Source organism: Streptomyces sp. 2131.1, from assembly GCF_900105515.1.
Classification (GTDB): domain Bacteria; phylum Actinomycetota; class Actinomycetes; order Streptomycetales; family Streptomycetaceae; genus Streptomyces; species Streptomyces drozdowiczii.
Map to the genome: position 1 here is coordinate 2,341,234 of NZ_FNSY01000001.1, position 113,476 is coordinate 2,454,709.

The 113,476-nt window shown below is 72.0% G+C and carries 104 protein-coding genes and 1 pseudogene (2 of these 105 running past the window's edge); 43 read left to right on the forward strand and 62 right to left on the reverse strand.

The window, feature by feature from the left end:
- From BLW14_RS10290 to BLW14_RS10300, 3 genes are all read left to right on the forward strand, one after another.
- On the forward strand, positions 1-1,480 hold the 3' portion of the coding sequence (locus tag BLW14_RS10290; protein WP_093706452.1) for a lysylphosphatidylglycerol synthase domain-containing protein. It extends 1,238 nt beyond the left edge of the window; only the last 1,480 of its 2,718 coding nucleotides appear in the window; the start codon falls outside the window, past its left edge; it ends in the stop codon at positions 1,478-1,480.
- Between the two features lie 104 nt (positions 1,481-1,584).
- Positions 1,585-3,186 (forward strand): alpha/beta hydrolase, encoded by a 1,602-nt coding sequence (locus tag BLW14_RS10295; protein ID WP_093706454.1) that lies wholly within the window; start codon positions 1,585-1,587, stop codon positions 3,184-3,186.
- A gap of 70 nt (positions 3,187-3,256) precedes the next feature.
- Positions 3,257-4,822, forward strand: coding sequence for an alpha/beta hydrolase (locus BLW14_RS10300; RefSeq protein ID WP_093706456.1), 1,566 nt, complete (start codon positions 3,257-3,259; stop codon positions 4,820-4,822).
- A 61-nt stretch (positions 4,823-4,883) separates the two neighbouring features.
- Here the strand turns inward: BLW14_RS10300 and moeZ are convergent, their stop codons facing one another.
- The 7 genes from moeZ to BLW14_RS10335 all read right to left on the reverse strand — a co-directional run bounded on the left by moeZ (position 4,884) and on the right by BLW14_RS10335 (position 13,803).
- Positions 4,884-6,062: an adenylyltransferase/sulfurtransferase MoeZ gene (gene moeZ / locus BLW14_RS10305; RefSeq protein ID WP_093706458.1), complete on the reverse strand. Its 1,179-nt coding sequence runs from the start codon at positions 6,060-6,062 to the stop codon at positions 4,884-4,886.
- An 85-nt stretch (positions 6,063-6,147) separates the two neighbouring features.
- A complete protein-coding gene (locus BLW14_RS10310) occupies positions 6,148-6,975 on the reverse strand; it encodes a spherulation-specific family 4 protein (RefSeq protein WP_093706460.1) in 828 nt (275 codons plus the stop codon).
- A complete protein-coding gene (locus BLW14_RS10315; RefSeq protein WP_026242540.1) occupies positions 6,963-7,928 on the reverse strand; it encodes an NAD-dependent epimerase/dehydratase family protein in 966 nt (321 codons plus the stop codon). The genes BLW14_RS10310 and BLW14_RS10315 overlap by 13 nt, the downstream gene beginning before the upstream one ends.
- Positions 7,929-8,069: 141 nt before the next feature.
- Positions 8,070-9,395: a hypothetical protein gene (locus BLW14_RS10320; protein WP_093706461.1), complete on the reverse strand. Its 1,326-nt coding sequence runs from the start codon at positions 9,393-9,395 to the stop codon at positions 8,070-8,072.
- 46 nt (positions 9,396-9,441) lie between these two features.
- The gene (locus BLW14_RS10325; protein WP_093710692.1) at positions 9,442-11,292 is read right to left on the reverse strand and encodes a DUF3492 domain-containing protein; all 1,851 of its coding nucleotides are present in this window, start codon (positions 11,290-11,292) and stop codon (positions 9,442-9,444) included.
- Between the two features lie 220 nt (positions 11,293-11,512).
- Positions 11,513-12,853, reverse strand: a complete 1,341-nt coding sequence (locus BLW14_RS10330; protein WP_093706463.1) for a DUF3152 domain-containing protein — start codon at positions 12,851-12,853, stop codon at positions 11,513-11,515.
- Positions 12,838-13,803: an alpha/beta fold hydrolase gene (locus tag BLW14_RS10335; RefSeq protein WP_093706465.1), complete on the reverse strand. Its 966-nt coding sequence runs from the start codon at positions 13,801-13,803 to the stop codon at positions 12,838-12,840. Before BLW14_RS10335 ends, BLW14_RS10330 begins: the two co-directional genes overlap by 16 nt.
- A gap of 110 nt (positions 13,804-13,913) precedes the next feature.
- Between BLW14_RS10335 and BLW14_RS10340 the strand changes: the two genes are divergently transcribed.
- From BLW14_RS10340 to BLW14_RS10355, 4 genes are all read left to right on the forward strand, one after another.
- Complete coding sequence (locus BLW14_RS10340; protein ID WP_093706466.1) at positions 13,914-14,129, forward strand: hypothetical protein; 216 nt, start codon at positions 13,914-13,916, stop codon at positions 14,127-14,129.
- Positions 14,130-14,297: 168 nt separating this feature from the next.
- Entirely contained in the window at positions 14,298-14,939 is a 642-nt protein-coding gene (locus tag BLW14_RS10345) for a TetR/AcrR family transcriptional regulator (protein ID WP_018105511.1), read from the forward strand.
- Positions 14,940-15,070: 131 nt separating this feature from the next.
- Positions 15,071-15,298: a DUF3107 domain-containing protein gene (locus BLW14_RS10350; RefSeq protein WP_018520867.1), complete on the forward strand. Its 228-nt coding sequence runs from the start codon at positions 15,071-15,073 to the stop codon at positions 15,296-15,298.
- A 204-nt stretch (positions 15,299-15,502) separates the two neighbouring features.
- Positions 15,503-15,769, forward strand: coding sequence for a hypothetical protein (locus BLW14_RS10355; RefSeq protein WP_371128061.1), 267 nt, complete (start codon positions 15,503-15,505; stop codon positions 15,767-15,769).
- Positions 15,770-15,790: 21 nt separating this feature from the next.
- On the opposite strand, the gene BLW14_RS10360 is transcribed toward BLW14_RS10355, so the two are convergent.
- Positions 15,791-16,525, reverse strand: a complete 735-nt coding sequence (locus tag BLW14_RS10360) for a ferritin-like fold-containing protein (RefSeq protein ID WP_093706469.1) — start codon at positions 16,523-16,525, stop codon at positions 15,791-15,793.
- 483 nt (positions 16,526-17,008) lie between these two features.
- Between BLW14_RS10360 and BLW14_RS10365 the strand changes: the two genes are divergently transcribed.
- On the forward strand, positions 17,009-18,898 hold the full coding sequence (locus BLW14_RS10365; protein ID WP_256332732.1) for a DEAD/DEAH box helicase: 1,890 nt from the start codon (positions 17,009-17,011) through the stop codon (positions 18,896-18,898).
- A 126-nt stretch (positions 18,899-19,024) separates the two neighbouring features.
- Positions 19,025-19,864 (forward strand): alpha/beta fold hydrolase, encoded by an 840-nt coding sequence (locus BLW14_RS10370; protein WP_093706473.1) that lies wholly within the window; start codon positions 19,025-19,027, stop codon positions 19,862-19,864.
- Between the two features lie 27 nt (positions 19,865-19,891).
- On the opposite strand, the gene BLW14_RS10375 is transcribed toward BLW14_RS10370, so the two are convergent.
- Complete coding sequence (locus BLW14_RS10375) at positions 19,892-20,779, reverse strand: NYN domain-containing protein (RefSeq protein ID WP_018520872.1); 888 nt, start codon at positions 20,777-20,779, stop codon at positions 19,892-19,894.
- Between the two features lie 221 nt (positions 20,780-21,000).
- Between BLW14_RS10375 and BLW14_RS34450 the strand changes: the two genes are divergently transcribed.
- Positions 21,001-21,153 (forward strand): hypothetical protein, encoded by a 153-nt coding sequence (locus BLW14_RS34450; RefSeq protein WP_018520873.1) that lies wholly within the window; start codon positions 21,001-21,003, stop codon positions 21,151-21,153.
- Positions 21,154-21,242: 89 nt separating this feature from the next.
- Here BLW14_RS34450 and BLW14_RS10385 read toward each other — a convergent pair whose 3' ends face one another.
- From BLW14_RS10385 to BLW14_RS10395, 3 genes are all read right to left on the reverse strand, one after another.
- Complete coding sequence (locus tag BLW14_RS10385; protein ID WP_026242543.1) at positions 21,243-21,848, reverse strand: MarC family protein; 606 nt, start codon at positions 21,846-21,848, stop codon at positions 21,243-21,245.
- A 132-nt stretch (positions 21,849-21,980) separates the two neighbouring features.
- Positions 21,981-22,847, reverse strand: coding sequence for a PHP domain-containing protein (locus BLW14_RS10390; protein WP_093706475.1), 867 nt, complete (start codon positions 22,845-22,847; stop codon positions 21,981-21,983).
- Positions 22,848-22,934: 87 nt separating this feature from the next.
- Positions 22,935-23,579, reverse strand: coding sequence for a DUF6758 family protein (locus tag BLW14_RS10395; RefSeq protein ID WP_026242544.1), 645 nt, complete (start codon positions 23,577-23,579; stop codon positions 22,935-22,937).
- Positions 23,580-23,775: 196 nt separating this feature from the next.
- On the opposite strand from BLW14_RS10395, the gene BLW14_RS10400 reads away from it, so the two are divergent.
- Entirely contained in the window at positions 23,776-25,023 is a 1,248-nt protein-coding gene (locus BLW14_RS10400) for an MFS transporter (protein ID WP_093706477.1), read from the forward strand.
- 5 nt (positions 25,024-25,028) lie between these two features.
- Here the strand turns inward: BLW14_RS10400 and BLW14_RS10405 are convergent, their stop codons facing one another.
- Positions 25,029-25,613: a suppressor of fused domain protein gene (locus BLW14_RS10405; protein WP_093706479.1), complete on the reverse strand. Its 585-nt coding sequence runs from the start codon at positions 25,611-25,613 to the stop codon at positions 25,029-25,031.
- A 402-nt stretch (positions 25,614-26,015) separates the two neighbouring features.
- On the opposite strand from BLW14_RS10405, the gene BLW14_RS10410 reads away from it, so the two are divergent.
- Positions 26,016-27,137, forward strand: a complete 1,122-nt coding sequence (locus BLW14_RS10410; RefSeq protein ID WP_093706481.1) for a magnesium and cobalt transport protein CorA — start codon at positions 26,016-26,018, stop codon at positions 27,135-27,137.
- Between the two features lie 10 nt (positions 27,138-27,147).
- Positions 27,148-27,663: a hypothetical protein gene (locus BLW14_RS10415; protein ID WP_093706483.1), complete on the forward strand. Its 516-nt coding sequence runs from the start codon at positions 27,148-27,150 to the stop codon at positions 27,661-27,663.
- Positions 27,664-27,670: 7 nt separating this feature from the next.
- On the opposite strand, the gene BLW14_RS10420 is transcribed toward BLW14_RS10415, so the two are convergent.
- Positions 27,671-28,435 carry a hypothetical protein gene (locus BLW14_RS10420; RefSeq protein WP_093706485.1) on the reverse strand — a complete coding sequence of 255 codons (765 nt, stop codon included), beginning with the start codon at positions 28,433-28,435 and terminating at the stop codon, positions 27,671-27,673.
- Positions 28,436-28,641: 206 nt separating this feature from the next.
- Here BLW14_RS10420 and BLW14_RS10425 point away from each other — a divergent pair, with 206 nt between their 5' ends.
- Genes BLW14_RS10425 through BLW14_RS10435 form a run of 3 tightly spaced genes read left to right on the forward strand, consistent with a single transcriptional unit; the run spans position 28,642 to position 31,638 of the window.
- Positions 28,642-29,916 (forward strand): magnesium transporter MgtE N-terminal domain-containing protein, encoded by a 1,275-nt coding sequence (locus BLW14_RS10425; protein ID WP_093706487.1) that lies wholly within the window; start codon positions 28,642-28,644, stop codon positions 29,914-29,916.
- A complete protein-coding gene (locus tag BLW14_RS10430; protein ID WP_093706489.1) occupies positions 29,906-30,460 on the forward strand; it encodes a DUF1003 domain-containing protein in 555 nt (184 codons plus the stop codon). Before BLW14_RS10425 ends, BLW14_RS10430 begins: the two co-directional genes overlap by 11 nt.
- 44 nt (positions 30,461-30,504) lie before the next feature.
- Entirely contained in the window at positions 30,505-31,638 is a 1,134-nt protein-coding gene (locus BLW14_RS10435; RefSeq protein ID WP_177153942.1) for an Mrp/NBP35 family ATP-binding protein, read from the forward strand.
- A gap of 64 nt (positions 31,639-31,702) precedes the next feature.
- Here BLW14_RS10435 and BLW14_RS10440 read toward each other — a convergent pair whose 3' ends face one another.
- The 5 genes from BLW14_RS10440 to sigE all read right to left on the reverse strand — a co-directional run bounded on the left by BLW14_RS10440 (position 31,703) and on the right by sigE (position 36,586).
- Positions 31,703-32,359, reverse strand: coding sequence for a hypothetical protein (locus tag BLW14_RS10440; protein WP_177153943.1), 657 nt, complete (start codon positions 32,357-32,359; stop codon positions 31,703-31,705).
- 116 nt (positions 32,360-32,475) lie between these two features.
- On the reverse strand, positions 32,476-32,952 hold the full coding sequence (locus tag BLW14_RS10445; RefSeq protein WP_093706493.1) for a sec-independent translocase: 477 nt from the start codon (positions 32,950-32,952) through the stop codon (positions 32,476-32,478).
- Positions 32,953-33,051: 99 nt separating this feature from the next.
- The gene (locus BLW14_RS10450) at positions 33,052-34,824 is read right to left on the reverse strand and encodes a S1C family serine protease (protein WP_177153944.1); all 1,773 of its coding nucleotides are present in this window, start codon (positions 34,822-34,824) and stop codon (positions 33,052-33,054) included.
- Positions 34,825-34,946: 122 nt separating this feature from the next.
- Positions 34,947-35,942 (reverse strand): anti-sigma factor family protein, encoded by a 996-nt coding sequence (locus BLW14_RS10455; RefSeq protein ID WP_093706497.1) that lies wholly within the window; start codon positions 35,940-35,942, stop codon positions 34,947-34,949.
- Positions 35,939-36,586: an RNA polymerase sigma factor SigE gene (gene sigE, locus BLW14_RS10460; RefSeq protein WP_018549837.1), complete on the reverse strand. Its 648-nt coding sequence runs from the start codon at positions 36,584-36,586 to the stop codon at positions 35,939-35,941. Before sigE ends, BLW14_RS10455 begins: the two co-directional genes overlap by 4 nt.
- Before the next feature lie 290 nt (positions 36,587-36,876).
- Between sigE and BLW14_RS10465 the strand changes: the two genes are divergently transcribed.
- Positions 36,877-37,542: an O-methyltransferase gene (locus BLW14_RS10465; protein ID WP_093706499.1), complete on the forward strand. Its 666-nt coding sequence runs from the start codon at positions 36,877-36,879 to the stop codon at positions 37,540-37,542.
- Positions 37,543-37,677: 135 nt separating this feature from the next.
- Here BLW14_RS10465 and BLW14_RS10470 read toward each other — a convergent pair whose 3' ends face one another.
- The gene (locus tag BLW14_RS10470) at positions 37,678-37,845 is read right to left on the reverse strand and encodes a DUF3117 domain-containing protein (protein ID WP_018105485.1); all 168 of its coding nucleotides are present in this window, start codon (positions 37,843-37,845) and stop codon (positions 37,678-37,680) included.
- A gap of 314 nt (positions 37,846-38,159) precedes the next feature.
- Here BLW14_RS10470 and BLW14_RS10475 point away from each other — a divergent pair, with 314 nt between their 5' ends.
- Entirely contained in the window at positions 38,160-38,972 is an 813-nt protein-coding gene (locus BLW14_RS10475; RefSeq protein ID WP_093706501.1) for a 2-cyclohexenylcarbonyl CoA isomerase, read from the forward strand.
- 3 nt (positions 38,973-38,975) lie between these two features.
- On the opposite strand, the gene BLW14_RS10480 is transcribed toward BLW14_RS10475, so the two are convergent.
- Entirely contained in the window at positions 38,976-39,563 is a 588-nt protein-coding gene (locus tag BLW14_RS10480; protein ID WP_093706503.1) for a DNA-3-methyladenine glycosylase I, read from the reverse strand.
- Entirely contained in the window at positions 39,560-39,988 is a 429-nt protein-coding gene (locus BLW14_RS10485) for a hypothetical protein (RefSeq protein WP_093706505.1), read from the reverse strand. Before BLW14_RS10485 ends, BLW14_RS10480 begins: the two co-directional genes overlap by 4 nt.
- Before the next feature lie 132 nt (positions 39,989-40,120).
- Here BLW14_RS10485 and folP point away from each other — a divergent pair, with 132 nt between their 5' ends.
- Positions 40,121-40,981, forward strand: coding sequence for a dihydropteroate synthase (gene folP, locus BLW14_RS10490; RefSeq protein ID WP_165946132.1), 861 nt, complete (start codon positions 40,121-40,123; stop codon positions 40,979-40,981).
- 110 nt (positions 40,982-41,091) lie between these two features.
- Here folP and BLW14_RS10495 read toward each other — a convergent pair whose 3' ends face one another.
- A complete protein-coding gene (locus BLW14_RS10495; protein ID WP_093706509.1) occupies positions 41,092-41,877 on the reverse strand; it encodes an LOG family protein in 786 nt (261 codons plus the stop codon).
- Positions 41,878-41,985: 108 nt separating this feature from the next.
- Positions 41,986-43,065, reverse strand: a complete 1,080-nt coding sequence (dapE, locus tag BLW14_RS10500) for a succinyl-diaminopimelate desuccinylase (protein ID WP_093706511.1) — start codon at positions 43,063-43,065, stop codon at positions 41,986-41,988.
- 36 nt (positions 43,066-43,101) lie between these two features.
- Between dapE and BLW14_RS10505 the strand changes: the two genes are divergently transcribed.
- On the forward strand, positions 43,102-44,028 hold the full coding sequence (locus tag BLW14_RS10505) for a hypothetical protein (protein ID WP_371128062.1): 927 nt from the start codon (positions 43,102-43,104) through the stop codon (positions 44,026-44,028).
- Positions 44,029-44,341: 313 nt separating this feature from the next.
- Positions 44,342-44,767: an ATP-binding protein gene (locus tag BLW14_RS10510; RefSeq protein WP_093706515.1), complete on the forward strand. Its 426-nt coding sequence runs from the start codon at positions 44,342-44,344 to the stop codon at positions 44,765-44,767.
- Between the two features lie 61 nt (positions 44,768-44,828).
- Here BLW14_RS10510 and BLW14_RS10515 read toward each other — a convergent pair whose 3' ends face one another.
- Together BLW14_RS10515 and fdxA are read right to left on the reverse strand one after the other, a co-directional pair.
- Complete coding sequence (locus BLW14_RS10515; protein ID WP_093706517.1) at positions 44,829-45,923, reverse strand: bifunctional succinyldiaminopimelate transaminase/glutamate-prephenate aminotransferase; 1,095 nt, start codon at positions 45,921-45,923, stop codon at positions 44,829-44,831.
- Positions 45,924-46,041: 118 nt separating this feature from the next.
- Positions 46,042-46,362 (reverse strand): ferredoxin, encoded by a 321-nt coding sequence (fdxA, locus tag BLW14_RS10520; RefSeq protein ID WP_018105475.1) that lies wholly within the window; start codon positions 46,360-46,362, stop codon positions 46,042-46,044.
- A 117-nt stretch (positions 46,363-46,479) separates the two neighbouring features.
- On the opposite strand from fdxA, the gene BLW14_RS10525 reads away from it, so the two are divergent.
- The 5 genes from BLW14_RS10525 (at position 46,480) to thrS (ending at position 51,458) form a co-directional block, all read left to right on the forward strand.
- Entirely contained in the window at positions 46,480-47,478 is a 999-nt protein-coding gene (locus tag BLW14_RS10525; RefSeq protein ID WP_177153945.1) for a GNAT family N-acetyltransferase, read from the forward strand.
- A gap of 3 nt (positions 47,479-47,481) precedes the next feature.
- Positions 47,482-48,321, forward strand: a complete 840-nt coding sequence (locus BLW14_RS10530) for a transglutaminase-like and tetratricopeptide repeat-containing protein (protein ID WP_093706521.1) — start codon at positions 47,482-47,484, stop codon at positions 48,319-48,321.
- A gap of 230 nt (positions 48,322-48,551) precedes the next feature.
- Positions 48,552-49,184: a hypothetical protein gene (locus BLW14_RS10535; RefSeq protein ID WP_093706523.1), complete on the forward strand. Its 633-nt coding sequence runs from the start codon at positions 48,552-48,554 to the stop codon at positions 49,182-49,184.
- Positions 49,185-49,304: 120 nt separating this feature from the next.
- Complete coding sequence (locus BLW14_RS10540) at positions 49,305-50,012, forward strand: class F sortase (protein WP_093706525.1); 708 nt, start codon at positions 49,305-49,307, stop codon at positions 50,010-50,012.
- A gap of 213 nt (positions 50,013-50,225) precedes the next feature.
- Positions 50,226-51,458, forward strand: a complete 1,233-nt coding sequence (thrS, locus tag BLW14_RS10545) for a threonine--tRNA ligase (RefSeq protein ID WP_093706527.1) — start codon at positions 50,226-50,228, stop codon at positions 51,456-51,458.
- Here the strand turns inward: thrS and BLW14_RS10550 are convergent.
- A complete protein-coding gene (locus BLW14_RS10550; protein WP_093706529.1) occupies positions 51,455-52,672 on the reverse strand; it encodes an MFS transporter in 1,218 nt (405 codons plus the stop codon). The two genes, thrS and BLW14_RS10550, sit on opposite strands and share 4 nt — an antisense overlap.
- 104 nt (positions 52,673-52,776) lie before the next feature.
- On the opposite strand from BLW14_RS10550, the gene BLW14_RS10555 reads away from it, so the two are divergent.
- From BLW14_RS10555 to BLW14_RS10565, 3 genes are all read left to right on the forward strand, one after another.
- Positions 52,777-53,355 carry a sugar O-acetyltransferase gene (locus BLW14_RS10555; protein WP_093706531.1) on the forward strand — a complete coding sequence of 193 codons (579 nt, stop codon included), beginning with the start codon at positions 52,777-52,779 and terminating at the stop codon, positions 53,353-53,355.
- Between the two features lie 19 nt (positions 53,356-53,374).
- Positions 53,375-53,917, forward strand: coding sequence for a TetR/AcrR family transcriptional regulator (locus tag BLW14_RS10560; protein WP_093706533.1), 543 nt, complete (start codon positions 53,375-53,377; stop codon positions 53,915-53,917).
- Positions 53,918-54,247: 330 nt separating this feature from the next.
- On the forward strand, positions 54,248-56,062 hold the full coding sequence (locus BLW14_RS10565; RefSeq protein WP_093706535.1) for a coagulation factor 5/8 type domain-containing protein: 1,815 nt from the start codon (positions 54,248-54,250) through the stop codon (positions 56,060-56,062).
- A gap of 87 nt (positions 56,063-56,149) precedes the next feature.
- On the opposite strand, the gene BLW14_RS10570 is transcribed toward BLW14_RS10565, so the two are convergent.
- Entirely contained in the window at positions 56,150-56,674 is a 525-nt protein-coding gene (locus BLW14_RS10570; protein ID WP_093706537.1) for a TetR/AcrR family transcriptional regulator, read from the reverse strand.
- Between the two features lie 173 nt (positions 56,675-56,847).
- Here BLW14_RS10570 and BLW14_RS10575 point away from each other — a divergent pair, with 173 nt between their 5' ends.
- Positions 56,848-57,777: an SDR family oxidoreductase gene (locus BLW14_RS10575; RefSeq protein WP_093706538.1), complete on the forward strand. Its 930-nt coding sequence runs from the start codon at positions 56,848-56,850 to the stop codon at positions 57,775-57,777.
- Between the two features lie 13 nt (positions 57,778-57,790).
- Here the strand turns inward: BLW14_RS10575 and BLW14_RS10580 are convergent, their stop codons facing one another.
- Both BLW14_RS10580 and BLW14_RS10585 read right to left on the reverse strand, forming a co-directional pair.
- Positions 57,791-58,639, reverse strand: coding sequence for an ABC transporter permease (locus tag BLW14_RS10580; RefSeq protein WP_093706540.1), 849 nt, complete (start codon positions 58,637-58,639; stop codon positions 57,791-57,793).
- On the reverse strand, positions 58,636-59,544 hold the full coding sequence (locus tag BLW14_RS10585) for an ABC transporter ATP-binding protein (protein ID WP_093706542.1): 909 nt from the start codon (positions 59,542-59,544) through the stop codon (positions 58,636-58,638). The genes BLW14_RS10580 and BLW14_RS10585 overlap by 4 nt, the downstream gene beginning before the upstream one ends.
- A 133-nt stretch (positions 59,545-59,677) precedes the next feature.
- Between BLW14_RS10585 and BLW14_RS10590 the strand changes: the two genes are divergently transcribed.
- Both BLW14_RS10590 and BLW14_RS10595 read left to right on the forward strand, forming a co-directional pair.
- Positions 59,678-60,958 (forward strand): sensor histidine kinase, encoded by a 1,281-nt coding sequence (locus BLW14_RS10590; RefSeq protein ID WP_093706544.1) that lies wholly within the window; start codon positions 59,678-59,680, stop codon positions 60,956-60,958.
- A complete protein-coding gene (locus BLW14_RS10595) occupies positions 60,955-61,635 on the forward strand; it encodes a response regulator (RefSeq protein WP_093706546.1) in 681 nt (226 codons plus the stop codon). The genes BLW14_RS10590 and BLW14_RS10595 overlap by 4 nt, the downstream gene beginning before the upstream one ends.
- 76 nt (positions 61,636-61,711) lie before the next feature.
- On the opposite strand, the gene BLW14_RS10600 is transcribed toward BLW14_RS10595, so the two are convergent.
- The 8 genes from BLW14_RS10600 to BLW14_RS10640 form a co-directional block, all read right to left on the reverse strand.
- Positions 61,712-62,323 carry a response regulator transcription factor gene (locus tag BLW14_RS10600; RefSeq protein ID WP_018518957.1) on the reverse strand — a complete coding sequence of 204 codons (612 nt, stop codon included), beginning with the start codon at positions 62,321-62,323 and terminating at the stop codon, positions 61,712-61,714.
- Entirely contained in the window at positions 62,320-63,498 is a 1,179-nt protein-coding gene (locus BLW14_RS10605) for a sensor histidine kinase (protein WP_093706548.1), read from the reverse strand. The genes BLW14_RS10600 and BLW14_RS10605 overlap by 4 nt, the downstream gene beginning before the upstream one ends.
- Entirely contained in the window at positions 63,495-64,235 is a 741-nt protein-coding gene (locus BLW14_RS10610; protein ID WP_093706550.1) for an ABC transporter permease, read from the reverse strand. The genes BLW14_RS10605 and BLW14_RS10610 overlap by 4 nt, the downstream gene beginning before the upstream one ends.
- Positions 64,232-65,167 (reverse strand): ABC transporter ATP-binding protein, encoded by a 936-nt coding sequence (locus BLW14_RS10615; RefSeq protein WP_093706552.1) that lies wholly within the window; start codon positions 65,165-65,167, stop codon positions 64,232-64,234. The genes BLW14_RS10610 and BLW14_RS10615 overlap by 4 nt, the downstream gene beginning before the upstream one ends.
- A 193-nt stretch (positions 65,168-65,360) precedes the next feature.
- Positions 65,361-67,490, reverse strand: a complete 2,130-nt coding sequence (locus tag BLW14_RS10620) for a peptidoglycan binding domain-containing protein (protein WP_177153946.1) — start codon at positions 67,488-67,490, stop codon at positions 65,361-65,363.
- Positions 67,491-67,655: 165 nt separating this feature from the next.
- Positions 67,656-68,111, reverse strand: a complete 456-nt coding sequence (locus BLW14_RS10630; RefSeq protein WP_093706556.1) for a DUF6113 family protein — start codon at positions 68,109-68,111, stop codon at positions 67,656-67,658.
- Positions 68,108-69,007, reverse strand: coding sequence for an N-acetyl-1-D-myo-inositol-2-amino-2-deoxy-alpha-D-glucopyranoside deacetylase (gene mshB / locus BLW14_RS10635; RefSeq protein WP_093706558.1), 900 nt, complete (start codon positions 69,005-69,007; stop codon positions 68,108-68,110). The genes BLW14_RS10630 and mshB overlap by 4 nt, the downstream gene beginning before the upstream one ends.
- A gap of 81 nt (positions 69,008-69,088) precedes the next feature.
- Positions 69,089-69,283 (reverse strand): hypothetical protein, encoded by a 195-nt coding sequence (locus BLW14_RS10640; protein ID WP_093706560.1) that lies wholly within the window; start codon positions 69,281-69,283, stop codon positions 69,089-69,091.
- Between the two features lie 209 nt (positions 69,284-69,492).
- Here BLW14_RS10640 and BLW14_RS10645 point away from each other — a divergent pair, with 209 nt between their 5' ends.
- Positions 69,493-71,574, forward strand: coding sequence for a S9 family peptidase (locus BLW14_RS10645; RefSeq protein WP_371128119.1), 2,082 nt, complete (start codon positions 69,493-69,495; stop codon positions 71,572-71,574).
- A gap of 1 nt (position 71,575) precedes the next feature.
- Here BLW14_RS10645 and BLW14_RS10650 read toward each other — a convergent pair whose 3' ends face one another.
- The 6 genes from BLW14_RS10650 to BLW14_RS10675 form a co-directional block, all read right to left on the reverse strand.
- Positions 71,576-72,625: a hypothetical protein gene (locus BLW14_RS10650; protein ID WP_093706564.1), complete on the reverse strand. Its 1,050-nt coding sequence runs from the start codon at positions 72,623-72,625 to the stop codon at positions 71,576-71,578.
- A gap of 180 nt (positions 72,626-72,805) precedes the next feature.
- Entirely contained in the window at positions 72,806-74,152 is a 1,347-nt protein-coding gene (locus BLW14_RS10655; protein ID WP_093706566.1) for an ABC transporter ATP-binding protein, read from the reverse strand.
- On the reverse strand, positions 74,142-75,119 hold the full coding sequence (locus tag BLW14_RS10660) for an ABC transporter ATP-binding protein (protein WP_093706568.1): 978 nt from the start codon (positions 75,117-75,119) through the stop codon (positions 74,142-74,144). The genes BLW14_RS10655 and BLW14_RS10660 overlap by 11 nt, the downstream gene beginning before the upstream one ends.
- Positions 75,120-75,132: 13 nt before the next feature.
- The gene (locus tag BLW14_RS10665) at positions 75,133-76,107 is read right to left on the reverse strand and encodes an ABC transporter permease (protein ID WP_093706570.1); all 975 of its coding nucleotides are present in this window, start codon (positions 76,105-76,107) and stop codon (positions 75,133-75,135) included.
- Positions 76,100-77,023, reverse strand: a complete 924-nt coding sequence (locus BLW14_RS10670; RefSeq protein WP_093706572.1) for an ABC transporter permease — start codon at positions 77,021-77,023, stop codon at positions 76,100-76,102. The genes BLW14_RS10665 and BLW14_RS10670 overlap by 8 nt, the downstream gene beginning before the upstream one ends.
- A 100-nt stretch (positions 77,024-77,123) precedes the next feature.
- On the reverse strand, positions 77,124-78,755 hold the full coding sequence (locus tag BLW14_RS10675; RefSeq protein WP_093706574.1) for a peptide ABC transporter substrate-binding protein: 1,632 nt from the start codon (positions 78,753-78,755) through the stop codon (positions 77,124-77,126).
- A 271-nt stretch (positions 78,756-79,026) separates the two neighbouring features.
- On the opposite strand from BLW14_RS10675, the gene BLW14_RS10680 reads away from it, so the two are divergent.
- Positions 79,027-79,563, forward strand: a complete 537-nt coding sequence (locus BLW14_RS10680; RefSeq protein ID WP_093706576.1) for a hypothetical protein — start codon at positions 79,027-79,029, stop codon at positions 79,561-79,563.
- A 127-nt stretch (positions 79,564-79,690) separates the two neighbouring features.
- Here the strand turns inward: BLW14_RS10680 and BLW14_RS10685 are convergent, their stop codons facing one another.
- The 10 genes from BLW14_RS10685 to BLW14_RS10730 form a co-directional block, all read right to left on the reverse strand.
- Positions 79,691-80,836, reverse strand: a complete 1,146-nt coding sequence (locus tag BLW14_RS10685; RefSeq protein WP_093706577.1) for an ABC transporter ATP-binding protein — start codon at positions 80,834-80,836, stop codon at positions 79,691-79,693.
- Positions 80,829-81,872, reverse strand: coding sequence for an ABC transporter ATP-binding protein (locus tag BLW14_RS10690; RefSeq protein ID WP_256332734.1), 1,044 nt, complete (start codon positions 81,870-81,872; stop codon positions 80,829-80,831). Before BLW14_RS10690 ends, BLW14_RS10685 begins: the two co-directional genes overlap by 8 nt.
- A gap of 51 nt (positions 81,873-81,923) precedes the next feature.
- Positions 81,924-82,847 (reverse strand): ABC transporter permease, encoded by a 924-nt coding sequence (locus BLW14_RS10695; protein ID WP_093706581.1) that lies wholly within the window; start codon positions 82,845-82,847, stop codon positions 81,924-81,926.
- Between the two features lie 33 nt (positions 82,848-82,880).
- Positions 82,881-83,795: an ABC transporter permease gene (locus BLW14_RS10700; RefSeq protein WP_256332735.1), complete on the reverse strand. Its 915-nt coding sequence runs from the start codon at positions 83,793-83,795 to the stop codon at positions 82,881-82,883.
- A 188-nt stretch (positions 83,796-83,983) separates the two neighbouring features.
- The gene (locus tag BLW14_RS10705) at positions 83,984-85,642 is read right to left on the reverse strand and encodes a peptide ABC transporter substrate-binding protein (RefSeq protein ID WP_093706585.1); all 1,659 of its coding nucleotides are present in this window, start codon (positions 85,640-85,642) and stop codon (positions 83,984-83,986) included.
- A gap of 435 nt (positions 85,643-86,077) precedes the next feature.
- Positions 86,078-86,662: a hypothetical protein gene (locus tag BLW14_RS10710; protein WP_093706587.1), complete on the reverse strand. Its 585-nt coding sequence runs from the start codon at positions 86,660-86,662 to the stop codon at positions 86,078-86,080.
- 292 nt (positions 86,663-86,954) lie between these two features.
- A complete protein-coding gene (gene typA, locus BLW14_RS10715) occupies positions 86,955-88,862 on the reverse strand; it encodes a translational GTPase TypA (protein ID WP_093706589.1) in 1,908 nt (635 codons plus the stop codon).
- A 224-nt stretch (positions 88,863-89,086) separates the two neighbouring features.
- On the reverse strand, positions 89,087-91,438 hold the full coding sequence (locus BLW14_RS10720) for an ABC transporter family substrate-binding protein (protein ID WP_093706591.1): 2,352 nt from the start codon (positions 91,436-91,438) through the stop codon (positions 89,087-89,089).
- Between the two features lie 225 nt (positions 91,439-91,663).
- Positions 91,664-92,215 carry an isochorismatase family protein gene (locus BLW14_RS10725; RefSeq protein WP_093706593.1) on the reverse strand — a complete coding sequence of 184 codons (552 nt, stop codon included), beginning with the start codon at positions 92,213-92,215 and terminating at the stop codon, positions 91,664-91,666.
- Positions 92,216-92,292: 77 nt separating this feature from the next.
- Entirely contained in the window at positions 92,293-92,745 is a 453-nt protein-coding gene (locus BLW14_RS10730) for a MarR family winged helix-turn-helix transcriptional regulator (protein WP_093706595.1), read from the reverse strand.
- Between the two features lie 149 nt (positions 92,746-92,894).
- Here BLW14_RS10730 and BLW14_RS10735 point away from each other — a divergent pair, with 149 nt between their 5' ends.
- Both BLW14_RS10735 and BLW14_RS10740 read left to right on the forward strand, forming a co-directional pair.
- Positions 92,895-95,006 (forward strand): TPM domain-containing protein, encoded by a 2,112-nt coding sequence (locus BLW14_RS10735; protein WP_093706597.1) that lies wholly within the window; start codon positions 92,895-92,897, stop codon positions 95,004-95,006.
- A 101-nt stretch (positions 95,007-95,107) separates the two neighbouring features.
- Positions 95,108-95,821: a PspA/IM30 family protein gene (locus BLW14_RS10740; protein ID WP_093706599.1), complete on the forward strand. Its 714-nt coding sequence runs from the start codon at positions 95,108-95,110 to the stop codon at positions 95,819-95,821.
- 49 nt (positions 95,822-95,870) lie between these two features.
- Here BLW14_RS10740 and BLW14_RS10745 read toward each other — a convergent pair whose 3' ends face one another.
- From BLW14_RS10745 to BLW14_RS35725, 4 genes and pseudogenes are all read right to left on the reverse strand, one after another.
- Complete coding sequence (locus BLW14_RS10745; protein WP_093706601.1) at positions 95,871-98,435, reverse strand: SpoIIE family protein phosphatase; 2,565 nt, start codon at positions 98,433-98,435, stop codon at positions 95,871-95,873.
- Positions 98,436-98,629: 194 nt separating this feature from the next.
- Positions 98,630-99,058 (reverse strand): ATP-binding protein, encoded by a 429-nt coding sequence (locus BLW14_RS10750; RefSeq protein ID WP_093706603.1) that lies wholly within the window; start codon positions 99,056-99,058, stop codon positions 98,630-98,632.
- Between the two features lie 224 nt (positions 99,059-99,282).
- The gene (locus BLW14_RS35090; RefSeq protein WP_256332996.1) at positions 99,283-99,678 is read right to left on the reverse strand and encodes an NUDIX hydrolase; all 396 of its coding nucleotides are present in this window, start codon (positions 99,676-99,678) and stop codon (positions 99,283-99,285) included.
- 12 nt (positions 99,679-99,690) lie between these two features.
- Positions 99,691-100,212: pseudogene (locus BLW14_RS35725) on the reverse strand (PadR family transcriptional regulator); the annotation flags it as partial.
- A gap of 109 nt (positions 100,213-100,321) precedes the next feature.
- On the opposite strand from BLW14_RS35725, the gene BLW14_RS10760 reads away from it, so the two are divergent.
- Entirely contained in the window at positions 100,322-101,692 is a 1,371-nt protein-coding gene (locus BLW14_RS10760; protein ID WP_093710693.1) for an MATE family efflux transporter, read from the forward strand.
- Between the two features lie 18 nt (positions 101,693-101,710).
- Here BLW14_RS10760 and BLW14_RS10765 read toward each other — a convergent pair whose 3' ends face one another.
- Positions 101,711-101,896, reverse strand: a complete 186-nt coding sequence (locus BLW14_RS10765) for an SPOR domain-containing protein (RefSeq protein WP_093706607.1) — start codon at positions 101,894-101,896, stop codon at positions 101,711-101,713.
- Positions 101,897-102,152: 256 nt separating this feature from the next.
- Entirely contained in the window at positions 102,153-102,905 is a 753-nt protein-coding gene (locus tag BLW14_RS10770) for a GntR family transcriptional regulator (RefSeq protein WP_093706609.1), read from the reverse strand.
- A 202-nt stretch (positions 102,906-103,107) separates the two neighbouring features.
- On the opposite strand from BLW14_RS10770, the gene BLW14_RS10775 reads away from it, so the two are divergent.
- Entirely contained in the window at positions 103,108-104,484 is a 1,377-nt protein-coding gene (locus BLW14_RS10775) for a glycoside hydrolase family 18 protein (protein ID WP_093706611.1), read from the forward strand.
- A 55-nt stretch (positions 104,485-104,539) separates the two neighbouring features.
- Here the strand turns inward: BLW14_RS10775 and BLW14_RS10780 are convergent, their stop codons facing one another.
- Complete coding sequence (locus BLW14_RS10780) at positions 104,540-104,866, reverse strand: hypothetical protein (protein WP_093706613.1); 327 nt, start codon at positions 104,864-104,866, stop codon at positions 104,540-104,542.
- Between the two features lie 254 nt (positions 104,867-105,120).
- Between BLW14_RS10780 and BLW14_RS10785 the strand changes: the two genes are divergently transcribed.
- The 3 genes from BLW14_RS10785 (at position 105,121) to BLW14_RS10795 (ending at position 111,342) form a co-directional block, all read left to right on the forward strand.
- Positions 105,121-107,313 (forward strand): M4 family metallopeptidase, encoded by a 2,193-nt coding sequence (locus tag BLW14_RS10785; protein WP_093706615.1) that lies wholly within the window; start codon positions 105,121-105,123, stop codon positions 107,311-107,313.
- 178 nt (positions 107,314-107,491) lie between these two features.
- A complete protein-coding gene (locus tag BLW14_RS10790; protein ID WP_093706617.1) occupies positions 107,492-110,332 on the forward strand; it encodes an AAA family ATPase in 2,841 nt (946 codons plus the stop codon).
- Between the two features lie 296 nt (positions 110,333-110,628).
- Complete coding sequence (locus tag BLW14_RS10795) at positions 110,629-111,342, forward strand: lytic polysaccharide monooxygenase (protein ID WP_093706619.1); 714 nt, start codon at positions 110,629-110,631, stop codon at positions 111,340-111,342.
- A gap of 55 nt (positions 111,343-111,397) precedes the next feature.
- Here BLW14_RS10795 and BLW14_RS10800 read toward each other — a convergent pair whose 3' ends face one another.
- The gene (locus BLW14_RS10800; RefSeq protein ID WP_093706621.1) at positions 111,398-112,213 is read right to left on the reverse strand and encodes an SDR family NAD(P)-dependent oxidoreductase; all 816 of its coding nucleotides are present in this window, start codon (positions 112,211-112,213) and stop codon (positions 111,398-111,400) included.
- Positions 112,214-112,323: 110 nt separating this feature from the next.
- Here BLW14_RS10800 and BLW14_RS10805 point away from each other — a divergent pair, with 110 nt between their 5' ends.
- Positions 112,324-112,947: a TetR/AcrR family transcriptional regulator gene (locus BLW14_RS10805; protein WP_371128063.1), complete on the forward strand. Its 624-nt coding sequence runs from the start codon at positions 112,324-112,326 to the stop codon at positions 112,945-112,947.
- 160 nt (positions 112,948-113,107) lie between these two features.
- A protein-coding gene (locus tag BLW14_RS10810) for an acyltransferase (protein WP_093706625.1) crosses the window boundary here: on the forward strand, positions 113,108-113,476 show its beginning. 438 nt of this gene lie beyond the right edge of the window; the window shows 369 of its 807 coding nt (coding positions 1-369); it begins with the start codon at positions 113,108-113,110; its stop codon lies off the right edge, out of view.

A 113,476-nucleotide genomic window follows, 5' to 3' on the forward strand; every position in this document is an offset into this window, starting at 1 on the left:
GCGCCGGATCGCGCACCGCAGGCTCACGGGCGACGCCATCCTGGTGGATCGTTTCGGCAAGGTGTTCATCACCGATCTGCGCGGCGGTGAGATCGCGGCCGGTGACCTGGTGCTGCGGATGGACGTCGCGCAGCTGCTCACCACGACCGGTCTACGGGTGGGACCCGAGCGGGCCGTGGCCGCCGCGCTCGCCGTGCTCGGCCCGGACGCGGTCGCCGACTGCCTGCCGCTGCTCCAGCCGATCGCGCTCAGCCGCTCCACCCGGGCGCACCTGCGCCGGCTCGCCCGGGAACGGTCGCAGCGCGAGCGCGAGGCCGTCCTGGAGGCGTCCGACGCGGCCAAGCGCGCCAGGGCCGAGGACGCCGAGCTGTCCAAGGAGGACCGCAAGAGCGCCCGCAAGTCGCTGCGCACCGAGAAGCAGGCCGAGAAGCGGGCCATGGACGACGCGCTCGAAGAGGCGCGCGAGGAGGACCTGCTCTCCCAGATCCGCCGGGAGGTCCTGCTGATCCGTCCGCAGGCCCCGGTCGAACCGGTCCGCCTGGAACGCATCAAGCCGCGCACCCTGTTCAGCTTCATCGCCGGTGCCATCGCCGCGTACTTCCTGATCTCGCAGGTCACCGAGGCCGACTTCGGGGCGGTCGTGGAGCAGGCGGAGTGGGGCTGGGTGGCCGCCGCGCTCGGCTTCTCGGCCCTCAGTTACGTGGCCGCCGCGATGAGCCTGCTGGGCTTCGTGCCCGAGCGGGTGTCGTTCGGCAAGACGGTCCTCGCCCAGGTCGCCGGGTCGTTCGTGAAGATCGTGGCGCCCGCGGCGGTCGGCGGGGTCGCGCTGAACACCCGGTTCCTCCAGCGTTCCGGGGTCCGGCCCGGGCTCGCGGTGGCCAGTGTGGGCGCCTCGCAGCTGTTCGGTCTGGGCTGCCACATCCTGCTGCTGGGCGCCTTCGGCTATCTGACCGGCACCGAGAAGACCCCGTCCTCGCTCACCCCGTCCAGGACCGTGATCGCCGGGCTGCTGACGGTGGCCGTGCTGGTGCTCGTGGTCACCGCGATCCCGTTCCTGCGGAAGTTCGTGGTGACCCGGGTGCGGTCGCTGTTCGCCGGGGTCGTGCCCCGCATGCTCGATGTGGTGCAGCGGCCGCAGAAACTGCTCACCGGCATCGGCGGGATGCTGCTCCTGACGGGCCTGTTCGTGATGTGCCTGGACGCGTCGGTGCGGGCGTTCAGCGGACCGGACACCCCGCACCTCAGCTACGCGAGCATCGCGGTCGTCTTCCTCGCCGGCAACGCGCTCGGCTCGGCCGCGCCGACCCCGGGCGGAATGGGCGCGGTCGAGGGTGCGCTGACGCTGGGTCTGATCGCGGTCGGGCTGCCGAAGGAGGTCGCCGCCCCGGCGGTGCTGCTGTTCCGGCTGATGACCCTGTGGCTGCCGGTCCTTCCCGGCTGGCTGTGCTTCAACCACCTCACGCGCAAGGGCGAGCTCTGAGCCACTGAGCCCCACGGTCGCCCGCGAGGGGCTTTGGCTGCACCGGCCACCCACTTGGACCGGCACCCCGTGCACCCGCCCCCGCGCCACCGCAGCATGGAGCGATGAGGACCTCCCCTGCCCTGCGCGCCGCGGCCCTCGCCGCCACCGTGACCGTGCTGTTCCCGCTCGCCGGCTGCGCGGACGGCGGTGACAAGGACGCGGCCGACCGCCCGACGAACGCGCCGCGCGCGGCGAACGCCGCCACCGGCACCCCGTCCGGCCTCGCCTCCCAGAAGCTGACGTGGAAGAAGTGCCCCGCCCCTTCCCAGGCGCAGGGGGGCGGCAAACCGCCGTCGCCGCTGCCGGGCGGGGCGGACTGGGAGTGCGCCTCCATGAAGGCCCCCCTCGACTACGCGAAGCCCGACGGCGACACCATCGAGCTGGCGCTGATCCGTGCCAGGGCCATCAACGCGAAGAAGCGGATCGGATCGCTGATCTTCAACTTCGGCGGCCCCGGCGGCTCGGGCGTCGCCACCCTGCCCGCCTTCGGCAGCGAGTACGACAAGCTGCGCACCCGCTACGACCTGGTGAGCTTCGACCCGCGCGGAGTGGGGAACAGCGACGGCGTCGAGTGCGAGACCGACAAGCAGCTGGACGCGCGCTACCAGGAGGACGGCACCCCGGACGACGCGGCGGAGCAGAAGGCGTTCGTCCAGGACACCAAGAGGTTCGCCGCCGCCTGCGAGAAGCGGTCCGGCAAGCAGCTTCCCTTCGTCGGTACCACCAACGCCGCCCGCGACATGGACCTGATGCGCCAGGTACTCGGCGACGAGAAGCTGTACTACTTCGGCATCTCGTACGGCACCGAGCTGGGCGGCGTCTACGCGCATCTGTTCCCCAAGACCGTGGGCCGGTCGGTCCTGGACGCGGTCGTCGACCCGACCCAGAACGCCGAGGAGTCCTCGCTCGGCCAAGCCAAGGGCTTCCAGCTCGCCCTGGACAACTTCGCCAAGGCCTGCGCGGACCGGGGCGACGCCTGCAAGCTGCCCGGGTCCGACGCGAAGGAGATCGAGCAGGGCATCTCCGGGCTGCTGGACCGGCTGGAGAAGAAACCCGTCCAGGGCATCGGCGCCCGGAAGCTGACGGAGACCCAGGCCACCACCGGCATCGCGGCGGCCCTCTACTCCAAGGAGACCTGGCCGCTGCTGGAACAGGGTGTGGACGAGGCCGACGGCGGGAACGGCGCCCTGCTCCTGGCACTCGCCGACTCCCTCAACGGCCGCTCCGACGACGGCCGCTACGACAACTCGGCCGCCGCCTACACGGCGATCAGCTGCGCCGACTCGCGCGAGCGGTTCACCGTGGACCAGACCAAGGCGAAACTCCCCGCATTCCGTGACGCCTCGCCCGTCTTCGGGAACTACCTCGGCTGGGGCCTGATGGGCTGCACCGACTGGCCGGTCAAGGGCACCTGGAAGACCCCCGACGTCAGCGCCCCCGGCTCCGCCCCCATCCTCGTCATCGGCAACACCGGCGATCCGGCGACCCCGTACGAGGGCGCCGAGGCGATGGCCGAGGAACTGGGCGAGGGCGTCGGCGTGCAGATGACGTACAAGGGCCAGGGACACGGCGCGTACAACAGCGGCGACGCCTGCGTACAGAAGGCGGTCGGCGGCTACCTGCTCGACGGCAAGGTCCCGGATTCCGGCACGGTCTGCGGCTGAACGTCCGCGGGGCTCCCCCTACGATGGGCGAACTGCCGTACGGGCAGGGCTCGACGGGGAGGGAACGCACGTGGTCGCACACGCACGGGCCGGGGCGCTGGCCGCCGCCGCACTGTTGCTGACGGGGGTGCTCGCGGGGTGCGAGGACGGTACGGACGACAAGCCGGGCAAGCGGGCGGACGGCGGCACGGCCTCGTCGCCCGCCGCCCCCTCCTCGTCACCTGAGGCGAGCGGGCTGCCCGCCTCGCTCACCTCGCAGCACCCGGACTGGACCCGCTGCAAGGCGCCCGAGGGCGGTGAGGCGCCGGGCTCCGAGTGGCGGTGCGCCGCGGTGAAGGTGCCGCTGGACTACGCGAAGCCCGAGGGCGACACGATCGGCATCGCCCTGATCCGCAAGCAGGCGACGGACAAGGGCAGGCGCCTGGGTTCGATGCTGTTCAACTTCGGCGGACCCGGCGGCTCCGGCGTCTCGATACTGCCGCGCGCCGGAAGCGCGTACGCGAGCCTCAACGCCCGTTACGACCTGGTGGGCTTCGACCCGCGCGGGGTGGCACGGAGCTCCGGCGTGCGGTGCCGGGGCGACAAGGCGCAGGAGAAGGCGTACCAGGACGTCGACATGACCCCGGACACGGCGGCCGAGGAGGCGGCGTTCATGAAGGACGGCGCCGACTTCGGGGCCGGCTGCGCGCGTCTCTCCGGCAAGGTTCTCCCGTACGTCGGTACAACGAACGCCGCCCGCGACATGGACCTGATCCGCGAGGTGCTCGGGGACAGGAAGCTGACGTACTTCGGGATGTCGTACGGCACCGAACTGGGCGGCACGTACGCCCATCTCTTCCCGAAGAACGTGGGGCGTACGGTCTTCGACGCGGTCGTCGACCCGACCGCGGACTCCACCGGGCACGCGCGCAACCAGGCGACCGGCTTCCAGCGGGCCCTGGACAACTACTTCAAGGACCGCGGCCAGGACCCGAAGGCGGGCACCCGGCGCATCACCGCCCTGCTGAAGCGGATCGACGCGAAGCCGCTGCCGACCGGCACGGACCGCACCCTCAACGAGTCCCTCGCGATCACCGGCATCGTGCTCCCCCTCTACTCCGAGGACAGCTGGCCGGCCCTCACCCGGGCCCTGGAGGAGGCGGAGAACGGCAGTGGCGCCACGCTGCTCCAGCTCGCCGACTCGTACAACGGCCGGGACGCGGGCGGCCACTACGACACCCAGAACCACTCGCAGCGGGCCATCTCCTGCGCGGACGGCAGGGCGAGGCCCACGGCCGCCGAGGCCAGGGCGCTGCTGCCCGAGTTCGAGAAGCTGTCCCCGGTCTTCGGCCCGTTCCTGGCCTGGGACACGGCGGGCTGGTGCTCCGGCTGGCCGGTGGAGGGCGAGCACGACAACCCGGAGGCGAGCGCTCCGGGTGCCGGTCCGATCCTGGTGGTCGGGACGACGGGCGACCCGGCGACGCCGTACGAGGGTGCCCGTCGGATGGCGGACGAGCTGGGCAAGGGTGTCGGTGTGCTGGTGTCCAACAAGGGCGAGGGGCACGGCGCGTACGGCGTGAGCAGCTGTGTGACGTCGACCGTGGACGCGTACTTCCTGGACGGCAAGGTGCCGGCGGACGGCAAGAGCTGCTCCTGACGACACCGCACATGCCGAAGGGGCCGGCCCGCGCGACGCGGACCGGCCCCTTCGAGGTCTTCTAGTAGACCGGCTTCTCGGGCTCGATCTGGTTGACCCAGCCGATCACGCCGCCGCCCAGGTGGACCGCGTCGGCGAAGCCCGCCGACTTGAGGACCGCGAGGACTTCCGCACTGCGGACACCCGTCTTGCAGTTCAGGACGATGCGACGGTCCTGGGGGAGGTCCTGGAGGGCGTTGCCCATCAGGAACTCGTTCTTCGGGACCAGCCGGGAGCCCGGGATCGACACGATCTCGTACTCGTTCGGCTCGCGGACGTCGATGATCTCGATCTTCTCGTCGGCGTCGATCCACTCCTTGAGCTGCTTCGGAGTGATCGTCGAACCGGCCGCCGCCTCCTGGGCCTCCTCGGACACGACGCCGCAGAAGGCCTCGTAGTCGATGAGCTCGGTGACGGTGGGGTTCTCACCGCAGACCGCGCAGTCGGGGTCCTTGCGGACCTTGACCTGCCGGTACTGCATCTCCAGGGCGTCGTAGATCATCAGCCGGCCGACCAGCGGGTCGCCGATGCCGGCGAGCAGCTTGATGGCCTCGTTGACCTGGATGGAGCCGATGGAGGCGCAGAGCACGCCGAGGACGCCGCCCTCGGCGCAGGACGGAACCATGCCCGGCGGGGGCGGCTCCGGGTAGAGGCAGCGGTAGCAGGGGCCGTGCTCGGACCAGAACACGGACGCCTGGCCGTCGAAGCGGTAGATCGAGCCCCAGACGTAGGGCTTGTTCAGCAGGACCGCGGCGTCGTTGACGAGATAGCGGGTGGCGAAGTTGTCCGTGCCGTCCACGATCAGGTCGTACTGGGAGAAGATGTCCATCACGTTGTCGGCTTCGAGCCGCTCCTCGTGAAGGACCACGTTGACCAGGGGGTTGATGCCCTGGACGGTCTCCTTGGCCGACAGGGCCTTGGACTTGCCGATGTCGCCCTGGCTGTGGATGACCTGGCGCTGCAGGTTCGACTCGTCGACCTCGTCGAACTCCACGATGCCGAGCGTGCCGACACCGGCGGCGGCCATGTACATCAGGGCCGGCGAACCGAGGCCGCCGGCGCCGACACAGAGCACCTTCGCGTTCTTCAGCCGCTTCTGCCCGTCCATCCCGACATCCGGGATGATCAGGTGGCGGGAGTACCTGCGGACCTCGTCGACGGTGAGCTCAGCAGCTGGCTCGACCAGGGGTGGCAGCGACACAGGAACCTCAACAATGCAGGTGGTCGGTTTCTACGTACTTCGACTACGTACGGTTGTTCTTGCCGTAACACTGCCACGCCCCCTCTCATTCCGAGATACCAGGTCCGATCCGCGAGACGATTTCGTCCCAGTACCTGGGCAGTGCCGCGAATGGGTCGCTTTGTCCGCGACCGTTCCCCGGACCCGCGCGACCGCCTCGGTCGGTGAAGAAGATCGTCCCCGCGCCCTGCCAGCGGGCGATGCGCATCGCCTCCTCCAGATGCGTGCGCGGGACGCCGTGCACGAAGTGCGCGAACCGGCCGGGCGGATAGTCGGCCGTCCACTCCGCCACCTGCGACCAGCGGTAGTCGCTCCACGCGCCCCGGAACGTCACCAGCTGGTCCCCCGTCTCGGCGTAGCCCGGGTACGGGTGCGTGTCGTGCCCCAGCACGACATGCCCGCCGCCCCTCCCCAGGAACGCCCGCAGGGTGCCGGTGAGCCGCCGCACGCCGGGCAGACCGGCGCGGTCGGCCGGACAGCGGTCGAGGTAGAAGCCGTCCACCCGGTACCAGTCGAGGAACGACCGGGCGTCGGCGAGCAGTTCCCCGAAGGGCCGGGCCCCGTGGGCGAGGTCGAGCTGCCCGAGGAGCCCGCCGCCCGCCGCCCGCACGGTGTCGACGGGCTCCCCGTCGCGCAGCGCGCGGGCCCGGGCGTTGCGCAGCCGGCCCGCCGCCTCCAGACAGTGCGGGTCGGGCCTGCTGCCGGGGCCGTTGTCGATGTTGAGGACCGCCCAGTGCAGCGGGGTGCCCGGGCGGGTCAGCTCCGCCCATTCGGCGGGCGCGAGCAGCGGGTGGGCGTAGCCGGGTACGCCGAAGCCGAGCCGGTCGGCGCCGCTGGCGCGGCGGGCGGTGCCGGTACTGGTCAGATACGGCACGCCGCCTCCATCCAGATGTCGGCCAGGGACTCCTCCAGGTTGATCCGGGGGCGCCAGCCGAGCCGGTCCCGGGCGGTGCGGACGTCGGCCTGCTGCCAGGCGCCGCAGCCGTCCGGGTACGGGGACGGGGTGGCCGAGAGGTGCTCGATGACCGACTCGGACGAGGTGCGGGGGGCGTGGATGGGGAGGCGCGCGGGGGGCGTGTCCAGCTCGTGGAGCGCGCCGGCGTATCCGGCGACCTTGGCGAGGACGGCCGCCGCGTCGCGCAGCCGGACGGCGCGGCCGGTGCCGATGTTGACGACGCCCTGCGCGGCGGAGAGGGAGGCGGCATGCACGGCCCGCGCCACATCGCGTACGTCGACGAAGTCCCGCTGCACCCCGAGGCCGCTGAGCTTCAGCTCGCCGTCGCCGGACTGCATGGTGCGGCGCATGGCCTCGGCGAGCCGGCCGAGCGGGGAGCCGGCCGGGGTCCCGGGACCGACCGGCGAGAAGACCCGCAGCACGACCGCGTCGAGGCCGGAGCCGAGGACGAGCTCGGTGGCGGCGAGCTTGCTGACGCCGTACGGGCCGCCGGGGCGCGGGATGGCGTCCTCGGCGGTGGAGGACCCTGGCTGGGAGGGCCCGTACTCCGAGGCGCAGCCGACCTGGACGAGGCGGGCGGTGCAGCGGCTGCGCCGCATGGCCTCGCAGACGGTGGCGACGGCGACGGTGTTGTGCCGGGTGAGGTCGCGGGCGCCGCCCCGGGTCGCGCCGGCGCAGTTGACGACGACGCCGGGATGCACGGCGTCGAGGAAGCGGGTGAGCGCTCCGGGGCTGCCGTTCGCGAGGTCGAACCGTACGTCGGCGTCGTCGCCGCGGCCGAGTGCGGTGAGGTGGACGGCGGGGTCGGCGAGCAGCCGGTCGGCCACGAACCGGCCGATGAATCCGTTGGCTCCGAGCAGCAGCACCCTCATCGCGCACCGCCTTGGGGCCGACGGCGGGCTGCCGGTGCGGGGGATTGCGGGGTCATGTCGGTGTCTCCTTGGGGAAGTTTCGTACGGTTCGGGTGGTGACGGCCCGCGGCGTCGGCTCCGCGGACCGGCTCGGGGGCCGCCTCAGGGGGCGGCGTGTGCGGACGCCCTGGAGAGGGCGAGGGTGGCGGTGATCAGCAGGCCGAGGGCGGCCGCGCCGCAGGCGAGCGCGGGGACGGCCCCGGCGCCCGCCGCTTCGACGAGGGCGTCGACCGGGCGGGCGACGGCGTGGAGCCCGGGCAGCCGGCCGGCCAGGATCAGGGCGGGGGCGGCGGCCTCGACCGCGCAGGCGGCGGCGAGTCCGGTGGCGGCGGGTTCGGGGAAACCGTGGACGGCCAACAGCCGGGCCAGCAGGAGCAGCAGCCCGAGGGCGGCGGCCCCGACCGGTGCGCCGCCGCTGCCGAGTCCCAGGCGGGCCAGGTACAGCAGCACGGCGAGCGTGCAGAGGAAGAGCGCGACGACGCCGAAGAGCAGGGGGCGCGCGCCGGCCGCGAACTCCTCCAGAGCGTGGCTGCCGTGCAGTCTGCGGTGGGCGGACAGGGCGAAGATGTGGGCGCACCAGGCGGCGGGCGCCACCGCCACGGCGAGCGCCGGCAGGGGTGCCGGGGTCAGCGTCCAGGGGCCTTCCGGGCCCCCGCTGAGGACTTGGTGCAACAGCGCGTCGCCGTACAGCACGTAGCCGAGCAGCCAGCAGACGCACAGGGCCGCGGTGCCGGAGAAGCGGGGCTCGGCGCGCAGCGGGCCGGTGCGCACGGCGAGGACGAGCACGACGAGCGTGAGCAGGGCCCCACCGCAGCCGATGGCGAGCCGTGCGTCGCCGCCGAGCAGCCCGTCGGTGAGCCGGAGAGCGCCGAACGTCGACAGGCAGGCGGCGCCCGGCAGCAGCGCCCGCAGGGTCCAGGCAGCGCGCGTGGTGACGTCGCGCGCCGGAGCGGGGCCCGTCGCGACGGACTCCCCCGCGACCGCGGGGACCCGGGCGAAGAGCTCCTCGGCGAGCGAGAACACGTCCCGGTGCCGGTAGCGGGCGGCGGTCCGGTCGGTGACCCCGTGCGCCTCAAGACCCGCGGCGATCTCCAGCGGATCGACGGCCCGCTCACACAGCTCCCGGTGCCGGTGCATGAGAGCCCGCACCGGATCGGCGGTCCCCCGCCGCCCGGCGACGGCCTTGCGCACGGCGGCGTTACGGGCGGCGTGCGGGTGAGCGGCGTGCGCGACCTCCGGGGGGCGTACGGGGGCGTGCGCGGGCGCTTCCGGCGAAGAACCGTTCACTGCGGAACCGGCGCGCGCGGGCGCGTCGGGCGAGGAGCCTTCCGCCATGGCACCGGCGTGCGCGGGCGCGCCTCCGGTGGTGTGCGCCGACTCCCCCGGCGCGCTCCCCTCAAGGGCGTCCTCGTGGCCCTCGCGGCTCATCGTCGTTCCTCCGTGCTGCTGTTCGGCCGGGCCCGTCGGCCCGTGGTCACGCATCGCTGCCCCCGGCGCCCGCCCAGCTCGGGGTGCGGCCGGCGCGTTCGTCCCCGTCCGGGACCGGCCAGTGGTCCCGGACGTGGGCTTCCGGCGGGGTGGCGAAGGGGCGCGGGGTGTCGTCGGCGGGCAGGAACCTCTCGCGCACCGGGGCCCGTGCGATCAGGTCCAGGTAGATCCCGCGGAAGGCGGCCAGGTTCTGCTCGACCGTGAAGAGCTCGAGCGCCCGGGCGCGCGCCGCCGCACCCAGGCGTGCACGGCGCGCAGGGTCGCGCAGGAGCGCGACGCACGCGTCCGCGAGCGCCCGGGGGTTGCGCGGCGGGACCACGAGGCCCGTGCCGCCGATGACCTCGACGACCGCGCCGACGTCCGTGGAGACCGTGGCCCGGCCGCAGAACATCGCCTCGACCAGGCTGATCGGGAAGCCCTCGACGACGCTGGAGAGCACCACGACGCCGCCGGCCCCGTACGCCTGGGCCAGGTCGGGCACCTCGGGTCCGCCGATCTCCTCGAAGGTGACCGGCCCCTCCCCGTCGCCCGCTGTCCGGTCGAAGTCGCCTGCGGGCTCGTCGGAGTCGCGCACGGTCCCGTCGGAGGCGCGCACGGGCCCGTCGAGGTCGCCCGCCGCCCCGTCGGAGGGGAAGAGCTGGGCGGCCAAGGTGCGGCAGCGCTCCAAGTAGGCGGCGCCCGCCGGGTCCTGGGCCGGGGCCCCGATGATCCGCAGCCGGGCCTCCGGCTCGGCGAGGCGCACCTCGGCGAAGGCGTGCAGCAGGGCGATCAGGTCCTTGGCGGGCTCGATGCGGCCGACCCAGACGAGCGTGTCGGGCCCGCCGTCGTCCTCGCTCTCGCCGAGCGCCGCGAACCGGGCGGACTCCATGCCGGGGTAGACGGTCCGCACCTTCGCGGGGTCGGCGCCGCACCGCTCCTGCCAGCGGCGGGCGTGGGTGTTGCCGGGGGTGACGAGCGCGGCCTGCCGGTAGACCTCGGTGGCGAGCAGCCCGTGGAAGTTGGCGAGGAGCGCCCGCACCGGTGCGCCGGCCGGGGCGCCGCCGGACGCGAGGTAGTGCGCCCGGACCCGCACGGCGTGCTCGGTGACCAGCAGCGGGACGCCGAAGAAGCGTTTGGCCAGCAGACCCGGGAGGGCGGCGACGCCGCCTGCCGTGGCATGGCAGAGGTCGACGGCTCCGAGGCCGTCCTCGTCGTACCAGTCGAGGGAGAGGGGGCGCAGCGCCCGGTCCAGTTCGGCGGTGAAGGCGAGGAGGTCGGCGACGGAGGCGGTCTGGACTGTGCGTCCGGTGCCGGGCGCCCGGCAAGCGGCCTCCAGGATGCGCACGGCCGTCTCGGAGCGCAGGGCGGCGGGCAGTCCGCCGTACTCGAAGGCGAGTTCGGCGAGTCCGTAGAGGCCGCGCGTGAACCGCTCGTCCGCGAGCCGGGACGCGGCGCCTTCCGTACGGGCGCCGGTCCCGGCGTCCGCCGTCTCGCCCCTGTCGCCGTCCGCCGCACCGCAGACCGCGGCCGCCAGGTCCGCGAAGCGGGTGGTGAAGAGGCGGCGTTCGCGCCGGGCGTAGGTCCGCGCGCCCCCTCCGGTGAGCAGCCGGGCGAGCGGCCCCCGGGGGGCGTGCAGGCCGAGGGTCTCCTCGTCAGCGGTCCACAGGGGCGCCGTCCGCACGCCGACGACCTGGGCCGGCAGCCGGACCCAGCCCTGCGCCTCCTGTTCGGCGGAGCGGCTGAGCGCGAAGAGGTCGAACTCGTGCTGCGCGAGCCCGCGTACCAGACGGTCGCACCAGAGTCTGGACTCACCGGTCGCGTACGGATAGCCACCGTCGGTGAGCAGTCCGATCCGCACGAGCACACCCCCGATCTCCCTTGTGAGCGGCCACCGTTGGATCGGCGACTCGCGGCGGGACGACCGTAAGCGGATACGCCGGTGGCGCGACGGACGGTTGTCCGTCGCGCCACCGAAAGGGGTGAACCGGCGTAACTTTCCCGCCCTGATAGCGTTCTGTCGCGCTATAGAGGCGGAGTGTCACCGAAAGAGTGGCTCACAAAGGCTGCTTGATACCCACTCAGCCCTCGGGATACACCCAGGGGTTGGGGCGGCATTTGATGCCGTTGAGGTCCAGCGTCTTGGTCTGCTGCTGCATGACCGGCGCGAGCGCGCCCTTCGTCCGGCAGCTCACATGGTTGTGGCCGAGCCGGTGGCCGACCTCGTGGTTGATCAGCATCTGCCGGTACGGGAACAGCTTGTCCGGGCCGAAGGTGGCGGAACCCTGGGCCCAGCGATAGGCGTTGATCATCACGCGCTCGGTGGCGGCCGAGTCGCAGGAGACGTTGTCCTCCATGGTGTCCAGGCCCGACTTCTCGCACCACTTCCCGGTCGTGCCGGGGCTCGCCAGGGTGATGACGAAGTCCGGCTTGCCCTCGGAGATCCGCTCGAAGGTCATGTCGCCGTCGTGCGCCCAGCTCCGGTCGTCGTTGAGGGTCTCCTGGACGGCCCTGGCGAACAGCTGCGCGTCCAGCCCGAGCCCCTTCTCGACGTCGATCCGGTAGCTGTGCTTCGTCCCCTTGCCGGGCGCCTTCGCGGTACCGGGCACGGTCTCGAACTTGCCCGAACCCGTCAGCGCCGGGGACAGCGGATAGGGCTTGGCCATCTTCTGTTCGTACGTCAGGGGCTTGACGGCCGCCTCGGGCGAAGGGGTCGTGCGGCCGTCCGAACGGGAGGCGTCGCCCTGCTCGTCCCGGTCGACACCCGCGGCCTGGGCGGCACCGCTCCCGGAGGTGCGGTCGTGGGCGACCTGGCCGGCCACGACGACCGCGAGCACGGTGGTCACCGCCGCAGCGGCGATGCCGGTGAACGTACGCCCCCGGCCGCCCTTGGAGTCCTTGGCCCGGACCGGGCCCGGCTCCGGTTCGGGTTCCTCGCCGCGCGGCGATTCCGGCTCGCGCGCGTCCCAGTCGGTGACGGAGCGGTACGGGTCCTCGGGCGCCCCGCTCCGCCGGCGCGAGGCGGGCGGCGCGCCGTCGAACGCCTCGACGAACTCGCGCCGCGGGCCCGGTATGAACGGCCGGGCGCCGGTGGCCTGCTGCTGGTTCGCGGGGTGCGGGACGCCGGGCCGGGCGCCGGGTGCGGGGGCGCGCGGGCCGGGTCCGCCGGGCGCGCGCATCGGGCCCGCGCCCCAGCCGCCGCCGGGTTCACGCTGTTCGGGGTGTCCGCCGCGCACCTCGGGGGCCCCGGGGAGGGGCCCGGCCGCGGGTCCGGCCTGCCGTCTGCGCCGTCCGGTGCCGACGGCGGGCCGGGCGGCCTCGCGCCCCGCCTCGTCCGCCTCGGTCTGCCCGGTCCCGGGCGCGCTGGGCGCAGGGCCCTTCCGGCTGTGTCGTCCCACGCCCTGGATCAGCTCCTGCCGCATTCGTCGAGCAATTCCCGGAACGCCTGGGCGACCGCCTCCGGGTACTCCATCATCGCCACGTGCCCGGCGTCGGGCAGTGTCAGCAGGCGCGCGTCGCGGAAGGCCGCGGACGCCCTGCGGGCCATCCGGAACGAGACGAGCTGGTCCCGTCCGCCGTACACCAGCTGGGTCGGCGCGAGCACCCGCTCGGCCTGACGCCACAGCCCGTGCTGTCCGCCCAACGTGTACGCGTCGACGATGCCACGGGCGGAACGCGCCATGGCGTCCCAGAAGTACGGCAGTTCCAGCCTGCGCTCCATTTCGGCCACCGCGTCGCGGAAGCCCGTGTCGGAGACCCGTGCCGGATCGCCGTAACAGAGTGCCATGACTCCGCGGGTGCGCTCCTCCGCGGTCCAGTCCCGGGTCAGCCGGGCGAACAGGGAGGCGACGCCCGGGAGTGCGAGCAGGGCGGTCGGGGCGGCCGAGCGCTGGACCCGGATCTCGGGGAGCGCGGGCGAGACGAGGGTGAGCGTGCGGACCAGGTCGGGGCGGACCGCGGCGACCCGGGTGGCCACCGCGCCGCCCAGCGAGTTGCCGAACAGGTGGACGGGGCCGCGTTCCTGGGCGTCCAGCAGGCGGATGACCGCGCGGGCGTGCCCGGTGACCGAGTAGTTGCCGTCGTCCGGGGGCGGCGAGTCACCGAAACCGGGCAGGTCGACGGCCTCGCAGTCGACCAGTTCCTCCAGGAGCGGCATCAGGGCCGTCCAATTCTGCGAGGAGCCGCCGAGACCGTGCACGAAGAGGGCGGGCGGCAGTCCGGGCCCCCGGGACGGCCGCGAACGGAGGGTGAGCGTCAGGCCGGGCAGTTCGACGGAGCGCAGCCGCTCCCCCTCCGCAACCCTGACGGTGCTCACCGTGGGGGCCACCGCTGCGGCGACGGCGCGGACTCCCGGCAGCTCGGTCGAAGACATGCGGCAATGTTACGAGATGATCACACCGGGGTTCATGTGTTCGCCGTCACACGATCGCATAGCGGCTTTACGGGGTACCTCATAGGCTCGAACCGAGGAAGGGAGTCACCATGACGGTCGACCCGAGGGACCCGGAGACCTTCGAGGACGTCCAGCCGGACGAACCCGACCAGGAGACGCCCGAGGCGGACGCCGCCGAGCAGCACGCGGACCTGCGTCCGGAGAGCGACGAACCGCTCACGGATCTCGACCGCGGCGGCGTCAGCGAGGCGGACGCGGCGGACCAGGCCCGCGTCGTTCCCCAGGATGAGGACGATTACCGCTGATACGTCCCGCTCTGCGCCCCGGGCCGGACAATCTGCGGCTACCGCACTCGTCCGGTCCGTGAAATTCTGCGTCCGCGCCGCGCATACCGGGGTTACCCAAAAGTACGATGTCGGTATGGCGCGGCACGTACGGAACCGCTGTGTCGGACCACGAATTTGGGAGGCGGCGTGACAGCCATCGAGCAGACCGAGGCGGCGCGCCCGCGGGGCACTCGCCTGCCCCGCCGCGCCCGACGCAACCAGCTGCTGGGAGCCGCGCAGGAGGTCTTCGTCGCGCAGGGCTACCACTCCGCGGCGATGGACGACATCGCGGAGCGCGCCGGAGTCAGCAAGCCGGTGCTCTACCAGCACTTCCCGGGCAAGCTGGAGCTCTACCTGGCCCTCCTCGACCAGCACTGCGAGTCGCTGCTCCAGGCGGTGCGCACGGCGCTTGCGTCGACCACCGACAACAAGCTGCGCGTGGCCGCGACGATGGACGCGTACTTCGCGTACGTGGAGGACGAGGGCGGCGCCTTCCGACTCGTCTTCGAGTCCGACCTGACCAACGAGCCCGCCGTGCGCGAGCGCGTGGACCGGGTCTCGCTCCAGTGCGCCGAGGCGATCTCCGACGTGATCGCGGGCGACACGGGCCTGTCCAAGGACGAGTCCATGCTCCTCGCGGTGGGCCTCGGCGGGGTGTCCCAGGTGGTCGCCCGGTACTGGCTGTCCAGCCGGTCGGCCATTCCGCGCGACACGGCGGTCCAGCTGCTCACCTCGCTGGCCTGGCGGGGTATCGCCGGCTTCCCGCTGCACGGCATCGATCAGCACTGACCGCCCGGCGGCCGCCCGTGTTCGCTGCGGGCGTGCCCCGGGGAGCCCTGACGAGTCCCCTCAGCGGGCTAATGTGTGCTGCGTACGGCGCGGCTCACCGCGCAGGGACTGACCGTCGGAGGGACATAGCCGTGGAGGTCAAGATCGGGGTGCAGCACACGCCCCGGGAGATCGTTCTGGAGAGCGGGCTTTCCGCCGAAGAGGTCGAGAGCGCGGTGTCCGAGGCGCTCGCCGGCAAGGCGGCGCTGCTCAGCCTCACGGACGAGAAGGGCCGCAAGGTCCTCGTGCCGGCCGACCGGATCGCCTACGTGGAGATCGGCGAGCCCAGCACGCGACGGGTCGGGTTCGGCGCGCTCTAGGGCGTACGGACGCGGAGACCGCGGAGCGGCCCGGTGGGGATTCCCCGCCGGGCCGCTTCTCTTCGTTCTGCCGCCGGTGCTGTGGCCCGGCTGTGCGTCGGCTGGGCGAAGCCTGTGCGCCGAAGGGTTGTGACCGGTCACTCACGGGTAGTACGAGCAGGACAGAAGCGCCCGTTCCGTATACCTGCGAGGTGATCGTCCGTGATGGTGGAAGTGTTGAGCGCCGTCGTGCTCGGAGCAGTCCTCTCCTGGGCGGCACTGCGCTCACTGCCGGGCCGCCTCCCCGCCCGCCTGACCGTGTTCGGTACGGGGGCGCTCGGGGCCGTCTTCGGCGCGTCCCTGATGCACTCGGTGCTGGGGCCGGACCACGAGGCGGCCACCGTGGTCGGCGCCGTGCTCATCGCCGCCGTCACGGTGTCCCTGCTGATCCGGCCGCGCAGCCGCCGGCTGAACCGGTCGGCCGCCGCCTGACACCGGCTGCCGGGAAAAGCCCTACGCGGCGAGCCCCAGGGCGGCCATGCGCTTGGTGTGCGCCTCGGTGATCCGGGAGAACATCCGGCCGACCTCCGCCAGGTCGAAGCCGTCGGCGACCCCGCCGACCAGCATCGTCGACAGCGCGTCCCGGTCCGCGACCACACGCTGCGCCTGCGAGAGCGCCTCGCCCATCAGCCGCCGCGCCCACAGCGCCAGCCGGCCGCCGACCCGCGGGTCGGCCTCGATCGCGGCGCGCACCTTCTCGACGGCGAAGTTGCCGTGGCCCGTGTCGTCGAGCACGGCGAGGACCAGGGAGCGGGTGTCGGAGTCGAGCCGGGCCGCGACCTCCCGGTAGAAGTCACTGGCGATCGAGTCGCCGACGTACGCCTTGACCAGGCCCTCCAGCCAGTCGGAGGGAGCGGTCTGGCGGTGGAAGTCGTCGAGCGCCCGGGCGAACGGCTCCATGGCGGCGGTCGGCTCCACCTCGATGGCCGTGAGCCGCTCGGTGAGCTGCTCGAAGTGGTGGAACTCGGCGGACGCCATCTTCGCCAGCTCCGCCTTGTCGCCCAGGGTCGGCGCGAGCTTGGCGTCCTCCGCGAGCCGCTCGAAGGCCGCGAGCTCCCCGTAGGCGAGCGCGCCCAGCAGATCGACGACAGCGGCCCGGTACTGCGGCTGCGCGGACGCGGTGGCCCAGTCCTGGTCGGCGATCCGGGTCGTCGCGGGGGTTTCAGTGGCGTTGTCAGGCGTCTCCATGCAGCGCAGAATAGCCCGCCCCGACGGGAGCCGAAGGGTCCGGCCGTCGACCCACGTCACACCGATCCGACGAATTCACCCAACACAGATGCGCGGATCCGGGGTACAGTGGTAATGCGCTTACTGAGCACTTTGCATCTGCTCGTGGCGCGAAATTGAATGAGGATGCCCGGTCGGTGGCCCGATCGGCTCCGACCCGACAGCCCTCCACGCGGTGCGTGCACACGTACGACCGCAGATGAGGGGCCCCCTCAGCGGCACGAGCGCTCGAGCGACGGCAGTGGTCCCGCGCCACCCGGCACATCCGCCGGATGACCAACCCCGGCACGGTACGACCCCCTTCGTTCGCCTCGGACCGCGTCTCACAGAAGAGGCAGCACCCTGACTACGTTCCGAGACCTCGGGATTCTTTCCGAGACGGCCGAGGCCCTTGAGGCCGTCGGCATCACGTCCCCCTTCCCCATCCAGGAGCTCACGCTCCCCGTGGCCCTCTCCGGCTCCGACGTCATCGGCCAGGCCAAGACCGGCACCGGCAAGACGCTCGGCTTCGGGCTGCCGCTCCTTGAGCGCGTCACCGTCCTCGCCGACGTCGAGGCGGGCCGCGCGAAGCCGGAGGAGCTCACCGACTCCCCGCAGGCCCTGATCGTCGTTCCCACCCGCGAGCTGTGCCAGCAGGTCACCAACGACCTGCTCACCGCCGGCAAGGTGCGCAACGTCCGGGTCCTCGCGATCTACGGCGGCCGTGCCTACGAGCCCCAGGTCGAGGCCCTCAAGAAGGGCGTCGACGTGATCGTCGGCACCCCCGGCCGGCTGCTCGACCTCGCGGGCCAGCGCAAGCTGGACCTCTCCGAGGTCCGCGCGCTCGTCCTCGACGAGGCCGACGAGATGCTGGACCTGGGCTTCCTGCCCGACGTCGAGCGCATCATCACGATGCTGCCGGCCAAGCGGCAGACCATGCTGTTCTCGGCCACCATGCCGGGCGCGGTCATCTCGCTCGCGCGCCGCTACATGTCGCAGCCGACGCACATCAACGCCACCTCGCCCGACGACGAGGGCACGACCGTCAAGAACACGGCGCAGTACGTCTACCGCGCCCACTCGATGGACAAGCCCGAGATGGTCTCGCGCATCCTCCAGGCCGAGGGCCGCGGACTCGCGATGATCTTCTGCCGCACCAAGCGCACCGCGGCCGACATCGCGGAGCAGCTGGAGCGGCGCGGCTTCGCCTCCGGCGCCGTCCACGGCGACCTCGGCCAGGGCGCCCGCGAGCAGGCGCTGCGCGCCTTCCGCAACGGCAAGGTCGACGTGCTGGTCTGCACCGACGTCGCCGCCCGCGGTATCGACGTCGAGGGCGTGACCCACGTCATCAACTACCAGTCGCCCGAGGACGAGAAGACCTACCTGCACCGCATCGGCCGAACCGGCCGCGCGGGCGCCAAGGGCATCGCGATCACGCTGGTCGACTGGGACGACATCCCGCGCTGGCAGCTGATCAACAAGGCCCTGGACCTGAAGTTCCCGGACCCGGTCGAGACGTACTCGACCTCCCCGCACCTGTACGAGGACCTCGACATCCCGGCCGGCACCAAGGGTGTCCTGCCGCGTGCCGAGCGCACCCGCGCCGGTCTCGGGGCCGAGGAGATCGAGGACCTCGGCGAGACGGGCGGCCGCGGCCGCAAGTCCGCCGCCCCGGCCCCCGCCGCCCGTGAGGAGCGCGCCCCGCGCACGCCGCGGCAGCGCCGTCGCACCCGTGGAGGCTCGTCGGTCGAGGAGGGCGCGGCCACCGTGCCCGCGCCGGCCGCCGAGGCAGACGCCGACCCGGCCGACGCCCCGCGAACCCCGCGCCGCCGTCGGCGCACCCGGGTCGGTGCGGCGGAGGTCGCCGCCGAAGCCGCGGTCGCCGTGGCCGAGGCCCCCGTGGCCGTGCAGCCCGAGCCGGAGGCCGAGGCCGCGCCGGAGAAGCGCACCCGGAGCCGGGCCGCCAAGCCCAGGACGGAGGCCGTGGCCGCCGAGGTCGTCGTCGATACCGCGACCGCCGAGGCCGCGACCACCGAGGCCGAGGCCAAGCCGCGTCGCCGCCGCGCCCGCGCCGCCAAGCCGGTGGCCGAGGAGGCCGCGTTCCAGGCCGCGCCGGTCGCCGAGCCGGAGGCGCCCGCCGTGACCCGGCCGCGCCGTCGCCGGGTGATCAAGCCGGTCGAGGACGAGGTCGACTTCCAGATCGCGCCGATCTCCGAGCCCGAGCCGGTGCGCCGCCGTACGCGTACGGCGGCCAAGCCGAAGACGGAGGCCGTGGCGGAGACCGCGACCGCCGAGGGCGAGGCCAAGCCGCGCCGGCGCCGCGCACCGCGCGCGACCGCGAAGGCCGAGGGCTGAGCGGACCAGGCACCACCTGACGGGCGGCCCCGGGGATTTTTCCCCGGGGCCGCCCGTCGTCCGTCGTCCGTCGTCCTCCAGAGATCCCCGAGCGCCGTCCTCCGCGCCACGAATTAACCTCGTCCCATGAGCAGGCCACCCACCTTCATCCCGCCCTCCTGCGCCCGGGCCCGCGCACTGCCCACGGCGCGCGGCGAGTTCGCCGTGCTGGACGCGGCCCCCACCGGCACGCCACGCGGCACCGCGCTCCTCGTGCCCGGCTACACCGGCAGCAAGGAGGACTTCATCGCCCTGCTGGAACCGCTCGCGGAGGCCGGATACCGCGCCGTCGCCGTGGACGGGCGCGGGCAGTTCGAGAGCGCAGGGTCGGACGACCCCGGGGTGTACGCGCAGGACGAGCTGGCCCGTGACGTGCTCGCGCAGGCCGCCGCGCTCGATGCGGGCGCGGTGCACCTGCTGGGGCACTCGCTGGGCGGGCAGATCGGCCGCGCGGCCGTCCTGCTCGACGCCACGCCGTTCCGTTCGCTGACCCTGATGTCCTCCGGGCCCGCCGAGGTCGTGGAGGCACAGCAGGTCAAGCTGAAGCTCCTCGGTGACGCGCTGGCGACCATGACCATGGACGACGTCTGGGCCGCGATGCGCGCGTTCGATCCGCCGGCCGAGGCGGAGACGGACGGCGAGGATCTGCGGCGGCGCTGGCTGGGCCACCACCCGGCCCAGCTGATCGCGACGGGCCGTCAGCTCGCCACGGAACCGGACCGGGTGGCCGAGGTCGCCGCGGCGGGGCTGCCGGTGCACGTCGTCTCCGGTGAGGCCGACGACGTCTGGCCGGTGCCGGTGATCGACGAGATGGCCGTACGCCTGGGGGCGCGCCGGACCCGGATCGAGGGGGCCGAGCACTCCCCCAACACGGACCGGCCGCAGGAGACCGCCGCTGCGCTCGTCGCCTTCTGGGACGGCCTTTAGCGGTTCCGCGTAACCCCCGCGCCGCCTTCAGTACTGCGCCTGGAGGTGCTGCCAGAAGCCGTCGCGCAGGGCCCGCCGCAGTGGTGGGTGGCCGCGCAGGGAGCGCTGGAGGAGGCGTTCGGCCTCGTGCAGCAGGTCCTGGTCGACCGAGCCCGGCAGGAAGGGGTGGCCGGGCAGCAGGTCGGCCAGCGATTCCCGGCCGCGCGCGGCGAGCCAGGCCGCCGCGATCTGCGCGCCGACGAACTGGACGTCCTCGCGGGAGGGTGCGGGGGCGTCCTCCTCGTACGTGGTGACGGCGCGCCGGGTCACGTACGGGCGGCAGAAGTCCAGGTCGAAGGTGCGCTGGCTGTCCACCTCCCAGAGCAGCGGCTCCGCCTGGTTGCGGCCCTCGCCCGCCTCGATGCCCCACAAGTGGACCCGGGCGCCGTAGCCCTGCGCGGCCTCGACGGCGGACACCAGGTCCTCGTCGCCGCCGACGAGCGCGGCGTCGCTGATGGCGCGGTGGCGGGCGAGCGACTCCAGGTCGGTGCGGATGAGGGAGTCGACGCCCTTCTGCTGGTTGTTGGCGTTGAGGTTGCCGAGCCTGACCTTGACGTCGGGGAGTTCGGCGATGGTCTGCTGCTCGGTGGTGTGGATACGGCGCCGGGCCCCGTCGTACCAGTACACGCGCAGCAGTCTGCTGTCCGCGAAGATGGTGCGGGCCTTGTCGATGAACGCCTCGATCAGCCCTTCGGCGTCGAGGTCGAAGGAGCGCCGGTCCTCGGTGCCGGTGACGAGCAGCCCGGCGGCGGCGTACACATAACCGGCGTCCACGAAGATCGCGTGGGTGGAAGGGGTCTTCGAGACCTCGGCGAGGACGCGTTCGAGCAGGGCGTTGGTGCGGTCGAGACGCTCGCCGATCTCCGCGACGTTCATGCGGGTCCCGTCGCGCTGCCGGTCGTGCGGAGAAGCCTGATTACCAGTGGGTAGTTAGACATCCAAAAAATTTCCTTAGCGTAGGGAATGTTTGCAGGGGGCAAGTCGTTGTCACCATCGTGGGGCGCTCGACACGTATGCCTGGCGCTCCTCATCCTCGCGGACGGGACACCGTCCGCCCAGTAGTTCTCCAGCAGGAGGATCAGACGAAGGGAAGCCCTATGCGCTTCGAGATCATGCGACTCGACGACGTCGACGGTACCGCCGTGGACAGCACCGTCGTGGACGCCGCCTCCGTCAACCGGATCGTGCAGCAGGCCGCCGCCACGGGCCAGCGCATCTATATCCGACCGGCCGAAAGCCCGGCTTCATAACACCTTGCCGATGTGAGTTGCCGTCGTAACGAAGACGAAGCGCCCCCGTACGGAACGTCCGTGCGGGGGCGCTGCTGCGTCCGGAGGCGTCAGGTGCCCTGGATCACCTGGGTGACGCCGTTGATGATCTGCTGCACGGCGATGGCGGACAGCATCATGCCCGCCAGCCTGGTGACGAGGACGACGCCGCCGTCCTTGATGACGCGGATGATCAGCAGCGAGTAGCGCATGGTCAGCCAGAGCACGATGTGCATGGCGAGGATCGCCGTCCAGACGGAGACCTGGCTCGCCGCGCTGTCGGCGTGCTGCACGGCGAGGATCACCGAGACGATCGCGCCGGGCCCGGCCAGCAGCGGCATGCCGAGGGGCACGAGGGCGACGTTGACGTCCTTGGTCTGCGTCGGCTCGTCGGTCTTGCCGGTCAGCAGGTCGAGCGCGATGAGCAGCAGGAGCAGACCGCCGGCGATCATCAGCGCGGGGACGGAGACGTGCAGGTAGTCCAGGATCTGCTGGCCGAGCACGCCGAAGACGGCGATGACGCCGAAGGCGACGGCGACGGCCTGGAGCGCCATCCGGCGCTGCACCTTGGCGGGGCGGCCCGCGGTGAGGGCGAGGAAGATCGGAGTGATTCCGGGCGGATCCATAATCACAAAAAGCGTGAGAAAAAGGGATCCGAAGACAGCGACGTCGAACACGGGTGAGCCTTGCGGGAGAGAGCGGGCATGCGGTGGGTGGCCGCGGGGAAGGGGCGCACCGCCGCGCCGCCCGGAGGTGCCGGACGGCGGCGGGGTGTACTGGTGAACGAGCGGGTGAGGACCCGGTGGCCGTTACGGGGCGGCGGGTCCGCCGGCGCCCGGCACCGGGAAGGCTCCCGTGGCGCGCCGGGTGATCTCGCCGTAGATCTCGGGGTCGGTGGTGTACGCGCCGAGCTCCACGGTCTTGCGGGTGCCGTGGTAGTCGCTGGAGCCGGTCGTCAGCAGCCCGAGCTCGCGGGCGAGCGCGCGCAGCCTGGTCCGGGCCGGCTCGTCGTGGTCCATGTGGTCGACCTCGATGCCGTCGAGCCCGGCGGCGGCCAGCTCGGCGATCCGTGCCTCCGTGACCGTACGCCCGCGTTTGACGGCGGCCGGGTGGGCGAAGACGGTGACACCGCCCGCGGCCTTGACGAGCCGGATCGCGTCGAAGGGGTCCAGCTCGTGCTTCTCCGCGTACGCGCGTCCGCCGTCGCCGAGCCACTCGGGCGTGAAGGCGTCGGACACGGTCGGGACGAGGCCGAGCTCCACGAGGGCGGTGGCGACGTGCGGCCGGCCGACCGAGCCGTCGCCGGCGATGCGGGCGACCTGCTCCCAGGTGACGGGGACGCCCAGCTCCTGGAGCTTGCGGACCATGGTGCGGGCGCGCGGCACCCGGTCGTCGCGCACCAGCTCGCGCTCGCGGGCGAACTCGGGCTCGTCCGGGTCGAAGAGGTACGCCAGCATGTGCAGGCCCACGCCGTCGACGCGGCAGGACAGCTCGGCGCCCGTGACGAGGGTGAGCCCTTCGGGCAGGGCTGCGAGGGCTTCGGCGTGCCCGCGCACGGTGTCGTGGTCGGTGAGGGCGACGACGTCGAGGCCCGCGGCGGCGGCGCCCAGCACCAGCTCGGCGGGGGTGTCCGTGCCGTCCGACGCGGTGGAGTGGGTGTGCAGGTCGATGCGCACGACTCGGACTCCAGTGCTCGCGGCGGGCGGGGGGGCACCCCAGGATAACCGGCGCGCGGGCTTGATCCGGACGGCGCGAAGGTCCCGTCAGGGCCCCGTCAGCAGGCGAGGGGTCAGCGCGCCGCAGGGCACCAGGTCGACCTCTCCCCCGGCGTCGCGCAGGTCCGTCAGCACCAGCTCGTCGTACATGAGCAGCCCGGACTGCTCGGGCCACACGATGGCCCAGAGCCACAGGCCGCACGCCTCGCCGGCGAAGACGGCCCGGTCCGCGGGGGCGTCCTTGACGTGCCAGAGCGGGGTGGGGCGGCCGGCGGCGAGCACCTTGGAGTCAGGGGGCCCGTCCACTCGCAGCGAGGGCCCGGGGTCGGGGCCGTCGATGCCCGCGTACCGCGCGCCGAGCCCGACGCCCAGCTCCTCCGCGACGAGCAGCAGCTCGCCCATCCCGCCGAGCGGGCCGGGTCCGGAACAGGCGACGGCGGTGGCGCGGCCTCCGGTGCGGTCGTCACCGGCGCAGGCCACGCCCGTGAACAGCCAGCCCACCGGGAGCGGCCAGGGCATCCACACGGGTACCTGGGCCCGGTGCACCACCACGCCGAGCGCCTCGACGCTCGGCGGGACGACCGGCTGGAGCGGGTGCACCCCGCCGTGGACATCGCACTGCCAGGAGTCGGCGAAGAGCCCGGGCGCCCTGACCCGGCCTCCGCACTTCGGGCAACTTGGTTCGCCCCTCATACCGACCAACGGTCCTCTCCGGCCGTCGCCGCGTCAAGGACGATCACCCTCGCGCGGCGCGCACCCAGGACCCTCTACCCCGGCACCGTCCGGCCACCGGGTCCCTGTCGGCCAATTTAGATGTAACTTGCATTCATTAGGTTCTCTAACTTATTCTGTGCATAACGCATCGATCCAGTGGAGAGGGAGAGGTCCCATGCCGTCAGAGGCAGTACCGGGAGAGGATCCGTTCAACCAGGAGCCGGTCAGCATCCTGCGCCAGCCGAAGGCCGTCTGGGCCACGGCGGGCGCTTCCGTCGTCGCGTTCATGGGCATCGGCCTGGTGGACCCGATCCTGCCGTCCATCGCCAAGGGCCTGGACGCGACGCCGAGCCAGGTGTCGCTGCTCTTCACCTCGTACTTCCTGATCACCGCCGTCGCGATGCTGGTGACCGGCTTCGTCTCCAGCCGCATCGGCGGCCGTAAGACCTTGCTGGCCGGACTCGCGCTCGTGGTGGTCTTCGCGGCGCTCTCCGGCACCTCCTCGTCCGTCGCCGAACTGGTCGGCTTCCGGGCCGGCTGGGGACTGGGCAACGCGCTGTTCGTCTCGACCGCGCTCGCGGTGATCGTCGGCGCGGCGGCCGGCGGCAGCTCTGCGGCGATCCTGCTGTACGAGTCGGCGCTCGGGCTCGGCATGGCGTGCGGGCCGCTGCTCGGCGCCCTGCTCGGTGACGCCAGCTGGCGCTACCCGTTCTTCGGGACGGCCGCGCTGATGGCGATCGGCTTCGTCTGCATCACGGCGTTCCTGAAGGAGCAGCCGAGGCCCGCCCGCAAGACCTCGCTGCTCGACCCCGTCAAGGCCCTCGGCCACGGCGGGCTCGCCTCCGTCGCCGCCTCCGCGTTCTTCTACAACTACGCGTTCTTCACGATCCTGGCGTTCACCCCGTTCGTGCTGGACATGACGCCGTACAAGTCCGGTGCCGTCTTCTTCGCCTGGGGCCTGCTGCTCGCGGTGTTCTCGGTGCTCGTCGCGCCCCGGCTGCAGCAGCGGTTCGGATCGCTGAAGGTGCTCGGCGCCTCGCTCGTGCTGCTCGCCGCCGACCTGGTCGTCCTGGGCTACGGCAGCCACACCACGGCCATCGTCTGCACGATCGTGTCCGGCGCACTGATCGGCATGAACAACACCGTCTACACGGAGCTGGCCCTCGGCGTCTCGGACGCGCCGCGCCCGGTGGCGAGCGCGGGCTACAACTTCGTCCGCTGGTTCGCCGCCGCCGCGGCGCCCTACCTGGCCCCGAAGATCGAGGAGTGGAGCAACATCCACATCCCGTTCGTGGTCGCCGCCGCCGCCTCGGTCCTGGGCGCCGTCGTGGTCTGGGTACGGCGCTCCGCGCTCACCCACGAGGCGGAGGAGCTGGAGCCGAAGCACGCCACGGAGGACGGCGTCACGGTCTTCGCCAACTGACGCCGTCAGTCCAGATTCACGGATTGCCGCAGGGGGTCGCGCAGGTCGGTCCCCTGCGACAGCCATTTCTCCTGCAGTTCCTGCGCCCCCCGGACCCGCTTCCAGGCAGCCTCGTTGTGCGTCATCGGCAGCAGCGGCAGGAAGCGCACGGGCTCCAGCGTCCCGTCCAGCTCCAGGTCCTCGACCAGCCCCCCGCTCTCCGCGACCAGCACCGAGGTGAAGGGCGCGCCCGGCCACAGCGGCTCGCCGACGTCCAGCGACGCCCCCGGCGCCACGATCAGCCCCTCCACCTGCGGCGAGGCCGCGAGCACCGCGAGCTTGCGCAGCACCTGGTCGGTGTCGGCGAGCCCGCCCCGTACCGAGAGCACCAGTTCGGCACGGGGGCCCTTCAGCGGGTCGGCCACGACGGCGGTCGGGTCGGACATCGGCCGGTCGGACATGCCGAGCGTGGCGTACCGCACGATGTCCCCGTCGATGAACCGGAGCACCTCGATCCGGTCCGTCCCGAGAAACGTCACTGCCGCGCGCGCGTCCGGTTCGCCCAGGGCCGTCCGCAGACGCGCCTCGACCAGAGCAAGAATTTCTGCCATGCGGTGAGCATAGGTCGCGTATGGAACGGGCAAAGTAAGGGATTGGCCCTGTAACGGCTGCTAGCCTGGGGCGTCGGCCGGGACAGCACGCAGAAGCGTCGCTCTCAAGTCCCGGACTACGTCGTCCCTCACGGGGGACCGGCTGGAGGAGGTGGGGCTGCGGTGGATCCGAGTCGATCGTGCAGTACCAACCGCTCTTCCGCCGAACGCCTCTCCGCGTGATCTGACACCCGGTCGGGCCCACGGCATGTCGCATGACGGAAGAGCACGTCTTTTTGCCTGTCTGTAGCGAACGCCGTCATCGTGCCGCCGCGGTGCCGCCCGCTTTGCGGATGTGAGTCCACGTCCCCATTCCGGGCTGTTCCAGGCTCCCGACGACGGCCCTCCGTGAAGGAGCCAGCCATGTCGATGATCCGTGACCTGCGCGCCGTCGTGCGCCCCTCCCTGCGCAAGCCCGCCCCCCTGCACAACAGCTACGACACGACCCGCGACCCGTCCGCCTCCAGCGCGGTCGTCGACTGCGCGGTCTACCGCGACGGCCGCCGCCTCCCCGAGACGGAGGGCACCTGCCGCACCCCGCGCGAGGCGATGCTCCAGGTCCGTGAAGACGGCGGCTTCGCCTGGATCGGCCTGCACGAGCCGACCGAGGAGGAGTTCGCCGGCATCGCCCGGGAGTTCGGGCTGCACCCGCTGGCAGTGGAGGACGCGGTCCACGCCCACCAGCGCCCGAAGCTGGAGCGGTACGACGACACCCTGTTCACCGTCTTCAAGACCATCCACTACGTCGAGCACGCCGAACTGACCGCGACCAGCGAGGTCGTGGAGACCGGCGAGGTCATGTGCTTCACCGGCCGGGACTTCGTCATCACCGTCCGCCACGGCGGCCACGGCTCGCTGCGCGCCCTGCGCCAACGCCTGGAGGACGACCCCGGGCTGCTCGCCAAGGGCCCGTCAGCGGTGCTGCACTCCCTCGCGGACCACGTCGTCGACGGGTACATCGCGGTGGCGGGAGCCGTGCAGGACGACATCGACGAGGTGGAGATCGAGGTCTTCTCCACGCCGGACAAGGGCAGTTCGCGCGGGTCGGACGCCGGACGGATCTACCAGCTCAAGCGTGAGGTACTGGAGTTCAAGCGGGCCGTCTCCCCGCTGCTGCGCCCGATGCAGCTGCTGAGCGAGCGCCCTATGCGGCTGATCGACCCGGACATCCAGAAGTACTTCCGGGACGTCGCCGACCACCTGGTGCGCGTCCAGGAAGAGGTCATCGGCTTCGACGAGCTGCTGAACTCCATCCTCCAGGCCAACCTGGCGCAGGCGACCGTCGCACAGAACGAGGACATGCGCAAGATCACGTCCTGGGCGGCCATCGTGGCCGTACCGACGATGATCTGCGGGGTCTACGGCATGAACTTCAAGCACATGCCGGAGGTGGGCTGGACGTACGGCTATCCGACGGTGATGGGCTTCATCGGCGTGGTCTGCTTCTCCATCCACCGCATGCTCAAGCGCAACGGCTGGCTCTAAGCTCTGCCTCATGACTGCTGCTGACACTCTGCTCGGGACGGCCCTCGTCGAGGAGGCCACAAAGAAGTCGGGCCTCATCTGGGTGCGCGGCACCGGTCCGGCGCGGGCGCTGTGGCACGTGTGGCACGAGGGCGCCGCCCACCTCGTCGGCGACGGCCCCGGCGAGCAGCCGCTGCCCGCCGGGCTCACCGAGGGCGCCACCGCCGAGGTGACCGTCCGCAGCAAGGACAAGGGCGGCCGCCTCGTCGCCTGGTCGGCCGCGGTCGCCGTGCTCGCCCCGCGCTCCGAGGAGTGGGAGGCCGCCGTCGCCGAGCTGAAGGGCAAGCGGCTGAACGCGCCGGACGCGGAGCGGATGACGGACCGCTGGGCGCGCGAGTGCCGGGTCGTCCGGCTCACGCCCCTCGACGCGCGCACCGAACTGCCCGACACCTCCGGGGCGGCCGCGCCGCTGCCGACGACGGCGACGACCCGGCTGCCGGTCCCGGCGGGCCTGCCGCGCCTGCTCAAGCGCTCGCTGCGTAAGTAGAGGCGACCTAGGACGACGTCTTGGGAAGCTGCTTGCCGTAGTCGACGGTCTCGTCCTCGGCCGGGGCCTTCAGCGTGAAGTCCTTGCCCCAGTCGGCGAGCGTGATCACGCCTCCGCCGCCGGCCCGGGCGAAGCGCAGCGGATACGGCGTGCCCTCGAGCGACACGTCGAGCGCTCCGCCCGAGCCCTCGCCGCCCATGATGCGTACCGTGCGCACCCCGCCGGCCTCACCGCGGTCGCCCTTGGTGAGCTCGCCGTGCAGCGTGAGCATCCCGTCGAGCAGCACCTTCTTGTCGGTGAAGCCGCTGAGCTGCTTGTACGTGGGGTCGTCCTGGGGGACCTTGACGTACTTGTCCTCCAGCTTGTCCGCCGCGGCCGCCCCGCCCTTGCCGTCCCCGCCGTTCTCGTCGTGGCTCCAGAAGCCGGCGTCGGCCTTGAGGTACAGCTCGTCACCGATCCGCAGCAGCGTGAAGGCACTGTTCTTCGAGGTGACGGAGCCCGCGCCGCCCTTGTTCTTGAGCCGCATGTCGATCTTGTACGTGCCGCCCTTGCTGACCAGCGTCCCGGCGAGGCGCACAGCGTCCGCGGAGTCCACCGCGGCCTGCGCCTTCTTCTCGATCTCCGGCGCGGACAGCTTGCCCAGGCCGTTGGTCCCCTTGTCCGGGTCCTCGCCCCCGCACGCGGTGAGGGCCGCGGTCAGCCCCGCGCAGAGCACGAGGGCGAGGCACGCGGTCCGGCGGCGGGTACGGACGGCCGGGGCGGAAGAGGTCACAGGGCGCACTGCCTCTCGTCTCCATGGTGGGGGGTGGCAGACGGCAGCGTACCCGGGTGGCCTACGCCAATGGGCCCAGAGCCGTACGGACGGTCCGCCGGGGCGGTCCGCGAGGGTACGGGCTAGCCTGATCACGTCATAACAGTGCAATAACTGTCGGAAGCGGGCGGCCGGGCGCGGTCCGGAACCAACGAGGAGGCGCAGGGATGACACCCGTCACGCCCCGGGTCTTCGTCTCGCACCTGTCGGGTGTGCCCGTCTTCGACCCCAACGGCGACCAGGTGGGACGCGTGCGCGACCTGGTCGCGATGCTGCGCGTCGGAGGCCGTCCGCCCCGGCTGCTCGGCATGGTCGTCGAGGTGGTGAGCCGGCGGCGGATCTTCCTGCCGATGACCCGGGTGACGGGCGTGGAGTCGGGGCAGGTGATCACCACCGGTGTGGTCAACATGCGGCGCTTCGAACAGCGGCCCACCGAACGCCTGGTGCTCGGCGAGTTCCTCGACCGCCGGGTGCGCCTGGTGGAGACGGACGAGGAGGTCACCATCCTGGACGTGGCGATCCAGCAGCTGCCCGCCCGCCGGGACTGGGAGATCGACAAGTACTTCGTCCGCAAGGGCCGGGGCGGGGCGCTGCGCCGCAAGGGCGAGACGCTGACCGTCGAGTGGTCGGCGGTGAAGGGCTTCTCGCTGGAGGAGCACGGACAGGGCGCCGAGTCCCTGGTGGCGACCTTCGAGAAGCTGCGCCCCGCCGACGTAGCCAATGCCCTGCACCACCTGACCCCCAAGCGCCGGGCGGAGGTCGCGGCCGCGCTGGACGACGACCGGCTCGCCGACGTCCTGGAGGAGCTGCCCGAGGACGACCAGGTCGAGATCATCGGCAAGCTCCAGGAGGAGCGGGCGGCGGACGTCCTGGAGGCGATGGACCCGGACGACGCGGCCGACCTGCTCTCGGAGCTCCCCGAGGAGGACAAGGAGCGGCTGCTGACGCTGATGCGCCCCGGCGACGCGGCGGACGTGCGGCGGCTGATGTCGTACGAGGAGCGCACCGCGGGCGGCCTGATGACGACGGAGCCGGTCATTCTGCGCCCGGACGCCACGGTCGCCGACGCGCTCGCCCGGGTCCGCCAGTCGGACCTGTCCCCGGCGCTCGCCGCGCAGGTGTACGTGTGCCGCTCGCCGGACGAGACGCCGACGGGCAAGTACCTGGGCACGGTGCACTTCCAGCGGCTGCTGCGCGATCCGCCGTTCACTCTGGTCAGTTCGCTCCTGGACAGCGACCTGGTGCCGCTGCCGCCTGACACCCCGCTGTCGGTGGTGACCAGCTACCTTGCGGCGTACAACCTGGTCTCGGTGCCGGTGGTGGACGAGAGCGGCTCGCTGCTCGGCGCGGTGACCGTCGACGACGTGCTGGACCACCTGCTGCCGGAGGACTGGCGGGAGACCGACTTCCACGGCCGTGAGGGGGTGCTCCGTGACCGGTGACGACCGCGCCCGCGCGTCGAACGGCTCGACCGCGCTGACCCGCACGCCGCGCAACCGGCTCGACCAGCCGAAGGCGCCGCGCCGCAGGCTGCTGCCCGAGTACGACCCCGAGGCGTTCGGCCGGTTCTCGGAGCGCATCGCGCGCTTCCTGGGCACCGGCCGGTTCATCGTCTGGATGACGCTGATCATCATCGTGTGGGTGGCGTGGAACATCTTCGCCCCGCCGAACGTGCGGTTCGACGAGTACCCGTTCATCTTCCTGACCCTGATGCTCTCGCTCCAGGCCTCGTACGCGGCCCCGCTGATCCTGCTCGCGCAGAACCGGCAGGACGACCGGGACCGGGTCACGCACGAGCAGGACCGCAAGCAGAACGAGCGCTCCATCGCCGACACCGAGTACCTGACCAGGGAGATCGCGGCGCTCAGGATGGGGCTCGGCGAGGTCGCCACCCGGGACTGGATCCGCTCCGAACTGGAGGACCTGGTGAAGGACCTGGACGACCGCCGGGCGCTGTGGTCCGCCGAGAGTGACGAAGACCGCTGACGGGGCTACCCGCGCGTACGGCAAGGCGCCGTACCATCGTCCGTATGGCTACGGAAGACGCGGTGCTTGAGGCACTGGCGACAGTGAACGACCCCGAGATCCACCGTCCGATCACCGAGCTGGGCATGGTGAAATCGGTCGACATCGATCCTGACGGTGTGGTCGCTGTCACGGTGTACCTCACCGTCTCCGGCTGTCCGATGCGCGAGACGATCACCCGGAACGTGACCGACGCGGTGGCCCGCGTCGAGGGCGTGTCCCGGGTCGACGTCACCCTCGACGTCATGAGCGACGAGCAGCGCAAGGACCTCGCGGCGTCCCTGCGCGGCGGCACGGCGGAGCGCGAGGTGCCCTTCGCGAAGCCCGGCTCACTGACTCGGGTGTACGCGGTCGCCTCCGGCAAGGGCGGCGTCGGCAAGTCCTCGGTGACGGTGAACCTGGCCGCGGCGATGGCGGCGGACGGGCTCAAGGTCGGCGTCGTGGACGCGGACATCTACGGCCACAGCGTGCCCCGGATGCTCGGTGTGGACGGCCGGCCGACCCAGGTCGAGAACATGATCATGCCGCCGTCCTCGCACGGCGTGAAGGTCATCTCGATCGGGATGTTCACCCCGGGCAACGCCCCGGTGGTGTGGCGCGGCCCGATGCTGCACCGCGCGCTCCAGCAGTTCCTGGCCGACGTGTTCTGGGGGGACCTGGACGTCCTGCTGCTGGACCTGCCGCCGGGCACCGGTGACATCGCGATCTCGGTGGCGCAGCTGGTGCCGAACGCGGAGATCCTGGTCGTCACGACCCCGCAGCAGGCCGCCGCCGAGGTGGCCGAGCGGGCCGGCTCGATCGCCGTCCAGACCCACCAGAAGATCGTCGGCGTCGTCGAGAACATGTCGGGCATGCCGTGCCCGCACTGCGACGAGATGGTCGACGTCTTCGGCTCGGGCGGCGGCGCGAAGGTCGCCGAGGGGCTGACGAAGACGGTCGGCGCCGAGGTGCCGGTGCTGGGCGCGATCCCGATCGACGTACGGCTGCGCGAGGGCGGCGACGAGGGCAAGCCCGTCGTGCTGTCCGACCCCGACTCCCCCGCCGGCAAGGCGCTGCGCACGATCGCGGGCAAGCTGAGCGGCCGTCAGCGCGGCCTGTCGGGCATGTCGCTGGGCATCACCCCGCGCAACAAGTTCTGACCTCCGCACGGACACGGGGAAGGCCGGGACCCGAGGGTCCCGGCCTTCCCCGTCGCCGTATGCGTTACGCGTACGCCTCGATGTCCTTGACCACCGAGAAGCCCAGCCCGTACGCGCTCATCCCGCGCCCGTAGGCGCCGATGTGCACCCCGCCGGGGGCGGAGCCGGCCAGCACCCAGCCGAACTCGGACTCGCGGTAGTGGAAGGGCACCGGCACGCCGTCGACCGGCAGGGACAGCGCCGACCAGGCGGGGCCCTCCAGATCGTCGGCGAGCTCGAACGCCGTCTCGGTCTGCTGGTCCAGCCAGTCGTCGCGCAGGGTGTGGTCGAGCTGCGGCGGCCAGGTGCAGGACAGCAGCCCGGAACCGGCCAGCCAGGCCGCGGAGGAGACCGTCGTCGCCTCCAGCACCCCGGTGCCGTCACCGCTGCGCCGCACGGGGCTGCTGGCGACGGTGACCACGACCGCGAACCGCTGCTTGTCGGCCGCGGAGTCGCCCCGTACCACCGGTTCGTCGCCGTGGCCGATGGAACCGTGCTGCACCTCGCCGTCGGCGGCGGTGCCCAGCGGCATCAGCCGGCGCGGGCCGGTGAACGCCTCGTCCAGCGCGTACCAGGGGAACGGGGCCTTCAGGTAGCCGTCGACCACCATGAGCCGGGCCGCCGGGACCGCCTCCACCGTGTCCGGCGCGTCCTGTGCGCCCACCCGACTCGTCGTCTCCATCAGCCCGGCCGCCTCCTCGATCCGTAGGTCCGGAGCGGCCCGCCCCCCGCGGGCGTCTCACAACCGGACAGATGGAGAATAGCCATACCGCCCGGGCGACCCGGGATTGGCAGCCCTCAGGTGGCGTCCGCGTCGAACGGCGGCGGGGTGTCCTTCGGCGGCTGCTCGCCCTTCTTGAGCAGGTCGGGAGCACCCTTCGAGCCGTTCGCGGCGGTGACGGAGGCCCCGCCCGACACGCCGGTCTTCGCCTCCACGGACGCGGTGTCGCGCCCGTTCACCACGTCGGTGATCTCGGTGACTTCCTTGCGCAGGTCGAAGCTCTCGCGGATCTCCTTCAGCCCCAGGTCGTCGTTGCCGTCCATCAGCTGCTTGCGGACGAACGTCTTGGGGTTGAGGTCCTCGAACTCGAAGTCCTTGAACTCCGGGCCCAGCTCCGTGCGGATGTCCTCCTTGGCGCTCTCCGAGAACTCGCGGATCTTGCGAATGAACCGGGAGACGTCCTGGATGACCTTGGGCAGCTTGTCCGGGCCGAAGACGAGCACGCCGAGAACCGCGAGCGTCAGCAGTTCCAGTGCACCTATGTCGTTGAACACCTAGCGGCTCCTCGTATTCTCCGCGACCAGCTCGGATGAGGTCCGGACATCGAACACGGTACCCGGCGAATCCGTCCGGACGGTAGCTTCCCGTGGCCGTCAGGTGCCGGTTGCCGATCCCAGCGTCAAAGTAATGGACAGGTCTTTACCACCGCGGGTCACGGTCAGCTTCAGATCGTCCCCGGGCCGGTGCGAGCGGATCTTGACGATCAGCTCCTCGCCGCTGTGCACCCGCTTCCCGTCCACCTCGGTGATGACGTCGCCCGCCTCAATGCCGGCCTTGTCGGCGGGGCCGCCCGCCGTGACGGGCGAGGAGCCCACGGTGCTCCCGCCGACCTTGGCGCCGTCGCCGTTGTACTTCATGTCGAGCGTGACGCCGATCACGGGGTGGGTCGCCTTGCCGGTGTTGATCAGCTCCTCGGCGACGAGCTTGCCCTGGTTGATCGGGATGGCGAAGCCGAGGCCGATGGACCCGGCCTGCCCGCCCTCGCCGGCCGAGCCGCTGTCGGCGGCGCGGATGGCGCTGTTGATGCCGATGACGTGGGCGTCGGTGTCGACCAGCGGACCGCCGGAGTTGCCCGGGTTGATCGGGGCGTCGGTCTGGAGCGCGTTGACGTAGCTGACGTCGCTGCCGTCGCCCTTCTCGCCGCCCGCGGTGATCGGCCGGTCCTTGGCGCTGATGATGCCGGAGGTGACGGTGTTGGACAGGTCGAAGGGCGCGCCGATGGCCACGACCGGGTCGCCGACCTGCACGTTGTCGGAGTTGCCCAGCGGCAGCGGCTTCAGCCCGGAGACACCGCTGACCTTCACCACGGCCAGGTCGTAGCCGCTGTCCTTGCCGACGACCTCGGCGGTCGCGGTCTCGCCCCCGCTGAAGGTGATGGTGATGTCGCCGGAGGAACCGGCCGGGGCGACCACGTGGTTGTTGGTGAGGATGTGGCCCCGGTCGTCGAGGACGAAGCCCGTGCCGGTACCCGACTCGGTGTCGCCGCTGACGTGCAGGGTGACCACGCTGGGCAGGGCGCTCGCCGCGATACCGGCCACGCTGTCGGGGGCACGGCCGCCGCCGTCCCGCTCGTCCTGGGGCAGTTCGACGCTGGTGAGGCCGCCGTTGCGCTCTATGTACGCGCCTATCCCGCCACCGATGCCGCCCGCGACCAGGGCCAGCAGCAGGGCGCCGATGAGCATCGTGCCGCGCCGGTTCCTGCGCCGGCCGTCCGGGAGCGGGGGGCCGGGCTGCGTGACGAGCGGCTGGCGGGGCGCGCCCCACGGGTCGTAGCTCTGCCACTGCGGCGACGGCGGGTGCGCGTCCTGCGGCTGCGGCTGCGGAGCCCCCGGGGGCGGGAAGGCCTGGGTCGTGTGATCGTGCGGCACGGGCATCCCCGCGCCGTCCGTCCCCGCGTACGGCGGGGGTACGGGGGTGCCGTGCGCGGGCGTCGGCCGCTGTACGTGAGGAGCGGGCGCCCAGGGGCCGGGCCCGCCGTAGGGCGGGGTGCCGTACGGGTCCGGCTCGTGCAGCGGCTGGGGGGCGTCGGGGGCCGCGTCGCGGGGCACGTCGAGCACCGCGGGCGCCTCGGCTGCGCCGTGGGGGGCGGGGGCGTCGGGTGTCACGGCAGACCCGTCGGCGCCGGGCGTCACCGCTGGGTCGTGGGCATCGTGCGCACCTGGTGTCACGGCACAACCGTGGGCCTCGGGGGCCCCGGGCGTTGCCGGGGGGTCGGTCGGCATGGGCGCCTCAGCCGACACGGGCGCCTGGGCCGGCACAGCCGACTCCGCGGGCGCGGGCTCCGGGGCCTCGCCGGCCGTGACCGGCCCCGCTGCGGGCCGGCTCCACCACTTCGCCTTCGGCTCGGTCGGCTTCCCGTCGTCCATGTTCTCCCCGCAACTGCCGCAACCGGCCCTCCGCACGCCCCCGCAGGGGCGTCCCTCCCGAATTCCTGCCGGAATTCAACCAGGTTTGGGCCGGACCTGCGCAGCCCGTGCGGGGTGCCGGATCAGCGACGGGGGGCGATCGGCAGCCCGTGACCGGCGGAAGCCGGTTTCGCGGCGGCCGAGGTGGACGGCGGCGAGGACTTCGCGGGTGTGGGCGGGGCCGTGTCGAGTCCGCTGCCCAGGGTGCGGGCGAGCAGGGTCTCGGCCCCGCTCGGGCGTATCAGCGAGGACGCGCCGGAGCGGAGGGACAGGCCGTACGGATTCCCGGTGAGCCGGCCGGTGCCCAGCAGCGAGGGTGCCGGGGCGAGACCCGCCGACACCGTGTTCACCGCCAGGGAGACCGGGCTGTCCCCGCGGCCCGCCATGGCGCGGGTGCCCTGTCCCGGGCCGTTCCGCCGGCCGACCGCGGCGCCGCCGCCGGTACGGGTCTCGGAGCCGACCGGGGTCACGCTGTTGCCCGAGCCGGACGCCCGGTTGGGCCCGTCGGAGCCGGCGCTCGTCGGCAGGGCACCGCCGAGCGCGATGGCGGCCAGCGAGACGGCGCTGGCGGCCGCGAAGGCGAACCTGCGGCCCCGCCAGGGCGAGCGGTCGGCCTCGCGCCCCACCTCGTGGATGCGGAAGCCCGAACGGTCCGGAGCGGCGGGCAGTGCCGTCGCCCCGCCGTGGACGGTGGGGAGGTAGCCGAAGCCGTCGAGGGGGCCGGGGCCGGTGGTGAGGTCCGCCCGGCCGCCCGGAGGGCGCGTCCCGGGGAACAGTCCGTCACCGAACCGCCCGGAGCCGCCCATGGGTCTTTCCTGCCGGTCGTCGTCACCCCCGAGGGACCCGCCCGGAAGCCCCTGGAGGCGGGCCAGGAAGCCTTCGGAGGGAGAGGGAGGGGCAGCCGTCGCGAACACGCTCTTCAGGCGGCGCTGGGCGGCGGCCTCGGCCGCACACCTGGTACAGGTCGCGAGATGGGCGAGCACCCGGTCGCGGGCGTCGTGTTTGAGCTCGCCGTCGACGAGCGCGGCGAGGCGGTCCCCCAGGTGTTGTTCCGCGGGGGTCGGATCCGTTTGGCTCACGCCGTGCCGCCCTCCCCTGCCAGGAGGGCGCCCGCCAGCGAGCGCTGCTCGGCGCGCGCCTCGGGCGAGCGGTGCCGCAGCGCCTTGCGCAGGTGGGAACGCCCGCGGTGGATGCGGCTGCGCACCGTACCGAGCTTCACGCCGAGCGTCGCGGCGATCTCCTCGTACGAGAGGCCCTCGATGTCGCAGAGCACGACGGCGGCACGGAACTCGGGCGCGAGGGTGTCCAGCGCCTGCTGGACGTCCGCGTCGAAGTGGGTGTCGTTGAAGACCTGCTGGGGCGACGGCTCACGACTGGGCAGCCGCTCGGCGGCGTCGTCCCCGAGGGAGTCGAAGCGGATGCGCTGCTTGCGGCGGACCATGTCCAGGAAGAGGTTGGTCGTGATGCGGTGCAGCCAGCCCTCGAAAGTGCCGGGCGTGTAGGTCGACAGCGAACGGAAGACGCGGACGAAGACCTCCTGCGTGAGGTCCTCCGCGTCGTGCTGGTTTCCCGTCAGCCGGTAGGCGAGGCGGTAGACGCGGCCGCTGTGCGTGCTGACGATCTCTTCCCATGTGGGCGGGGTCCACGCCTGGGATTCCGCATCTGAGGCGAAGGTCGCGGTCGGTGCGGAGTCATTGGAAGAACGGTCAGCAATGTCGGTCACGGATTTCGGCTCACCCGATGACCTGAGAAGACGCCGGAGCACTCCTCCCCGATCCACAGGCTCAGCCGCACCTCCCCTATCGGCTCTGGTGGTGTCCAGTGGAGCCCCTACCATAACCACCTCGCCCGTTAGCTCCGGATAAGCCTTTTTCCTGCTGGGGCCGGGAATCTCCCCGGAGGCCCACCCGTGCCACGGACCCGTCGGCGGGCCTCGTCACCGGGCTTGTCCCCACCTTTGGACAACGCCCGGTCCCATCTGCGGGTTCCCGGGTCCAGCGGATACAGTCACCGTTGCGCCAACTAAGGGGACAGGAGAGGGTCATCACCGCCAACCGGCAGACGAGCTGGGCGTTCGCCGACGCCTTTGTCGCCGAGGACGAAGCACTGCGCTGGGCCCGGGACCGGGCCCGCGAGGCAGGGCTCCGCTCGGTGTCTCCAGGCACCGGCGCTGCGTTGCGCCTGCTCGCTGCCACCACGGACGCCAAGGCCGTGGCGGAGATCGGCACCGGCACCGGCGTGTCCGGCATCTATCTGCTGCACGGCATGCGGCCGGACGGGGTACTGACCACGGTCGACCCGGAGCCCGAGCGCCAGCAGTTCGCCCGTGAGGCCTTCCGGGCGGCCGGATTCGCGGCCAACCGGTCCCGCTTCATCCCCGGCCGCGCGCTCGACGTCCTCCCCCGGCTCGCCGACGGCGGCTACGACCTCGTGTTCTGCGACGGCGACCGGATGGAGAGCCTGGACGTCCTCGCTGAATCGTTGCGCCTGCTGCGACCTGGCGGTCTCGTCTGCTTCGAGGGCGTCTTCGCGGACGGCCGTACGGTCGACTCGGCGGCCCAGCCGGCGGAGGTGCTGCGGCTGCGGGAGCTGCTGCGCGCGGTCCGCGAGAGCCAGGAGCTCATGGCGACGCTGCTGCCGGTGGGCGACGGGCTGCTCTGCGCGGTGCGGCGCGGCTGAGGCGCTCGGACGCCGGCCCGGTTCCCGTACCGGCCCCGTTCCCCTGCCGGCCCATATCCGTACCGGCCCCGGACGCACCGCTGCCCCGGCACGGTAACCATGCCGGGGCAGCGGTGAAGTCGTGAGCGCCTCTGCTCAGCCGACGACCTGCTTGAGGGCGTCGCCGAGTGCATCGGCCTCGTCCGGCGTCAGCTCAACGACAAGCCGACCGCCGCCTTCGAGCGGAACTCGCATGACGATGCCCCGCCCCTCCTTTGTCACCTCGAGCGGGCCGTCGCCCGTCCGCGGCTTCATGGCCGCCATGCTCGTTCCCCTTCCTGAAACCAGCTCATCGCAACCGGCGGCCCCATGACAGGCGCTGCCTCACCGGCATCGAACACAGTGCTTCCACGTCATTATCCCGCATCACAGACCCCGATGACCAACATCGCTCTGCATCGCTTGGGCAACGCGCTCGCTCAAAACCACCCAATTCGGGGACCTCACTGGGATACTCCCGCCCCTGCGGCCCCTCCCCGGCACGGAAATGTTTGACGCAGGTCACATGTCCGCCTCCGGCGAAATCGGCCATGCTTGCGTGGACAGGACTGGCGAACGACACGCAAAGGGGACCTTTCATGGCCGATCACGACGACGCGGTGCTCTACGACATCAGCGACGGGCTCGCGACGATCACGATCAACCGCCCCGACGCGATGAACGCCATGAACACCGCCGCCAAGGTCGCGCTCCGCGACGCCCTGAGGTCGGCCGCAGCGGACACCGGGGTACGGGCGGTGCTGCTCACCGCGGCCGGCGGGCGCGCTTTCTGTGTGGGCCAGGACCTCAAGGAGCACCTGGGCAAGCTCGCCGAGGCCCAGGGGCAGGAGGGGGGCAACGCGCTGAGCACGGTGCAGGAGCACTACAACCCGATCGTGCGGGCGCTCACCGAGATGCCGAAGCCGGTCGTGGCCGGGATCAACGGCGCCGCCGCCGGTGCGGGCTTCGGCTTCGCGCTCGCCTGCGACTACCGGGTGGCCGCCGACACCGCTTCCTTCAACACCTCTTTCGCCGGGGTCGCGCTCACCGCCGACTCGGGCGTCTCCTGGACGCTGCCCCGGCTCATCGGCCAGAGCCGCGCCGCCGACCTGCTGCTCTTCCCGCGCTCCATCTCCGCGCGGGACGCGCATGAGCTGGGCATCGTCAACAAGCTGGTGCCCGCCGCCGACCTCGCCGACGAGGCCGCCGCCGTGGCCCGCACCCTGGCCGACGGGCCCACCGTGGCCTACGCGGCGCTCAAGGAGTCCCTGGCCTACGGAGCCGGGCACACCCTGGCCGAGGCCCTGGAGAAGGAGGACGAGCTCCAGACGAAGGCGGGCGCGTCCGAGGACCACGGGATCGCGGTGCGGGCCTTCCTCGCCAAGGAGAAGCCGAAGTACCTCGGGCGCTAGGCCCTAGACCGGGGTGGGGCGGGAGACGCAGTCCGCCAGGTGGTCGTCGACCAGGCCGCACGCCTGCATCAGGGCGTAGGCCGTGGTCGGTCCGATGAACCGCAGCCCCCGCTTCTTCAAGTCCTTCGACAGGGCCGTGGACTCGGGAGTGACCGCAGGTACGTCCCCGAGGGTCTTCGGGGCCGGACGGCCCAGCGGGTCGGGGGCGTACGACCAGATCAGCTCGTCCAGCTCACCGGCGTCCCAGCCGGCCAGCACCCGGGCGTTGGCCATGGTCGCGTCGACCTTCGCCCGGTTGCGGATGATGCCCTCGTCCGCCAGCAGCCGCTCCCGGTCCGCCTCCGTGAACTCCGCCACCGCCGGGATGCTGAACCCCGCGAAGGCGCTGCGGAAGCCCTCGCGACGGCGCAGGATCGTCAGCCAGGACAGCCCCGACTGGAACGCCTCCAGGCACAGCCGCTCGAACAGGGCGTCGTCGCCGTGGACCGGACGGCCCCACTCCGTGTCGTGGTACCAGAGGTAGTCCTCGGTGGACAGGCCCCACGGGCAGCGCAGTCCGCCGTCCGCCGCCGCCACGGCGTCGCCGCTCATCGGCCGGTCTCCTCGTCGTGGGCCCGCCCGGTCCCGTCGGCCGGTCCGCCGGTCTCATGCGGCGGCTGCCAGGGCCTGGGCGGCTCGTCATGGCCCTCCTTCAGCAGGTCGGGGCGCCCCGTCCTGGCCGCCTGCGCACCGGCGAGCGCCGCCTCCAGCTCCGCGATCCGCGCGTCCCGCTCGGCGAGCTCGGCACCGAGGCGGCTCAGCGCCTCGTCCACCTCGGGCATCCGGTAGCCCCGGGGGCCCACGGGCAGCCGCAGCGCGTCGACGTCCGCCCGGCCGACCGGGCGCGAGGCGGGCAGCGGGTCCGCCAGCACCTCGGGCGCCACGTCCTGCAGGACGGCGCTCCTGCCTCCACCGACCACCGCGAGGGTGACCGCGGCAACCACCACCACCATCGCCAGCAGCAAGAACCAGAACACGCGTATCTCCCCTGGAGCGGAATTCGTCCGGGTCCGATCGTGCCATGCGGCACTGACAGCTAGGGTCGGCTGTTGGCCTCGGCGGTATCCGCCCGGGCGGATTCACAGGAAGGGACACGGATGGCAAGCGGGGTGCTCCGGCTGGGGCGGCGCGAATTCGGGGCGCACGAACAGGTGATCATGGCGATCGTGAACCGCACTCCGGACTCCTTCTACGACCGGGGCGCCACCTTCCAGGACGAGCCAGCGCTCGCCCGGGTCGAGCGTGCCGTGGCCGACGGCGCGGCGATCATCGACATCGGCGGCGTCAAGGCCGGTCCCGGCGAGGAGGTCACCGCCGAGGAGGAGGCCCGCCGCACGGTCGGGTTCGTCGCCGAGGTGCGCCGCCGTCACCCGGACGTGGTGATCAGCGTCGACACCTGGCGCCACGAGGTCGGCGAGGCCGTCTGCGAGGCGGGGGCCGATGTGCTGAACGACGCCTGGGGCGGGGTGGACCCGAAACTGGCGGAGGTCGCCGCGCGGTACGGGGCGGGGCTGGTCTGCACCCACGCCGGCGGCGCCGAGCCGCGGACCCGGCCGCACCGGGTGGGGTACGAGGACGTGATGGCCGACATCCTGCGGGTGACCGTCGGGCTGGCCGAACGGGCGGTGTCCCTGGGGGTCAGGCCGGACGGGATCATGATCGACCCGGGTCACGACTTCGGGAAGAACACCCGGCACTCGCTGGAGGCGACGCGCCGGCTCGGCGAGATGGCGGAGACGGGGTGGCCGGTGCTGGTCTCGCTCTCCAACAAGGACTTCGTGGGCGAGACGCTGGACCGGCCGGTGAAGGAACGGCTGCTCGGGACGCTGGCGACGACGGCGGTCTCGGCGTGGCTGGGGGCGCGGGTGTACCGGGTACACGAGGTCGCCGAGACACGGGACGTCCTGGACATGGTGGCGTCCATCGCGGGGTGGCGGGCACCGGCGGTGGCGAGGCGCGGGCTGGCGTAGGGGGCGGGTGCTCTTCGCTCCTGTCGCCGCGGATGTGCGGCGACAGGAACGAAAATCAAGCCCCTCCGGCGATTGAGGAGCGGGGGTACGGGGGCAGCGCCCCCGTAAACTCAGCGCCCGACCTCCTTCGTCACCAGCGCCACCGCCTCGTCCACGTCGTCCGTGACGTGGAACAGCAACAGGTCCCTCTCCGAAGCCTTGCCCTGGGCCACCACCGTGTCGCGGAGCCAGTCGACCAGGCCGCCCCAGTACTCCGTACCGAAGAGGACGATCGGGAAGCGGGTGACCTTGCCGGTCTGGACGAGGGTCAGCGCCTCGAAGAGTTCGTCCAGCGTGCCGAGGCCGCCGGGCAGGACGACGAAGCCCTGGGCGTACTTCACGAACATGGTCTTGCGGACGAAGAAGTAGCGGAAGTTGACGCCGATGTCGACGTGCGGGTTGAGGCCCGACTCGAAGGGCAGCTCGATACCGAGGCCGACCGAGACCCCCTTCGCCTCGCGCGCCCCACGGTTCGCGGCCTCCATCGCGCCCGGGCCGCCGCCGGTGATGACCGCGAAGCCCGCGTCGACGAGCGCCCGGCCGATCCGTACACCTGCCTCGTACTCCGGTGTCCCGGCGGCCGTGCGGGCCGAGCCGAAGACGCTGATGGCGCTCGGCAGTTCGGCCAGTGCGCCGAAGCCCTCGACGAACTCCGACTGGATGCGCATCACCCGCCAGGGGTCGGTGTGCACCCACTCCGAGTCGTCCTCGGAGTCCAGCAGCCGCTGATCGGTCGTGCCGGGCTGCACCTGGTCCCTGCGGCGCAGCACGGGTCCGAGGCGCTGCTCCTCGGGTCGTACCGCGCCTTCAGGGATCTCCGCACCTTCGGGGATGCGCGCGTCCTCGCGGTTGCCCATGACCTGCTCCCTCCGCCGACGTCGGAGGCGTCCTGCGACGCCTCCGTCTCACGCCAGCGTAGATCGCCACGGGTTACGGACAGGGGAAGACGGAAGGTCAGGCGTGGGTCAGCTGGTGAGCCAGGAACGCAGCCGCTCCTCGCAGTGGGTGATGCGCTCGACCTTGACGTGCTCGTCGCGCTTGTGGGCGAGGACCGGGTCGCCGGGGCCGTAGTTGACCGCGGGGACACCGAGCGGGCCGAAGCGGGCCACGTCCGTCCAGCCGAACTTGGGCCGGGCGACGCCGCCGACCGCGTCCATGAACGCCTTGGCCGCCGGGTGCGAGAGCCCCGGCATGGCCGCGCCGGAGTGGTCGTCGACCGTGAACTCCGCGACGCCGCAGTCCGCGAAGACCTCGCGGACGTGGGCCAGGGCCTGCTCCTGGCCGAGGTCGGGGGCATAGCGGTAGTTGACGACGACCGTGCAGGCGTCGGGGATGACGTTGTTGGCGACGCCGCCCTCGATGCGTACGGCGTTGAGGCCCTCGTGGTACTCCAGGCCGTCGATCACGGGACGGCGCGGTTCGTACGCGGCGAGGCGGGCGAGGACCGGGGCGGCGGCGTGGATGGCGTTGGACCCCATCCAGCTGCGCGCGGAGTGCGCCCGCTCGCCCGCCAGGTGGAGGAAGACGCGCAGGGTGCCCTGGCAGCCGCCCTCGACCTCGCCGTTGGAGCCCTCCAGCAGGATGGCGAAGTCGCCCTTCAGCCAGTCGGGGTGGGCCTCCGCGATACGGCCGAGGCCGTTGAGGTGGGCGGCGACCTCCTCCTGGTCGTAGAAGACGAACGTGAGGTCGCGGTTGGGCTCGGGCACGGTCGCGGCGATGCGCAGCTGCACGGCGACGCCGGACTTCATGTCGGAGGTGCCGCAGCCCCAGAGCAGGCCGTCCGCGTCGAGCCGGGAGGGCACGTTGTCGGCGATCGGCACGGTGTCGATGTGCCCGGCCAGGATGACGCGTTCGGAACGGCCGAGATCCGTCCTGGCCACGACGTTGTTCCCGTACCGCTCGACGGTCAGGTGCGGCAGCGCGCGCAGCGCCGACTCGATGGCGTCCGCGAGGTCCTTCTCGTTCCCGCTCACCGAGGGGAAGTCGACGAGCGCGGCGGTGAGGGCGGGCCCGTCAAGGGTGAGGTCAAGCGTGCTTTCGGCCATGGCTACGAGCCTAGTACCTCGCGTACGGTGACCCCCGTGACCAGGACCGACTCCGCCGCTCCCCGACGTCCCGGCCACAGTCGCCGGCTGCGGATCGTGGCGGCCTTCGGTGTGCTTGCCGCCGTGGCCGGTTATCTGACCGTTCAGTACGTTTCGGGCGGGCGCGGGTCCGACCAGTGCACGGTGCGGTCGGCGGACGGCTCGTACCGGCTGACGCCCGAGCAGGCCGCGAACGCCGCGACGATCTCCGCCGTCGGCACCACGCGCGGGATGCCGGAGCGCGCGGTGACCATCGCGCTGGCCACGGCGTTGCAGGAGTCCGCGCTGCGCAACCTCGACCACGGCGACCGGGACTCGCTGGGGCTGTTCCAGCAGCGGCCCTCGCAGGGCTGGGGCACCGAGCGTCAGATCATGGATCCGGTCTACTCGGCCGGGAAGTTCTACGAGCACCTGGCGAAGGTGCCCGGCTATTCGCGCCTGCCGCTCACCGAGGCCGCGCAGCGCGTCCAGCGCAGCGGTTTCCCGCAGGCGTACGCGAAGCACGAGCCGGACGCGGCGCTGCTGGCCGCCGCGCTGACCGGGCGCACGCCGGGTGCGCTGGACTGCGAGCCGCCCCGGACCACGGCGGGGACGGGCGACGCCACGAAGGTGCGGGCCGCGCTGGCGAGCGCCTTCGGCAAGGACGTACGGCCGGCCGCCGCAGCCCCTTCGGCGGGCGCGGCGGCCTCGGGCGCGCTCGCGGTCCCGGTGCTGGCGGACCGTCGCGCCGACCGGGACGGCGTGCCGCAGCGGGGCTGGGAGCTGGCGCACTGGGCGGTGGCCCAGTCGGAGGCGCTGGGCATCGACGAAGTCGCGTACGGGGGCCGGGTGTGGGCGGCCGGCTCGGGCTGGCACACGGAACGCGAGGCGTCGAAGCGCGAGAAGTCCGACACGGACGAGGTAAGGCTCCGCCTCGTGCGATAGAGGTCGGCAGACCCGCGCGTGCGTACGTGCGAGACATCGCCCGAACGGGCGTACCGCCGTGCGCCCCGGCGCCCCCCGGACGGCTGACCGGGGGGCCCGCGCACGCCGCCCGCAACCCTTGCCGTGCAACGGAAGTGACGGTTCGGCGGCCGACTGCGGCGCGCACTGTTTGCCCGGGTTCCTCCGCTGAGGATTATCCGACGCATTGCTCAGTCTTTACGTCACCGCACCGCAACCTCACCCGCCCCCACGACGGTTGTCATGGCGTCCGACCCACGGACAGCCCGAATTCCTCTCCCGTCGAAGGAGCATCATGTCCCTCCCCCTGACCCGTCGGATCGCCCGTACCGCGCTGCTGATCGCGGCGGGTGCGGCCCCCGTGGTCGGTGCGGCCGGTGCCGCCGGTGCCGCGGAGCTCCCGCAGACCTCGGACCTCGGCGGCCTCACCAGCGTCGAGGGTGCCGGTCTCGGCAAGACGGTCGAAGGCGCGGCCAAGCCGGCCTCGGGTGCCGCGAACGAGACGGGCGGCAAGCTCGTCGGCACCGCGCTTCCTGTCGCGGGCAAGACGCTCACCGACGTCGGCGGCAAGGCCGCCCCCGCGGCGAAGAAGGTCTCCGGCACGACCAAGAGCGCGACCAAGGGCTCGTCCAAGGGCACCGACGTCGCCAGCACCCTCACCGGTGCGGCCAAGGGCGGTCTGCCCACCGACGCCCTCACCCAGGGCCTGCCGCTCGGCTGACACGTACACGCGCGAGTGCCCCGGGAGTGCGCACTCCCGGGGCACTCGCGCGTGCCGTTGCTCAGCCCAGGCGCTTGACCGCCGCCGCCACGCGCTCGTCGGTGGCCGTGAACGCCACGCGGACGAAGCGTTCGCCGGCCGGTCCGTAGAAGTCGCCGGGCGCCACCAGGATGCCCAGCTCCGCCAGGTAGGCCACGGTGTCCCAGCACGGCTCGTCGCGGGTGGCCCAGAGGTAGAGGCTCGCCTCGCTGTGCTCGATGCGGAAGCCGTGGGCCTCCAGGGCCGTGCGCAGGGCGGCGCGCCGCTCGGCGTACCGGGTGCGCTGCTCGGCCACGTGCGTGTCGTCGCCGAGTGCGGCGACGGTCGCGGCCTGGACGGGCGCGGCCGTCATCATCCCGCCGTGCTTGCGGATCTGGAGCAGCTCGCCGAGCACGGCCGCGTCGCCCGCGATGAACGCGGCTCGGTAGCCCGCGAGGTTCGACCGCTTGGACAGCGAGTGGACGGCGACGATGCCCTCGTACGTACCGCCGCAGACGTCGGGGTGGAGCACGGAGACCGGATCGGCCTCCCAGCCCAGCTCCAGGTAGCACTCGTCGCTGAAGACCAGCACGCCGTGCTCGCGCGCCCAGGCGACGATGCGGACCAGCTCGTCCTTGGCGAGGACCCGGCCGGTCGGGTTGGACGGGGAGTTGAGCCAGAGCAGCTTGAGGCCGGCCGGGTCGAGCTCGGTCGGGTCGTCGTAGACCACCGGCTCGGCGCCGCAGAGCCGCGCGCCGACCTCGTACGTCGGGTAGGCGAGCCGCGGGTAGGCGACCTTGTCGCCGGCGCCGAGGCCGAGCTGGGTCGGCAGCCAGGCCACCAGCTCCTTGGAGCCGACGACGGGCAGCACGTTCTCGTGGGCCACCGAGACCGCGCCGAGCCGCCGCTCCACCCAGCCGGTGAGCGCGTCGCGCAGCGCGGCGGTCCCCCACACCGTCGGATAGCCGGGGCTGTCCGCCGCCGCGACGAGCGCCTGCCGGATCAGCTCGGGCACCGGGTCGACGGGCGTGCCGACGGACAGGTCCACGATCCCGTCCGGGTGAGCCCCGGCCGTCGACTTGTAGGGCGCCAGCTTGTCCCAGGGGAAGACCGGGAGGCGGGAGGAGACTGCGGACACGGCTCTCTGCTTTCTCGTACGGGTTCACGCGGGCGGCCCGGAAGGACCGCGGGAAACACCGCGGTCCCGCACGGCGGCGAGCCGTACGGGACCGGGGCGGCGCACGTGCCGGGCGCTGTTACTGGTTCTGCGGCGGCAGCGCGGCGATGAACGCGTGGTCGCGCTCGATCAGGCCCAGCTTGGAGGCACCACCCGGCGACCCGAGGTCGTCGAAGAACTCGACGTTCGCCTTGTAGTAGTCCTTCCACTCGTCCGGAGTGTCGTCCTCGTAGAAGATCGCCTCCACCGGGCAGACCGGCTCGCAGGCTCCACAGTCGACGCACTCGTCCGGGTGGATGTACAAGGACCGCTGGCCCTCGTAGATGCAGTCGACGGGGCACTCTTCGATGCAGGCCTTGTCCTTCACGTCGACACAAGGCTGCGCGATGACGTAGGTCACGCTGTCGTTCCTCCTCGGTAGGGCGTTGGCTCTCGCGCGGGAGCGCGGCGTCGTCGATGCCCGCCCCTAGTATCTCCGTTCGCGGGCACGAACCGAACAGGAGGGGCGGACAGAGCTGTGGAATTCACCATCGGCGGACGGCTTGAGGTCCGAATTGCCCCGGCTGACGTGGGCAAACGGGTATCAGTCCGGCGTTTGACCGGAGACGGTCCGGGAAGGCCGGAATTCACCGACACGGTCGGTGTTCTCACATCGTGGGACGCCGGTGTGCTCTCCATCACACCCAAGAACGGCGAGGCCGTCCGTATCGCGGAGTCCTCGCTGGTCGCGGGCAAGGTCGTGCCGTCCGCCCCGGCCCGGCGGCGTGGACCCGCCGCCTCGTACGAGGAACTCGCCCGCGTGTCCGCGCGTGCCTGGCAGCCCGTGGAGAGCGAGCCGCTGGGCGACTGGCTGCTGCGCGCCGCCGGGGGGTTCACCCGGCGCGCCAACTCGGTGCTGCCGCTCGGCGACCCGGGCATGCCGCTCGGCGTGGCGCTCGGGCGTGTCCGGGAGTGGTACGCGGAGCGGGGCCTTCCGCCGTACGTGCAGACCGCGACCGGCGCCGCGGACGCGCAGGAGGAACTGTGCGCGGCTCTGGAGGGGCACGGCTGGCGGCGCGAGGTGACGGCGGAGGTGCGCATCGCCGCGCTCGCGCCCGTCGGTGACCTGCCGGCCGAGGTTTCCCGGGTACGGCTGGGGCGGACGGCCGACGCGGCGTGGCTCGCCCGCTACCAGCGGGTCGGGACGCCGGGCCCCGAGGTGACGTCGGTGCTGCACAGCGGCCCCTCCGTGTGGTTCGCGACCGTGCCCGGCGAGACGGGCGAGGCGCCCGCCGCGACCGGGCGGTGCGTGGTGGACGGGCGGTGGGCGGGGTTCATGGCCGTCGAGGTGGCCCCCGAGCACCGCCGCCGGGGTCTCGCGACGACCGTGATGACCGCGCTGGCCCGGCAGGCGATGGACGAGGGCGCGTCCGCCGCCTGGCTCCAGGTGGAGGCGGACAACGAGGGCGCCCGGGCGCTGTACGACGGGATGGGTTTCGCGACGCACCACCTCTACCACCACTTCCGGCCGGTGTGACCGGTGGCGGCCGAGAGGAACGACCGCGAGGAACTGCGCCGCCGGTTCGCGGAGGAGGCCAGGGCCGAGCGGCCCGACCTGGCGCTGCTGTGCCTGCTGGTGGCGGCCGAGGCGGACCCGGAGCTGGACGCGCGGGGCATCGACGAGGCCCAGATCGAGCTGGACCGGCTGGCCGGAATGCTCCCGTACGGGCTGCGCGACGGCCACGCCTGGGCGTCGGCGCTGGCCGAACTGCTCGGTGAGCGGTACGGGTTCGAGGGCGCGACGGCGGACTACCGACGCCTGGAGTCGTCCCTGCTGCACGAGGTACTGCGGCGGCGGCGGGGGCTGCCGATCCTGCTGTCGGTGGTCTGGATCGAGGTCGCCCGGCGGGCGGGCGCGCCGGTGTACGGGGTGGCGCTGCCGGGTCATTTCGTCGTCGGCTTCGGCGATCCGGGCGAGCGGGTGCTCGCCGATCCGTTCGCCGGGGGACGGCCGCTGACGGACCAGGACGCGGAGCTGATGGTGACGAGCGCGACCGGGGAGCGGTGGGAGCCTTCGGCGCTGGAGCCCGCGCGGCCGCTCGAGGTGGTGCTGCGGATCCTGAACAACATCCGGGCCTGGGCGGCAGCCCGCCCGGAGGAGACGGCCGTGGCGCTGTGGGCGGTGGAGCTGTCCCTGTTGCTGCCCGCGCACCCGGCCCGGCTGCGCTACGAGCACGCCCAGCTGCTGGTGCGGGCCGGGGAGTTCCTGCGCGGCGCGGCCGAGATGGAGGAGTACGCGCGGGTCGTCGAGGACATCGAGCCGGCCGTGGCGGAAGCGGTGCGGCACAGTGCGCGGGCGGCGCGGGCGCTCCTGAACTGACGGACCGGGAGGCGGGGCCGTCGCCCAAACCTTCCGGGGTCCCGCCATGCCGTCCAACGGGTGATTATCCGTTCTTCGCCACTCGATGGGCCCATGCCGTAGCTCCAATGCGACGCTCTCCGATGGCGCGCTCCCGGGTTCGGACTGACGGTGGATCACGTAGCCGCTGCGTCACCAGGAGTCGACAGACCGTCACTCCTCGCGGGGGCGACGAAAGGAAATGTGTACAGATGCGCTCTGCCCGCACGCTGTTCGCTTCGGCCGCCGTCACGGCGGTCCTCACCATCACCGCTCCCTCGGCCTACGCGATGACCGTCGCAGCCGGCCAGGACCACGGCGGCTCGTCCGCCTCCGAGCAGGACGAGCACGGCAAGTCCGACAAGGACTGGAAGAAGGACAAGCCGCACGGCGGCATGCACACCGGCGGCGGCGCGCTGTCGATGACGGTCACCAAGGAGTGGCAGCCCGGTGACGAGGGCGGCAAGTACAAGAAGGACGACGCCGACAAGCCCCGCGGCGGCGTCCACACCGGCGGCGGCGCCCTCGCGAACACGGTCGCCAAGGAGTGGCAGCCCGGTGACGAGGGCGGCAAGTACAAGAAGGACGACGAGGACAAGCCGCACGGCGGCGTCCACACCGGCGGCGGCGCCCTCGCGCAGACCGTCACGGAGTGGGAGCCCGGTGACGAGGGCGGGAAGTACAAGGACGAGGACAAGCCGCACGGCGGCATGCACACCGGTGGCGGCGCGATGGCGATGACCGGCAGCGGTCTGGCCGCCGGTTCGCTGCTGCTGCTCGGCGGCGCCGGCGTGGCCGCGTACCGGCTGCGTCGCCGCCAGGCGTCCGGCGGTGCGATGGCCTGACCGGCCTCGCGGGCCCTTCCCGTCGTCGCGGTCGCCGTCCCTCGGGGCGGTGGCCGCGGCGCCCGCGTTTCCCGGTCCTCCACTCGTACCGCCCCCGTACGGACGAAAGGCACGTGCTCCATGGCCGCCCCGCAGACCACCGAAACCCCCTCCCCCGGGGCCGCGGCCCCCACCCGCTCGCTCGGCCGGGCGCTGCTCTGGCCCCTCGCGACGGCCGGGCTCGGCATGACCCTGATCTACCACTCCATCGGCTCGCCGGCCGACGACAAGGCGCCCGCCCCGCCCCCGGTGGCCGCGTCCGCCGCCGCGTCCCCGTCGGCAGGGGCCACGCCGAAGGCGACCCCGAGCGCGTCGCCCTCGCTGCCGCGCTCGGTGCCGACGCGGCTGAGCATCCCGACGATCGCGGTGGACGCGCCGTTCACCCCGCTGTCGATCGGTTCCTCGGGGCGGCTGGACGCGCCGCCGCCGAACGACAAGAACCTGGTCGGCTGGTTCAAGGACGGTGCGACGCCCGGTGAGCGGGGTACGTCGATCGTCGCGGGCCACGTCGACACGACGACCGGTCCGGCCGTCTTCCTCCAGCTGCGCTTCCTGAAACCCGGCGCGACCGTCGACATCACCCGCGCCGACGGCACGGTGGCCTCGTTCGCCGTGGACACGGTGGAGACGTTCAGCAAGGCGGACTTCCCCGACGACAAGGTGTACGCCGACACCCCGGACGCGCAGCTGCGGCTGATCACCTGCGGCGGCAACTACGACCGGAAGGCCAAGGACTACGAGGACAACGTCGTGGTCTTCGCCCACCTGGACTCGGTGAAGAAGGGATGAGCGGCGCCCTTCCCCCGCGTACGGGGCGGAAAACCGGGTGCGGAGGGCGACGGGGCGCTGTTAGCGTCGGAGACATGCAGCGTGCCGCCATGAACACGACGACGCCGGAGAGTGTCCCGGCGCGCTGACCGATGACCAGTCGACAAGCCCCGGGGCGAGTGCCCCGGGGCTTGTCCATGGGGTCACTCGCCCTTCCCACGCGAGGAGACCGCCATGCACGACCACCGCCGACTCGGCCGCGAGCTGGAACTGTTCGACACCGACCCGCTGATCGGCGCGGGCCTGCCCTACTGGCTGCCGGACGGGGCGGAGCTGCGGCACACCCTGGAGGAGTACATCCGCGCCGCCGAGCGCCGGGCGGGTTACCGCCACGTGTACTCGCCGGTGCTCGGAAAGCGGGAGCTGTACGAGCGCTCGGGGCACTGGGCGCACTACAGCGACGACATGTTCCCGCCGATGGAGCTGGGTGACGGACAGGTGGTACTGCGGCCCAGCCTGTGCCCGCACCACGCGGTGATCTACCGCTCCCGGTCGCACAGCTACCGCGAACTGCCGCTGCGGTTGGCGGAACTGGGCGGGATGTACCGGGCGGAGCTGTCCGGAGTGCTCGGCGGCCTGACCCGGGTGCGCTCCATCCAGCTGAACGACGCGCACATCTTCTGCACCGTGGACCAGGTGGCCGACGAGGCGCGGGGCGCGCTGGACATGATCCGGCGGGCGTACGAGGCACTGGGCATCCGCCCGGCCCGCTTCCGGCTATCGCTGCCGGGCGCGGGCGGGAAGTACGTCGCCGCCCCGGAGCTGTGGCGGCGCTCCACCGCGCTGCTGACCGAGGTGCTGGACGCGTCGGGGCTGCCGTACGAGGCGGCGGAGGGCGAGGCCGCGTTCTACGGGCCGAAGATCGATGTCCAGGTCGAGGACGCGGCGGGCCGCGAGTTCACCCTGTCCACCGTGCAGGTCGACTTCCACCAGCCCGAGCGCTTCGACCTCCACTACATCGGGGCCGACGCGGCGAAGCACCGCCCGGTCATGGTGCACCGCAGCATCATCGGCAGCGTCGAGCGGGCCGTCGCCCATCTCATCGAGCAGCACGGCGGCGCGTTCCCGGCCTGGCTCGCCCCGAAACAGCTGGCCGTCCTGCCGGTGTCCGACGCCGAACTTCCGGATGCCGAGGCGCTGGTGGTGCGGTGTGCCGAGCTGGGGCTGCGCGCGGAGATCAGCGGCCGGGAGCGCGGCAGCCTGGGCGCCCGCGTCCGCGAGGCCAGACTGGTGCCGTACCAGGCGGTGATCGGCGCGGCGGAGGCGTCGGCCGGGCTGGTCGCGCTCCGCCTGCGCGACGGACGGCGGCTCGACCCGCTGCCGGCCGGGGAGGCGCTGTCCCGGATCGCCGTGCTGACCGCCGCGCACGCTACCGCCCTGTGGGACGAGGACGCGGAGGGTCTCTAGACCGTGTCCGGCGCCGCCTCCACCCTCGGCTCGTCGCCCTCCCGGTCCGGCCCCAGCGCCCCGGCCAGCGCCGCCGCCAGGGCCACCAGGGCCAGCACCACGGTCATCGTGAGACGCAGGCCGATGTGGTCGGCGAGGAAGCCGAGCGCGGGCGGGCCGACCAGGAAGGCGCCGTAGCCCGCCGTGGAGACCGCGGCCACCCGTGCGGCGGCGTCCGTGGGGTGGTCGCCCGCTGCGGACACGGTGACCGGGAAGCCGAGCGAGGCGCCGAGCCCCCACAGCACCGTGGCGGCCCCCGCCATCACGGGGCTCGGCGCGACGATCACCACGGCCAGGCCCAGCGCGGCGGTGAGGCCGCTGATCCGGACGACCTTCGCCCGGCCGAACCGCTCCAGGAAGGGGCCGCCGGCCAGCCGGCCCAGTGTCATCGAGGCGGCGAAGACCAGGAAGGTCAGCGAGCCCGCCGTGGGGCTCACGTCGTACCCGTCGACCATGAGCAGCGGCAGCCAGTCGTTGGCGGCGCCCTCCGCGAAGGCCATCGCCAGCACGATCACGCCGATGAGGACGAGCTGCCGGTCGCGCCACACGTGCAGCTGCCCGCGCAGGCCGCCCTGTCCGGACCCGGCGGCGGGGGCGTCGTCCTGGCCCGTGCCGTGCGGGATGGCGAGGACCGCCCGTGCACCGGCCGCCGCTATCAGCCCCGCGACGAGTGTCAGGTGCCAGCCGACGGGGAACGCGGCCGCCGTCAGCGCCATGCCGAGGAGCGCCCCGACGACGGTCCCCAGGCTGAAGCAGCCGTGCAGGACCGGCAGGACGGGCCGTCCGATGGCGCTCTCGACGGCGGCTCCCTCGATGTTGAACGCCACCTCGCTCATCCCCATCCCGCCGCCGAACAGGGCCAGTCCCCCGAAGACCACGGCCGCGAGCGACAGGGCGGTGCCGGCGGCGACGACGAGCAGCCCGGCGACGATCAGGACGACGCCGCCGAGGATCGTCGTCCGGCCGCCGTGGCGCCGCACCAGCGGTCCGGACGCCATGACACCGGCCATCGAACCGGTGGACAGCCCGAACAGGACCAGGCCCATCGCGCCGGTGGACACGTCGAGCCCGTCCCGGACGGCCGGGGTGCGCGCGACCCAGGAGGCCATGCCCGTACCGGCGGCGAGCATGAAGAGGAACAGGGCGGCACGCCAGCGGCGTGTGACGGCGTCCATGCAGCGGGGCCTCGTTTGACGGTCGGAGAGGAGAAGGAGGTGGTCGAAAAGGTGGCGGGTGCCACGAGCGTACGATCGTACGCCTTGAGTGTACGCTCGTACCCATGACGGACCACTTCGCGGGCGACCCGCGCACGAACCACGAGCGGATGCTCGCCGGAGACCTGTACATCGCGGACGACCCGCAGATCGTCGAGGCCCAGAAGCGAGCCGTGCGGCTGGCCGCCCGCTATCTCGCCGCCTACACCGAGGACCCGGACGCGGCGCGGCCCGTCGTCGCCGAACTGCTCGGCGGGCTGGGGGCGGGGGCGCACATCCGGCCGCCGCTGTACGTCGACTACGGCTCGTACATCACGGTCGGCGAGGACACGTTCATCAACTACAACCTCACCGCCCTGGACGTCGCGCCGATCACCATCGGCCGCGACTGCCAGATCGGGCCGAACGTGCAGCTGCTCACGCCCACCCACCCGGTGGAGCCGGAACCGCGCCGCGACAAGCTGGAGGCGGCACGGCCCATCACGATCGGCGACAATGTCTGGCTCGGCGGCGGGGCGATCGTGCTGGCCGGGGTGACCATCGGGGACAACAGCGTCATCGGCGCGGGAGCAGTCGTCACCAAGGACATCCCCGCCGACGTGGTCGCCGTGGGCAATCCGGCCCGGGTGATCCGTTCGATCTAGACGAGGGACAGGCACACAGGTGGCGACCGGACAGAACGACCCCGAGCGGCGGGAGCGCATCATCGCCGCCGCGCTCGACCTGATCGCGGCCGAGGGGGTCGCCGGAACCTCGCACCGCAAGGTCGCCGCCCGCGCCGGGGTGCCGCTCGGCTCGATGACGTACCACTTCGCCGGCATGGACGAGCTGCTGCGGGAGGCGTTCACGCGCTTCTCCAGCAGCATCGTCGCCGTCTTCGAGGAGCGTCTCGGCGCCGCCACCACGCAGGACGAGGCCCGGGAGGCGGTCGCCGACCTGGTCCACCACCTGTCCGGCGGCAACCAGCGCGAACTGGTCCTCACACACGAGCTGTACACCCTCGCCGCCCGCAAGCCCGCCTACCGCGAGCTGACCCGGGAGTGGATGCGCCGCAGCCGGGTCGCCCTGGAATGGCACTTCGACCCGGCGACGGCCCGTCAGCTGGACGCGCTGATCGAGGGCCTCTCCATCCACCGCGCCCTCGAAACCGAACCGCACGACCGCGCTCTGACCGTCGAGGCCATCGCCCGCATCACGCGCGTCTGACGCGCGCCCCCGACTCCTGGCCGGCACCCCACCTGACCAAGGTGCCGGCCAGGTCCCTTGCCGCAGGGCCCGGCGCTCCGGCAGGCGGCACCCCGCACCGTCAGCTCCTGAACTCAAGCGCGCCCCTAACTGCCAGCAGAACGGGTCAATTGCCGCCCTGCCGACATTATTTGTTGCGCTCAGCTGGTTCGCGTGAGGCTTCTGATGCACACCTCTTGACGTGTCCAGGGTGACAACGGAACCATCGACACCCACCGGAGAGCGCTCTCTGGGCGTTTCGCCGGACAGCTCGTCGTGTCACCCGTACCACGACTCAGGAGACGTACGTCCATGCACCTTCCCCCCACGGAAGCCCCCGCAACTCCCCCCACAGCAACCCCCACCGCACCATCCCGCCGCAGGCGCCGGGGCAGGGCCTTCGGGTTCGCCGCGTTCGCCGTTTCGCTGCTCATGGCCGTCCCCACGGCGCAGACCGCCTTCGGTCAGGACGCGCAGGCCGTCGAGGGCGGCGGCGACCTCGGCCCCAACGTCATGGTGTTCGACCCGTCGACGCCCGACATCCAGGGCAAGGTCGACGAAGTTTTCAAGCAGCAGGAGTCGGCGCAGTTCGGCGACGGCCGCTACGCGCTGCTCTTCAAGCCGGGCACGTACGACAACATCAACGCGCAGATCGGCTTCTACACCTCGATCGCCGGTCTCGGGCTGAACCCGGACGACACCACATTCAACGGTGACGTCACCGTGGACGCGGGCTGGTTCAACGGCAACGCCACCCAGAACTTCTGGCGTTCGGCCGAGAACCTCGCCCTCAACCCGGTCAGCGGCACCGACCGCTGGGCCGTGTCCCAGGCGGCACCGTTCCGCCGTATGCACGTCAAGGGCGGCCTCAACCTCGCCCCGAACGGCTACGGCTGGGCCAGTGGCGGGTACATCGCCGACAGCAAGATCGACGGCCAGGTCGGCCCGTACTCGCAGCAGCAGTGGTACACCCGCGACAGCTCCATCGGCAGCTGGGGCAACGGCGTCTGGAACATGACGTTCTCCGGCGTCGAGGGCGCACCGGCGCAGAGCTTCCCCGAACCGCCGTACACCACACTCGAGAACACCCCGGTCTCCCGCGAAAAGCCGTTCCTCTACCTCGACGGCAACGACTACAAGGTGTTCGTCCCCGCCAAGCGCACCAACGCGCGCGGCACTTCCTGGGGCAGCGGCACCCCGCAGGGCGAGTCGATCCCGCTGGACCAGTTCTACGTGGTGAAGCCGGGCGCGAGCGCGGAGACGATCAACGCGGCCGTGGACCAGGGGCTGCACCTGCTGTTCACGCCCGGCATCTACCACGTGGACCAGACGATCAACATCGACCGCGCGGACACGGTCGTGCTGGGCCTCGGCCTCGCCACGATCATCCCGGACAACGGGGTCACCGCCCTCAAGGTCGGTGACGTGGACGGCGTGAAGCTCGCCGGTCTGCTGGTCGACGCGGGCACCACCAACTCCGGGTCGCTGATCGAGGTCGGCCCCGAAGGCGCGTCCGCGAGCCACGCGGACAACCCCACCTCGCTCCAGGACGTGTTCGTCCGGGTCGGCGGCGCGGGCGCCGGCAAGGCGACCACGGGCATGGTGATCAACAGCAACGACACGATCATCGACCACACCTGGCTGTGGCGCGCCGACCACGGCGAGGGCATCGGCTGGGACACCAACCGCTCCGACTACGGCCTCCAGGTCAACGGCGACAACGTCCTGGCCACCGGCCTGTTCGTCGAACACTTCAACAAGTACGACGTCCGCTGGTCCGGCGAGAACGGCAAGACGATCTTCTTCCAGAACGAGAAGGCCTACGACGCCCCGAACCAGGACGCCGTCCAGAACGGTGACATCAAGGGATACGCCGCCTACAAGGTCGACGACTCGGTCAACACCCACGAGGGCTGGGGGCTGGGGAGCTACTGCTACTTCAACGTCGACCCGAGCATCCGCCAGGACCACGGCTTCGAGGCCCCGGTCAAGTCGGGTGTGAAGTTCCACGACCTGCTCGTCGTCTCACTCGGCGGCCAGGGCCAGTACAACCACGTCATCAACGACACGGGTGCGCCGACCTCGGGGACGGACACCGTGCCGTCGCAGGTGGTGTCGTTCCCGTAGACAGCCGGCAGGCGTGAACTCCGTTCGGCGGAACCCTCACGCGATACCGCCCGTCCCGTCTTTTCCGACGGGGCGGGCGTCGTCGCGTCAGGGCCGGCCGCCCGCCATCAGGGATTCGAGTCCGGCGAGCCCTTCCAGGATGAACGCACCCATCCCGCGCTCCCCGACGCTGTCGATCCAGCGCTCGAAGGCGACCTTGAAGACGGCGATCCCCGCCTCGGCCGCCAGGCCCGCCGCCGGTTCGCTGACGCCCCGCAGGCGCAGGGCCTCCCGCATCGCCGTGGCGAGCGAGGCGAGCTTGACCAGTTCACGCTCCTGGAGTTCCGCGTTGGCCGTGATGACCCGCTGCCGCTGGCGGGCCTGCTCGCGCCGCTCGTCGAACACGGCCGCGGCCGCCTGGAGCGCGCCCGCCACCGCCTCGATCGGGGGCGCGGACGGAGGAGCCCCCTCCAGGCCGCTCACCAGGCGTTCCCTCAGCAGGGCGGAGCCCGCGAACAGCACCTCGCGCTTGTCGGCGTAGTGCCGGAAGAACGTGCGTTCCGTGAGGCCGGCCCGCTTGGCGATCTCGGTCACCGTCGTCTGCTCGTAACCGCGCTCGCCGTACAGCTCCATGGCGGCCTGCTCCAGCCTGCCGCGCGCGTTCGGCTCCCATCGACCCATAACGGCGAGTCTATGGGATGACAGTCACTGACATCACGGGTAGGCTTGATGACAGTTGCTGACATCGAGGGTCCGGCCGCGTTTCCCGCCGCCCGGATCGTCAGCCTGTTCCAGGAGGTTTCCTCATGCGTGTATTCATCACCGGTGCGTCCGGGTGGATCGGTTCCGCCGTCATTCCCGAGCTCATCGAGGCGGGTCACCAGGTCGTCGGGCTCGCCCGCTCGGAGGCGTCGGCCGAGGCGCTGGCCACCGCCGGCGCCGAGGTGCGGCGCGGGTCGCTGGACGACCTGGACGTGCTGCGCGAGGCGGCCGCCGACGCGGACGGGGTGCTGCACCTCGCGTTCAAGCACGACATCGCGTTCTCCGGGGACTTCCAGGGCGCCACCGACGCGGACCGCCGGGCCATCGACGCCTTCGGGGACGCGCTCGCCGGCTCCGGAAAGCCGTTCGTCATCGCGTCCGGGCTGCTCGGGCTCGCCCCCGGCCGGGTCGCGACCGAGGAGGACGGGCAGAGCGCCGACCCGCGGGCGTCCGCCGGAGGCCCCGGCGGACGGCAGGAGAACGCGCGGGCGACGCTCGCCCTCGCCTCCCGCGGCGTCCGCTCGTCCGTCGTCCGGCTGCCCCCGACGGTCCACGGCGACGGGGACCAGGGCTTCGTCGCCTCCCTGATCGCCAACGCCCGCGACAAGGGCGTCTCCGGCTACGTGGGGGACGGCTCCGGGCGCTGGCCGGCCGCGCACCGCTCGGACGTCGCGCACCTGTTCCGGCTGGCCCTGGAGAACGCACCGGCCGGCACCACGCTGCACGCGGCGGCCGAGGAGGGCGTCGGACTGCGGTCCGTCGCGGAGACCATCGGCCGTCACCTCGGCATCCCCGTGGTCTCCGTCGCGCCCGAGGACGCGGCCGGGCACTTCGGCTGGCTGGGCGCCGTGGTGAGCCTCGACTCGCCCGCCTCCAGCGCGCTGACCCGCGAGCGGTTCGGCTGGAAGCCGGCCGGACCGGGGCTGGTCGAGGACCTCGACCAGGGGCACTACTTCCGGGCGCCCGCGAAGTAGCCCCGCGCCGTCCTCACTGGTCGCGGCGGTGCACCGCGCACACCGCCACCGCCGCGGCCACCAGCGCCCACAGTGCGTAGACGGTCCAGGCACCCGCCTCCGACCACGGGAAGAGCTCGGGCGGGGGCTGCGGAAGGGCCCCGCCCGTCAGCCGGTCCCAGGCGCTGAACGGCAGGGCGTGCCGGAGCACCGCCGTCAGGTGGCGGCGGTCGCTGAGGACCATCGGCAGCAGGAGCAGCACCACCACGCACGCCACGACCGAGGCCCCCGTGTGCCGGACCACCGTGCCGAGAGCCAGCCCCGCGAGCGCGGCAACCGGGGCGAGCAGCGCGGAGGCGGCGAGAACTTGGAGCACGCCGGGGTCCCCCAGCGGGACCGAGGCGCCGCGCCCGGACAGGATCGCCCGGGTCGAGGCGAACGAGACGGCGGCGACGAACACACCGAAGACCGTGGTGACGGCGGCGAGGACGAGAACCTTGGCGGCCATCACCGAGCGCCGCGCGGGCACGGCGGTGAACGTCGTGCGGACGAGCCCCGTCCCGTACTCGCCGGTGACCGACACGGCCCCGATCGCGGCGAGCGCCAGGACCAGCACCAGGGCGGAGTTGTCGGTGAAGGCGTCCACAAGGGCCAGGCGGTGGGTGACGAAGAACTCCTGGCTGCCCTTGTCGTACTGGTACCAGTACTTGTAGTGGTCGTAGGCCGTACCGGCGTTGAACGCGACGACGGCCAAGGCACTGAGCGCGTACAGCCAGGGCGTCGAGCGCAGCGACCACGTCTTCAGCCACTCGGCGGCGATCAGGTCGGTGAAGCGCGCGCGGGGCACGTCGTGCGCCACGGGGGCGGCGGTCGCCGTGGTCATCGGGGGTCTCCTGCCAGGTACTGGACGCTGTCCGCGGTGAGTTCCATGAACGCCTCCTCCAGCGAGGCGCCGAGGGTGGTCAGTTCGTGGAGCAGGACCCGGTGGCGCAGAGCGAGTTCGCCGATGCGCTCGGCGGGGAGCCCGGTCACCGCGAGCCGGTCGCCGTCGGCGGTCACCGAGGCGCCCTCGGCGGTCAGCAGCGGGGCCAGGGTCGCCGCGTCCGGGGTGCGGACGGTGACGCTCAGCCGGGTCGAGCGGGCGGCGAACGCGCTCAGGCTCTCGGCGGCGATGAGCGCGCCGCGCCCGATGACGACGAGCTGGTCGGCGGTGTTCTCCATCTCGGTCATCAGGTGGCTGGAGACGAAGACGGTACGGCCTTCGGCGGCGAGCCGGCGGAACAGGCCGCGCACCCACAGCACGCCTTCCGGGTCGAGGCCGTTGAGCGGTTCGTCGAAGAGCAGGACGGGCGGGTCGCCGAGCAGGGCCGTGGCGATACCGAGGCGCTGGCGCATCCCGAGCGAGAAACCGGCGACGCGTCGGCGGGCCGCTGCCGCGAGGCCCACCTCGTCCAGGATCTCGTCGACCCGGGCGCGCGGGATGCCGTTGCTGCGGGCCAGCACGGCGAGATGGGCGCGGGCGGTGCGCCCGCCGTGGACGTCGCCCGCGTCGAGCAGGGCGCCGACGTGGCGCAGCCCGCGCGGGTGGTCGCGGAAGGGGCGGCCCCGGACGGTGGCCGTTCCGGCGGTCGGCTCGACCAGCCCGAGGAGCATGCGCAGGGTAGTGGTCTTACCGGCACCGTTGGGCCCGAGGAAGCCGGTCACCTCACCGGGCCGGACGGTGAAGGTCAGGTCGTCGACGGCGATGGCGCCGCCGTATCGCTTGGTCAGTCCGTTGACTTCGATCACGGGTCCCACCCTGCTGACCGGGACCGGCCGGTGTCGTCGGGCCGTCGCTGACATCCGGACGGGCGCGACTGCACCCGTGGGTGTACAACCGTGGGCCGATGTGAGGGCGTTCGATACTGGCTACGCTCGGCGCATGTCCTCGTCACCGGTCCTCCCCCTGCTCAAGCGCGTCCCCCCGGGCGCGTGGGTGGCGGCTGCCTGGTACGCGGGCATGGTGCTGACCCTGCTGATGCGGGTGCGGCTCCCGGGCGAGCAGCAGGCGTCCGTCCTGCCCGGGGTCCTCCTCTACCGCTGGGACGGCCTGCTCACCCACCTGCTGTCCACGGGGCTGCTGATGACGGGCTGCCTGTGGCTCACCCGGCGCCCGCTGGGCGCCACGGCGATGCTGCTCGCCGCCTCCGCGCTCGCCACGATGCCGCTCGGGGTCACGGAGATACCTCTGGCACAGTTCCTGGCCGTCGATCTCGCCCTGTACTTCACGGCCGCCGCGCGTCCGCTGCGCACGGGCGTGCTCGCCCTCGTCATGTCGGTCGTCGTCCTGGTCGTCTTCGTGAGCAGCCGGGCCTTCATGGGATGGCCGGCGGGTACGTCGGCGGAGGTGGCCGTCGCGCTGACGGCGGTCGTCGCCTGGCTGGTGGGCCGCTCGGTGAACGAGAGCCGCAGGCACGACGCGGACCTGGTGGCCAGGGCCACCGACCGCGCGCTCGTCGCCGAACGGCTGCGCATCGCCCGCGAGATGCACGACGTGGTCGCGCACAGCGTCGGCATCATCGCGCTCCAGGCGGGCGCCGCGGCCAGGGTCGTGCACACCCAGCCGGACGCCGCCCGGGAGGCGATGAGCGCGGTGGAGACGGCCGGCCGGGAGACGCTGTCAGGACTGCGCCGAATGCTGGGCGCCCTGCGGGAGACCGGGCCGGGTGGCCAGGAGCCGTCGGGCCGCGAGGGCGCGCCGCTGCGCCCCGCCGAGTCCCTGGCCGACATCGACCGGCTCGCCCGGGCCACGACCGCCGCCGGCGTCCGGGTCGACGTGGAGTGGCGCGGCGAACGGCGTCCACTGGCGCCCGAATTGGAGCTGTCGGCGTTCCGCATCGTCCAGGAGTCGGTGACCAACGTGGTCCGGCACGCGGAGACTGCCGCCTGCCGGGTACGCGTCACCTACGGCCACGAGGAGCTGACCGTCGACATCACGGACCGGGGGCGGGGCACCGGCCGGGGTACGTCTCCTGGGTTCGGCCTCGTCGGCATGCGCGAGCGGGTGGCCCTGCTGCACGGCGAGTTCGCGGCCGCGCCCGCGCCCGGCGGGGGGTTCCGGGTCACGGCACGGCTGCCGGTGCCGGTGCACGAGCCGGTGCGGGAGGCGATACCCGGGCCGCCGGAGCGTGGGCCGGAACCCGTCCGGGAGGCGGCGATATGAGCGAGGCCGGGGCGGCTTCCGTCATCCGGGTGCTGCTCGCCGACGACCAGCCGCTGGTGCGGACCGCGTTGCGCATGGTCATGGCGGACACCCCGGACATCGAGGTGGCCGGCGAGGCGGGGACCGGTGAGGAGGCGGTCCGGCTGACCGACCGACTGGCGCCGGACGTCGTCGTGATGGACATCCGGATGCCCGGCATGGACGGCATCGAGGCCACGGAGCGGATCGTCGCACAGGGCGGCGCGGCACACGTGGTGGTCCTGACCACGTTCGACGACGACGATTACGTGTACGGGGCGCTGCGCGCCGGCGCGGCCGGGTTCCTGGTCAAGGACATGGCTCTGGACGACATCCTGGCGGCGGTCCGGGTGGTGGCCTCGGGGGACGCCCTGATCGCGCCGGGCGTCACCCGGCGGCTGATCAAGGAGTTCGCCGCCCGTCCCGCGTCCTGCCCGGCTTCCCCGGCGCCGCTCGCCGCGATCACCGAGCGGGAGCGGGAGGTGCTGGTGCTGGTCGGCAGCGGGCTCTCCAACGCGGAGATCGCGGAGCGCCTGGTCATCAGCGTGGCCACGGCGAAGACGTATCTGACCCGGCTGCTCGCCAAGCTGGGGGCGCGGGACCGGGTGCAGCTGGTGATCATCGCGTACGAGGCGGGGCTGGTGTCCGCGGGGCGGTGACGGGGGGGGGCGGTGACGGGGGGACGCGACCGACCGCCGGACGCCGTGGCCCCGGCCATGATCCGCCGGACAGGCCCTACAACCAGCCCTTCTCGCGGGCCATGCGGACGGCCTCGGCGCGGTTACGGGCCGCCATCTTCTGGATCGCCATGGAGAGGTAGTTGCGGACGGTGCCCTGGGAGAGGTGGAGCGCGGCGGCGATCTCCGCGTTGGTCGAGCCGTCGGCGGCGGTGCGCAGGACCTCGCGCTCGCGTTCGGTCAGCGGGCTCGCCCCGTCGGCGAGTGCGGCGGCCGCGAGGCCGGGGTCGATGACGCGTTCCCCGGCGAGCACCTTGCGTACCGCCTCGGCGAGCTGGGACGCCGGTGCGTCCTTGACCAGGAAGGCGTCCGCGCCCGACTCCATGGCGCGGCGCAGATAGCCGGGCCGGCCGAAGGTGGTGACGACGACGACCTTCACGTCCGGGAGGGCGTCACGCAGCTGGGCCGTCGCGTCGATGCCCGTCATGCCGGGCATCTCGATGTCCAGGAGGGCGACATCGATGCCGTGTTCCCGGGCCGCCGCCAGGACCTCGTCGCCGCGGGCGACCTGGGCGACCACCTCGATGTCGGGTTCCAGACCGAGGAGCGCCGCCAGTGCCTCGCGCACCATGGACTGGTCCTCCGCGAGGAGAAGTCTGATCATGCTCATTCCGCGGATCCTAGGCCGGATTCGAACGGAACGCTGAGGACCATGGTGAAGCCTTTGCCCGACCGGGCGTGGGTGGCCCGGGTGCCGAGGGTGCCGTCCACGGTGGCGAGGCGCTCGGTGAGGCCGGTGAGGCCGTTGCCCGGCGGGGTGCCGGCGGCGCCGCGGCCGTCGTCGGCGACGGTGAGTTCGAGGACCCGCCCGTCGAGCGTCTGGCGCGGGGCGAGCGTAACCGTGCAGCGGTGCGCGCCGCTGTGCCGTACGACGTTGGTGACGGCTTCCCGCAGCCCCCAGGCGAGCACCTCCTCCACCTTCCCGGGCACGCCGTCCGGGACGTCGGCGGGCACGTCGGCGGTGACCCCGGCGGCGGCCAGCGCGGTGCGGGCGCCGGCCAGTTCGCCGGAGAGGGTCGGCCGGCGGTAACCGGTGACGGCGCTGCGTACGTCCACCAGCGCCTGGCGGCTGACCTGTTCGATGTCGGCGACCTGGGCGGCGGCGCGCTCCGGCTGGTCGGGGAGCATCCGCCCGGCCAGCTCGCTCTTGAGGGTGATCAGGGAGAGGGAGTGGCCGAGCAGGTCGTGCAGGTCGCGGGCGAGGCGCAGCCGCTCCTCGTTGGCGGCGAGCTGCGCGACGGTGGCCCGGGCCTCGCGAAGCTCGATCGTGGTGCGGACCAGCTGCCGTACGCCGGTCATCGCGAAGCCGCCGAGCAGGGCGGGGAAGACCAGGGCGGTGATGATCTCGCGCGCGTCCTCCAGGGTCGCGCCGACGCCCACCAGGACCACGGTGGTGACGGGGATCAGCCAGCGCGCGGTCCGCAGTGGCAGCGTGGCCCCGACCGAGACGGACACGTACACGAAGAGGACCAGCCAGGGCGTGCCGAACGTCAGCGACAGCAGGACGGCGAGGGCCCCGAGGAAGGCGAGGGAGGCGCGGACCCGGAAGGGGTCCAGCGCCTTCGACGTGTGCCGGAAGACGAGGACCAGGTAGGCGCCGACGAAGACCAGCAGCCCCAGAACGCCGAGCGCCGTCGCCCACGGGGTGTGGTTGCTGTCGGCGAGGTCCTTGACCGGCGCGCTCATGAAGGCGAGCCAAATGCCGATCCACAGCAGCTTGACCCCCGCCTGGCGGGCGGTCGCGGGCGGCCGCCCCAGACCCACCGACATCTCGTCCTCGTTCACGACTTCAAGGTGTCCTTCCGGTAGAGCCAGGCCGCGCCGCCCGCGAAGAGCAGGAAGTAGACGCAGAGGACGGCGACGTCCCTGGCGTGCGGCGCGCCGCCCATCTCGACGGCCTGGCCGAGTGCAGCGTACGCGTGCGTGGGAAGCCACTCGGACACGTTCTGGAGCCACTGCGGGAAGGTGGCGCTGGGCATCCACAGGCCGCCGAGGATGGAGAGCCCGAAGTAGATGATCATCGTGACGGGGCGGACCGCGTCACCACTGGTCAGGTAGCCGATGGCGACACCGAGCGCGGCGAAGACCAGTGAGCCGGCCCAGATGACGCCGGTCAGCGCGAACCACTGCCACAGGTCGAAGCGGACGTGCTTGACCGAGGCGGCGACGAGGAAGACCACGACGATGCACGGCAGGGTGACCATGGCGGCGCTGGCGATCTTCGCGAGGACGTAGCCGCGGCCAGGCAGCGCGGTCAGCCGCAGCTGGCGCACCCAGCCCTTCTCGCGCTCCTTGGCGATGCGCTCGCTGTTGCCCATGAGGACGGCGGTCAGCGCGCCGAACGAGGCCATGGAGACCATGAAGAAGGACTGGAGGGTCAGATCGGTGTGCGGGATCTTGTCGGTGTCGTTCTGGGTGCCGGAGATCAGCAGGTAGATCACCGACGGGTAGATGACCGAGAAGAACATGAACTTCTTGTTCCGCAGGGTGCGGGTCACTTCGAGCCTGATGAGTGTGTTCATGCGGTCCTGGCCTCCTCGGCCTCGGTGATGGCGACGAAGGCCTGCTCCAGGCCGAGTCCGGCGACTTCCAGCTCGCGCGGGTAGAGGCCGAGGCCGTAGACGGCGTGGACGGTCGCGTCCGCGTTGTGCGACTGGATGCGCACCCGCCGGCCGCTGATGTCGAGCGTGGAGAGGAACGGCAGCGCACGCAGGGCCGCTTCGTCGATGGCGCCCTCCAGCTCGAAGGAGATCCGGCGGGCCCCGGCCTTCGCCTTGATCTCGGCGGCGGTGCCGTCGGCGAGGAGGCGGCCCTTGTGCAGGACCAGGACGCGGTCGGCGATCGCGTCGGCCTCTTCGAGATAGTGGGTGGCGAACAGGACGGTACGGCCCTGCTCGGCCTGCTCGCGCATGGTGGCCCAGAACGCCTGGCGGGCGGTGACGTCCATGCCGGTGGTCGGCTCGTCGAGCACGATGAGGTCGTTGGCTCCGGCGGTGGCCAGCGCGAAGCGTACGCGCTGCTCCTGGCCGCCCGAGAGCTTGTTGACCATCCGGCCGGCGATCGACGCGATGCCCGCCCGGGCCAGCACCTCGCCCACGGGGTAGGGGCGCGGGTGCAGGTCGCAGCCCAGCCGGACCAGCTCCTCGACGGTGACGTCCTCCATCAGCCCGCCGCTCTGCAGCATGGCGCCGACCCGGCCGGCCGCGATGGCCTCCTGCGGGGTGGTCCCGAAGAGGCGGACGGTGCCGGAGTCGGCGGGGCGCAGGCCGAGCAGGAGGTCGAGGGTGGAGGACTTGCCGGCGCCGTTCGGGCCGAGCAGCGCCACGGTCTCGCCGGGGTGCAGGTCGAGGGTGAGCCCGTCGACGGCGCGTACGTCCCCGTAGGCCTTGGTCACCTGGTCGAAGGCGACCACGGCGGTCCTGGCCGCGGTCGTTTCGGTGGCTGTCGTTGTCATGCGTCCAGCCTGGCCGAACGGGGGTGCGCGCGGCAGGGTCAGCGGTCGTGGATCCGGGATGACAGATGTCATGCGCCGGGGGTGACGGTCGTGCTTCCGGTACGCCGTTGCCGGGGGTGCGGCCCGGTCCGGGAGCGCCGCCGCCCCCGGCCGGGGGTCCGGTCGGGGGCGGGTGGGGCGTGGTGCGTACGGGTCAGCCGTTGCCTTCGAGGTCGATCGTGACGGTGCGCTCGGCCGGGGTCTTGCCGAGCAGCGCGCCCTTCATGGCGAAGGCGATGTCGTCCGCGCTGAGCTGGTGCTTCTTGCCGTCGCCCTTGGTGATCATGACGCCGTCGAAGACACCGGCGCAGAGCCGGTCGATGGCCTTCTTGTCGTAGTAGTCGACGAGCTTGCCGTCGACGGCCTTCATCGACAGGATCTGCGGCAGCGACTTGGCCGGGCCGAAGGGGATCTCCTTGCCGCCGGCCCTGATGACCACCAGACCGGACATCGCCGGCTTGGCGAACTCCTGCATCGCCCGGTCCAGTTCGGCCTGGGTGATGGTGGGTTGCTTGGTGACGACCGGCAGTTCGACGCTCTTCGTGACCCCGGTCTCGACCTGGGCGCGGTAGGCGTCCCGGACGGAGACCATCGACTTGTTGACGTCGAGCGACTTGCCGGCCTTGCCCGGTACGGCGACGGGCTTGCCCGGCTCGAACTTGATCGTGCCGTCCTGCGCGGTGCCCGAGGCGCCGGCCAGGTCCTGGAGCGCGACGCCGAGCTTCTCCTCGTCGACCGGGAGCACCGGGTCGACGGTTCGCTCGCCGCCGAAGAGCGAGCCGATGACGGAGACCGGGTTGTAGTCGCTGCCCGCTGCGGAGCGCACGGTGGCCTGGCTGTCCAGGGAGAGCCCGGCCTTGTCCGGCGCGAGCTGCGTCTCCTTGCCGTCCACGGTCAGCTTGAGCGGGGTCGCGGCGCGCTTGGCGAGCGCGGCGTCCAGCTTCTCGACGCCGTCCTCCTTCGTGCCGCCGCCGATGTCCACACCGAGAACGGTGGTGCCCTTGGGTACGTCGGAGTGGTTCATCAGCAGACCGGCGCCGTACGCGACACCGAGCGCGCAGACCGCCGCGACGCCGAGCAGGACCAGCTTCGAGCGGCCCTTCTTGGCGGGCGCCGGCTTGGGCGCGGGACGGGCGGCGGGAGCAGGCGCGGGCGACGTCGGCGCGACGCCACCGGGGCCGCCCGGGCCGCCGGGTCCGCCCGGTCCGGTGCCCATCGGGTCGCGCGGGGCGTTCCGGTCGCCGGGCACGACGGGGATGCCGCTGTTCAGCGTGTCACCCGAGACGTTGCCACCCGGGCCACCCGGGGGCGGCGCGAACTGCGGGGTGAGGACGGCGGTGTCGTCGGACATGCGCGGCACACCGCCGGGCCCGGGGCCGACCGGGTTCTGCGGGCCCATGCCCGGCGGGTAGGGGCCGGGGCCGTCCAGGTTCGGGGTGAGGGGCGAGGTGCCGGCGGCCGGGCCCGTGGTGGGGCCGGCCGGGCCCGGGGTGCGGACGCCGAGGTCGGGTGTGGAGCGCGAGCCGCCGGGGCCCTCCGGGAAGTCGCGCTGCGGTCCGTCCGAGAAGTACGGCAGGTCGGTACGGGGCCCCGAGGGCGGGGAGACCCGCCCTGCGTCGGGACCGCCGGGCCGGGAGCCGGGGCCGCCGGGACCCGCGGGCGCACCGGGACCGCCGGACGCACCGGCACCCCCAGGACCGCCGGCCGCACCCGCACCACCAGGGCCACCGGCCGCACCAGGACCGCCGGGCACACCCGCACCGTCCACCGCCGGGAAGCCCGCGCCGTCCGTGTCGCCGCCGGGGCGGCCCTCGGTCGAGGGCTTCGCGGCGGCCGGAGGCTTGCGCGGGGCGAACCAGTCGCTGCCGCTCTTCTCCTTGGCCGGCGTCTCGGCGGGTTCCGCGGCCGGGGCCGCGTCCTCGCCGGACTCGGCAGCCGAGGACTCGGGCGTCTGCGGGGCGCCGCCCTGCGCCGGAGCGCCCGGACGCGGGGTCGAGCCGGTGCGCTCGCCGCCGTCCGCGTCGCTCATCGGCGTACGCATGACAACCGGCGGGATGGGGCGCGAGCCGGGGATGTTGATCCGGATGCGCGTCGTCAGCGTCGTCTCGGTCTTCGGCTCTTCGGGCCGGTCCGGATCGGCAGGTTCCGGGGACCCGTCCGGGGCGTCCTGCGACGGGTGCAGCGACGGATACTGGCGGGATCCGTACGGCGGCGTACCCGAGGGGTACGCGGCTCCTCCGCGACCCTGGGGCCCGGAGGACGAACTGTCAGTTTCACGACTCAAAGCAGGTTCTCCCGATTGGCTCCGCCGCCCGTACCTTCCCCCGTGCCGCAGCCCGGGCGCGCGAACCACCATACTGGCCGCCGCCGGCACACACCCCGCGACCGGGGGAAACGACTGCGCACCCCCCGGACGGGCAGGGGGCATTACGGGATCGGACGGAGCACATTACTTGGCAGGTCGGCCGCTGTCGGCCCGCTGCCGGGGCGATCGCGACATGGTGGCACAGATCACAGCGATGGCCATTCCGCCCAGCATGAAGAGCCCGAGGCCGAGCGCGTCACCGAAGACATAGTCCCCTTCGGGCCGTCCACTGAGCAGAACAACGATGGAAATCAGCCATCCCGCCGCCGGTGCCGCCGCTCCCGGCTGGGTACCCGTCAGCGTGCGGCCGCCGTAGAAGAGGCCGGCCGCCGCCGCCAGGGCGAGCAGCAGACCGCCGGGGAACCAGGCGGCCTGCACGAGTGCCCCGGCGATGCCGACGACGGCGCCGAGGACCACGAGGCCGAACAGGGCGGCGATCCGGGCGGGGTTGACGGGCGCTGCCAGACCGATGGCCGGAATGTCCTTCTTCTGGGCATCGGTCCGGCCGCCGCCGGCGCGTGCCCTGCTGCTGCCGCTCATCGGCCGGCTCCCGGCACACCCGCGAAGAGATCGTGTTCGCGTTCGCCCGCCGGAGTCCCCGGCGTACCGGCGGCCAACTCGTAGTACTCGGTGGTGAACACGGGCTGGCCCAGGTCGTTCGACAGCGCGAAGTACCGCCCCTGAAGGGCGATCTGGGTGACGTGCGCCCGCATCGCCTCGCTCTTGGCGTCCTCGTACCCGGCGCCGTCGATCACGGTGGTGACCCGCTCCTCGTCCACCACACCCGGTACGTCGTCGATCCCGGCGATCCCCGGGAAGGCGTCGGGGGCCTCGGCGCGCAGCGCGGCGAACCCCTTCTCGGCGACGGGACGCGGCACGCGGTTCCAGTAGACCTTCGCGATGGCGTGCGGGGCGCCCTCGCCGGGGCGGTACGCGGCGTCGGCGGCCAGCTCCGCGGCGCGGGTGGCGACGCGGTGGGCCTGGATGTGGTCGGGGTGGCCGTAGCCCCCGTCGGGGTCGTACGTCACCAGGACCTGGGGGCGCACCTCGCGGATGACGTCGACGAGGTGACCGGCGGCCTCGTCGAGGTCGGCCGCCCAGAAGGCGCCGGGGCGGTGGTTCTGCCCGGCGCCCATCATCCCCGAGTCCCGGTAGCGCCCCGCGCCGCCGAGGAAGCGGTGGTCGGTGACGCCCAGCGCCCGCATGGCCGCCGCCAGTTCGCCGCGGCGGTGGGGGCCCAGGCTGTCGTCCCGGTCCGCGGCGAGATGGGCGAGGGCGGGCGGGATGACCTCCCCCTCCTCGCCGAGTGTGCAGGTCACCAGCGTGACCAGGGCGCCCTCGGCCGCGTACCTGGCCATGGTGGCGCCGTTGTTGATCGACTCGTCGTCCGGGTGCGCGTGCACCAGGAGCAGCCGCCGGGCGGGAAGGTCCGTCATGGGGACCAGCCTACGAGCCGCCGGCCTCCTGGACCGACGGCGGCCCGGCGACGGGCGCCGATGGAGCGACGGGTGACGGGGTCAGAACTTTATGTCCCCGATCATGCCGGCCACGTTCGTGGTCAGCTCGGAGATGGTGGGTGCGATGGTCGAGTCGGCGAGATAGAAACCGAGCAGCGCGCAGACGACCGCATGTCCTCCCTTCAGTCCGGACTTCCGGATCAGCAGGAAGACGATGATCGCCAGCAGCACCACCGCCGAAATCGAGAGCGCCACAGCGGTTCACCTCCATCGGTACGGTCGGGGACGGGCAGCACGCGTGGAGCCAGCAGGTTCATACCCACCGAGCGCTACGGATCATAACTATCCGTGGCACCGCATTGTTCGGGGCACAGCAGCACGAGGGGCGCACGGACGGGCGCGGCCGATAGGTTCGGCGCATGACTTCGTCAGAGATCACGTTTCCGCTCCAGTTGGCCCGGACCATGAGATTCACCCTCGGGGCGCCGCGCGCTTTCACGGTGTCACCCGACGGTGGACGCGTGGTCTACCTGCGCTCGGGTTCCGGTACCGATCGCACGGGCCGTCTCTGGGTGCTGGATCTGGAGGGGGACGGCGCCCCGAGGGAGCGCCTGGTGGCCGATCCGGAGGCGCTGCTGGGCGGCTCGCGGGAGCGTCTGTCGGCGCAGGAGCGCGCCCGGCGGGAGCGCAGCCGCGAGGGCTCGGCGGGGATCGTGGGCTACGCGGTGGACGCGGCTGCCGAGTTGGCCGTGTTCGCGCTGTCGGGGAAGGTGTACGTGGCCGATCTGCGCGGGGGAACGGCGCGTGCGCTGCCCGTGCCGGGGCCGGTGATCGACCCGCGTCCCTCCCCCGACGGACGACACGTCGCTTATGTGTCCAAGGGTGCACTGCGCGTCGTCTCCACCGACGGCGAGGCGGACCGCGCGCTCGCCGAGCCGGAGGACGGCCATGTCACCTACGGGCTCGCGGAGTTCATCGCGGCCGAGGAGATGCAACGCTTCCAGGGATTCTGGTGGTCGCCGGACTCGGACCGGCTGCTGGTGGCCCGGGTCGACGACAGCCCCGTCCGGCGGTGGTGGATCGCGGACCCCGCGCACCCCGACCGCAAGCCGGCCGAAGTCGCCTACCCGGCCGCCGGCACGCCCAACGCCGTGGTGGGGCTGCACGTCGTGGGCCTGGACGGCAGGCGCACCGAAGTGGAGTGGGACCGGGCCAGGTTCCCCTATCTGGCGCGGGTGCACTGGTCCTCGTACGGGGCTCCGCTGCTGCTCGTCCAGGCCCGGGACCAGCAGAGCCAGCTGTGCCTGGCGGTGGACCCGGAGACCGGGGCGACCCGGACCGTGCACGCGGACGAGGACCCGGTGTGGCTGGAGCTGTTCCCCGGGGTGCCCGCGTGGGCGCCGGACGGGCGGCTGGTGCGCATCGCGGACGAGGGCGGGGCGCGGGTCCTCGCGGTGGGCGACCGGCCGCTGACCGGGGCGCAGTTGCACCTCGGGACGGTGCTGGACATCGGGGAGTCGGACGTCCTGGTGACGGCGTCGGCGGGCGAGGAGGCGGCCGCGCCGGAGATCGGCGAGACCCACGTGTACCGGGTCAACGAGCTGGGCGTGGAAAGGGTCTCGGAGGGTACCGGTGTGCATACGGCGGTACGGTCCGGCCGGGTGACGGTGCTTGTCTCGGCCACGCCGGAGCGGCCGGGGACGACGGCGCGGGTGCTGCGGGACGGCAAGGAGATCGCGGTCGTCGCGAGCCACTCCGAGCCGCCGGTGCTGTCGGCACGGCCGGTGTTCACCGAAGGGGGCGCACGGCGGATTCCGTGCGCCGTACTGCTCCCCACCGGGTACTCGGAGTCGGACGGTCCGCTTCCGGTCCTCATGGACCCGTACGGCGGGCCGCACGGCAGGCGCGTCGCCGCCGCCCACAATCCGCATCTCACCTCGCAGTGGTTCGCGGACCAGGGCTTCGCGGTGATCGTCGCGGACGGGCGCGGCACACCCGGCCGTTCACCGGCCTGGGAGAAGGCGGTGAGGAACAATCTGGCGCTCAGCCTCGACGACCAGGTGGAGGCCCTGCACGCCCTCGCGGAGCGGTTCCCGCTGGATCTGGGCCGGGTGGCGATCCGGGGCTGGTCGTTCGGCGGCTTCCTGGCGGGCCTGGCCGCGCTCCGCCGGCCCGACGTCTTCCACGCGGCGGTCGTCGGCGCCCCGGTGACCGACCAGCGGCTCTACGACACGCACTACACCGAGCGCTACCTGGGCGATCCGGCGGAGCAGCCGGAAGTGTACGCGTACAACTCACTGCTCACCGACGAGGGGCTGTCGCACGCGGCCGAGCGGGTGTGCCCGATGATGATCATCCACGGTCTGGCGGACGACAACGTGGTCGTCGCGCACAGCCTGCGGTTCTCCTCGGCGCTGCTGGCAGCCGGCCGCCCGCACGAGGTGCTGCCGCTGAGCGGGGTGACCCACATGACCCCGCAGGAGAAGGTGGCCGAAAACCTGCTGCTGCTGCAGGTGGACTTCCTGAAGCGGTCGTTGGGGCTCTGACTCACCAGCCCGGCGGCGGCTGGGAGGGCGGCGGGGGCGGGCCGAAGCCGCCGCCGCCCTGCGGGTAGCCGTAGCCGGGCGGCTGGTGCCCCGGGTACGGAGGCGTGAGCGGTGCGGGGCCCGGGCCGCCTGCCCATGGGTCCGGGCCGGGCGCGGGGACGGGGCCGGGCACGGCGAGGGCGATCAGCGCGACGAGTGCGGCCAGCAGCTGGAAGATCCAGCTGAGCAGGTTGAGCTGCAGCTCGCCCCCCAGCTCGCCGAAGTGGTCCAGCAGGTCGTAGTGGGCGATCCGGACCACCCCGAACACCCCGCCGGGCAGCAGCAGCGCGGCGGCCACCAGGCCGAACGAACGCGCGTGCCGGGCCCGCACCACAGCGCTGAAACCGGCGAACACGCAGAGCAGGAACAGCGTCACGGTGGCCCAGCCCGGCGGCGGACCGGTCAGGTACTGCGCGATCCCGTCGGAGCCCACGTACCAGTCGGGGAGGATCTCCGGGTACCGCACGGCCTGGCGGATGTCCCAGGCCATCGGCACGGACCCCGCCGCGCACAGGGCCAGGAACGCCAGTACGCCCGCGCCCCGCCCGGGCCCGGACGGCGTCCGCTCGTAGGAGTCGGCGGGCGGCCGTCGGCCCGCACCGGCGGTGATGATCATCGCGGCTGCCGCGGCGAGGGCGACGAAGGCGCAGATCAGGGCCCGTGAGCGCAGGTCGTCGGAGTACGCGGACTCCATCCGCCGGTTGCCGATGGTCCAGAGCCCGGGGAGCCGCACGGCGATGGTGACCACCCCGGCGACGACGAGCGCGGACGCGGCGGCCGTGCTGCGCAGAGCTGCCACGGCGACGGCCACGTACACCACGAGCAGGACGAGGTCGGTGGACGAGGTCGCGGGCGTGGCCGCCGGCCGGGCGTCCTGGAGCAGTGCCCAGACCCGCCATACTTGCCCGAAATTCGCCGCCTGCGCGTCCCGTATCAGCCAGCACGCGACGATCACCGCGAGCAGGGCGGACAGGACGGCTCCGGTGACTCTTGCTCCGCGGGTGAGTATCACCCCGTCGATACTTCCGTGCGCCCGCCCCTCGGACAAGAGGGCCTGCGGACGGCGGGCGCACGGCGACCGGCCGGGGGGCGTCACACCACCACCGGCCGGTCCACGGCACCCGCACGGCCGTACGTTGTTCATGGTGCCGCGTCCGTATATCGGGGAAGTTGCCCGCGTGTTAACGCCGGGTCAGCTCACCCGGCTGCTCCCGGAGGGCGGTTCCTCGCCGCCCCCGGCCGGGGGCGCGGGAGGCGCCTCGGGAGGCGCCTCGGGAGCCGTGTCGGACGCAGCCTCGGGAGCCGCCTCCGGAGCCGCCTCGGGAGGTGTTCCGGCAGGCGCCTCGTCCGCCTTCTCCGCCGCCCGGTCCGCCGCCTCGGCCTGGCCGCCCTCCCCCGGCACCGGCTCCAGCGTGCCCTCCGGCGGGACCACCCGCTTCTCCTCGGCGAAGTGGCAGGCCGAGTCGTGCCGGGCCGGGGTGTCCGTGTCGCGGAAGGCGGCCGGGACGGCCAGCAGCGGCACCTCCAGCTCGCACCGCTCCTGCGCCTTCCAGCAGCGGGTGCGGAAGCGGCATCCGGACGGGGGGTTGGCGGGCGAGGGCACGTCGCCGTGCAGGATGATCCGCTCGCGGAACTCCCGCGCCATCGGGTCCGGCACCGGCACCGCGGAGAGGAGGGCCTGCGTGTACGGGTGCGTGGGGTGGTCGTAGATCTCCGCGTCCGTGCCGATCTCGACGAACCGTCCCAGGTACATGACGCCGACCCGGTCCGAGATGTGCCGGACGATCGACAGGTCGTGCGCGATGAAGACGTAGCTCAGCTTGAACTCCGCCTGGAGGCGGTCCAGGAGGTTGACGACCTGCGCCTGGACGGAGACGTCGAGCGCGGAGACCGGTTCGTCGGCGACGATGATCTCCGGGTTGAGCGCGAGGCCGCGGGCGATGCCGATGCGCTGGCGCTGACCGCCGGAGAACTGGTGCGGGTACCGGTTGATGTACTCCGGGTTCAGGCCCACCACGTCCAGCAGGTCCTGCACCTTGCGGCGCCGGTCGCCCTTCGGGGCCACCTCCGGGTGGATCTCGTACGGCTCGCCGATGATGTCGCCGACCGTCATGCGCGGGTTGAGCGAGGTGTACGGGTCCTGGAACACCATCTGGATGTTGCGGCGCACGGCCTTCAGCGCGCGGCCGGACAGCTTGGTGATGTCCTCGCCCTTGTACCGGATGGAGCCGGCCGTCGGCTGCTCCAGGTGGACGAGGAGCCGCGCGACCGTCGACTTGCCGCAGCCGGACTCCCCCACCACGCCGAGGGTCTCACCGGCCCCGAGGTCGAAGGTGACCCCGTCGACCGCCTTGACCGCGCCGACCTGCTTCTTGATGAGGATGCCCTGGGTCAGCGGGTAGTGCTTGACGAGGTCGCGCACCTCCAGGATCGGTTCGCCGCCCGCGTAGGCGCTCTCCTGGCGCGACTTGGACAGCAGGGTGCGCGCGGTCTCGCCCTCCTCGCGCGCTTCCTTGCGCCCCGAGTGGTCAGCGTGCATCGAGCGTCTCCTTCCAGAAGTGGCAGGCGCTCTGTCGGTGCTCGGCCACGTCGTACAGCGGCGGCACGTCGGTGCGGCAGACGTCCTGGGCCATCGGGCAGCGCGGGTTGAAGGCGCAGCCGGGCGGGATGTGCAGCAGGTTGGGCGGCAGGCCCTTGATCGCGTACAGCTCCTGCCCCTTCTGGTCCAGGCGCGGGATCGAGGCCAGCAGACCCTTGGTGTACGGGTGGGCGGGCGCCTTGTAGATGTCGTGCACGGGCGAGGTCTCGACGATCCGGCCCGCGTACATCACCGCGATCTTGTCGGCGACGTCCGCCACGACGCCGAGGTCGTGGGTGATGAGGATCAGGCCCATGTTCAGCTCGCGCTGGAGCTCCGCGAGGAGGTCCATGACCTGGGCCTGGACGGTGACGTCGAGGGCGGTGGTCGGCTCGTCCGCGATGATCAGGGAGGGTTCGAGGGCCAGCGCCATCGCGATCATGATGCGCTGGCGCATACCGCCGGAGAACTGGTGCGGGTAGTTGCCCACCCGTTCCTTGGCGGCCGGGATGCGGACCCGGTCCATCAGCTCGACGGCCCTGGCCTTCGCGTCCTTGCGGGACATCCCGCGGTGCACGACGTACATCTCGCCGAGCTGCTCGCCCACGGTCAGGACGGGGTTGAGGGAGGAGAGCGCGTCCTGGAAGATCATGGCCATCTCCTGGCCGCGGATCTTCCGGCGCTCCTCCTTCTTCATGGTCAGCAGGTCGCGGTCCTTGAACAGGATCTCGCCCCGCGGGATCTTCCCCGGAGGCATGTCGAGGATGCCCATGACCGCCTGCGCGGTGACCGACTTGCCGGAGCCCGACTCGCCGAGCACCGCGAGCGTCTCGCCCTCGGCCACCGAGTAGTTGACCCCGTTGACGGCCTGGACGACCCCGTCCCGGGTGTGGAACTCCACGTGCAGATCGCGCACTTCGAGCAACATGGCAGCGGACTCCTCAGCGCAGCTTGGGGTCGAGGGCGTCGCGCACCGCGTCGCCGAGCATGATGAAGGCGAGCACCGTGACGGCCAGCGCGCCGGCCGGCCAGAGGAGCATGTGCGGGGCGTTGCGGATGTACTGGGACGCGGCGGAGATGTCGATGCCCCAGGAGACGGCGGGCGGCTTGAGGCCCACGCCGAGGAACGACAGGGTCGCCTCCAGGGAGATGTACGTGCCCAGCGCGATGGTCGCGACGACGATGACCGGGGCGACGGCGTTCGGCGCGATGTGCCGCAGCATCATCCGCCCGTTGGAGGCGCCGAGGGCCCGGGCGGCCTGGACGTAGTCGTTGTGCTTCGCGGTGATGACGGAGCCGCGGGCGATGCGGGCGATCTGCGGCCAGCCGAGCAGCACGATGAAGCCGATCACCGGCCAGACGGTGGAGCTGGTCACCACGGAGAGGAAGACCAGGCCGCCGAGGACGACGGGGATGCCGAAGAAGATGTCGGTGAGGCGGGAGAGGATCGCGTCCCACCAGCCGCCGAAGAAGCCCGCGAGTGCGCCGAGGACGCTGCCGATGACGGCGACGCCGACGGTGGAGCAGATGCCGACGGTGACGGAGTTGCGGGCGCCGTAGACGACGCGGGTGTAGACGTCGCAGCCCTGTCCGTCGTAGCCGAAGGGGTGGCCGGGCTGGGAGCCCTGCTGGGCGTTGCCGAGGTCGCAGTCGAGGGGGTCGCCGGACGCGATGAGCTGCGGCCAGATCGAGATGACGACCAGGAACAGGATGATCAGGGCCGAGATGATGAAGACCGGGTTGCGGCGCAGGTCGCGCCAGGCGTCGGACCACAGGCTCTGCGGTTTGGTGTCGGGACCGGTGCCCTCGGGACCGCCCGGCGTCTTCTCCAGGCTGTCGCCCTCCGCGAGGGCGAGGTCCGTCGGTCCGCCGGCGCCGGCGGCCGAGATCGCCTCGTCCGGTGTCTGCTCAGGCATAGCGGATCCTCGGGTCGAGTACGGCGTAGAGGAGGTCGACGATCAGGTTGGCCGCCAGGAAGACGAGCACCAGGACGGTGACGAACCCGACCACGGTCTGCGAGTTCTGGCGCAGGATGCCCTGGTAGAGCTGGTATCCGACGCCGTGGATGTTGAAGATCCGCTCGGTGACGATCGCCCCGCCCATCAGGGCGCCCACGTCCGTGCCGATGAAGGTGACGACGGGGATAAGCGAGTTGCGCAGCAGGTGCCGGATGACCACGCGGCGCCGGGGCAGGCCCTTCGCGGTCGCGGTGCGGACGTAGTCGGCGCGGGAGTTCTCCGCGATCGAGGTCCGGGTGAGCCGGGTGACGTAGGCCAGCGAGACGGAGGCGACCACCAGGCCCGGGATGAGCAGCTCGTTGAGCGGGGCCTCGGGCGAGACGGACGGTTTGATGACGCCCCACTCGACGCCCAGCAGCAGCTGGAGCAGCAGACCGGTGACGAAGGTCGGGATGGAGATCACGATCAGCGTGAGGATCAGCACGGCGGTGTCGACGGGCCGGCCGCGGCGCAGCCCGGTGACGACGCCGAGGCTGATGCCGATGACGATCTCGAAGACGATCGCGACGAGGGTGAGGCGGATGGTGATGGGGAACGCGGTGCCCATCAGCTCGGTGACCTCCTGCCCGTTGAACGCGGTGCCGAAGTCGCCGGTGAAGACGTTGCCCATGTAGGTGAGGTACTGCTGCCACACCGGCTTGTCGAGGCCGAATTCCGTGCGGAGTTGGGCGGCGGTCGCCGGGTCGCACTGGCGGTCGCCGCAGAGGCCCGCGATGGGGTCGCCCATCACGTTCACCATGAGGAAGATCAACAGCGTGGTGCCGAAGAAGACCGGGATCATCTGCAGCAGCCGCCGGATCACATAACGTCCCATGAAGGGCTCCGGGGGTCGCGGGGGGACGGAGGCTGAGGAGTCGGGGGACGGGGAAGCCGGGCGGCCGGTGCGTCACCGCACGGTCACCCGGCTCGGTCCCCTACTTGACCTTGATCTGCTCGTACACCGGAACGCTGAACTGGTTCAGCGAGACGTTGGTGACGTTCTCCGAGTAGCCGGCGCTGCCGTTCTGGTACCAGAGCGGGATGACGGGCATCTGCTGGACCATGACCTTCTCGGCGTCCTGGAAGGTCGAGACGGCCTTGGCCTTGTCGGACTCGGCGTTGGCCTTGTCGACGAGGTCGTCGAACTGCTTGTTGTTCCACTTGCCGTCGTTGGACGAGGCGTTGGTGTAGTACACGGGCTGCAGGAAGTTCTGGATGAGCGGGTAGTCCATCTGCCAGCCCGCGCGCCAGGCGCCGTGCAGCTTCTGCTGGGAGACCTGGCTGCGGAAGTCGGCGAAGGTGCCGACGGGGGCGCCCACGCACGCCTTGTTGTTGCCCATGACCTTGTTGATGCTGTTGCAGACGGCGTCGACCCACTCCTTGTGCGAGCCGGTGTCGCCGTTGTACGAGATCTTGAGCTGGCCGCCGGGGATGCCGCCACCGTCCTCGATCATCTTCTTGGCCTCGGCGGCGTTGTAGGTGCACTCCTTGCCGCAGAGGCCCTTCTTGAAGCCGCCCTCCTCACCGAGGACCGGGGAGGTCCAGTCGGACGCGGGGGTGCGGGTCTTCTGGAAGATCTGGTCGGTGATCTGCTGCCGGTTGATCGCCATCGACAGGCCCTGGCGCACCTTGATCGCGCCCTGGGTGTTCCAGTTCTTGTCGTAGAACGGGAAGGCGAGGGTCTGGATGATGCCGGCCGGGGTGTTGATGTAGCGGTCGCCGAGGTCCGACTTCACGTTCTTGAGCTGCGAGGCGGGCACGTCGTCGACGAGGTCGAGGTTGCCGGCCGTCAGGTCGGTGTAGGCGGTGTTGTTGTCGGTGTAGACCTTGAGGTCGATGCCGCCGTTCTGCGCCTTGTCGTCCCCGGGGTAGTCGTCCCACTTCCGCAGGTTCATCGAGGAGCCCTTGGTGTACTTGTCGATGGTGTACGGGCCGTTGCCGATGGGCTTCTTGAGCCAGGCCGCGTGGTCCGTGAAGAAGGTCTTGGGGAGCGGTGCGAAGGCCGGGTAGCCGAGGGTGTCGGGCCACAGCGAGAACTTCTGCGACAGCTTGACGGTGAAGGTCCTGGCGTCGACGACCTTGAGGCCGGAGAGCTTGGTGGCGCTCGCCTTGCCGGTCTCGGGGTGGACCTTGTCGTAGCCGTCGATGTAGCCGAAGAAGTAGGCGTTCTTCTGGTTGTTCTTGAGGACCGCGCCGTAGTTCCAGGCGTCGACGAAGGAGTTGGCGGTGATCTTCTCGCCGTTGCTGAAGGTCCAGCCGTCCTTCACCGTGACGGTGAAGTTCTGGTTGTCCTTGGTCTCGATCTTCTCGGCGAGCATGTTGAGGGCCTCGCCGGTCTTCGGGTCGTACCTCTTCAGGCCCCGGAAGATCATGTCGAGCACCTTGCCGCCCTGCACCTCGTTGGTGTTGGCGGGCTCCAGCGGGTTCTGCGGGTCACCCCAGGACGAGCTGACGATCCCGTCGGCGCCACCTCCGCCACCACCGCTGTCGCCCCCGCCGCAGGCCGTCGCCGCCAGGGCGACGGCCGCCGCGCATGCGGCCCACTTGACGTGTGTGGCTCCGCGCATGGAGTGCCTCCTCATTGTGCTCCGGCTTACGTGAGGTCAAATATCACCTCATATCGGCACTCATGCATGCACATACCCGCCATACGGGGCAATCGGCACCACAGGGACCCCACGGGGACGTTTGCGGTAGCAATCACAAGGGTGATTCCGGGCGGAATCGACGCCTCCTCATAAATAACCTCAACACTCCCTCAAGTTACTTATGCGGCTATGAAGTTCACCCATAACGTGACCCGCGTACCGCACCAGAAGGCCCCCTAGGAGGACCTGCGTGAAGCGCGTCATCAGCACCGCCGTCACCGCCGCTCTGCTCGGCGCCGGCGTCGTCGCCGGGACCGCCGCCCCGGCGTCGGCGGCAGCGGCATGCGACAGCAGCCCGATCTACTCGATCGGCGACAAGAAGACCGTCTGGCGCGCCACCCAGGTGCACAGCGACTGGGCGAAGCCCGGTGTCACCATCTCGTACTCGAAGAACAAGACCGGTTCCTGGACCGCGACCGGGACGGCGACCGTCGGCGCCGAGGCGGGCGTCATCTTCGCCAAGGCCTCCACCTCCTTCAGCGTCTCGGTCGGCAAGACCTGGTCCAAGTCGGACACCTGGACGTACGCCGCCACGGTCAAGAAGAAGAGCGGCAAGTCCCGCGGCCGGCTGATGATGTACCACGAGGCCAAGGGCTTCAGCGTGACGAAGTACCGGATGGTGCCCAAGAGCACCGGCGGCTGCAAGAAGAGCAAGGTCTGGAAGAAGAGCAACAACGTCGCCCCGGTCAAGAGGAGCAACAACCTCTGGGGAATCCAGTACGCGTAACACCGAGGGCCCGGTGCGGACCGTCATGAACAGCGGAGGGTGACGGTCCTCGCTCCCGCTCGTGTACGAAAGCAAAGGCGCCCCGGAACCGTTCGGTTCCGGGGCGCCTTTCGTCGCGCGCGGCAGGTTACGAGGCCGCGTGCACCACGTCCTTCTCCTCCGCGAAGTGGCAGGCCGACTCGTGGGCGGCCGGCGTCTTCGACGCCTTGAAGCGCTCGGGGACCGCGAGGAGCGGCACCTCGGTGGCGCACTTGTCCTGGGCCTTCCAGCAGCGGGTGCGGAAGCGGCAGCCCGACGGCGGGTTGGCCGGGGACGGGACGTCACCGGAGAGGATGATCCGCTCGCGGCCCTCGCGGGCCTCCGGGTCGGGGACCGGGACCGCCGACAGCAGTGCCTGGGTGTAGGGGTGCGTCGGGTGCTCGTAGATCTGCGCGTCCGTACCGATCTCGGCCATCTTGCCGAGGTACATGACGCCGACCCGGTCCGAGATGTGCCGGACGATCGACAGGTCGTGCGCGATGAAGAGGTAGGAGAGGTTGAACTCGTCCTGGAGCTTCTCCATCAGGTTGATGACCTGCGCCTGCACCGACACGTCGAGCGCGGAGACCGGCTCGTCGCAGATGATGATCTCCGGGTTGAGCGCGAGGCCGCGGGCGATGCCGATGCGCTGGCGCTGACCGCCGGAGAACTGGTGCGGGTACCGGTTGATGTACTCCGGGTTCAGGCCCACCACGTCCAGGAGCTCCTGGACCCTGCGCCGCCGGTCGCCCTTGGGGGCCACCTCGGGGTGGATGTCGAAGGGCTCCCCGATGATGTCACCGACGGTCATCCGCGGGTTCAGCGAGGTGTACGGGTCCTGGAACACCATCTGGATGTTCCGCCGCACGGCCTTCAGCGCACGCCCGGACAGCTTGGTGATGTCCTGGCCCTTGTAGAAGATCTCGCCGGCCGTCGCCTGCTCCAGCAGCATGAGGAGCTTGGCGACGGTGGACTTGCCGCAGCCGGACTCGCCCACGATGCCGAGCGTCTCGCCCGCGTACAGGTCGAACGAGATGCCGTCCACGGCCTTGACCGCGCCGACCTGCTTCTTGAACAGGATGCCCTGGGTCAGCGGGAAGTGCTTGACCAGGTTGCGCACCTGGATGATCGGCTCGCCCTGCGCGGCCGGCTCCTCGATGGCGTTGACGGCGGCCGTCTCGGTGGACGCCTCGGTCTTCGCCACTTCGGTGACGTTCGGGGTGGCGTCCACCGGCTTCTTCTCGATGTCAGCCATGGATCGTCTCCTTCCAGAAGTGGCACGCGCTGCCGCGGCCGACCAGCTCGGTGCCGTCACGCTCGGTCACCTGGCTGAGCACCGGGATGTCCGTGCGGCAGACGTCCTCCGCCCGGGCGCAGCGCGGGTTGAACGCGCAGCCCGAGGGGATGTTCTGCAGGTTGGGCGGGAGGCCCTTGATCGCGTACAGCTCCTGGCCCTTCTGGTCCAGGCGCGGGATCGAGGCCAGCAGGCCCTCGGTGTACGGGTGCGCGGGGCGCTTGTAGATCTCGTGCACCGGGGCAGTCTCGACGATCCGGCCCGCGTACATCACGGCGATCTTGTCGGCGACGTCCGCGACCACACCCAGGTCGTGGGTGATGAGGATCAGGCCCATGTTGTACTCGCGCTGGAGCTCCGCGAGGAGGTCCATGACCTGGGCCTGGACGGTCACGTCGAGCGCGGTGGTCGGCTCGTCCGCGATGATCAGGTCCGGCTCCAGGGCGAGCGCCATCGCGATCATGATGCGCTGGCGCATACCGCCGGAGAACTCGTGGGGGTAGTCACCGACACGCTGCTTCGCCGCCGGGATACGCACCCGGTCCATCAGTTCGATGGCCTTGGCCTTGGCGTCCTTGCGCGACATCCCGCGGTGGGCGCGGAACATCTCGCCCAGCTGGAAGCCCACGGAGAGCACGGGGTTGAGCGAGGACAGCGCGTCCTGGAAGATCATCGCCATCTTGGCACCGCGGAGCCTGCGGCGCTCGTTCTCGGGCATGGACAGGATCTCCTGCCCCTGGAAGTAGATCTCGCCGCCGGATATCCGGCCGGGAGGGCTGTCCAGGATGCCCATGATCGCCTGTGCGGTGACCGACTTGCCGGAGCCGGATTCGCCCAGCACGGCGAGCGTCTCGCCCGCGTCCACGCTGTAGCTGACACCGTTGACGGCCTTCGTCACGTTGTCGCGGACCTTGAACTCGACCTGGAGGTCGCGTACTTCGAGCAGCGGGGCGGCCTTGTCCGGACCGCTGCCGCCGGCTGTCTCGGCGCTGGTCATGTCATCACCTTCGGCTTGCTCGTTCAGCTTGTTCGTCTTCATCGCGATGCCTCACCGGAGCTTCGGGTCGAGTGCGTCGCGCAAGCCGTTGCCCAGCAGGACGAAGCCGAGCGCGGTGACGACGATGGCGAGGCTCGGGTACATCCACATGAAGTCCTTGACCCCCATGAAGTCCCGGCCGGCCGCGATCATGTTGCCCCACTCCGCGACCTCGGGCGGCACGCCGACGCCGAGGTAGGAGAGGGACGCCTCGGCCACGATGGCGATGCCGACATTGCTGGTCGCGTAGACCAGGACAGCGGTGAGCGAGTTGGGCAGGATGTGCCGCCGGATCGTGCGGAACTGACTCGCGCCCAGGGCGCGGGCGGCGTGCACGTAGTCCATCTCGCGCACCGAGAGGATCTGGCTGCGCAGCAGGCGGGCGAAGGTGGCCCAGGAGAAGATGCCCAGCGACAGGACGACGGGCAGGACCCCACGGCCCATCAGGAGGATGACGACGATGGCGCCGATCAGCAGCGGGAACGCGAAGAAGACGTCGGCGACACGCATGATCACCGAGTCGATGAGCCGGCCGAAGTAACCGGCCAGGGCACCCAGGACGATGCCGATCGTGCAGGCGACGAGGATGGACGCCATACCGACGATCATCGCGATCCGGCTGCCGTAGATGAGACGTGACAGCTGGTCCCGGCCGAGCGAGTCGGTGCCGAGGAGGTGGTCCCCTCCCGGGGCCTGAAGCGTGTTGGCGAGATCCTGCTTGAGCGGATCGAAGGGCGCCAGAAGCGGTGCGAAGACCGCGACGATCACCAGGACGACCAGGATGAAGAGGCCGAGGACCGCGAGCTTGTTGGCGAAGAAGCGGGCACGGATGTCTGACCACTGGCTCACCCGGACGACAGTCGGCTCTGCGCCCTGCTGCTCCGCGGTGGGACCGGCCGCCGCCGGCCCCTCCTTGCCCGTGACGAGTTCAGTCATGATGTAACTCCTATTTCGGACAACTCGGCCGGGTCAGGCGAGTCGAATGCGCGGGTCGAGGGCGGCGTACAGCAGATCCACGATCAGGTTCAGCACGACGAAGACCGCCACACTGATCGTCACCACACCGACGATGATGGGGTTGTTGTTCTGCTGGATCGCAGTGACCAGCGCGAGCCCGATGCCGTCCCAGTTGAAGATGGTCTCGGTGATGATCGCGCCACCCAGCAGCGCTCCGAAGGAGATACCCACGTACGTGATCACCGGGATCACGGAGTTGCGCAGGATGTGACGGAGAAGAACCACGGGACGGGAGAGCCCCTTGGCCACCGCGGTCTTGACGTAGTCCGCACCCATCACTTCGAGCATGGTGCTGCGCGCGATCTGCGCCACCAGAGCGGCGTCGATGATCGCGAGAGTGAAGGCGGGCAGGATCAGCGAGTTGAAGGTTCCGTCGGAGATGAGCGGGAACCAGCCCAGCTTGATGACGAAGACCCACTGCATGATCATGCCGAGGACGATCGAGGGTACGCCGATGGCCAGGGTCGTACTGAAGGTGACCGTGATATCCCAGACGGAGTATCTGCGCATGGCGGCGATCACGCCGGCCGCGATGCCGATGATCACGTCGAAGACGATCGCCACCACGGCCAGCTTCGCCGTGTTGAGGAGCTTCGGCGCCAGGATCTCGGTCACCGGCCGGCCCTGGGTGTAGTCCTGTCCCAGGTCGCCCTTGGCGAGCTTGCCGACGTACGACCCGTACTGGACGACCAGCGGCTTGTCCAGACCGTACTGCTTGTGGAGCTGCTCGATGACAGCGGGATCGCGCGCCTTGTCGCTGCCCGCGATCTGTCCGACCGGGTCACCCGGAAGTACGAACAGGCAGGCGAACAAGACCATGGTCGCGCCCAGAACGACTACGACCAACTGGCCCAGTCGACGGACCACATACCTTCCCATGACTAACCTCTCTACGTCACTGCCCATGGAGCAGTGCCCTCGCCCCGGATACGGGGGATGCGATGGGGGGCGGGACGGTGGATCGCACCGCTCCCGACGGCCGTCAGGGGTCGTGGTGCTGAGCGCTGCTCGGCACCACGACCCCCGATCGGTTACCGCTTCTCCGCGGCTGCCCGCTACTTCAGGCTGAGCTCGGCGAGGTTCGGGTCCTCATGGAAGTCCATCTTGACGTCCGCGAACTTCTTGGTGTTGACCAGGCGCAGCTGCGTACGGTTCCACAGCGGGATGAGCGCCACGTCGTCCATGGCGACCTTCTCGGCCTGCTTGTACAGCTCGTTGCGGGCCGGGAGGTCCTTGGTGGCACGAGCCTTGCTGAGCAGGTCGTCGAATTTCTTGTTGCTGTAACGGCCGCGGTTGTCACCGGTGACCTTGCCCGAGTCGTCCTTGTTGATGGACGAGGTGGACAGCAGCGGGAACAGGAAGTTGTCCGGGGTCGGGTAGTCCGCGCCCCACGCGAAGCGGTAGGCACCCGTGGCGCCCGGCTTCTGCTGGTCGGCGAGGAGCTCGGCGAAGGGCTTGCCCGACGCCTTCACCTTGACGCCGAGGACGTCCTCCAGCTGCTGGGCGACAGCCTGCACCCACTCCTCGTGACCGGCACCGGTGTTGTAGCCGATGTCGATGGTGGTGCCGGGCTTGAGGCCGGCCTCCTTCGCGAGGGCCTTGGCCTTCGCCTTGTCCTGCTTGACGCAGGAGGTGCAGAGGTCCTTGGTGTAGACGTCCTTGAAGACCGGCGGAAGGATCGTCGTGGACTTCGTCTGCATGCCCTGGAAGACACCGGCGATGATCGCGTCACGGTCGATCGCGTAGGAGACCGCCTCGCGGGCCTTCGCAGACTTCAGCGGACCGTTGTCCGTGATCGGCAGAAGGTAGTTCATGCCGTTGGTGTCGAGCTCCAGCCACTCACCCTGCGGCTCGTACTTGGCCTTGGCCGGCTTGAGCTGCGGGGTGGGCATACGCGCCCAGTCGAACTGGCCCGACTGGAAGCCCTGGTACTCCAGGTTCGCGCTGTTCGCCGCGTTGAGGATCGATATCTCGACCTTGTCGAGCTTCGCCTTCTTCAGACCGTAGTCGTCGTTGCGGACGAGCGTGATCTTCTTGTTGTGCTCCCACTTGCCGTCCATCTTGAACGGGCCGTTGCCGATGGGCGCGGCGTTGTACGCGGCGTTCTTGGCGTCACCGGCGACCTTCGGCACGGGGCTGAAGACGGTGTGGGTGGTCTTGGTGTCGAACTCGAAGTCCGGCGCGGACAGCTTCACCTGAAGCGTCGTGGCGTCCGGGGCGCTCAGGCCGGACATCTTGTCCGTCTTGCCCGACTGGACGTCCTCGAAGCCCGCGATGCCGGCCATGTGGTAGGCGACGTCGGAAGCGGCCTTCTTCTGCGCGACACGGTTCCAGCCGCGGACGAAGGACTCGGCGTCGACGGCCTCGCCGTTGCTGAACTTGGTGCCGGCCTTGATCTTGAACGTCCAGGTCTTGCCGTCCGCGCTGACCTGCTTGGACTCGGCGAGCACGGGGACGACCTGGCCGTCGGCGGTGGGCTCGTACAGACCCGAGAAGAGGTTGTCCGTGACCAGGATGCCCTCGGACTCCTGGGCGTTGTACGGGTCGATCGAGACGGGCTCGGTGATGCCCAGACGGAACGTGCCGCCGGCCTTGCCGGAGCCACCGTTGCCCTTGTCCTTGCTGGCGTCGTCGTCGCCACCACCGCAAGCCGTCGCAGCCAGGGCGATGATCGCCGCCGCCGCAACCCACTTGGCGCTCTTGGCACCGCGCATGGGTTTTCCTCCTCATGAGTCCACTTTTGACTACAAGAAGGGCACTGTGGCGATACACCGACACCCCTGACGGTGATCGTTTCAGTGCCCTGAGTGTGCTCGTGAGTCGGCGCACTCCCCACAGTGCGTGACCCATTGACCCGAGCTCAATGAACCCAACTATTGAGTACGGCGGGGCCGTAAACCACACCTAAAGGGTCTCGTTTTGACAACATCAATCGGCGCGTTGACCCGAAATGCGGACAAAGGGATACCACCCAGACACCACCGAAACGGACCGTTCACACACGTACCGGAGACCACTATCCGATAGGCGGACGTCCGACTATCGAACCCGGCTCCCCCTCTCAGCACTCTCCCGCCGCACGCGGGACGCCCCGCCGACCCATGCAAGCAGGTCGGCGGGGCGTCTGAACAGATGGCCCGTCAGCCGGTTCAGCAGTACTTCTTCTTCGCGACCGCCGCCAGGGAGCCCTTCGGGGGCTTCAGGCCGCACCGCACCCCGCCCTCGACGGCGCTCGTCCAGCTCTGCGCCTTGCCGTACCGACCGGTCTTGATCCACTTCGTACCGCGGTCACAGCGGTACTGGGTGTAATACCCGGACGCCTTCCGGGTTCCGGAGTAGAACACGTAGGTGTCGAACTTGGTCAGGTTGTAGGTGACCGACTCCGACTTCTTGTTCGTGACCTTCCCCTCGGCCGCGAGCTCCAGCCCGAGAGACCCCTCAAGGCTGGCGAGGACGACCTTGCCGCTGACCTTGGCGCCGGCCGTCGCCTTCACCGATGCCTTGACCTCGGTGACCTTCTCGGTCTTGTAGGTCCTCTTGCCCGGGGCCCCGGTGTAGTGCTCGACGATCCGCTTGTGCGTGACGACCCACGGCTTGGCCTTCGAGGACCAGGTCAGCTTGGTCCGTCCCGGGCTGCACATCGGGTCGTTGCCCGAGGTGCCCGCCATCGCCGGCGTCGAGAGCACAGCCGACACCGCCGCCCCCGCGAGCACAACGCCTACGATCTTCCGCATGTCAATCCTTCGCTTTCGCACATCGGAGTCGAGTTCCCCCCGCTTCCGGCGCCCCCCTGTCGGCGGCGCAGCTGTCACACTGGCGGAGCGAGAGCCGATATTCCAGCGATCTGAGGGAAGCTTGAGACTACTGTCGCGAAGTGAGTACATAGCGTAACCGGAGGCTCCGCCTCCACCAACGTTCCCATTAGCGTATTGGATCATTGACGAACCGGATTCGAGCGCGACGGGAGCGCACATGAGAAAGGCCGGGGTCCGCGACTTGTCGCGGACCCCGGCCCTCCCCGGGTCGTCAGCCGTGCTTGGCGCGGGACGCGGTGCGGCCGCGCTCCTTCTGGTCGAGGACGACCTTGCGGATGCGGACGGCCTCCGGGGTCACCTCCACGCACTCGTCGTCGCGGCAGAACTCCAGGGACTGCTCCAGGGAGAGCTTGCGCGGCGGGACGATCGCCTCGAACGAGTCGGCCGACGAGGACCGCATGTTCGTGAGCTTCTTCTCCTTGGTGATGTTCACGTCCATGTCGTCGGCGCGGGAGTTCTCTCCGACGATCATGCCCTCGTACACCTCGGTGCCGGGGTCGGTGAACAGCACGCCGCGCTCCTGGAGGTTGGTCATCGCGAAGGCGGTGACGGCACCGGCGCGGTCGGCGACCAGCGAACCGTTGTTACGGGTCGTCAGGGTGCCGAACCACGGCTCGTGGCCCTCGTGGATGGAGTGCGCGATACCCGTACCGCGGGTGTTGGTCAGGAACTCCGTACGGAAGCCGATGAGACCGCGGGAGGGCACGACGAACTCCATGCGGACCCAGCCGGAGCCGTGGTTCGACATGTTGTCCATACGGCCCTTGCGGACGCCCATGAGCTGTGTGACGGCGCCCATGTGCTCCTCGGGCACGTCGATCGTCATGCGCTCGACCGGCTCGTGGGTCTTGCCGTCGACGTCCTTGGTGACCACCTGCGGCTTGCCGATGGTCATCTCGAAGCCCTCGCGGCGCATCTGCTCGACCAGGATGGCCAGCGCCAGCTCACCGCGGCCCTGCACCTCCCAGGCGTCGGGGCGCTCGGTCTCCAGGACGCGCAGCGACACGTTACCGATCAGCTCGCGGTCCAGGCGGTCCTTGACCTGACGGGCGGTGACCTTGCGGTCCTTGACCGCGGCCTTGGCGTCCGCGCCCTTGCCGGTGCCGCCGCGGCCGACCAGCGGCGAGGTGTTGGTGCCGATGGTCATCGAGATCGCGGGCTCGTCGACCGTGATCAGCGGCAGCGCGACCGGGTTCTCCGGGTCGGCGAGCGTCTCACCGATCATGATCTCCGGGATACCGGCGACGGCGCAGATGTCACCGGGGCCGGCCACCTCGGCGGGCTTGCGGGTGAGCGCCTCGGTCATCATCAGCTCGGTGATGCGCACGTTCTGGATCGAGCCGTCGCGCTTGATCCAGGCCACCGTCTGACCCTTGCGCAGCTCGCCCTCCTCCACGCGCAGGAGCGCGATACGGCCGAGGAAGTTGTCGGCGTCGAGGTTGGTGACGTGGGCCTGGAGAGGCGCGTTCTCCTCGTACGTCGGGGCCGGGACGTGCTCCAGGATCGCGGAGAAGAAAGGCTCCAGGTTGGTGGAGTCCGCGGGGACCGTGCCGTCCTCCGGCTTGGTCAGCGAGGCGATGCCGTCACGGCCGCACGCGTAGACGATCGGGAACTCGATCTGCTCCTCGTCCGCGTCCAGGTCCAGGAAGAGGTCGTACGTCTCGTTGACGACCTCGTCGATGCGCGAGTCGGGGCGGTCCGTCTTGTTGATGCACAGGATGACGGGCAGGCGCTGCTGGAGCGCCTTGCGCAGCACGAAGCGGGTCTGCGGGAGCGGGCCCTCGGAGGCGTCCACGAGCAGGACCACCGCGTCGACCATCGACAGGCCGCGCTCGACCTCGCCGCCGAAGTCGGCGTGGCCCGGGGTGTCGATGATGTTGATCGTGATGACGTCGCCGCCATCCTTCGGGTGGTACTTGACGGCCGTGTTCTTGGCCAGGATCGTGATGCCCTTCTCACGCTCCAGGTCGTTCGAGTCCATCATGCGGTCGTCGAGCGATTCGGCGGCGTGCGCGGCGAACGAGCCGGCCTGCTTGAGCATGGCGTCGACGATGGTCGTCTTGCCGTGGTCGACGTGGGCGACGATGGCTACGTTACGGATGTCGTGGCGCGTGGGCATGTGTGGCTTGCGCTTCTCTCGGATCGGGGATTCAGGCGCCTGGGTCGGTCTTGAGTCCCCCTACGCCCGCCGGGCGGACGCGCCACGGCTACTCCCCATGGTACGGGCCCGCCGGGCGGGAGGCTTCCCGGCGGGTTCCCTACCGGTCGCAGAGCGGTCCGACCGCGCCTTTCGGGGCGGCGGCCGGACGCGCTCCTGCGCCGCGGTCCCTCTCGCCGGCCTGCCTACTTCTTCCGGGCGGCCGGGGCACCCGCCGCCTGCGGGGCCTTGTAGCCGATGTCCTGGTAGTGCGGGACGCCGAAGCCGAAGGCGCCGACGTTCACGAGGGTCCTCGCGGTGGCGACGAGCTGGGGGCGCTGGAAGAGGGGGATCGATCCCGCGGCGGCCCAGATACGGGCGTCGGCCTGGCGCATGAGGTTCTGGGACGCCTTCTCGTCCAGCTCCGAGACCGCCTGGTCGAAGAGCTGGTCGATGTGGTCCGTCCCGACGCGGGTGTAGTTCTGCTCGACGAGCAGCGAGCCGTCGGTCGCCGGGACCGGCTTGGCGTAGATCGGGCGGTCGTCGGTGGCCGGGTAGGCGGAGGCGGGCCAGGAGTACAGGGCCATGTCGTAGTCGCCGGAGGCCACGTGGTCGCGGAAGTAGCTGTCGTCCGAGACCTTGGTGATCACCGTGCGGATGCCGATCGTGTCGAGCATCGCGGCGATCTTCTCGCCCACGCTGCGCAGGCCGGCCGAGCCGGGCCCCGACGGCAGGACGAAGCGCAGGCTCAGCGGCTTGCCGTTCTTGCCGAGCGGGCCGCGGGCCGCGTCCGCGCCCTTGGCCGGGGCCGGGGTGCCGGCCGGGGCGTAGGCTCCGGCGGCTCCCCCGGGCTGCCGGTCCTGGGCCCGGACGTCCCGGGCGTCCTCCGAGATGCCCGTGGCGCCGAGCCGGCCGGCCTGGCGCAGCAGGGCGTCGCTCTGGGCCGCGGCGACGGGGGCGGGGGCGAGGACCCGGGTGGCGTCGCCGGGCTTGTCGTCGCCGACGATGTAGAGGCCGTCGGCGGCGGAGGGCTCGCCGGCGGCGCGGTCCGCCTTGCCGTCGTCGCCCTCGGACTCCTTCCCGGCGCTCCCCTTCTTCTCCTCGGCCTTCTTCTCCTCGGCCCCCGTGTCCGCGTCCTTCTTCTTCTCGCCCTCGCTGCCGGCCTTGGTGCCGTCGTTCCGAGAGAGGGCGCCCTCGCGCGTCCAGCCGGCGTCGGCCAGCAGCGCCTGGGCCTTCTCGGTGTCCTGCTTGCCGAGCGCCTCGCTGCCGTCCTTGTACGCGGGCTGCCCGGCGACGGCCAGGTGGCTGCCGAGCGGCTGCGCGGGCAGGCCGAGCGGCTTCAGTACGGTGTCGGCGAGCTCCTGGCGGTCCAGGGCGCGGGCGACGGCCCGGCGCACCCGGTCGTCGGCGAGCGGCCCGGTCTCGCCGTTCAGCGCGAGCTGGGTGTAGGCGGGTTCCAGCGCCTTGCGGACCGTGAAGGCGCGCAGCCCGCTCTGTTCGGCGGCGTACGCCTCGGCCGCCTTCGCCTTGTCGTCCCGGACCTCCTGCTCCTCCTCGGCCGCCTCCTCGTCGGTCCCGTGCGCCACCGCCCAGGAGCGCAGGGCCTGGGCCGGGGTGAGAGCGGCACCGGGGCCGTGGGCGCCGGACGCGCCGGCGGCTCCCTCGCGGGCGGCCTGGGCGATGCGGTGGGCGGTGCCGGAGTCGACGTCGGCCACGTCGACCGTGCCCTCGGCCAGGGCGTCGGTGCGGTCCTCGGGCTTGACGGCCTTGAAGACGAGCGTGTCCAGCTTGGCGGGGCTGCCCCACCAGCGGGGGTTGCGGGTCAGCGTCACGGACCCGGTCTTCCTGTCGACCTCGCGCAGCCGGAACGGCCCGGCCGTCTCCTTGACCGTGGTGCGCGCGCCGTCGTTGAAAGCGTCCGGGGAGCCCGTCACCTGCTTCGGGTACAGCGGGGAGAACAGGGAGCGCCAGTCCGCGTACGGCTTGGCGAAGGTGACCTTGACCTCCAGGTCGTCGGAGCCGCGCTCGATCTTCTCGATGCGCTCGTAGCCGGCGTTGCGGGCGGTCCAGAACGCGGAGTCCTTGCCGCTCAGCGCCCGCCACTGGGCGACGAAGTCCGGGGCCCCGATCTCGCGGCCGTCGCTCCAGACCGCCTGCTGGTTGAGGCGGTAGACGACGACCTGGCGGGGCTCGGTCCCGGTGACCTTCGCGGATTCCAGGTAGTCCGGGTTGAGCTGCGGCCGGCCCTTGTCGTCGAGCGGGAAGAGGGTCGGGAGCAGGGCTCCGGTGATCCGGGTGGTGGCGCTGTCGGCGTCCGCCTGGAAGGCGTTGAGGGTGGCGGGCAGGGCGTCGATCGCCCAGGTGACCTTGCCGCCGTCGGCGATCTGGGCCCGAGCGGCGCGCGCCACGTCCTGCGGTACGGCGGCGACGGCCGCCGTCTCGTCCCCCTCCGAGCTGCACCCGGCCAGGGCGGGGAGGGTGAGGACGCCTGCGGTGAGGAGGGCGGGCAGGCGCTTGCGCTTTCGGGCCGTCCCGCGCGGGACGCCGACGTGGGACATGGCTGATACCTCCGGGGACGGCCCGGCCCGCACCGGAATGGGCCGGATTGCGTGTGGTTTGGTGGCATTTGCAGTTGATCACACTGATTCCGCCCCACTACTGAAAACGCCCTCGCGCGGGAAGACGGCGCCGACACGGCGCGGTGCCCCGAAAGCTCACCCACGTGGCGGAGCGCCGCGGCCCGGCGGGCCGCGGCGCTCCTTGTCGTCGTCGGGTGCGGCCGGTCAGCCCAGCAGCTTGACGATCTCGTCGGTCGTACCGGTCTCGCCGAGGCGCGGGAAGATCCGCCGCACGCTGTTGTCGTGGGCCTCGCCGCTCATGTCGGTCATGGCGTCCGTGGCGAGGGTGACGTGGTAGCCGTGCTCGTGCGCCGAGCGGGCGGTGGACTCGACGCCGATGCTGGTCGCGATGCCGGCCACGACGACCTGGGTGACGCCCCGACGGCGCAGCTGGAGGTCGAGGTCGGTGCCGTAGAAGGCCCCCCACTGCTGCTTGGTGACGACGATGTCCCCCTCGCGCGGGCCCATCTCGGGCACGATCTCCGCCCAGTCGGCAGCGGGCTTCCCGGACCGGGCCGGGCCCTCGTTGCGGCCGGGGGCGCCACCGGTGACGCGGACGAGGACGACCGGGAGGTCCTTGGCACGGAAGGCGTCGGCCAGGGTCGCGGCGTTCGCGATGACACCGGCGGAGGGGTGGGCGGTGGGCAGGGCGGTGATGCCCTTCTGGAGGTCGACGACGATCAGCGCGGTGTTCGGGTCGAGGACGGTGGCGGTCATGGTGGTGCTCTCCTTGTGGGGCGGTGCTTGGGGTACCGGGGCTTCAGGTGCGGAGCGCCGGCCCCCGGTGCGAGCGGTCAGGAGCCGACCAGGCGCTCGATGAGGGCGACGGCCTCGGCGACCGTGCGCCGCTCGTGCCCGTCGAGTTCGGCGGCGACGGTCTCGGCGAGCCAGTTCCGCTTGGCGGCCCTGACCTCGGCGAGGGTGGCGCGCCCGGCGTCCGTGATCGACATGACGGACTTGCGTCCGTCGGCCGGGTCCGGCGCCCGCTCGACCAGCCCCTGCGCCTCCAGCGAGCCGAGGGTCAGCCGCATGGACTGGGGGCGCACGAACTCGGCGCGGGCCAGGTCCGCGGTGGTCGCGGCGCCTCCGTCGTCGAGCCGGGCGAGCACCGAGCGCTGGGTCGGGGTCAGCAGCGACTCCGACGAGGTGGAGCGCAGCCGCCGGAGCAGCCTGCCGACCACGGAGGCCAGCTGGTTCGCCACCTCGTCGGCCGAGGGGTCCGGGGCCGCCCCGGATGCTTGCGTCATACATGCACCGTACGAGAACGACAGGCCACCTTGCAAGGCAGCCTGTTGTTCTCCGGCGGACACCGGGTGCCGGGGCGGCCACCTCGGCGCAGCACCTCGTGTCGCGGCCCCCCTGAGCGGGACATAGCCTCACAAACGTGACGCCGCCCGTGAGCCGAACCCGGATCCTCATACCGGGCCGGGCCCTGCTCGCCGTGCTGCTGACGGTGTGCTGGCTGGCCCTGGCCCCCGCGCCGGCCGCCCGCGCCGACGACCCGGTCACGCTGTCCCGCGACGGACAGATCACCGACAAGGTGGGCGCCCTCGGCGACCGCAGGCCCCAGGTGGTCGCGGCCCTCGACCGGCTCTACGACGAACACCGCCTCCAGCTGTTCGTGGTGTACGTACGCGACTTCTCCGGACGCTCCCCGCAGGACTGGGCCGACGCGACGGCCGACCGTAACGGACTCGGGCGCGACGACCTCCTCCTGGCCGTCGCCACCCACGCCCGGCAGTACGCCTACTCCGTCGACCAGGACTCCCCTCTCACCGACGCACAGCTCCGGGACGTGGCGAACACCGCGATCGAGCCGGCGCTCAAGGAGAACGACTGGGCGGGTGCCGCGATCGGCGCCGCCGACGGTTACACCGCCGTCCTGGGCGGCGAGCCGGTTCCCGCCCCGGCGATCACCCCGGGCCCCTCCGACCCCGGGTCCGGCTCGGGCGGCACGAGCACCGGCGACCTGCTGCTGCCGATCGTCCTGCTCTGCGCGGTCGCCGCCGTCGCCGCCTACGCCTTCCTGCGGCGCAAGCGGCGCGCCACCACCCGTACGACACCCGGCGCGACGGGCTGGGGCGGGGGCGGAGCCGCGCCGCCGCCCACCCCGCTGCCGGAACTCGACGCGAAGGCCAAGGAGACGCTGGTCGCCACCGACGACGCGGTCCGCACCAGCGAGGAGGAACTCGGCTTCGCCACCGCCCAGTTCGGGGAGGAGGCCGCCGCGCCGTTCGCCGAGGCCGTGACGTACGCCAAGGGCGAGCTGACCGCCGCGTTCCGGCTGCGCCAGCAGCTCGACGACGCCTTCCCGGAGGACGACGTGACCCGGCGGCGGATGCTGGACGAGATCATCGGCCGCTGCGCGGACGCGGACGGCCGGCTCGACGCGGTCTCCGAGGACTTCGACCGGCTGCGCGAGCTGGAACGCGAGGCGCCGCAGGCCCTGGCCGCCGCCGAGACCGCGTTCCACGAGCTGACCGGCCGCGTCCCGGCCGCCGAGTCCGCTCTCGCCTCGATGCGCGAGCGGTACGCGGAGCAGGCGTCGGCCCCCGTCGCCGGTGACGCCGAACAGGCCAAGGACCGGCTGGTCTTCGCCACCTCCTCGCTCAACCGGGCCCGGCAGGCGGTGGACGGCGGTGACCACGCGGCGGCGGCCGTCTACGTACGGGCCGCCGAGGGCGCGATCGGCCAGGCGGGCACCCTTGTCGACGGCGTGGAACGGCGCGCCCGGGAACTCGACGAGGCGGCGGACCGGCTGCCGGCCGCGCTCACCGAGACGGAGACGGACCTCGCGGACGCGGGCGGGCTGCTCGAAGGCACCGCGCAGGGGGCGTCCACCGCGGACCTGCGCGGCCGGATCGCCCGTGCCAGGGCGGTGGCCGACGACGTGCGCGAGGAGCGGGACGCCGGGCGCTACGACCCGATCGACGCGCTGCGCCGGGTGGAGGAGGCGGACGCGGCCCTCGACGAGGCCCTTGCCGGCGCGCGCGAGCGGGAACAGGGTGACGCCCGGGCCCGCTCGCTGCTCGACGGGGCGATGCTCACCGCGCGCTCGTCCGTCTCCGCCGCGGCCGACTTCGTCACCACGAACCGGGGCGCGGTGGGCAGCCCGGCCCGGACCCGGCTGGCGGAGGCCCAGCGCCGCCTGGAGCAGGCCGCCGCACTGGCGGGCACCGGCGACGCGCAGGCCGCGCTGGCCGAGGCGCACCGGGCGGACGCGCTGGCCGGCGAGGCGCGCGCGCTGGCCGAGCAGGACGTACGCGGGTACGGCTACGGCGGGCGCGGCGGCCCCGGTGGCATGGCGGGCGGAGGCGGCGGGGGCATGGGCGGCGCGGTCCTCGGCGGCATCATCCTCGGCGGCCTGCTGGGCGGGAGCGGCGGCCGGGGCGGCTTCGGGGGCGGAGGCGGCGGGTTCGGGGGCGGCGGGTTCGGCGGGGGCGGCGGGCCCGGCAGCTTCGGCGGCGGGGGCACGCGGGGCCGCCGCGGCGGTGGCGGCCGGTTCTGACATACCCAGCCGTTTCTGACATACCCGGCCGGTTCCGACGTACCCAGCCGGTTCCGACGCATCGCCCGACGAGCAGCACAACCGGACACAGGAGAGGTGCCATGAGCAAGCAGACCATTCTCGGACGCGTCACCCAGCTGGCGAAGGCCAACATCAACGCCCTGCTCGACCAGGCCGAGGACCCGCAGAAGATGCTGGACCAGCTCATCCGCGACTACACGGCCAACATCTCGGAGGCCGAGCAGGCGGTGGCCGCCACCATCGGCAATCTGCGCCTGATGGAGCAGGACCACGTGGAGGACGTGGAGGCGGCGCGCGAGTGGGGCGGCAAGGCGCTCGCCGCCAGCCGCAAGGCCGACGAGCTGCGGGCGGGCGGATCGGGTCCGGAGGCGGACAAGTTCGACAACCTGGCCAAGGTCGCGCTCGGCCGCCAGCTCCAGTCGGAGAAGGAGGCCAGGACCGCCGAGCCGACGATCGCCGCGCAGACCGAGGTGGTCGACAAGCTCAGGACGGGCCTGGACCAGATGAAGGCCAAGCTGTCGGAGCTGAAGGCCAAGCGGGACGAGCTGGTGGCGCGGGCCACGTCGGCGCAGGCGCAGAACCGGATGATGGACGCGGTGAAGAACATCGACGTCCTGGACCCGACCAGCGAGCTGAGCCGGTTCGAGGACAAGGTGCGGCGCGAGGAGGCGCGGGCCCTGGGCAAGCAGGAGCTGGCCGCCTCCTCGCTGGACGCGCAGTTCGAGCAGCTGGACGCGCTGGGCGACAGTGCCGAGGTGGAGGCCCGGCTCGCCGCCCTGAAGACGACCAAGTAGGCCCCGGCCGCCCGGCCCGCTCCCGCCTCCCAGCTCGCTCCCGCCGGGCTCAGAACATGCTGAGCAGTTCCTCCACCGAGCGCTCGGCGGCCGGCCGGCCGTCGGGCAGCGCCAGCTCGAACCAGACGGTCTTGCCGCGCGGCGTCCGCCTCGCCCCCCAGGCCGCGCTGAGCAGCCCGACCAGCTGGAGGCCGCGGCCGCCCTCGTCCGTGTCCCGGGCGCGCCGGCGCCGCGGCTGGACGAGACCGGCGTCCCAGACCTCGCAGACCAGGGTGCGGTCGCGCAGCAGCCGGAGCCGGATCTCGCCCTCGCCGTAGCGCAGGGCGTTGGTGACCAGCTCGCTGACCAGGAGTTCGGTGGTGTCGACCAGGTCGTCCAGGCCCCAGGCGGTCAGCTGGTCGCGGGCCAGTTCGCGGGCGCGGCCGACCGAGCGGGGTTCGCGGGGCAGCCGCCAGTCGCCGACGGCCTCCGTGGGCAGCCCCTGGATACGGGCCATCAGGAGCGCGATGTCGTCCTCGCCGTGCCGGGTGTGCAGCGAGCCGAGGACCCGGTCGCAGACGTCCTCCAGCGGGCGGTCCGGTTCGACGAGGGCGCCGCGGAGCGCCGCCAGGCCCTCGTCCAGCGGATGGTCGCGCGATTCGACGAGCCCGTCGGTGTAGAGGGCGAGGAGGGCGCCCTCCTTCAGCTCGACCTCGACCTCCTCGAAGGGTTCGCCGCCGACGCCGAGCGGCATGCCCGGCGGCACGTCGAGGAGGAGCGCGGCCTCGCCCGGCTCGACCACGACGGGCGGCAGATGGCCGGCGTTGGCGAAGGTGCAGCGCCGGGTGACCGGGTCGTAGACCGCGTAGACGCAGGTCGCGAGATACACCTCGGAGAGGTCCGCCTCGCGGGACTTGTGCGCGGCGCGGGCGGGCCATTGCGCTCCCCCGCCGCCGGACGCGGAGGCCGCGCCGGGGGTGCCGAGCCCGCGGGCGACCTCGTCGAGCGCGGAGAGCACCTCGGCGGGTTCCAGGTCGAGCAGGGCCAGCGTGCGCACGGCGGTGCGCAGTTCGCCCATGGCCACGGCGGCGCGCAGGCCGCGTCCCATCACGTCGCCGACGACGAGGGCGGTGCGGTGGCCGGGCAGCTCGATCACGTCGAACCAGTCGCCGCCGACCTCGTTGGCGGTGTTGCCCGGGAGGTAGCGACACGCGATGTCGAGCCCGGCGGCCTCCGGGTCGCCGGGGGGCAGCAGGCTGCGCTGGAGGATCAGGGCGCGTTCGTGCTCGCGGCGGTAGAGGCGGGCGTTGTCGATGCAGACGGCGGCTCGGGCGGCCAGCTCGGTGGCCAGCGCCCGGTCCCGGTCGTCGAACGGCTCGCTGCCCTTCGTACGGGAGAAGCGGACGAGGCCCACCACGGTGTCGTGGGCGACCATCGGCACGGCCAGCGTGGACTGCACGAAGCCCCGGTCGTCGCCCGGCACGTCCTCGACGCGGCCGGTGCGCAGGGCGACGGCGCTGGGCGACCCGAAGGGGTAGCGGTGGACGGCGCCGAGTTCGGGGGGTGCGGCGGTCCCGCCCGGGGGGCCGGAGTCGGAGGCGCCGGGGGCGGGGTGGGGCAGGGCGTCGGACACGGCGCTGGCGAAGGCGACGCGGCGCAGTTCGGCGGAGCCGCCGACCGCTTCCCGGGGCAGCGCGCTCCAGCTGCCGGGCGCCGCCTCCTCCCCGGTGAGCAGGGCCTGGTAGAGGTCGACGGAGGCCAGGTCGCAGAAGACCGGGACGGCCACGTCGAGGAGTTCGCGGGCGGTGGTCTCCAGGTCCAGGGAGTTGCCGATGCGGGCACTGGCCTCGTTGAGCAGGGCGAGGTTCCGGCGGGCGCTGGCCGCCTCGCGGGCGGCGGTGTGGCGCCGCGTCACGTCGGTGGCCAGTCCGGCGATGCCGATGGGGCGGCCCGATCCGCTGTGCACCCGGTAGAGGTTCATGGACCAGTGGCGGCGCTCGGTGTCGCCGGGGGCCGTGCCGACGAGCTGGAGGTCGGTGACGGAGCCGCCCGTCTCCAGGACCCGTTCGAGGGTGGCGGTCAGGCGGTCGGCCTCGGCGCCGGTGAGGTAGTCGTCGACGGTGCGGCCGCGGTGGTCGTCGGCCCGGCCGCCGAAGACGGTCGCGAAGCGCTCATTGGCACGGACGACGGTGAGGTCGGTGCCGAACAGGACGAAACCGAAGGGAGATTGGCCGAATATCGCCTGCGAGGCGGCGAGGTCCGTCTCGATGCGGCGCAGGGCGCGGACGTCCACGACGATGCAGACCGCGGCGCGTTCGCCGGTGGCCGTCTCACTGGGCATCACATAGATCTCGGCGAGCCCGTGGGTGCCTTCCTCGCCGGGCATCCGGAAGGGGACGAGCCCCGTCCACTCCTTGCCGTCGAGCACCTCGCCGACCCTGCGGTGGCCCTCGCGGCGGACCTCGCCCGGCAGGAACGCCTCGACCGGGTCCTTGCCCACGGCCTCGTGCGCGGCCACGCCGAAGAGACCGGCGGCCCGGCGGCTCCACTGCTCGATCAGCCCGTCGGGCCCGATCGAGAAGGAGGCGACTCTGATGTAGTCGTAGATCGAGCCGGGCGGACTGCTCTGCCACACGACGTCGCCCGCTGTCCCAGGTATTTCGCTCACGCGACCGTCCCCTCCAGCTCACACACCGGACCGGTCATGCCCGCAGTATTCAGCACTACGGCCCCGTCCGGCACGGCGTTCACGATCACAGCACGGTCTCAGTCCCTTTCAGCCAGGTTCTTTCCCGACCTCCGGTGATCGCTGTGCGTCCCACTTCACTCCTAACCAGGCAGAGCCAGCTCGAACCACACCGTCTTGCCGCTCTTTCCCCGTCTGGTCCCCCAGCGGCGGGCCGCGCAGGCGACGAGCTGGAGTCCTCTGCCGCTCTCGTCCTCGGGTCCCGCCGTGCGTTCGGTGGGCGCATCCGGAACCGGATCGGAGACCTCCACCAGCAGTCCGGGGCGGGCGGAGGAGTGGTCGCCGTCGGGGCGGGGGCGCAGCAGCCGCACTCCGATGGGGCCCGGTGTGTAGCGCATGGAGTTGGTGACCAGCTCGCTGACCAGCAGAACGGCCTCGTCGCCGACGGCCGAGTCGAGCCCCCAGTCGCGCAACGCGTCGTGGACGGCGTGCCGGGCGGTGCGCACGGCACCGGGGACAGCCGGGAAGCTCCACTCGGCGCGGTCGCCTTCGGTATCGGTCACGCCGATCACTCCCAAGAGCCGGCAAGGCTGACGTCCTGCGTACGGGGACCAAAAAGCACATACCCGATATTCAGGTCAAAATACCGCCGTGCTCGGCACGCGGGGCGTACGGGTGTACGGCCGCGCGTACGTACGGGTGCCCGGGAAGCGGGGGCGCACACACCCGGCACCGCGCGCCGCACCACGATCACTCCGACCCGAGAGGGTGCGCCTCACCCCGGCCTGGCCGCCCGTCAGACGAGGTCGCCCGCGTCCTTGAGGTCGTCGAAGAGCTGCTGGTCGACGGGCGGCACCCGGTCCCGGTCGGCGTACGAGAACCACGCCACGTCCTCGATCTCGCTGCTGGCCTTCAGCTCGCCGGTGAACTCGGCGGTGTAGCAGGCCATCCGGACGACCGCGCCGTCCGGGAGGCCGGGCCCACCGGCCTCGTAGGTCCCGGCGTGCGCGACGGTCTCCGGGTCGATGCGGACCGTCAGCTCCTCCCGGATCTCGCGCACAAGGGTTTCGAGGTCGCTCTCGGCGCCCTCCCGCTTGCCGCCCGGGATGTAGAAGACGTCCTTGCCGCGCGGGCGCGCGCACAGGATGCGGCCGCCCTCGATGCGCACCCAGGCCACCGTGTCGATCAGCACCGGCTCCGGCCCGCCCTCCAGTTCACCGATCGCCTCGGCCAGCCACTTCTTCTCCTCGGTGCCGGTGGCGCGGGCGATGCGCAGCATGCCCTGCCGGAAGAGACTCGGCGCCCGCTCGGCCCGCACCGGTTCGCCGTCCCGGTAGAAGAAGCTCGCCGGGACGTCGAGGAACGCCTGCCTGCGGCGCAGCACGGCCGCCTGCCCGGCGCGGTCCGGGAGGTGGTGGAGGAACGCGAGCAGCGTGAAGAAGCGCTGCCCGTCGGTGATTTCGGCCTCCTTGGGGTGCCCGAGCCGGGCGTTGAGCTCGTCGCGCCCCGCCTCGGTGAGGGACAGGACCCGGCGGGGCGCGGCCCCCGTGCCGGGCTCGGTGCGCTGTTCCACGAGGCCCGCCTTCACCAGCCGGGAAATGGCCGGATAGAGCGCCCCGTCGCTGACCGGGCGGATGTGGCCGCTGAGGGCCTGGATGCGGGCCTTCAACTCGTATCCGTGCAGGGGCTCCTCGTGGAGGAATCCCAGAATCGACAATTCCAGCACGCGCCGAAGCTCCTTACCGCGTCCGTCGTCTGCTTGCCCGCTCGCCGCCCGCATGTTATCTCTTTCCGCTGTACCTCGAATCGAGGTACAGCGGAAAGAGGGGGTGTTCATGGAGGCGGCCGAACACCGGCGCACGCTGGTGGCACTCGCGTATCCGGTCTACTTCGAGCTGCTGGCGGGGGTCACGGCCGGGATCATCAACATGGTCTGGGTGGCCCGGCTCGGCGGGGCGGCGGTCGCCGCGGTGGCCGCCGCCACCAACGTCGAGAACCTGCTGCTCGGGGTGGTACTGGTGGCCGGCTCGGGTACGACGGTGCTCGTCGCGCGGGCCGGGGGCGCGGGCGATCCGGCGGCGCTGCGCTCGGCGGTACGCGGCGGCTGGGCGCTGTGGGCCGTGGTCACCCCCGTGGTCGCCGTCGGCGGCTACCTCTGCCGCGCCCCGCTGGCGCGGCTCGTCCTCGGGACCGGCGAGGGCGGCGCAGCGGCCCTGGCCACCGGCTACTTCGCCATCGCACTGCCGGGCATCGCGGTGTTCTTCGCGGCCAACGTCGTCGACGGCATCCTGAAGGGCACGGGCGACACCCGCACCCCGATGAGGCTCGCGGTCCTCGCGAACGGGCTGATCCTGGGTCTGGACCCGCTGCTCATCCTGGGGTTCGGGCTCGGGGTGCGCGGCGCGGCGATCGCCACGGTGCTGGGCCGGGCGGCCGCGCTCGCCTGCGGTCTCGTGGCGCTGCGCCGCAACGGCGTGCTGCGGCGGGCGGCGTCGGCGGAGCCCGGCCGCGGCCTGGGCGCCGACGCGCGCCGGACCGCCGCCACCGGCCTGCCCATGTCGGCCGATTTCGTGGCACGGATGACGGGGGCGCTCGCGCTCGTCGCGGTCGTCGCACGCATCGGGGTGGACGAGGTCGCCGCGTACGGGATCGCGACGAAGGCGATGTACGTCGCGACGATGGCCTTCTACGCGGTGCGCCAGGCCGCCGCCATCCGCACCGCCCATCTGCTCGGCACCGGACACGACGCGCGGCCGGCCATCGGACGGCAGGCCCTGCTGGTGGCGGCGGCGCTCGGGCTCACCGCCACGTCCGCGCTCCTCACCGCCGCGCCCTGGATCATGCGGGCGTTCGGCAGCGAGGGAGCGGTGGCGGGGGCCGGGGCGCTCTATCTGCGCTGCGTGGGCCCGTATCTGCTGCTCCTGGCCTGCTTCATCGCGCTGGGCGGCGTCTTCGAGGGCAGCGGCGCAAGCCCGGCCCTCGCCCGCATCACCGCCTGCGGGGTCCTCGTGCAACTCGCGCTGGCGTACGCCCTGTCCGGGTGGGGCCTGCCGGGCGTCTGCCTGGCCATGGGGCTCTCGATGGCACTGCAGTGCGCCGCCGTCGCCGTCCTGTACCGGCGCACGGCGCACCCGGGACGGGCCCCCGCCCCTATGCCCGACGCCCCCTCGACGCAGACCGGCGCCGGTGGCGCACCGGCGCATTAGCCCCGTGCGCCGCTCCCGCTACGGGCGGGCGGTCTGCTCGATGCGCTCCACCCAGTACAGCTGCTTGTGCCCCCGGTCCTGCAGCTTGTCGGCGGCCCGCTGGGCCTCGCCCTGCGTGGCGTACCTGCCCACGCGGTAGCGGTTGCCGTTGTCGTCCTGCCGTATCACCAGCCAGGAAAGCGCGGCACCGCTGTCGCTGCTCATCGCGTTTCTCCCGAGCATCGCGCCCCTCCCCTGAACGACGTGCACGCTTCTAAGGAACTCCAGGAAACCCCAGTCCGCATATGCCTGAGCCTACGCCTGACCTTCACGCAACGGATGCGGATTTACACAAAGAGGTACCGATCCGGCCAGGAACGGACCAACGCCCTGGGGGCGCATTCATCCGAATGCGCCCCCAGGGCGTGGCAAGGGTTCCGCCGGCACCGCGCTTCTCGGACGGGCGCCCGGCCCGTCGCGGTCACCTCACCGGCAGCCGGTAGCCGACCCGGTAGCGGTCGGCGGGCACCACCACGTCGGCGGTCTCGACGGGCCGCCCCGAGGCGCAGAAGGTCCGCTCGATCACCATGACCACGTGGCCCGGCACCCCTCCGAGCGCCAGGAGCTCCTCCGCCAGCCCCGGGCGCGCGCCGACCTGCTCGGCCACGTTGTCCACGACCACGTCGATCGCGGCCATCCGCTCGACCACCCCGCAGCCGCCCAGCGGGCCCTCCTCCGGCAGCATCACCGGCGTGCGCCCCGTGATCGCGAGGGGCTCCCAGGAGGTGGAGAGCATCACCGGCTCCCCCGCCTCCCGGAACACGTAGTGCGTACGCATCACGCGGTCGCCCGGTTCGATCCCGAGCCGGGCGGCGATCTCCTCGCTCGCGTCCTCCTGCTCGCTGCGCGACTCCCAGGTGCCGCGCGCGCCGTCCGCCGCCTGCTCCTGGCGAAACGGTCCGGCACCCGCCTCGGGCCGGAAGCCGGAGCGCTCGATCATGCGGGGGACCGGCCGCTCGCGCACATACGTACCGGAGCCGGAGCGGCCCTCGACCAGGCCCTCGGCCATGAGGACCTTGCGCGCCTCCAGCGCGACGGTGTCCGAGACCCCGTACTCCTCGCGGATGCGCGCCTGCGAGGGCAGGCGCGTATGCGGCGGCAGCAAACCGTTGACGATCTTCTCTCTCAGATCGCTCGCCACGCGCAGATAGGCGGGCTGCTCACCGAAAGCCACAGGCCACTCCCCAAGAGGTTGACGGACTGCGACAGCGTCGCAACCGTGGGTTCCGTATCGCAAGCGCAGGCCACAGTTTCACTCGAAGTGATGACATTGGGCGGGCCTGCGCATAGTCCGCCCGAGGTCGGCCGGAACACCTTTGAACCGCCTTTGCCAAAGTCTTGACCGCGTTTGGTACAGACCAATAACTTCTGGCCTCATGCGTCGAAGAACCCTGTCTTCACTCGCCATCGCCGCCTGCGCCCTCCCGCTCGCGGCCTCCTTCTCCCCGGCCGCCAACGCCTCGGCCGGATACGGCAATCACAGCGGCGGCCACGGCCACCACGGCTCCACGCCCGAGTACAAGCGCGTCGGCTACTTCACCCAATGGGGCGTCTACGGGCGCGACTTCCAGGTCAAGGACCTGGAGACGAGCGGCACCGCGGCCAGACTCACGCACGTCAACTACTCGTTCGGCAACGTGAGCGCGGACGGCAAGTGCTTCACGGGCAATGTGCCCGGCGAGGCCGACGCCTGGGCGGACTACGTCCGTCCGCTCGACGCGGCCGGTTCCGTGGACGGGGTCGCCGACACCGACGACCAGGCGCTCGCGGGCAACTTCAACCAGCTGCGGGAGCTCAAGGCCGAGCACCCGGGCCTCAAGGTGATGATCTCGCTCGGCGGCTGGAGCTGGTCCACCCACTTCTCCGACGCGGCCCGCACCGCCGCGTCCCGCAAGGCGCTCGTCGCCTCCTGCATCGACCTGTACATCAAGGGCAACCTGCCGGTGGACGGGACGCGCGGCGGCAAGGGCGCGGCGGCCGGCCTCTTCGACGGCATCGACATCGACTGGGAATGGCCGGGTTCCGCCGGTGACACCGACACGGTGTACCGCCCGGAGGACAAGCGGAACTTCACCGCCCTGGTCCACGAGTTCCGCACCCAGCTCGACGCGTACGCGAAGAGCGCGGCCAAGGGCCGGCACCACGGCGCGAAGCCCAAGCACTACGACCTCTCGGCGTTCGTCCCGGCGTCCCCCGAGAAGATCGACGCGGGCTTCGACGTGCCGCGCATCATGCGGGACTTCGACTTCGTGAACCTCCAGGGCTACGACTTCCACGTCTCCGGCGAGGCGAGGACCGCCCAGCAGTCCGCGCTGTACGCGAAGAACGACTACAGCGTCGACCGGACCGTGCGGGACTGGCTGAAGCGGGGTGCCCCGGCGCGCAAGCTGGTGATGGGCATGCCCTTCTACGGCCAGGGCTGGACCGGCGTGACCGGCGGCGGCGACGGTCTGGGACAGCCGGCGGCGGGCCCCGCCCCGGCGACCTGGGCGGCCGGTTACGAGGACTACAAGGCCCTGAGGAAGCTGGCCGATTCCGGTGCGTACAAGGTGCACCGCAACACCCGCGACGGCAGCGCGTGGCTGTTCGACGGCACCACGCTGTGGACGTACGACGACCCCCAGGTGCTGCGCACCAAGGCCGCGTACATCCGCGACCACCGGCTGGGCGGCGCGATGTTCTGGTCGCTGGACGGCGACACCGAGAACGGCGAGCTGATCACGGCCGTCGACCGGGGGCTCTCCCACCGGTAGGAACACCCCGAGGGGCGGCTGCGCACCGGCGGCCGCCCCTCGGTCGTGCGTACGGTCACCAGTCGACGGTCTCCGTCCGGATCGACTGGATGTAGCCCGAGCCCCACGGGTTGGTGGCGACGGACGCCTGGCCGGCCGGGGCCCAGTCGCCGAGGACGATCCGCTGCGGAAGGCGCGGGTCCAGGGCGTTGAGCACCGCGTGGACGCGGTGGTGGCCGGTGCCGCCCGTGCACAGGCTGGAGATCGTGCTGCCGGCGCCGCCCCCGTAGGAGAGGGTGCAGCCGGTCGGCGCCGCCTGGGCGGAGGGTGCCGCCGTCAGCATCGCGCCGACCGCGGTCATGGCAAGGGCCGCGGTACCTATCACACTGCGCTTCCCGAACATGTGACTCCTTGGGTCCAGTGGGTGGGTCCAGCGCTGAGGAGCTCGCGACAAGAGCGTTGCCCAGATTTGGTCCAGTCCAATCGCGGCAGCTGCGGCTCCGGAAACCCCGCACAGGGAAACCCCTCGGCATTCACCCGGTGCCTGGCGGCCCCGCCGGCCGGCTCCCCACACTCGTGCGTCGGCACCGCCCTCACCACCCCACGGGACGGTGGCCGGATTCCGCCTGTACGAGGTGAAAGGACACCCCCGTTCCTATGTACATACGAAGAGCCGCGAGGCTTCTGACGGCCACTCTGGCCTGTGCGTGCGCCTCGGCCATCGCCCTCCCCTCCGCGACGGCCTCCCCCGAGCCACCCGCCCCCGCACCCGCACCCGCCGCCGGCCCCCATGCCTTCGCCCCGGCCCCGTACACGACGAATCCGTCGGCCGCCGTCCGCCGGGACGTCGAGGCCGACGCGAAGAAGGCCCTGTCGGCGCACGGGCGGGCCGCGCACCGCGGCGCCTCGGACGCCTTCACGGTCCGGAACCTCGTGGTCGACCGCGACGGCTCCGCGTCCGTGCGCTTCGACCGCACGTACAAGGGGCTGCCGGCCTACGGCGGCGATGTCGTCGTGCACCTGAGGAACGACGGCGGCTACGAGTCGCTGTCCACCGCCGCCGAGGCCGCGCCCACGCTGTCCACGAAGCCCGGGCTGACCGCGCCGCGCGCCGCGAAGCTCTCCGAGAAGGCGTTCGGAGGCGCGGCCGACACCGTCTCGAAACCGCACCTCGCCGTGCAGCTGGACGGCGACGAATCCGCCCTGGTCTGGGAGACCGTGGTCAGCGGGGTCCGCGCGGACCAGACGCCGAGCCGGCTGCACGTCCTGGTGGACGCCCACTCCGGCAAGGTCCTGCGCACCAGGGACGAGGTGAGCACCTTCGCACCGGCGGGACCGGCCGGTCCGGCCCGTACGGGCCGGACGGCCGCCGCGGCGAAGTCCGCCGCTCCCGCGTCGTCCGCCGCCGCCGCGGTCACCGGCCGTTCGATCTACAGCGGCCAGGTGTCGCTGGACGCCACGCAGTCCGGCAGCGGCTACTCCCTCCAGGACCCCTCGCACGGCAACGGCTACACGACCAACCTCAACCACGCCACCAGCGGCACCGGCTCCCTCTTCACCAGCTCCACCGGCACGTTCGGAAACGGCTCACCCAGCGACCCCGCGTCGGCCGGAGTCGACGCCCACTACGGGGCGGCGAAGACGTACGACTATTTCAAGACGGCCCACGGCCGCAGCGGCATCTTCGGCGACGGCCGGGGCGTGCCCTCGCGGACGCACTACGGCAACGCGTACGTGAACGCCTTCTGGGACGGCAGCCAGATGACGTACGGCGACGGCCAGGGCAACCAGCGTCCGCTGGTCGAACTCGACGTCGCCGGGCACGAGATGGCGCACGGCGTGAGCGGCGCGCTCACCGGCTGGGACGAGACCGGCGAGACCGGCGGCATGAACGAGGGCACCAGCGACATCTTCGGCACGCTGGTCGAGTTCTACGCGAACAACGCGGTGGACCAGCCCGACTACACCATGGGCGAGCTGATCAACATCAGCGGGAACAACCAGCCGCTGCGCTGGATGAACCAGCCCTCGCTGGACGGCTCCTCGCCCGACTGCTGGAACAGCAACAACGGCGGCCTGGACCCGCACTACTCGATGGGCCCGCTCAACCACTGGTTCTTCCTCGCCGCCGTCGGCAGCGGCAACCACGGCTACGGGAACAGCCCGACCTGCAACAACTCCACGGTAACCGGCATCGGCAACGACAAGGCCGGCAAGATCTGGTTCAAGGCGCTGGCCTCGTACGCCAACAGCCGGGAGAACTACCACCAGGCCCGCATCGACTCGCTGAAGGCGGCGGCCGACCTCTACGGCGCCCACTGCACCGAGTACAACACCGTCGAGGCCGCCTGGGCGGCGGTCTCCGTGACCGGCGCGGACCCGGTCCCCGGCACCTGCGGCAGCCAGCCCGGCTCGCCCTCGGTGACCAACCCCGGCAACCAGACGACCGCCGTGGGCACCGCCGTCTCGCTCCAGATCCAGGCGAGCGACCCGGGCGGCGCGACGCTCACGTACAGCGCGAGCGGCCTGCCCGCCGGCCTGTCGGTCAACGCCTCGACCGGCCGCGTCACCGGCACCCCGACCACCGCGGGCACCTCGTCGGTGACCGTCACCGCGAAGAACACCGCCGGCGCCACCGGCTCGGCCGCCTTCACCTGGACCGTCAACGGCGACGGCACCCCGCCGGGCGGCTGCGGCGACCTGCCGGCCTGGAGCGCGACCACCCCTTACGCGCCGGGCGACCGGGTCGCGTACAACGGCCACACCTACACGTCCCAGTGGTACTCGACCGGCGCGGAACCGGGCGCCCCGGGCTCCTGGGCGGTCTGGACGGACGGCGGCGCGTGCTGAGCCGCTGAGCCCTCGATACGGGTGTCCGGTCACGGGGCGGCGAGCCGTGACCGGACAACGCCCTTGACTCGACGTCCTGTTGACCTCTCCCCCACCCGGTCCTACATTCGGCTCGTCCTGGGCGGGGCCCCGGCTGCGCGGGCAGCGGGGCACAAGGCTGTGCGCGAAGGGGCCCCCGATGACCCGCTCAGGAACCGACCGTCCCGCCGCCCCCGGCCGGACCGCGCCGACCGACGCGGTCCGCGCCCGTCTGGAGGGCGGCGGCGGCATCCTCCTCACCGGCCCGGAGGGCATCGGCAGGACCACCGTGGCCGCGCGCCTCGCGGACGACTTCGCGGCGCGCGGCCACCGTGTTCTGCGCTGCGCGCCGTCGCCGTCCGACCGGGACAGCCCCTTCCTCGGGCTCATCGACCTGCTGGCCACGGCCGGCGACGAGGCCCTGGCCTGCCTGGGCGCCCATGAACGCGCCCTGCTCGAAGGCGCGCTGCTGCGCCGCACCCCGCCCGCCGGCGCCGACCCCACCACCGGCCGCGACGCGCTCGTCCTGCGCCTCGCCGTGCGCAAGGTGCTGGCCTCGCTCGACACGGGCCCCGTGCTGCTCGTCGTCGACGACGTGCAGTGGCTGGACGAGCCGACGGCCCGGGTGCTGGTGTTCCTCGCCCGGCGGGCCGGACCCCACCACACGGTGCTCGCCACGCTGCGGACCTCGCCCCACGACGACCGCGGTCCCGGCGCCGCGGCGGCCCGCGAGCTGTGCCCGCAGCCGGTGCGCACGCTGCCGCTGCCGCCGATGACCGCGCGCGAGATCGCCGACGTGCTCGACGCGCACGGTCTGCACGGCGGGCCGTCCTGGCCCCGGCAGCTGATCGCCCGTCTCCACGAGGCCGCGTCCGGCAACCCCCGTACCGCTCTCGAACTCGCCGCCGGCCTCCACGAAGCGGCCGCCACCGGAGCGCCGCTGCCCGACTCGTCGGAGCCGCTGCCGGTCCCCGAGTCCCTGAGCCGTCCTGTGCTGGACAGGCTGGAGGCCCTGCCGGCGCGGGCCCGGAAGCTGCTGCTCACGGCGGGTGCCGCGGTCCGCCCGACGGTGGAGCTGCTGCGCCGGGCGGGCTGCCGGCAGGCGGCGGCGGACGTCGACGTCTGCGTACGGCACGGACTGCTGGTCCCGCCGGACCGGGGCGCGCTCCGGTTCGCCGACCCCCTCACGCCGATGGTGCTGGAGACGCGGGCCCCGTACGCCCTGCGGATGGGCGCGCACCGCGCCCTGGCCGAGGCGGCCGACGACCCCGTGGAGCGGGCCCACCACCTCGCCCGGCTGGCGGCGGGCCCGGACCCGGTGGTCGCGGACCGGCTGGTGGAGGCGGCGTCGGCGGCCAGGCGGCGGGGCGCGCCGGGCACCGCGGCCCGGCTCGGGCGGCTGGCGGCCCGGCACACCCCGGCCGACGGCGCGCACACCGGGACGGCCCGCCGGCTGACCGCGGCCGAGGACGCGCTGGACGCGGGCGACCTCGACTTCGCCCGGGAGCTGGCGTACGAGGTACTGGGGGACGCGGACCGGTCCGGCGACCGGGTGCGCGCCTGGACGGTGGTCGTGGACGCCTCGGGCCAGGCGATGTCGGAGATCGCGGACGTCTTCCCCCGGGCGGTACGGGACGCGGGCGAGGACCCCGCGCTGCTGGCCCCGCTCCACTACCGGATGAGCTGGCACGCGTGGATGGTGGGCGGCTCGGCGGACCGGGCGCGCGACCACGCGGAGCGGGCCGCCGCTCTCGCCGCGCGGGCGGGCGACCGGCGCACCGAGGTGCTGGCGCTGACCCAGCAGGCGGCCCTGGAACTCTTCCTCGGGCGGCCCGCGGCGGAGTCGACGCTCGCCGCCGCCCTGGCCGCCCCGCACGACGCGTACGCGATGAGCCACCACAACGGGCCGATCTATCTGAAGCACCGCTTCCACCTGGTGCACGACCAGCTGGACGAGGCGCGGGCGGAGCTGCGGACGCTGGTGTACACGCTGCGGCAGCGGGGTTCGGCGGACTGCCTGAGCCAGTGCCTGATCGGTCTCGCCCAGCTGGAGATCCAGCGCGGCCGCTGCCGCCAGGCGCTGTCGATGGCCCGGCAGAGCCTGCGGATCGCGGAGCGGGCGGGGCTGAGCCAGGGGCCCGCCTGGTACGCGGTCGCGCTGGCCGAGACCGCGGGCGGCAGCCTGAGCCAGGCGCTGGCGGCGGCGGAGGCGGCCAGGCACCACAGCGAGGACGACGACGACCGGCTGTTCCTGCCGAGGGCGCTGCACGCGGAGGGCCGGATCAGGCTGTTCGGCGGCGAGTACGCCCGGGCGGCCGGGCTGCTGCGGCGTACGGCGGAGCTGGAGAGCGCGCAGGGCCAGGGCGACCCGGCGACCCGCCGCTGGCACGCCGACCTCGCGGAGGCCCTGGCCCGCAACGGTGCGGTGGACGAGGCGGAGGCGGTCATCGACCGGGCCCGCGCCCAGGCCCTCCGGCTGGGCCGCGCCGGTGTCCTGGCCACCCTGGACCGGGCGGCGGCGGCGGTGCGCGAGGAGCGCGGCGGGCTGGAGGCGGCGGCCCTGGGGTACGAGGACGCCGCGGCGCGCCTGCGGGCGGCGGGGTACGCACTGGAGGAGGCCCGTACCCGGGTGGCGCTGGGCAGGGTCTGCCGCCGCCTCGGCGACGAGGGCGCGTCGCACGCCGCGTTCGCCCGGGCGCTGCGCGTCTTCACGGCGGCGGGTGCGCGGGCCTGGGTCGCGGGGGTACGGGCCGAGCGGGACCGGGCCGGGGAGGCGCCGCCGCTGCGGCTGGCCGACGGTGCGTGGCCGGAGCGGCTGAGCTCGACCGAGCGGAGCGTGGTCACGCGGGTGGCCCAGGGCGCCACCAACCGCGAGATCGCGGCGGGCCTGGCGCTCAGCGTGAAGACCGTGGAGGCGGCCCTGACCCGCGCCTACCGCAAGCTGGGCGCGCGGTCGCGGGTGGAGGTCGCCCGGATCGTGATGACGCGGCCCGCGATGTGACGCCTCGTCAAAGCTCGCACATTCCGGCGCTATTGACGAGTACACGCCCATGAGTATGGTCTAGACCTAGGGCCCGTCCACCCCGTTCCGCCGGACGGGCCCAGGTGAGCCGCGGCCGTTCCGGGCAACTTCCCGGTGCGCCGACGGCGTGCGAAGGGCTGCGGGCGGCGCCCCCTCGCCACCGGCCGTACGCGTGCCCCCCATCCCGGCCGACCCCCCAGGACAAGGCCACCGCCGGTGCGGGCGCGTCCGACCGCTGCCGCCACCCCGCGGCAGTCCTCAGTGAAGGAGTTGGCATGAACGCGAAGCGCAAACTGGCCCTCGTGATCGGCGCGGGAGTCGCCCCCCTGCTCGCGGTGGTCCTGCCCGCCACCACGGCCAGTGCGCACGGATACGTCTCGTCGCCGCCGAGCCGCCAGGCCCAGTGTGCGTCGGGCGTCGTCGACTGCGGCCAGATCAAGTACGAGCCGCAGAGCGTCGAGGGCCCCAAGGGTCTGAAGAGCTGCAGCGGAGGCAACGCGCAGTTCGCCGAGTTGGACAACGACAACAAGGGCTGGAAGGCCACCCCGGTCGGCACCTCCGCCGACTTCTCCTGGACACTGACGGCCCGGCACGCGACGAGCACCTGGCAGTACTACATCGGCGGCTCGAAGATCGCGGAGTTCAACGACAACGGCGCCCAGCCGGGCGCCACCAAGACCCACCACGTGAACTTCGGCAGCTACTCCGGCCGCCAGAAGGTGCTCGCCGTCTGGAACATCTCGGACACGGCCAACGCGTTCTACGCCTGCATCGACGTCCAGATCGGCGGGGGCGGCACCCCCGGCGGCGGCGATGGCGGCAACCCGGGCGACTGCGCCGCGTCGGCCTGGGAGGCCGGCCGCGTCTACAACGGCGGCGACACGGTCTCGTACAACGGCCACACCTGGCGCGCCAAGTGGTGGGTCCAGGGCGACCAGCCGGGGACGACCGGCGAGTGGGGCGTGTGGGAGGACCTGGGCGCCTGCTGACGCGCACCTCTCCGCGGGGCCCCGGCCCTGCGGAGAGGCACGTGCGGCGCCGTCCTCATGCCGCGTACGACGCGGTCCGCGCGCTGCCCTCGGAGGCGAGGACCTTGCGCGTGACGCGCTCGGCGATCGCGGCGACCAGCGCGCGCGGCCGGCGCGGCAGCAGGTGCGCGGACAGGGCGTTGCCGAACCCGGGCGTGACGTACGCGCGGTCGCGGTCGAGCGCGGCCAGCGCGGCCCGCACCACCGGCTCCGGCGCGCTCATCGAGCCGTTGACGGCCGCGTCGCGCGTCCCGATGGCCTCGAAGAACGGGGTGTCGACGGGCCCGGGGCACACGGTGAGCACGCGCACCCCCCGCCCGCGGCACTCCTGCCGCAGGGAGAGCCCGAAGTTCAGCACGAACGCCTTGGCCGAGCCGTAGACCGCGAAGTACGGGGCGGGCTGGAAGGCGGCGGTGGAGGCCACGTTCACGACCGCGCCCGCCCCGCGCTCCAGCATGCCCGGGAGCAGCGCGTGGGTGAGGCCGACGAGCGCGACCACGTTGACCATCAGCTGGTCGTGGTCCCGGCCGGCGTCGATGTCCTCGAAGCGGCCGCAGGTGCCGAATCCGGCGTTGTTGACCAGCAGCCCGATCCGCAGGCCGAGCGCGTCCAGCCGGTCCGCCACCGCGCGCGCCGCGCCGGGCTCGGCGAGGTCCTGCACCATGACGTGGGCCCGCACGCCGTGCGCGGCCTCCAGGCGCCCGGCGAGGGCGGTGAGCCGGTCCTCGGAGCGGGCCACCAGGACCAGGTCGTGCCCGCGTGCGGCGAGCTGGGCGGCGAACTCCGCGCCGAGCCCGGACGAGGCACCGGTGACGAGGGCGGTGGTGTGCATGAGAGGTCCCTTCGCTGGGTTGGAATGACCGAGCAACTGAGACATCACCGTACAGCTTCTTCAGCTAACTGCAACAGGACAGTCTCAGTTACGCCAGAGATGATGCATCCATGTATCGTTTCGCGGAGTCGACGGCCAGCGCGGGAGGCACCATGGGACAGACGGCGGCGAGGCCGTTGCGGGCGGACGCGGAGCGCAGCGTGCGCATGATCCTGGAGGCGGCCGAGCGCCTGCTCTCCAAGGACCCCGGCGCCTCGATGGAGCAGATCGCCGCCGAGGCGGGGGTCTCCAGGGCGACGATCCACCGCCGCTTCGCGCACCGCGGGGCCCTGACCGACGCCCTCGCCCTGTCGGCGGCCCGCCGGCTCGCGCAGGCCGTGGACGACGGCCGGCCCGCCACCGCACCGCCCCTGGTGGCCCTGCACCGGATCACCGCCAACGTCCTGGAGGTCAAGGGCGCCTGGACCTTCGCCCTGAGCCTCCCGGCCGCCCCCGGCAGCGAGGCGGCGGGCCTCCACGAGACCATGGCCCGGAGCTGCGTCGCCGTCCTGGAGCGCGCCCGCGCGGAGGGCCTCGTCGACGCCTCGGCCGACCTCGACTGGCTCCAGCGCGTCTACTACGCCCTGCTCGGCGAGACCCTCCACGGCGACCCGGACGACGCAGGGACCGACCCGGACGCGCTGGCGGCGCGGGTGGTGGACACCTTCCTGCACGGGGCGGGGCCGCGGGCCTGAGACCTCGCCCCGAGCCGTGTGACCGCTGTCGCGACCGGGCTCTGACGCTCCGGCCCGGACGCTGATAGCTTGGGCCGACACTGCTGGCGGGAACGGAGGTTCGAGGGAGCAGGTCCGGTCCCGGCCCGACCGGGGGCGCCACCGACACCCTCAGATCGCAATGCTTCAACTACACACGCTCGAGCGCTACAAGGACGATCAAGGAAACGAGATCGTCTACGACGGCGAGGTACGACGCGAGAAGATCGACATCCGCTTCAAGGGGTCGAACAACACACTCGTCATCGACGCCCGCGCGGACATCAAGGACCTGCTCGTCACCTTCTCGGGCGACAACGGCAGGATCGAGATCGCGCAGACCACGAAGAAGCGCGCGGGTCTCCGCTTCGAACTGCGCTGCGGGCACGAGTCCCTGATCCGGATCAACGAGAACGTGGGCTGCGCGGGGCGCACCTTCATATCCGCCGTCGAGGGCGTGACGGTGACCATCGGCGCCGACGTGATGTTCGCCAAGAACATCGAGGTGCGG

What these genes read in the sequence shown, in the direction of transcription:
- BLW14_RS10295 (WP_093706454.1), top strand. Translation starts at nt 1,585, where the DNA reads ATGAGGACCTCCCCTGCCCTGCGCGCCGCGGCCCTCGCCGCCACCGTG.
- BLW14_RS10315 (WP_026242540.1), bottom strand. Translation starts at nt 7,928, where the DNA reads ATGAGGGTGCTGCTGCTCGGAGCCAACGGATTCATCGGCCGGTTCGTG.
- BLW14_RS10320 (WP_093706461.1), bottom strand. Translation starts at nt 9,395, where the DNA reads ATGAGCCGCGAGGGCCACGAGGACGCCCTTGAGGGGAGCGCGCCGGGG.
- BLW14_RS10330 (WP_093706463.1), bottom strand. Translation starts at nt 12,853, where the DNA reads ATGCGGCAGGAGCTGATCCAGGGCGTGGGACGACACAGCCGGAAGGGC.
- BLW14_RS10335 (WP_093706465.1), bottom strand. Translation starts at nt 13,803, where the DNA reads ATGTCTTCGACCGAGCTGCCGGGAGTCCGCGCCGTCGCCGCAGCGGTG.
- BLW14_RS10340 (WP_093706466.1), top strand. Translation starts at nt 13,914, where the DNA reads ATGACGGTCGACCCGAGGGACCCGGAGACCTTCGAGGACGTCCAGCCG.
- BLW14_RS10355 (WP_371128061.1), top strand. Translation starts at nt 15,503, where the DNA reads ATGGTGGAAGTGTTGAGCGCCGTCGTGCTCGGAGCAGTCCTCTCCTGG.
- BLW14_RS10360 (WP_093706469.1), bottom strand. Translation starts at nt 16,525, where the DNA reads ATGGAGACGCCTGACAACGCCACTGAAACCCCCGCGACGACCCGGATC.
- BLW14_RS10370 (WP_093706473.1), top strand. Translation starts at nt 19,025, where the DNA reads ATGAGCAGGCCACCCACCTTCATCCCGCCCTCCTGCGCCCGGGCCCGC.
- BLW14_RS10375 (WP_018520872.1), bottom strand. Translation starts at nt 20,779, where the DNA reads ATGAACGTCGCGGAGATCGGCGAGCGTCTCGACCGCACCAACGCCCTG.
- BLW14_RS34450 (WP_018520873.1), top strand. Translation starts at nt 21,001, where the DNA reads ATGCGCTTCGAGATCATGCGACTCGACGACGTCGACGGTACCGCCGTG.
- BLW14_RS10395 (WP_026242544.1), bottom strand. Translation starts at nt 23,579, where the DNA reads ATGAGGGGCGAACCAAGTTGCCCGAAGTGCGGAGGCCGGGTCAGGGCG.
- BLW14_RS10400 (WP_093706477.1), top strand. Translation starts at nt 23,776, where the DNA reads ATGCCGTCAGAGGCAGTACCGGGAGAGGATCCGTTCAACCAGGAGCCG.
- BLW14_RS10405 (WP_093706479.1), bottom strand. Translation starts at nt 25,613, where the DNA reads ATGGCAGAAATTCTTGCTCTGGTCGAGGCGCGTCTGCGGACGGCCCTG.
- BLW14_RS10410 (WP_093706481.1), top strand. Translation starts at nt 26,016, where the DNA reads ATGTCGATGATCCGTGACCTGCGCGCCGTCGTGCGCCCCTCCCTGCGC.
- BLW14_RS10415 (WP_093706483.1), top strand. Translation starts at nt 27,148, where the DNA reads ATGACTGCTGCTGACACTCTGCTCGGGACGGCCCTCGTCGAGGAGGCC.
- BLW14_RS10425 (WP_093706487.1), top strand. Translation starts at nt 28,642, where the DNA reads ATGACACCCGTCACGCCCCGGGTCTTCGTCTCGCACCTGTCGGGTGTG.
- BLW14_RS10435 (WP_177153942.1), top strand. Translation starts at nt 30,505, where the DNA reads ATGGCTACGGAAGACGCGGTGCTTGAGGCACTGGCGACAGTGAACGAC.
- BLW14_RS10440 (WP_177153943.1), bottom strand. Translation starts at nt 32,359, where the DNA reads ATGGAGACGACGAGTCGGGTGGGCGCACAGGACGCGCCGGACACGGTG.
- BLW14_RS10450 (WP_177153944.1), bottom strand. Translation starts at nt 34,824, where the DNA reads ATGGACGACGGGAAGCCGACCGAGCCGAAGGCGAAGTGGTGGAGCCGG.
- BLW14_RS10470 (WP_018105485.1), bottom strand. Translation starts at nt 37,845, where the DNA reads ATGGCGGCCATGAAGCCGCGGACGGGCGACGGCCCGCTCGAGGTGACA.
- BLW14_RS10475 (WP_093706501.1), top strand. Translation starts at nt 38,160, where the DNA reads ATGGCCGATCACGACGACGCGGTGCTCTACGACATCAGCGACGGGCTC.
- BLW14_RS10480 (WP_093706503.1), bottom strand. Translation starts at nt 39,563, where the DNA reads ATGAGCGGCGACGCCGTGGCGGCGGCGGACGGCGGACTGCGCTGCCCG.
- BLW14_RS10495 (WP_093706509.1), bottom strand. Translation starts at nt 41,877, where the DNA reads ATGGGCAACCGCGAGGACGCGCGCATCCCCGAAGGTGCGGAGATCCCT.
- dapE (WP_093706511.1), bottom strand. Translation starts at nt 43,065, where the DNA reads ATGGCCGAAAGCACGCTTGACCTCACCCTTGACGGGCCCGCCCTCACC.
- BLW14_RS10510 (WP_093706515.1), top strand. Translation starts at nt 44,342, where the DNA reads ATGTCCCTCCCCCTGACCCGTCGGATCGCCCGTACCGCGCTGCTGATC.
- BLW14_RS10535 (WP_093706523.1), top strand. Translation starts at nt 48,552, where the DNA reads ATGCGCTCTGCCCGCACGCTGTTCGCTTCGGCCGCCGTCACGGCGGTC.
- BLW14_RS10540 (WP_093706525.1), top strand. Translation starts at nt 49,305, where the DNA reads ATGGCCGCCCCGCAGACCACCGAAACCCCCTCCCCCGGGGCCGCGGCC.
- thrS (WP_093706527.1), top strand. Translation starts at nt 50,226, where the DNA reads ATGCACGACCACCGCCGACTCGGCCGCGAGCTGGAACTGTTCGACACC.
- BLW14_RS10550 (WP_093706529.1), bottom strand. Translation starts at nt 52,672, where the DNA reads ATGGACGCCGTCACACGCCGCTGGCGTGCCGCCCTGTTCCTCTTCATG.
- BLW14_RS10555 (WP_093706531.1), top strand. Translation starts at nt 52,777, where the DNA reads ATGACGGACCACTTCGCGGGCGACCCGCGCACGAACCACGAGCGGATG.
- BLW14_RS10565 (WP_093706535.1), top strand. Translation starts at nt 54,248, where the DNA reads ATGCACCTTCCCCCCACGGAAGCCCCCGCAACTCCCCCCACAGCAACC.
- BLW14_RS10570 (WP_093706537.1), bottom strand. Translation starts at nt 56,674, where the DNA reads ATGGAGCTGTACGGCGAGCGCGGTTACGAGCAGACGACGGTGACCGAG.
- BLW14_RS10575 (WP_093706538.1), top strand. Translation starts at nt 56,848, where the DNA reads ATGCGTGTATTCATCACCGGTGCGTCCGGGTGGATCGGTTCCGCCGTC.
- BLW14_RS10580 (WP_093706540.1), bottom strand. Translation starts at nt 58,639, where the DNA reads ATGACCACGGCGACCGCCGCCCCCGTGGCGCACGACGTGCCCCGCGCG.
- BLW14_RS10590 (WP_093706544.1), top strand. Translation starts at nt 59,678, where the DNA reads ATGTCCTCGTCACCGGTCCTCCCCCTGCTCAAGCGCGTCCCCCCGGGC.
- BLW14_RS10595 (WP_093706546.1), top strand. Translation starts at nt 60,955, where the DNA reads ATGAGCGAGGCCGGGGCGGCTTCCGTCATCCGGGTGCTGCTCGCCGAC.
- BLW14_RS10600 (WP_018518957.1), bottom strand. Translation starts at nt 62,323, where the DNA reads ATGAGCATGATCAGACTTCTCCTCGCGGAGGACCAGTCCATGGTGCGC.
- BLW14_RS10610 (WP_093706550.1), bottom strand. Translation starts at nt 64,235, where the DNA reads ATGAACACACTCATCAGGCTCGAAGTGACCCGCACCCTGCGGAACAAG.
- BLW14_RS10615 (WP_093706552.1), bottom strand. Translation starts at nt 65,167, where the DNA reads ATGACAACGACAGCCACCGAAACGACCGCGGCCAGGACCGCCGTGGTC.
- BLW14_RS10630 (WP_093706556.1), bottom strand. Translation starts at nt 68,111, where the DNA reads ATGAGCGGCAGCAGCAGGGCACGCGCCGGCGGCGGCCGGACCGATGCC.
- mshB (WP_093706558.1), bottom strand. Translation starts at nt 69,007, where the DNA reads ATGACGGACCTTCCCGCCCGGCGGCTGCTCCTGGTGCACGCGCACCCG.
- BLW14_RS10645 (WP_371128119.1), top strand. Translation starts at nt 69,493, where the DNA reads ATGAGATTCACCCTCGGGGCGCCGCGCGCTTTCACGGTGTCACCCGAC.
- BLW14_RS10655 (WP_093706566.1), bottom strand. Translation starts at nt 74,152, where the DNA reads ATGCACGCTGACCACTCGGGGCGCAAGGAAGCGCGCGAGGAGGGCGAG.
- BLW14_RS10660 (WP_093706568.1), bottom strand. Translation starts at nt 75,119, where the DNA reads ATGTTGCTCGAAGTGCGCGATCTGCACGTGGAGTTCCACACCCGGGAC.
- BLW14_RS10665 (WP_093706570.1), bottom strand. Translation starts at nt 76,107, where the DNA reads ATGCCTGAGCAGACACCGGACGAGGCGATCTCGGCCGCCGGCGCCGGC.
- BLW14_RS10670 (WP_093706572.1), bottom strand. Translation starts at nt 77,023, where the DNA reads ATGGGACGTTATGTGATCCGGCGGCTGCTGCAGATGATCCCGGTCTTC.
- BLW14_RS10675 (WP_093706574.1), bottom strand. Translation starts at nt 78,755, where the DNA reads ATGCGCGGAGCCACACACGTCAAGTGGGCCGCATGCGCGGCGGCCGTC.
- BLW14_RS10685 (WP_093706577.1), bottom strand. Translation starts at nt 80,836, where the DNA reads ATGGCTGACATCGAGAAGAAGCCGGTGGACGCCACCCCGAACGTCACC.
- BLW14_RS10690 (WP_256332734.1), bottom strand. Translation starts at nt 81,872, where the DNA reads ATGACCAGCGCCGAGACAGCCGGCGGCAGCGGTCCGGACAAGGCCGCC.
- BLW14_RS10695 (WP_093706581.1), bottom strand. Translation starts at nt 82,847, where the DNA reads ATGACTGAACTCGTCACGGGCAAGGAGGGGCCGGCGGCGGCCGGTCCC.
- BLW14_RS10705 (WP_093706585.1), bottom strand. Translation starts at nt 85,642, where the DNA reads ATGCGCGGTGCCAAGAGCGCCAAGTGGGTTGCGGCGGCGGCGATCATC.
- BLW14_RS10710 (WP_093706587.1), bottom strand. Translation starts at nt 86,662, where the DNA reads ATGCGGAAGATCGTAGGCGTTGTGCTCGCGGGGGCGGCGGTGTCGGCT.
- typA (WP_093706589.1), bottom strand. Translation starts at nt 88,862, where the DNA reads ATGCCCACGCGCCACGACATCCGTAACGTAGCCATCGTCGCCCACGTC.
- BLW14_RS10720 (WP_093706591.1), bottom strand. Translation starts at nt 91,438, where the DNA reads ATGTCCCACGTCGGCGTCCCGCGCGGGACGGCCCGAAAGCGCAAGCGC.
- BLW14_RS10725 (WP_093706593.1), bottom strand. Translation starts at nt 92,215, where the DNA reads ATGACCGCCACCGTCCTCGACCCGAACACCGCGCTGATCGTCGTCGAC.
- BLW14_RS10730 (WP_093706595.1), bottom strand. Translation starts at nt 92,745, where the DNA reads ATGACGCAAGCATCCGGGGCGGCCCCGGACCCCTCGGCCGACGAGGTG.
- BLW14_RS10740 (WP_093706599.1), top strand. Translation starts at nt 95,108, where the DNA reads ATGAGCAAGCAGACCATTCTCGGACGCGTCACCCAGCTGGCGAAGGCC.
- BLW14_RS10760 (WP_093710693.1), top strand. Translation starts at nt 100,322, where the DNA reads ATGGAGGCGGCCGAACACCGGCGCACGCTGGTGGCACTCGCGTATCCG.
- BLW14_RS10765 (WP_093706607.1), bottom strand. Translation starts at nt 101,896, where the DNA reads ATGAGCAGCGACAGCGGTGCCGCGCTTTCCTGGCTGGTGATACGGCAG.
- BLW14_RS10775 (WP_093706611.1), top strand. Translation starts at nt 103,108, where the DNA reads ATGCGTCGAAGAACCCTGTCTTCACTCGCCATCGCCGCCTGCGCCCTC.
- BLW14_RS10780 (WP_093706613.1), bottom strand. Translation starts at nt 104,866, where the DNA reads ATGTTCGGGAAGCGCAGTGTGATAGGTACCGCGGCCCTTGCCATGACC.
- BLW14_RS10785 (WP_093706615.1), top strand. Translation starts at nt 105,121, where the DNA reads ATGTACATACGAAGAGCCGCGAGGCTTCTGACGGCCACTCTGGCCTGT.
- BLW14_RS10790 (WP_093706617.1), top strand. Translation starts at nt 107,492, where the DNA reads ATGACCCGCTCAGGAACCGACCGTCCCGCCGCCCCCGGCCGGACCGCG.
- BLW14_RS10795 (WP_093706619.1), top strand. Translation starts at nt 110,629, where the DNA reads ATGAACGCGAAGCGCAAACTGGCCCTCGTGATCGGCGCGGGAGTCGCC.
- BLW14_RS10800 (WP_093706621.1), bottom strand. Translation starts at nt 112,213, where the DNA reads ATGCACACCACCGCCCTCGTCACCGGTGCCTCGTCCGGGCTCGGCGCG.
- BLW14_RS10805 (WP_371128063.1), top strand. Translation starts at nt 112,324, where the DNA reads ATGTATCGTTTCGCGGAGTCGACGGCCAGCGCGGGAGGCACCATGGGA.